Here is a 113,502-nt window from a genome sequence, read left to right as displayed (position 1 = left end):
AGCAGGCCTCCAGGACGCCGTGCGGCTCGCGGCGCTCGGACTCGCGCAGCTCCAGCAGCTCCTGGACGGCGCGGCGCAGCGCCGGGCTGGGGTCATCCTCCAGCGTGAAGAACATGTGCCCCGCGGCGGCCACGTCCACCAGGCTGTGGTGGGCCTGCGCGTTGTCCCTGGGGCAGAGCACCGCGCGGATGGAGCGCGGCGTGTAGCGCTCCAGGTCCTTCAACAACCGGGGAAAGATGTCCGGATGCGTCAACACCAGCGCGGGAGCGGACTTCGAGAGGAATTCGACCGCCTCCTGCCGGTTGGAGGCTTCGAGCACTTCGTAGCCATCCAGCAAGGCGCGAAGCCGTCCACGACGCTCCGCCTCCGGATGCACGACCAGCACTGCGCGCGTCGTCACGGTCATATGTCCTCCTCCACCGGGTCAGAGCCGCCTGCTCCCGGATGAACCACTTCACGGGTCGGAATGTGACCGCCAGCCGCCACCGCCCCGCCGGACCTTCCGACGGCGCCCCCTCACATTCCCCCCGTGGTTCGAAGTTCCCAGATGCAATGGCCGAACCGCATGCGCGGCGTCCGGCCCGGCTCACCATCTTACCGGACCTCATGGGGAAGGGAGTGCCCCAGCATGAGGACAGGGCGGATGTTGGAAAAGGGCCGCCCGCTTGATTCGCGACCACCCGGGCATGAGCGGAGTGGGGCAAACCGCACCCTGGCCGGCACTTCCAGTCCCGGTTAAATGTGGGACTCGGGAGGTGCCATGGGCGCCGAAGTCGACTACGCGAAGGAAATCCAGGAGTTCAAGCGTTCCATGAACGCAGTCATCCTGGCGCACTATTACCAGGAGAGCGAAGTTCAGGATCTGGCGGATTTCGTGGGCGACAGCCTGGCACTGGCGCAGGCCGCGGCGCGCACGAAGGCAGACGTCATCGTCTTCTGTGGCGTCCATTTCATGGCGGAGACGGCGAAAATCCTCAATCCGTCCCGGCAGGTGCTGCTGCCGGACCTCAAGGCGGGCTGCTCGCTGTCGGACCGGTGCCCGCCGGGGGCCTTCAAGGCGTTCAAGGACAAACACCCGAACGCCTTCGTGGTGAGCTACGTCAACAGCTCCGCCGCGGTGAAGGCCATGAGCGACGTCATCTGCACGTCGTCCAATGCGGTGAAAATCGTGAACCAGGTGCCGAAGGACCGGCAGATTCTCTTCGCGCCGGACCAGCACCTGGGCCGCTACGTGATGAAGCAGACGGGCCGCGACATGGTGCTGTGGCCGGGCAGCTGCATCGTCCACGAAATCTTCAGCGAGAAGAAGCTGGTGCAGTTGAAGGTGGAGTACCCGGAGGCGGAAGTGGTGGCCCACCCCGAGTGTGAGCAGGCGGTGCTGCGCCACGCGGACTTCATTGGCTCCACCAAGGCGATTCTGGATTACGCGGTGCGTAGCCCGAAGCGGCAGTTCATCGTGGTGACGGAGGCGGGCATCATCCACCAGATGAAGCGGGCCGCGCCGGACAAGACGTTCATCCCCGCGCCGCCGGACAACGGCTGCGCGTGCAACGAGTGCCCGTACATGCGGCTGAACACGCTGGAGAAGCTCTGGCGGTGCATGAAGGAGCGCACGCCCGAGCTGACCATGCCCGAGGACCTGCGCGAGGGTGCTCGCGCGCCGCTGCAACGCATGCTGGACTGGTCTCAGTAGTCAGTCCGCGGATAACCCGCAGCAGCGGACATTTGCCAACTCGCGTCTTGCACCCCACGAAGCACAATGCGATGGAGCCACCGTGGCCTTCCGATTCCTCGCAGTCCCCGCGCACCGGCTGGTGAACTTCCCCCAGGCGTTGCCGGACGATGAGCGCCTCGAGCCGGAGCTGCCTCCGGTCCATGAGGCGGTGGAGCGTGCGCTCACCGGCGCTGAGTTTCGAGACATGCGCGCCAAGGACAGGCTGCGCACCCTGCTACAGGGGGACCGGCCCCCGTCGCTGGGCGCGCCCGAGACGGGCTACGGCCCGTCCGCCGTCTTCGCGCAACCTCCCCAGGACCTCCCGGCGCTGCTGCGGCTGGCGGACGAGTTGGAGAACCTGGCGCGCCGCGAGGCGGGTGAGCGCGCCCTGGTGTGGAAGTGCGGAGACTGCGGCGCCCGGTACGCGGTGCCGGTGGCCCTGGTGCGGCAGGTGTCCATCCGCTGCGAGCGCTGCGGCACGCCCGTGGAGCTGGCGGCCACGCGCAGCCTGGGCGAGGAGTCCCTCATCGACCCGTTCCTGGGCGCGGTGAATCACAGCCGCCGGGAGCTGGCCGCCTTCTTCCGCGAGGCCATGGCCCGCGGCTGGCCGGTGCTGGTGGCCGAGGACAAGCGCGTGCCACGCACGCAGCCCTCGGCCTGACGGCGTCCGGCGGAAAACAGGTGCTCGCGCCGCACGGGGGACGGTACCCTTGCCGGCCCCATGCGGCGCGCGCTCGTTCCTCTCCTGCGGTGTCCCCGGTGCCGGCGTGGCGCCCTCCAGCCGGAGGTGGACGCCCCGGTGCTCTTCTTCGGTCCGCTGCGCTGTCAGACGTGCGGCGCCAGCCACCCGGTGGCCGAGGGCGTCGCCGACCTGGTGGTGGACCCCGCCGCGTCCGGCCCGCTGCAGCGCGGCATGGAGCAGCGCTGGGTGGCGCGCTCCTATGAGCGCTACATGCGCCCCGTGCTCCAGCGCGCCCTCACCCGCCAGCCGCTGGATGGCGACAGCGAGTTCGTCCTCTACCGCAGCCTCCTGGGCACACCGGAAGGCCCTGTATTGGACGTGGGCTGCGGCACGGGGCAGCTCGCGCGGCGGCTGGCGCATGAGCCCGACGCGCCGCCCGTGGCCGCGCTCGACGTGTCCCGCGCCATGCTGGAAGAAGGCGTGGCCCAGGTGCGCGAGGCCGGCGTCGCCGTGGACTTCCTGCGCGCCGAAGCCCCCTACCTCCCCTTCCAGGACGGTGTGCTGGGCGCGGTGTTGATGAGTGACGCGCTGCCCTTCGTCGCGGACCTGCCCCGGATGATGATGGAGGTCCACCGCGTGCTGCGGCCCGGAGGCCGCTGGGTGGCCAGCACCTACGCGTCGCCGGGAGCGCCCCGGGCGCTGCTCCACCGCGGCGTGGGCCTGCATCCACGGGGAGAGGCCGAATTGCGCCGGGAGGCCGCGGCGGCGGGCTTCGTGCGCTTCGAGCGCGTGGCCCTGCCGTCGCTGCTGGTGGTGAAGGCGGAGAAGGGCTCCGCCCAGACGCCTAGATGAAGATGCCCGCGGACGCGTCGTAGCGCGCCTCGTCGAGCTTCAGGTTCGCGGGCTGGCCGCGCAGCGCGTCCATCACCCGCCGCTTCGGCTTCTTGCACTTGCCGCAGTCGCACGAGCCCTTCTTGCACGTGCAGTCCGCCTTGCTGCCGCACTGGCACCTGGCGGCCATGAGCGAGTCCAGGGCGTCCAATGGGCGCTCCACGCCGCGGGGGGAGGGCTCGGCGTCCGACGGCGTGGCCTTCGCTGCCGCCGCGTCCAGGGCAGGACGCCGGTGGGCCTCGCAGGCCTCCGCCGCGCCCGGTGCCAGGAGCAGGCCGCTCGCCATCAGCCCTCCGGCCACCCACGTTCCGATGCGCGTCATGGTGCTCTCCTCGGGGCGCTCCAGGCACCCCTGCTCGACTGGCGCCTATACCGCAGCCCTCCCTGACTGCCAAGGCCGACGGCCATACCTTTGTCTACCTGGGAAACAGGCGCTGGCCGGGCTGAACGGACGGCTCGCCGTGCAGGGAGGCGCCGCGTACAGTCCGCGCCTTCCGTGACGCCCCGACACTCCCGCCTCGTCCATGCCGCCGCGCTCGTCCTGGGGGTGCTCCCCCTGTGGGTGTCGCGCCACCTGCCCCTGGTGGACCTGCCCCAGCACCTGTACCTCATCTCCGTCCTGCACCGGCTGGATGACCCCACCACGCTGTACCCGCAGCTGTTCGCCGCGCGTCACGCGCTGACGCCGTACCTGGGCTACTACTACCTGGTCAGCGGCCTCAACTGGCTGCTGCCGCTGGAGCTGGCCAACCGCGTCTTCCTCTCCGCCTACGTGGTGGGGCTGCCGCTCAGCCTCGGCTTCCTGCTGCGCAGCCTGGGCCGGCCCACCTGGCCCGCCCTGCTGGCGCTGCCCTTCGCCTACGGCGACAGCTTCAACTGGGGCTTCATCAACTACTGCGCCGCGCTGCCGCTGACGCTGCTGTGCTGCGGCCTCTTCGTGCGCACGCTGGAGGACACGCCTCGCCGCCGGACGTGGGGCAGCGGGCTGGCGGTGTGCCTGGTGGCGGTGCTCCTCTTCCACGTGCAGGCCTTCGGGCTCCTCGCCTTCGGGCTGCCCTGGCTGCTGCTCACCACGCGCGTGCCAGAGGACGCACAAGCCCGTGGGCTCGCCGCGCGGCTGCGGCCTCGCGTGCCCGCGCTGCTGGGGGTGGTGCCCGGCGTCGCGCTGTTCCTCGGCTGGGTGGTGCTGCGCTTCGGCGAGCCCGCGGACATCCAACCCGGGGCGCCCTGGAAGGCGTGGGGCCCCACCTTCTCTCCGCAGAACCTGGCGTGGAAGGGCTTCGAGCAGAACCGCGCCGAGTTCTTCCAGGTGCTCGCCAACACCTTCCGGGATGGCTCGGACCGGTGGGCGCTGTACGCCGTGGGCGCGGTGGCGGTGGCGGGCTGGGCCGCGGGACTGCTGCGGCCAGCGCGCGCCAACACGCAGGGCCTGGTGGCGCGCTCGCGGCTGATGGGGCTGGGGCTGCTGGCCCTGGCGCTCTACTTCCTGCTGCCCTTCGACATCCGCGGCTACGTCTACTACCTCAACACGCGCTACGCGCACCTGGCCGCCGCGCTCCTGGTGGCCACCGTCCCAGCGGCCATGCCCGCGTGGCGGAGGCCCCTGCGCGTCGCCGCCCTGGCGTGCGCGGTGGTGCTGGCCTTCGTCATGGCGCGCGGCTACCGCGCCTTCTCCCGGGAGGCGCAGGCCGAATGGGGGCCGTTGGTGGCCGCCACCGCCCCGCGCCCACGTGTCATGGGGTTGATGTTCGACCCCAGCTCCCGGGTGGTGCGACAGCCCGTCTTCATCCACAGCGCGGCGGTGCTGGCCCGGGCGCGCGGCGGCGTGCCCAACTTCACCTTCGCGTCCACGCCGCACTCCCCGCTGCGCTACACCGGCGAGGAGCCCCCCACCTTCCCCTCCGAGTGGCGGCCGCAGCAGCTGGACTACGAGCGGCAGGGCGTCTGGTACGACCACTTCCTCGTGCGCGGCGCGCCACCGTCGCGAGTGTTCGGTCCGCGGCTCCAGTCCGAGCTGGCCGTGGTGGCGGAGCCAGGCAAGAGCGCGCTGGTGCGCCGGCGCTGAATCCTCCGTCGCGCCTGGCACTGTGACCTGGTGGGCGCAATGCCCACGCGGGACATGCCCCGGGACAGGCGCCGTGCAGTAGAAGGTCCGGTATGCGTTCTTCCTCTTCGGACCCTCGCTCCCTGCTGGACGCCCTGCGCGCCGGCGCGCCGCTGCCCGCCTTCCCCGCCGAAGCGGTGGAGTCCGCCCGCGCCCTGGTGCGCGACGTGTCCCAGGCCGCCCTCGCCAGCGTGGAGGCGCTTCCGGAGCCGCTGGCCCTGGCCGCGCTCGAAGCCGCCGTGTCGGACGGGCACACCGCCCTGCCGGAGGCCCTGTCGTCCTCGGCCGTGAAGCCCCTGGCCAAGGCCGCGAAGAAGGCGCTGTACCAGCTCCGCTCACGAGGCGTCGCCGTGGCCGGGCCCGCGCGTGCCGCCCCCGCCGAGCCGCCCCGCGCCGCCGCCCCGGAGACCCTCAACGCGCTGGCCAGCGCCGTCACCGGTAGCGGCGAGCGGGCGCTGGTGCTGGCCCGGGTGCTGCGCGGCGCGGGCGTGGAGGTGGTGCAGATGCAGCTGTCCGACGAGCGCGGCGTGGTGGCGCTCCAGTTGGGGGACAGGAACCGCGCCACCTGGCGGAAGCTGGTGAAGGACGGACTGGCCCACGGCGGCATCGTGGAGCTGCCGCTGGAGGAAGCCGCGGCCCTGCTGGCCGAGGCCGCCGGCACCAACCTGCGCACCCGCACGCCCTTCCCCGACGGACTGGACGTGGTGCTGCGCCACTTCGGTGTCCAGCCGCGGCTGTCCCCCACCGAGCTGCCCCCGCCCGAGCTCGAGGACCTCCGCCGCGCGCTGGAAGCCGACGTCCTCCATGACACCGTGGAGTTGGCCTCGTGGCTGCCTCCGGAGTCCGACATGCGGGCCCTGGTGCAGAAGATGGACGAGGTGGTGCACAGCCCCCTGTCGCTGAGCGACGCGCAGCGCCAGGAGCAGCTCCAGGCGGCGGTGCTCGGCGTGGCCCGGGACTTCTTCACCCCCGAGGTGCGCCAGCGTTATGCGCTGCGCCTGTGGCGGATGGCGGACTACTTCGAGCGCAGCAGCCGCCCACGTGAGGCGGAGCTTGCCCGGGCCGAGGCCCGCCGGCTCTTCCATGGGGCCCAGGAGCCCTTCTCCCGCTTCGCCGAGCGGCTCTTCGAGAAGGTGGTGGCCCTGGTGGCCGCCACCGGAGCGCGGGCCGGCGCGGACACCGGCCCCGAGCAGGCCGCGCCGGCCCCCTCGCTGGAGCGGCGCAGCCCCGGCGGGCTCATCATCCCCTGAGCCCAGGGGACCCACGTGCGGCCACTCAGGCCGGCGTCACGCGGGCACGCAGGAGCAGGTCCAGGTTCTCCCGCTCCCACGCGAGGGCGCGGGCGTAGTCGTGGAACTGCTTCTCATGTTCCATCAGCTCGGGCGGGTGGATGCAGCGCCGTCCGTCGTCGCCCTTCCGCGTCCGGTACACGTGGTGGAGCATCTCGTGGAAGACAATCCACTCCACGAAGTAGCGGGGCACCACCGGCTGGTCCAACGCCGGGTGGATGCGGATGACCTTCGAGTCCGCGGAGTAGGAGCCCATCTTGATGCTCTTGCGAGGCCCCTTCACCCGCGGCGCCGGGCCATAGGTGATGGCCGCGTCGATGCGGCCGTCGAAGTAGCGCTCGTTCAGCCGGTCGTAGATGCGCTCCAAATCGTGGTGCTGCCCCACGGGCTCCAGCCGGATGCGCTTGCGCATCTGCGCCGGAGACAGACGCCGGATGTAGACGCGGTTGCGCTCGATGAACTTGTCCAGCAGCACGCTGGCGTCCGGGTCACCCTTGCGCACGAAGCTGGCGAGCGCCTGCACCACGTCGTCCGGAGCGACCAGGAACATGTGGTGCAGCCGAAGCCGCCACATGGCCCGCTGGCGTTGGAACGTCAGCATGGTGTGCGTGTTGTCGTGAATCTCCAGCGCCACCTTCGCGCGCAGGCGCGTGCGCAGCCGCCGCTCGAGCACACGACGCCAGACCTTCAGGAGCCTGTTGGGCTCGGGGACGAGAGGAACCTGCCGGGCCACCCGGCCGGCCGTGTAACTCCGCTTCCTGATTACGTTTTTCTGACTCTTCGGGCGCGCCATAAGGGTTCCGGATTCTACGGACCCGTCTGACATGTGTAAACGCGCTCGGGAAGGCGAAAACCCTGGAATTCCAACGACTTAAGGACACTCAAGCCCACCCGGTCCCACTTGTCCGCCGCTGGGGGAGGATGCCGCATACCCGTCAAACGCCCGATGTCACTAGCGTCGCTTCTTGCACGGAATCTGCAGGACGAGCGCTCCCTCGCTCGCCGGCTCTATAAGGTAGGGCTTTGTACCCTTCGGCTTCCGACGTCCCGGGCACTGGTAGCTCACCCGGATGGGGCCCGCGGGCAGCGAGACGAGGGTGTTGATGGGGAGGCGCTCGCCCCCCTCGCGCCGCAGCACCGTGCGGGCAGGAGCATTGAAGCGGACGCTCACCTGCGTGGGCTCCGCGGCGGCGGTGGGCGGCGCATCCGGGTCGGCGGTTGGGGCCGCTGCGGCTCCCGGCTCCGGGGGCTTCGGCGGTTCAGTCGGCGCCGTCGCCTCCGGGCGGCCGTCGTCTTGCTCCACGGCGGGCGCGTTCGTGAGCCCGGCGGCAGGCGACGCCTGTCCCGTGACGGGCCGGACGACAGGCGACGCCGTCCCCTGCTGCTCCAGCGCGCCGACCGACAAGTCCCGCGGCGGCTTCGCCGATGCCGCCTGCGCGCCGACCATGAACCACCACATCACGCCAATGCCCAGGGCGAGCAGCCCCACGACGCACGCCACCACCCGAACCACCGGACGCTTGCGCCTGGGCTGCGTGGCCCGCGTGTCGGCGGTGAACTCGCCCGAGTCGCCGCGATAGCCCATGGTGGACTCGTCATCGTCCGGCTCATCCCGAAGCGTGGGCCGTGGGTCCGTGTACTCCAGCGAGGAATGGCTCAGGCCGGTGTCCTGGAAGTCCTCGTCGTCCGCTTCCGCGTGCCGGGCGCCACGGGACGGCGGCGGGCTCCGTGGTGGGGGCGGCCGCTGATTGACCGTGGCGGGGGTCAGGGAGACGGACTGGGAGAGCTCCAGGTCCAGCGAGGACGCGCGGCGCGGAGGCACCGGCGTGATGGAGACGGACGAAGCCGCGTCTTCCTCCGGCGGAGGGGGCCTGCGTGAGGCCGCCACGTGAGAGGGAGACGACGGGCCGGGGCGACGGGTGCGAGGCGCCTCCGCCACGCGCGAGGGAGGAGGCGCCATGTGTGGCGCGGAGCGGCGAACCGGCGCCGGCGGCGTCGCGGCAGGACGGGATGGAATGCCCTTGGGGCGACTCCGCTGCGGCACGGTGGACTCGCCGTCGCCGATGTCCAGGTCCTCCACCGCCAGCGCCGCGGCTCGGTAACCCACGGGCGTGGTGGCGACAGCGGTGGACATCTCCGAATCCTCGTCGTCGTCATCCGCCTGGCGGGCAGGCAGCTCGCGCGGGCGCGCCATCTGCGTGGCGGGCTCTGGCTCATCGCCGGAGAAGGACACCGGCACCGAGTCCCCTGACGCGCGGCGAGGCGTGGGCCGGGCCGTGAGACCAGGCGTGAGCTGCGCGCTGGGCACCGGGGCCAGGTCGGATTCGGGCGTGGTGGAGGACAGCGTGGGGGCGGTGGACTCCAGCACGGACGGGCGCCGCGGCGGCTCTGCGTCATGGGAGAGCCGGACCCCCTGCAGCGGTACGGTGGCTTCACGCCGGCCGGGGCCCTTGGCCTCGGGGATGTGGAGGATGGTGCGCTCCTCCTCCTCGCCCAGCAGCCGGCAGATGTACTCCGACACGTCCAGGCTCTGCCGGAGAGTGCCGGAGGCGAGGAAGGCCTCCAGCGCGTCGTGCACCTCGGACGCGCGCTGGTAGCGCAGGGCGCGGTCCTTGGTGAGGCAGCGCATGACGATGCGCGAGAGCGCCTGCGGGTAGTCGTCGCGCAGCAGGTGTGGCGGCGACGGGTCCTCGTAACGGATGGCGTAGAGGATGCCTTCCGTCGTCGGCTTGGCGAAGGGCTGCCGGCCGGTGGTGATTTCGTACAGCATGGTGCCCAGCGCGAAGATGTCCGCGCGGTGGTCCAGCCGCTCCTGCGACACCTGCTCCGGCGCCAGGTAGAGGAACTTGCCCTTGATGACCCCCGGCTTGCTGCGCTCCATGAACGCGCCCGCCTTGGCGATGCCGAAGTCGACCAGCTTGACGCGCCCGTCGTAGCCGATCATCACGTTCTGCGGGCTGACGTCGCGGTGGATCAACTCCAGCGGGCGCCCATCCACGCCACGGCTGTGGTGCGCGTAGTCCAGGCCGGCGGCCACCTGCCCGCAGATGCGCGCGGCCACGCCATAGGGCACCGTGGCGCCGAACTTGGACTCTTCGGCCATGACGCGCCGCAGGTCCACGCCCTCCACGTACTCCATGGCGATGAAGATGTTGTCGCCCTCCTTCCCCAGTTCGTGCACCTGCACGATGTTGGGGTGGTGGAGCTGCGCGGCGATGCGCGCCTCGTCCAGGAACATCTGGACGAACTCGGGCTCCTCCGAGAGGTACGGGAGGATGCGTTTGAGCACCACCAGCTCGGGGTCCGGCGGTCGCTGGGACAGGAACAGCTCCGCCATGCCTCCCACGGCGAGTCGCTTGATCAGCAGGTAGTTACCGAACGGAATGGCCGTCTGGGGCGAGCTCACGAAGAAAAGCCGTCTGTCTGAAGGTGAATGGGCTGGACTTTTCCGGAGCTTACCCACAATCACCGGCTCCTGGGAGCCAGGGACCCGCTTCGGTGGGTTCCGGACACCCACCCCGCCTTCCGGGCCCAAAAAGAAGCCGCCCCTCCCCGGGTGGGCGAGGGGCGGCCGAATCAACCAACGAGGGACACGCCCTCGTCGCGGACCCTTACTCCGTCTGGGCGCCGGGGGCGGCCGGACGAAGCGTCTCGGGCTCCGTGACGACACCCTGCAGGTCGTCACAACCCTCGGGGTAGAGCGCCGTCGTCCACGTGTTGTTCGCGCCGGGAATCACGCCCGCGTCGTTGAAGCAGCTGAAGGTGCTGGTGCCACCATCCACGCAGGGCGCGTGGGTGAAGGTGTCCCACACGCCGCGGATGCCGTCCGGGAAGGTCACGGAACCGCCGTCGTTCACCGTGACGCGGTAGTCGCAGCGCGGCGTGCCACCGTCGGTGGTCGTGCCGAAGGTACTGTTGTTGTTCACGAGCACGCCGCCGGAGACCTCGAAGCCGAAGTGCACGGTGTCTTCACCGCCATCGGGAGTGGCGAGCCGCTTCATGGCCATGGGATTGGCGTCAGTGAGCGTCAGCGGCCCCTGGATGTGGACGCGAGCGCCCATGTGCTCCAGGTTGGGCCGGCCGGCGCCTCCATCCGAGTTGCCGAAGCCGCTATCGATGCTGACCGCGATGTCGTTGGGCGGCGTCATCGTCCCCGTCTTGGTGATGACCATCGGGGTGGCTGCGCCGGTGCCGCGGAAGTCGAAGTTGTTCTTCAGGACCTTGCGGTAACCCTCCCGGTCTCGGAAGCGGCTGTTGTTCTGGACGTAGCCCTGGATGGTCACCACATCGCCCTTCGCCGGGACGTACGTGTTCGGCGGATCCGTGCGGTACTTCTGGACGAAGATGCCGTCTTGCGGGTTGTTCGGATCCGCGACCCAGAAGTCCGCCGAAACGCCCGTGTCGTTCGAATTGACGTAGGCCACCGTCGTGACGACGACGCCCTCCAGGATGATCTCTGGACGATCCCCCAGGAGGCGCGCCTCGCGGATGGTCACCGTCTGAACGCCCGCGTCACCCGTGCCCGCGTCGCCCGTCCCCGCGTCGCCCGTCCCGGAGTCCGGGCTACAGGTGCCGATGCATCCCGCGTCCGCCTGAGGAGGATCCGTATCGTCGTCACGGCCAGAACAGCCAGCCATGGATGCCATCGTCGCCGCGGTCACCAGCGCCGCCGCGCCTAGCGTCTTGCGCAGTTGCATTTCAAGAATCTCCATTCGTTCCGGCGCCGCGGTTCGTGAAAACCGCCGCCTGTCGGCCAGGGGGTTGGCGCCTTATACCGGTGCCCCGAGGGGGGCGGCAAGGAAGCCTCCTCGTCAGAGGTGTCAGTCTGGTGAAATCGCGACCCTCCGTATTGCGTCGAGTGAACGATTCCTGTGACCGCTCGTCTGTCGTGAAATCCAGACTGCCACGACGCACTGTGCGTGTTGCGAGCCAGCGAAGGGCGCTCGCCTCAGCGATCATCGCGGCCTGAGCGTCCATTCCGCGGGATTCCCATCCGGCGATGGAAACACCTCCACCCTCGTCCCGTATCCCGCGGTCTGGCCTGCGCCGCACGCGGCATGCCACCATGGAATGCGTCCTGCACTCGATCACTTCATGACCACCAATACGTGCCTCAGCGCCCTGCTTGGCTTCGGCGTCCTGACAGCCTGCATCAATGTCCCCGACGTCGTCGAGCCACCGGAACTCCCGGACAGCGGGACGCCACATGTCCGGCTCCAGCTCGCCGGGGGCGCGACCCACGTTCGCGACACGGTCACCGTCCGGATCGAATCCAACGGAGGGGCGCCTACCGACGTCGAACTCCTGCTCGATGGCGCGCGCATTGGAAACGTCACGGCTCCGACCGAATTCGCATGGGACACCTCGGCGCATACTGAAGGTCAACATTCACTGACGGCCCGCATCCGGATCCAGGACGCGACGTGGCAGAGCGAGCCACTCGTCATCACCATCGACCGGACACCGCCCTCCATCGCCCAGAAGGTACCGACCGACGGGGAAGAAGACGTCAGCGCATCCCACCCCATCCGGGTCGAGTTCTCCGAAGCGCTCCATTCCGACAGCCTCGCTGCGTCAAGCGTCGAGTTCCTCGTCAACGGCGAAAGCGTCGTCAAGACCCTGAGCCTCTCCGCCTCCCAGCGGACCTTGGAGATCCACGCGGGCGTCGAGCTTCCGCTGCCCCGCACCGTGGAGGTGAAGCTCACCGGTGTCCGGGACCTCGCGGGGAACCCAGTTGAAGTGCCTTCACCGAGCTGGTCCTGGCACGTCCCCGCGTGGCTCCCTGTCGGTCCCCGCGATGGGCTTGTCATCGAAGAAGGTGCCGCGACCCTGTCACGGCTGGCGTTGTGGGAGCACGCCGCCCAAGCTGCGGTCGTTGCGTTCCGGGTCGACAACGGCGTGGGGGTACGTCGCTGGACGGGGCAGACCTGGGAGCGACTGGGCTCCGTCCTGAAGCCCGCCAGCACCACCGCCGACCTCCGCTTCAGCAACGACGGCGAACCGGTCGTTGCCTTCTCCCATTTTTCCAAACGGGAGGACGAAGACCTCAACCTTGTCGACGTGGCCGAAACGGCCATCCATCGCTGGGCGGGCTCCGAATGGGAACGCTTCGCGCTGACCACCAGTGATTGGGCCACGGATTGGCCCGCGAACTGGCCCGTGCAGCGCGAAGCGCCCTCCTTAGCGCTCGATGCGGCGGGGGCGCCCTATCTCGCGCACGGAACCGGCGCCTACTCGGGATTCGGCTGCCAGGGTGACATCCATCTCGCCGTCCAGACGCAGAACGACGGGAGCTGGTTTCAGCTCGATCCCCCGTCTCGCGGCACTCCGGAACAATGCGGAATCATCTCCACCCCCACCTTGTCGTTGAACAGCTCGCGGCTCCCGGTCGTCGCCTGGGCTGAAGTCACGCACGGTGGAGGTGCTCCGGCCCAGGACGCGCGCATCTTCGTCAAGCAGCGCACGGCCGTGGGTTGGAACGCACTGGGCGGCGCCATCAGGCACCACGCCAGCGGCACCTCCGCGTCTCAGCCCGTTTTGAAGATGTCGGCGGCGGACGTGCCTGTCCTCGCGTGGAAGGAATCCAATCCCAGCGGCTCTGGCACGACGGCGACGGACATCCACGTGCGACAGTGGGAAGATCGCCAGTGGAAGTCGCTGGGTGGCCCTGTCAGTGCCGCTCCCGGAGACACCCCCGCGACCAGCCCCGCCCTCGCATTGGACAGCGAGGGAACCCCCGTCATCGCCTGGATTGAAGACGAGGGCACCACCAGACGCGTACATGTCAGGACGTGGACCGGCGACGACTGGCAGCCACTCGACAAGGCGCCCGGTGCGATTCCGGAGTCCAACGGCGCCGCCACGGTATCACTCCAGTTGGATTCGGACGGCACCCCCTGGGTGGCATGGGACGCCAGCCCTGGCGGTGACCCCTCACGAATCTTCGTCTACCGCTTCAACCGTTAGCCAGCCCCATGTCGCCAGTCGCTACACTGGCGGCATGGCATCCTCTCCCCTCCCCTTCCTCCGCGGCCTGCGGCCCACGCTGCACATCGCCCACCGCGGGGGCGCGGCCGTGGCGCCGGAGAACACGCTGGCGGCCTTCCGGCAGGCCGTGGAGCGCTATCGCACGGACATGCTGGAGCTCGACGTCCACCTCACCCGGGATGGGGAGCTCGTCGTCGCCCACGACGCCACGCTTGAGCGCTGCACGGACGGGACCGGCCCCCTGGCCGCGCTCACGCTGGCCGAACTCCAGCGGCTGGACGCGGGCTTCCACTTCACGCCCGATGAAGGCCGCACCTTCCCGTTCCGGGGCCAGGGCGTGCGCGTCCCCAGCCTCCGCGAGCTGCTGCGCGCCTTCCCCGACCTGCGCCTCAACGTGGAGCTCAAGCCGGATGTCCCTGGCATCGAGGACACCTTCGCCCAGGTGCTTCAGGCGGAAGGGGCCCTGGAGCGGGTGTGCATGGGCAGTGAGCTGGACACCGTGGCCGAGCGGCTGGCCGAGCGCCTCCCCTCCGCCTGTCACTTCTATCCCCGCGATGCGCTCGCGGCGTTCGTCATCGCCCTGCGTGGCGGGGACACGCCGCCGGAGGACCCGCGCTACACCGTGCTCGACATGCCGCTCTACTTCGGTGAGGTCCGGCTGGTGGACACGGACTTCCTCCGACAGTGCGCGGCCCGGGGCAAGTGGGTCAACGTCTGGACGGTGGATGACCCGGGGGAGATGCGGCAGCTCCTGACGGAAGGCGTCGGCGGCATCATGACCGACCGGCCGGACGTCCTGAGGCAGATCATGGACGCTCCCTCGAAGCCGGGCTAAGCCCCGGATTCATGCCTCGCACCACCGCTCGCACGCGCTCGAAGCCCGCCCAGGCCGCCCCTGCCCAGGAAGCGGCCCCCGCGGCCACCCCGCGCTCCCGCAACACGATGCGCATCAAGGTGCCCAAGGCACGGCGCTTCGTGGCGCTGGCGGGCAACATCGGCGCGGGCAAGACGACGGCGGCGAAGATGATCAGCCATGCCTTCGGCTACGAGCTGTTCGACGAGCCCGTCATCGACAACCGCTTCCTGCGTGACTACTACGCGGACATGACGCGCTGGTCCTTCACGCTCCAGCTCGAGTTCCTCATCCGGCGCGTCGAACACCACGAGCTCATCCATTCCTACCGTCGCAGCTGCGTGCAGGACCGCACGCTGTACGAGGACCCGGAAATCTTCGCCAAGTACCTCCACGGCCTGGGGCACCTGACGGACGCGGAGCTGGACCTGTACTACGAGTACTTCCAGCGGCTGTCGCGCCACATCATCCGGCCCGACAAGGTCATCTGCTTCGAGGTCGGCAGCGTGGACGTGCTCCTCCAGCGCATCCGCACCCGGGGCCGCGAGGAGGAGAAGGGCATCCGCCACCAGTTCCTCCGGGGCCTCAACGGCTACTACGCCAGCTTCCCCCAGGTGCTGCAGGAGAAGTACGGCGTGGACTGCCTCACCCTGGACGTGTCCACACAGGACATCCGGCGAGGCCGGGGACGCGAGGAGTTCCTCGACCGCGTCTCCACCTTCCTGGCCTGAGCGCCGCTCCCGCGCGGACATTGTCTGGCCCATCGCGTCAGCGCTTGGGATATCCACCGGATGAACCGGCGCGGCCCCGCCGCAGGCTCCGTCCGACAACCCAAGGTGCGAGATGACCGACCCGAGCGCGAAGAATCCGAAGGACACGGAGGTGGTGATGACGCAGCTCATCCTGCCTCCGGACGCCAACAACCTGGATGCCGCCTTCGGCGGCAAGGTGATGCAGTGGATTGACGTCTGCGGGGCCGTGGCCGCGCAGCGCCACTGCCGGCAGGTCGTGGTGACGGCCTCCATGGATGATTTGCACTTCCACGCCCCCATCAAGGTGGGGTGGATCGCCCTGCTGCACGGCCGGGTGCTGGCCGCCTTCCGCACCTCCATGGAGGTGGGCGTCACGGTGCACGCGGAGAACCCGCTCACCGGCGAGCGGCACCTCACCACCAGCGCGCTGCTGACCTTCGTGGCCCTCGACAAGGCCGGCAAGCGCGTGCCGGTGCCGCCCCTGCTGATGGAGACGGACGCGGACCGCGCCGCCTTCCAGGAGGCGCAGGCGCGCCGGACGCTGCGGCTGGCCCGCCAGAAGGAGAACCAGTCCTGGCTGAAGGTGATGACGCCCATCGCGGGCGCCTGACGCACGAAGGCCGGGCGAGGCATCCGCCCCGGCCCGGCCTTCCCGCCCGCGTCATGGGCGCTGCCGCGGCGGCTCGGCTCAGGTCGTGAACGACGTGCCGCAGCCGCAGGAGGACTTCGCGTTCGGGTTGTTGAACTTGAAGCCCGAACCGGTGATGGCGGAGACGTAGTCAATCTCCGTGCCCGCCAGGTACTGGCTGCTCATCGGGTCGGAGGCAATCTGCACGCCGTCCTGCTCCCAGACGGCGTCACCGGCCTTGGACTCCTTGACCAGGTTCAAGTCATAGCCCAGGCCGCTGCAACCGGCGGGCACCACGCGGATGGAGAAGAAGTAGCCCTCGAAGCCTTGGGCCTTGATGACGCTCTTCACCTGCTGGATGGCGGCGTCCGTCAGGCGCACGGCCACCGGAGTGGCCTGGGAAGCCGGCGAGGCGGCGGGGGCGGCGGAAGTCGTGGGGGTGCTGTCCATGTCCATGTCTCCTCTGGAGGACTTATAACGCCCGGGCCCGGAAAAGCCATGGGCCCAGCCCCTGGGTTATATGCATCCGACATGGCTCGGACCTTCCAGACGCTGCTGGCCGGAGTGAAACAAGAGATTCGCGAGGTCTCCGTGGAGGACGTGAAGCGGCTGCTGGATGCCCGAGCCTCCGTGCGGCTGCTGGACGTCCGGGAGGCGGACGAATACGCCGGTGGCCGGCTGCCCGGCGCCCTCCACATTCCAAGGGGTTACCTGGAGTTACGCGTCGAAAGCCAGGTCCAGCGTGACGAGGAGCTGGTCGTCTACTGCGCCGGAGGCACCCGCTCCGCCCTGGCCGCCAAGACGCTGAAGGAGCTGGGGTACGAGCGGGTGGCCTCCCTGGCCGGCGGCTACAACCGGTGGAGTGACGCCGCCCTCCCGGTGGAGAAGCCCTTTGTCCTCACCGCCGAGCAGAAGGAGCGCTACCGCCGCCACCTGAGCCTCCCCGAGGTGGGTGAGGCGGGCCAGGCGAAGCTGCTCCAGGCCCGCGTCCTGCTGCTGGGAGCCGGCGGACTGGGCTCGCCGGCGGCGCTGTACCTCGCCGCCGCGGGGGTGGGCACGCTGGGCATCGTCGACTCGGACGTGGTCGACCTGAGCAACCTCCAGCGGCAGGTCATCCACACCCGCGAGCGTCAGGGTCAGCCCAAGGTGGCCAGCGCCCGGGCCGCGATTGAAGCCCTCAACCCGGACGTGGAGGTGGTGGGCTTCGAGGAGCGGCTCACCTCGCACAACGTGCTGAAGATTCTGGAGGGCTTCGACCTGGTGCTCGACGGCGGGGACAACTTCCCCACGCGGTACCTGCTCAATGACGCGTGCGTCATGCTCGGCAAGCCCAACGTCCACGGCTCCATCTTCCGCTTCGAGGGTCAGGTGACGTCCTTCGTCCCCGGCCAGGGCCCCTGCTACCGGTGCCTCTACCCCGCCCCGCCCCCGCCCGAATTGGCGCCCTCGTGCGCGGAGGCCGGCGTCCTGGGCGTGCTGCCCGGACTCATCGGCCTGCTCCAGGCCACCGAGGCGCTCAAGCTCATCCTCGGCCAGGGTGAACCCCTGGTGGGGCGGCTGCTCACCTTCGACGCGCTGGGCACCCGCTTCCAGGAGCTCAAGCTGCGCCGGGACACGCAATGCCCCGTGTGCGCACCGGGCGCGACGGTGGAGCTCATCGACTACGAGCGCTTCTGCGCCGCCCCCACGCCCGCCTGAGGTGCCCACACGCCATGCCCATTCCCGAGATTGCCCCCGCCCGCCTCGCCGAGCTGCTCGCCGGCCCCGCGGAGTCCCGCCCCGCCCTGCTCGACGTGCGCTTTGCCTCGGAGAATGCCTGGGTGGCCCTGCCGGACTCGCTGCTGATTCCCCTGCCGGAATTGGAGGAGCGCGCGGAGGAACTGGAGCCCCTGCGCGGCCGGCCCGTGGTCGTCTACTGCCACCATGGCGTGCGCAGCCTGGACGGCGCGGCCTACCTGATGTCGCTGGGCATCGACGCGGTGTCGCTGCGAGGCGGCATTGACTTGTACTCCCGACAGGTGGACCCCAGCCTGCCCCGCTACTGACGGGGCGGCACGCCGCTAGCCCACGAAGGCGGACAAGTCTTCGGTCTGCTTGTTGATGAGGCCGGGCTTGATGTCGACCTCGAACATGAAGGGCTCCTTCAGCGGCCCGCCCTGCAACTCCAGCTTGTGGCGGCCCTCCATGAGGTCGAGCTTCATGCCCTTGTTGCCCAGGTAGGGCCCCAGGTCCTGGCCATTGCGCTTCACGGAGATGCCGCGCAGGCCGTCCGGCTTCAGCGTCAGCTGGAGCTGGCCCCGGCGGAACTCGTAGGTGAAGGACTTGGCCTGACCGGGCTCACCGAAGGCGAGCGTGTCGACCTCCTCCTTGTAGATGCCCTGCTGCTCGTTCACCAGGATGAGCGTGTCCTGGAGATGGGCGCCCGCCGCATTGACGAGGGGCGTCTCCCCCAGCTCCGTCACCGGCTGCTGGCTGCCGCAGCGCTCGGTGTGGCGCACCGAGACCTTCACCTTCTCGTTGGTGTTGACCGACAGCGTCACCGACTGCCCGTCGGAGGCGCGGCTGTTGAGCACCGAGAGGATGGGTTTGTGGAACACCAACCCCACGGCCACCAGCCCCACGATGAACCCGACCGTGGCGATGTTGCGCTTGGCCACCCCCGCGCGAGCGCTCCGCGCGGACTTCTCCAGCGCCCGGTCCACCTCGGCCTCCTCGGCGCGCGAACGCGCCAGGGCCACGCTCGACGTCCTCGAACGCGGGGGGGCCGACGGCATCTCCGCGCGGCTCGACGTGCGGCGGCGCGGCGGGGCCTCGGAGGGGTGGATACCGGACTGCATCCCCGTCCTGCGACGAGGCGGCGGCGCGGGCTCCGGCGGCGGAAGCATGGTCCGCTCGTCGTCCAGCTCCTCGTCCTCCATCCGCGTGCGCTCATCGACCGCCGCCATGCTCGCCCGCGAGCGGGACGGAGGCGGCGGCCCTGGATCATCCACGATGGGCGCGGCGCGCGTGGCGGAGCGACGAGGAGGGGGCGGCTCGCCCACGCCGGTCCGGCTCAGGTCCGAACGGGAGCTCGTCCGCGCAATCTGCGTGGAGTTGGGGTTGGACGGACGGCGCAGCTCCGCGGACGTCCTGCTCCGGCGCGGCGGCGGGGCGTCCTCGACTCCAGACGGCGCCTCCCACTCCCCCTGCTCGTCGGGCTCCACCGCGGGCGCCGCGGCCGAGGTGCGCCGGGGCCCCATGGACGTCCGGGAAGGCGCTCCACGCTGACGCTCGCGAACCGAGGCCTCGCCCGGAGGCGCCTCCCAGTTCATGTCCGCGGCGGCGGAGGTGCGGCTGCGGCCACGCTCCTGCGGCGGCGGCGTGGGCGGCATGGGCGTGCCGGAGTTCGCGGAGTCCTCGCCCACGGGCACCACCTGGCCCTGGGCCTTCTCCTCCGCCAGACGGTCGGCGAAGAGCGTCTCCATCAGCTCGGAGATCTGCACCGAGCCGGCCACCCAGCGCTGCCCGACGAGAATCTCCTCCAGCGCCATCTGGAACTGACGCGCTTCCCGGTAACGGTCGTCCGCGTTCTTCGCGATGGCCCGCATCACCACCGGGTCCATCTCCTCCGGAACGTCCGCCACCTGTGAAGGCGCGGCGATGGCGCACTCCATGGCGGCCTGCAGCGTGGCCAGCTCCGAGTCGCGCTTCAACGGACGCACGCCCGTGAGCAGCTCGTAGAGCACCAGGCCGATGGCGAAGATGTCCGCGCGGCCGTCCAGCGGCTTGCCGGCGGCCTGCTCCGGCGCCATGTACGCGAACTTGCCCTTGATGGCGCCCGACTTCGTGAGCGACGCCTGATCCGCCGCCTTGGCGATGCCGAAGTCCACCAGCTTCACCGAGCCGTCGAAGCTGATCAGGATGTTCTGCGGCGAGATGTCGCGGTGCACCACGCGCAGGGGCCGGCCCGCGTCGTCCGTGCGGCTGTGGGCGTAGTGCAGGCCCTCGCAAGCGGCGGCGACGATGCGGATGGCCAGCGGCCGGGCCACCCACTGGCCCGTGCTGGCGGCCTTGCGCATCACCCGGCCCAGGTCCTCGCCGTGGATGAACTCCATGGCGATGTAATAGGTGCCGTTGGCCTCGCCGAACTCGTAGACCTGGGCGATGTTCGGATGATTGAAGCGCGCGGCGATCAGCGCCTCGTTCCGGAACATCTCCACGAACTCACGGTCCTCCGCGAGGTGCGGGAGGATGCGCTTCACCACGAGGTTCTTGTGGAACCCCTCGATGCCCGTCTGGCGCGCCAGCCAGACCTCGGCCATGCCGCCCGTGGCGAGCTTCTTAAGAAGCTGATATTTCCCGAATGATTGAGGGTTCATCCCGGGACATTGCCGGCGGGGAGCAGGCTCAGGTGGAATGCAGCAGGGCAGCGCATCTTAGAGGACAGCCACTTCGGAGGCAAAGGCACCCCGGATTCAAATCCGGATGGGTACTGCTCGCCAGCCTCCTCATTGCAACTACCACGGTTGCGGCTCCCGCGAACGATCAGATTCGCGTCGAACGCCGTGGGGATGTCCTGGAACTCCGCTGGTCCGACGCGGAGGAGCGGCTCCAGGGGACCGTCCACCCCGCCATGCCAACGGAGGGGGAACCCATCTCCGTGTCGCTGCATGTAGGCAGCTTCGAGGGCCCCGAATTCGATGGCCCCCTCACCGTCACCTTCCACCCCACCGGGTCGCCTTCCCAGCAGACGAAGACGCTGACGCGGGACGGGGTCAACTGGCACACCCAGTTCACCCCGGATGAGCCCGGGCCGTGGGACTTGGAGGTGCGATACCGCGGCACCCACCTCAAGGTGATCACCGCGCGCTTCTCCGTGGCCCGCTCGCCCCTCCCCCGCGGCATGGGCTGGGGACTGATTCTGGTGGGCGCTGGCACGGCGCTGGCCCTGGGCCTGCGCAACGTCCTGCGGCGCGTGAAGTCGTCCGGCGCCAACCCTGGGGCAACGCAGACTCCGCCTCCACCGGCGGCGCCCTCCACGCCGGAAGCGGGCAGCCCCCCCACCCCGCCGGCCGATCCTCCGTCCAGCCAGTAACTCCTTCCAGCCGACGGGCGTTCGTACAGGGTCGCCTGCCGCGACATTGGGAACTTTCGTTCCCCGTCACGGCAACGTGACGGCCTGGTCACGGGTTTTCTACACCGTCAGGCCCGCTTTTCGTCCGGAACCGGACCCCACCCCGCCCTCCGCGTCCGCTCATCGAACGGGCACCCGTGTTGCAGTGGACGCGCTCCGGTGGCGGTCGGGGAGGCGTGGACATGGGCGGGTGGCGGGTGAATGAGCGGACGAGGCGGAACCTGCTCGTCGCAATCTTGATGGGCATGCCGGCGTGGGCTGTCGCCAAGACACCTGGCCCGCGGACGGAAGCAGTTGCCGCGCCCGTGAAGGATGATCCGCTGTCGGGTGGCGGGGTGGACGGTGTGGAGCCTCCGGAGCTGTTGCTGCCGGAGGAGGACGGCGCCCCGCAGGCGCAGCTCGAGGGCGCCATGGCCCAGGCCCTGCCGCCGCCATCGAGGACGTCTCCCGGCGCGCAGCCCCCCTCCGTGACGCCCCTCCCGGGAGCGGATGACGGGGCGAAGGCCGAGCAGGACGCGAACCAGCGCAAGCCGAAGCAGCGGCCCGGTCAGCCGCAGGACGACTCGCTGGGCGAGAATCCGGACGCGATTGACGACAAGCCCAGGGGCGAGTCGCAGGCCCTCCGCGTCATCGGACGCGTGTCCGCACGGGCCCGCGCCGACGAGCGCCACCAGTACCAGCGCAACCTCTCCATCGCGGACGCACGCGTGGGCGTGCGCACGTCGCTGGCCAACCTGGAAGCCGAAGTGACGGCGGACCTGGCGGACTCGCAGATGCTCAAGGACGCCTTCGTGCGTCTGGCGGATGACCGCAAGCGCTTCCGCCTCTACGGCGGTCAGTTCAAGACGCCCTTTCTTCAGCGCTCGCTGGAGTCGTCGTGGGACCTGCCCATCCAGGCCCGCGGACTGGTGGAGGAGTACATCACGGAGACCCATCAGATGGGCGGCCGCCGCATGGGGCTGATGGGCGAGGTCCGGCTGAAGCAGGTCTGGGGGCTCAAAGTCTCCGCGGGCTTCTTCCAGGGGGCCATCGACGAGGCGGGCGGGCGGTTGAAGGAGGACGCCGCCGCGCGCGTGAGCCTGCGGCCCTTCAACTTCAAGCCGCTCACCGTGGGCGTCAGCACCTACGTCTCCGAAGCCATGGACCTGGCGCGCAAGCACGCGGTGGCCGCGGACGCGGAGCTGAAGCTGGCGGGCTTCGTCTTCACCGGCGAGGCCATCTCCGGGCGGCTGCCCCTGGGGCCCTTCACGGCGCAGATGCTGCTGGCCCAGTACCTCATCCACGTGGGCGACGAATGGGCCATCCAGCCCGTCGCGGGCGTGGAGGCCCTGCAGCTTCGCGGCGACACGGTGCGGGGGGACGGACATTCGCTGGTGGGCGGCTTCAACGTGCTGCTCGGCACTCGCTTCCGGGCGCAGTTCCAGACGGAGCGCGCGCTGCGCCCCGGCGATGAATTCCCAGGGTTGCAGCACTCCATCGAACTCGGCGCACGCTTCTGAGCACGGAGACCCAAACGATGCTGTCGTTCGCGGAAGGTGAAGTCACCAGGCTCCGGCGGGAATTCAAGCTGGTGCTGGAGGAGAAGACGGCCGCGGCCCTGGGCACGCGCCTGTCGCTGGAGCTGGAGGGGCACCTGCCGCCTCCCACGCGCATCGTGTCCGTGTACTTCGACCGGCCCGGTGGCCCGCTGGCGGCGCGAGCCCTGCTCACGCCAGACGACTGCCTCAAGGTCCGGACGAAGGAGTACGCACCGGACCTGGGCGCGGACGGCGAGGCGCGCGTGGTGCTGGAGGTGAAACGGGAGCGCCGCGGCCTCACGCAGAAGCGCCGCGTCTGGGTGCCGCGCTCGGACCTGGGCCGCGTCCTGCGCGGCGGGGCCAGCCTGCTGCCGCTCATCGCCGGAGGCAGCCTCGGCCCGGTGCTGGCGGTGACGTACACGCGCCACGTGTACCAGTCGTCGCAGGCGTGGCGGGTGACGGTGGACCGGGACATTCGCTACCACCGGATTGCGCCGGAGCAGGCGCTGTCCCAGCTTGCGTTGTCGGTGGAGCGGCTGGCGCCCGCGCAGTGGGTGGAGCCGCGAGTGGTGGTGGAGGTGAAGCACCTCGGGCAGGAGCTGCCCGAGTGGCTGGCGTCGCTCAATCCGGGCGGAGCGCCGGCCTACAGCAAGTTCGCAGAGGGAATGGCGAAGGTCCACGCTTTCGCCTCGGATGGCGTCGCAGGGGGATAGGGCACAGTGTTCATCGACTTCGAGGGAATTGACGGAAGCGGCAAGACGACGCTCTCCAACCTGCTGGCCGCGAAGCTGAAGCGGCTGGGCTACCGGGTGTCGCACGCGCGGGAGGGCGGCGAGCTGCAGGCGCCCGCGGCGCGGCGCATCCGGGAGCTGACGCGAGACTCCCGGCTGCTGGAGATGTCTCCACGCACGGAGTTCTTCCTCAACCTGGCGCGGGACGCCCAGCAACTGGATGAAGTGGTGGCGCCCGCGCTGTCCCGAGGCGAGGTGTGCATCACCGACCGCTACCTGTACTCACAGCTGGCGCTCAGCGGCGGAGGCCGCGGGCTGACCATGGACGAGCTGCGGCCCGCGTGCGAGCTGGCCTCGCAAGGGCTGTGGCCGGACCTGGTCATCCTGGTGGACGTGGATCCGGACCTCGCCCGGCTGCGCAAGCGCCTGGGCAAGCTCCAGAGCAAGCGCGCCAGTGACGGGGACAGCCGGAAGGGGCTGGTGGGCGCGGGCCTGGCGGTGCGCGTGCGCGAGTCCTTCCTGGAGATGGCGCGCAAGGACCCGCAGCGGTGGCTCATCCTGGAGAACAACGACGTCCCCCTGCGCGTGCTGGAGCAGCGGCTGGTGGACGCCGTCGTCGCCCGGCTGGAGGGGCGCGAGCAGCAGGTGCAGCGCATCGTCCCGGCGTCGGCCCGGCCGCGACATGCCAGCCCCACCACGCTCCAGAACCTGGAGGAGCGCTTCTTCCAGACGCTGGACACCGTGGAGCAGCGCGAACCGGCGCTCGCGGTGTGGATGCTGAGCGGAATCCCGGGCCTGGCCGCGCACCAGCAGCGCCTGGCATTCGCGGAGCGCTTCCCGGGCCTCATCGCGCGCGGCATGGCGGGCCTGGATGACGTGTCGGCCATGGACCTGCGCGAGTTGCTGTCGAACCTGGCGCCCGCGGAGGTGGCCTTCAGCCTCACGGGCCGCACGGACTCGCGCGCGGCCATGCTGCGTCAGCGGCTGTACGCGCAGGCCCCGACGGAGGTGCTGGCCAGCCTCAAGCAGGACGGCTCGGCCCCGGCGTGGGCCCTGCGAGAGCGCGCGATGCGGGACGGGCGGCTGGCGGACGTGCTCGCGGGGCTCGCGGGCCAGGACTGCGAGGAGTCCTGGGTGGTGCGCGAGGCGGGCATGCAGCGCAAGCTGTTCGCGGAGGTGGCGCGCAGCCTCACCCGCGTCCCAGGGGCGCGGGCGGATGCGCTGCGCGAAGTCCTGCTGCCGCATGACAGGCTGGCGGTGCTGCGCAGCACCCAGGGCCTGAACACGCCGGTGGCCCGGGGCCTGCGGGAGGCCCTGGCGGGCAAGGCGCTGAAGCTGGTGCTCCGCTCGCTGACGGGCCTGGACACCGAGGAAGCCTGGGCGCTGCGCGAGCGCGGCGCGCCGCAGACGAAGGAGGCGTTGGATTCGGTGGACGGCATGGATGCCTCGCGGGCCTGGAAGCTGCGTGTGGACCATCTGGGCCGGTGGCCCACCACCGCGCTGTCCTCCTTGAAGGGACTGCCCATGGGGCCTCACGCGCAGGCGCTCGTCGAACGCGTGCTGGCGGAGCATCCAGACCGGCTGCCGGTGCTTCGCAACGCCTACGCCGTGGCCGCCACCGCACGGACGCTCTCACAGCAGCCCGCGCGCACGCCCCGCGTGGACACCTCTTCCCGGGTGGAGGCCTAGGTCACCGACATGGACGCACCATTCTCAGCCCTGTTCGAAGGCGCGAAAGCGGAGTTCAGCGCGCTGTCCGTCACCGCGATTCTGCCGCGGATGCTGGCCGCGGCGCTCATTGGCACCCTGCTGTCGCTGCGGCCCTGGCGCCTGCTCATGAAGCGGGCGCTGCCCAAGGCGGACATGGTTCAGGCGCAGGTGCTGCTGTGCGCCGCGGCGGCGGTCATCACCGCCGTCATCGGCGACAGCCTGGCGAAGGCCTTCGGGCTGGTGGGCCTGGGCGGCTTCGTGCGGTTCCGCTCGGGGCTGAAGGACCCGCGTGACGCGGCCATCCTCTTCCTGATGATTGGCCTGGGCATGGCGTGCGGCCACGGCAGCCTGGGATTGGCCTCCGTCGGGATGCTGTTCGTGATGGCCCTGCTCTTCGTGCTGGATTGCTTCAACCGCGAGGAGGCGCCCCCCGCCACGGCGAAGCAGCGGCTGGTGCTGTCGGCGCAGTCGGATGACCTGGTGGGCGCGGAGGCCACGCTGCGCCGGGTCCTGGGTGAGCGGAACGTCATGGTGAAGAGCTGCGCGCTCGACTTCGACGGGCGGCGGCTGGAGCTGGAAGTCGAGGAGCCGGAGCCGGGCTCCCTCGCCGCGGCGCTGGGCCGCACGGAGGGGGCGGCCCTGCGGGGCTTGCGGTGGACGGCGGTGAATCCGAGGAGCACACGGGAGGAGCGGGTATGAGGCGCAGCTGGGTGGCCGTGTTCGCGGCGGGGTGGTTGGTGGCGTGTGGCGGCAACAGCCTGCCCGCGGGAGATTCGCAGGGCCCGACGCCCGGCGGAGGACTGCCGGGAGAGCCGGTGGTGCCGGGGGGACCGGATGGACAGGGCAACGGAGAGGAGCCCACCGGGTCGCAGTCGCTGTGGCCGCTGACCGCGGGCAGCACCTGGACCTATGACATCCAGGACCCCGTCGAGGGCAACTTCCAGAAGCAGGTGACGGTGGTGGGCCCTGGCGAGGTCCCCGGCCAGGCGGGCATCAACGCCGTCCAGGTGCACAGCCGCCAGGACCGCGTGCTCAACGGAACCCTCTATGAGGAGTACTCGTGGCAGGTGGAGCTCACCAATGGGCTCGTCGTGCGCCTGCGCGAGGACGACTACCGAGACGGCCAGCAGGTCCGCTCCACCACCTGGTCTCCGGCCACGGTGAAGTCCGTGGCGCGCGTCCCGGACGCCCTGCCCTGGACGTACAAGAGCGACGTGCTCGAATACATCACCCTGGGCGACGGCTCGAAGGACCAGAAGGACCCGACGTACATCTGGAAGGTGCTCGAATCCGGCGTGACGGTGACGACGCGCGCCGGAACCTTCACCAACTCCGTCAAGCTTCAGCGCGACAAGGTCAACAACAGCGGCGAGGTGAAGCAGGACAAGACGCGCCTCTACTGGCTCGTCCCGGGCATCGGAAAGGTGCGTGAGGAAGGCGAACGCACCGAGGACCTGGCGTCCTACGACATCAAGCCTTGACGCCTGACCGGGGAGGAGGCGGAGACACGGGGCCCTGCCCCACCGCCTCCTACTCCGGGTGGGGGCAGGATGAAGGTCAGCGGTTGAACGGTTGCGCCTCTGCCCCGAGCTTGTTCGGGAGGAGGCCCCATGCACCGGAAGACCCCCTTTCACCTTGCTCCCTGGGTGGCCGCGCTGACGCTGGCGACGAGCACCGCGGGTGCGGGGACGCTGTATCGGGACCCATATCTGCAGAAGGTGGGGCCAGACACGGCGACGATTGCCTTCCGGCTCGCCGCCAACTGCCAGGCGGAGGTGCGCTACGGCGAGGGAGCAGCCAACCAGGCCGCCGCCTCCCAGGACGCTGGGAAGGCGCATGCGGTGGTGCTGACCGGGCTGAAGCCGGGCACCGAGTACACGTACGAGGTGTCGGCCTGTGGCCTGCGCACGCCGCTCAATCGCTTCCGCACCGCGCCGGTGCCGGGGACCCGCAGCGTGCACTTCGTGACGGTGGGCGACTTCGGCACGGGCGGCTCGAACCAGAGGAAGGTCGCCGCGGCCCTCGTCAAACGGGAGGCGGAGCTGTTCGTCGCGCTGGGAGACAACGCCTACGCCGATGGCACCGAGGCGGAGATCCAGAACAACCTCTTCGTGCCCATGGAGGCCCTGCTGGCCCGGGTGCCGTTCTTCGCCGCCATCGGCAACCATGAGTACGTGACGAACCAGGGGCAGCCCTACCTGGACAACCTCTACCTGCCCTCCAACAACCCCGAGGGCACGGAGCGCTATTACTCGTTCGACTGGGGCCACGTGCACTTCGTGGCGCTCGACTCCAACTGCGCCGTGGGGCTGGCGTCGGCGGACCGTTGCACGCGGGATGCGCAGAAGGCGTGGCTGGAGCGAGACCTCGCGGGGTCGACGCAGCCGTGGAAGATTGTCTTCTTCCACCACCCGCCCTGGTCCAGCGGCGAGCACGGCTCGCAGCTCTCCATGCGCCGTCACTTCGGTCCCATCATGGAGAAGCACGGCGTGGACCTGGTGCTCACCGGGCACGACCACAACTACGAGCGCAGCAAGCCCATGAAGGGTGACGCCGTCGCCGGGTCCGGCGAAAAGGGCATCCCCTACCTCGTGGTGGGCGGCGGCGGCGCGACGCTGCGAAAGCTCCCCGGCAGCAAGCCCGACTGGAGCGTCATCCGCGACAACCAGGCCTATGGCTTCCTCGACGTGACGGTGGTCGACGGCACGCTCACCGCGCAGCTGCTCGGAGTGGACGGGGACGCCGTGGACCGCTTCACGCTGCAGAAGGAGCTGCCGCCCCAGGAGCAGCTTCCGGAGGGGGAGCTGACGCTCGTCGTGGAGGGTGAGCGGGGCGTGGTGCCCCACCGCGCCTTCTTCCGGGCCACGCCGTCCTTCGAGGCCGCAACGGTGACCTGGGATTTCGGTGACGGCGGCGCGGCCGAGGGAGCGGTCGCCGAGTACGTCTTCGCCATTCCCGGGCAGTACACGGTGACGGCCACCGCCACCCGGGGCTCGGTGATGCAGACGGCCACCGCCCTGGTCCAGGTGGCGGCGACAGAGACACCCGGTGAGGCGCCCCAGGCGCCGGACTCCGGCACGACGGACCCGGGCTCACCGGCTCCCCGCCCGGGGCTTCCGGACTCGCCCGACACCCCGGATGACGGCCTGAGCAGCTCGAGCGGAGGCTGCGCCGCGGGGCCCACCGCCACCCTCCTCCCGGCGGCCCTGGCCCTGCTGGCCGCGGGGCTGCTTCACCGGCGCCGCAAGTAGGGCCTCCCCCGTCCTGGTCGCCCGCTCCCCTCCTCCTGACGTCACTTGGAGGTGGGCGGGCGTCCGCCAGGGCGGATTTGCTTTCCGCGCTTGTCAACGCGGCCCGAGGAATGCAAAGCCGCAATCCGTCATGGCCACCCAACGCAAGTCCCGCCCGCACTCGCGGTCGGCCCCGAAGAAGTCCGGCGCCCCGTCCAGGAAGAAACTCGCCCCCTCCGAGCGGCCCGAACGGCCCCTGCGAGAAGACCTGGTCCTCCAGGCCTGCCTGGAGGCGTACGCCTCGGTCCGGCACGAGGGCCGCATGGCCGACCGCGCGCTGGACTTCACCCTGCGCCGCAAGGCCAACCTCTACTCCAACGAGCGCCGCGCCGTGGCCGAGCGCGTCTACGGCCTGCTGCGCCGCCAGCGGACGGTGGACTTCCTGCTGTCCCGCGCCCACCCGCGCTTCGACAGCCTGGAGACGTCGCGTCAGGACGTGCTCCGCCTGGCCGCCTCGCGCGTCCTCTACGGCGAGCCCCAGGGCCTGGTGGCTCGCCAGTCCGCGCTGGCGCCCCCGGATGCCCAGGCCCTGAGTGCCCTCCCCGAAGCCGCCGCCGCCCTGGAGGCCCTGCCCGCCCGCGAGCGCTTCCCCATCGCCGCGTCGCTGCCGGACTTCCTCGCCGACCGCTTCCTCCAGACGTTCGGCAGGGATGCCGCGCGCGCCGCGGAGGCGATGAACGAGCGCGCCCCGCTGGTCGCCCGCGCCAACCTCCTCAAGGGGGACCGCGACGCGCTGGCGCAGCGGCTGAAGGCGGAGACGGTGGACGTCAAGCCCACGCCGCTGTCGCCCATGGGCCTGGTGCTGGAGACGCGCATCAACGCCTTCTCGCTGGAGAGCTTCCGCGACGGGCTGCTGGAGCTGCAGGACGAAGGCAGCCAGCTGCTCGGCATGCTGGTGGACGCGCCGCCCACGCGCGTGGTGGATGCGTGCGCGGGCGCCGGCGGCAAGACGCTGCAGCTCGCCGCGCAGATGAAGAACCGGGGTGACTTGCACGCGCTGGACATCGATGAGCGCCGCATGGAGGACCTGAAGAAGCGCGCGCGCCGCGCGGGGGTGCACAACGTGCGCGCCCAGCTCATCCCCCACGAGGGCCCGGAGGCCGAAGGCGCGCTGGAACCCCTCAAGGGCAAGGCGGACCGGGTGCTGGTGGACGCGCCCTGCAGCGGAACTGGCACCTTGCGCCGCAAGCCGGACGCGCGCTACCGCCTCACGCCCGAGGATTTGGAGATGCACGTGGGCCGGCAGAAGGCCCTGCTGGCGCGCTTCGCCACGCTGGTGAAGCCCGGCGGCCGGCTCATCTACGGCACGTGCAGCGTGCTGCGGGAGGAGAACGAGAACGTGGTGGAGGACTTCCTCGCCAAGCACCCGGATTTCACGGTGAAGCCGGTGGCGGAGCTGCTGGGCGCGGAGCTGGCCGAGAAGGTCGGCCCCGGCCCCTTCCTCCGGCTGGCGCCCCACACCCACGGGACTGACGGATTCTTCGGCGCCGTCCTCGTCCGCGCGAAGTAACCTGCGGCCGGGGGAGAGAGACCCTGCTCATGCACCCTGCTGTCCGCTACCGCGTCTCCATGCCCCGGCCGCACGCGCACCTGCTGGAGGTGGAGGCCTCCTTTCCAGGAGGCGCCAGCGAGCTGGAGGCCGTGCTGCCGGTGTGGACGCCCGGCAGCTACATGGTGCGGGAGTTCGCGCGGCAGGTGCAGGACGTGACGGCCCACGCGCCGGACGGCACGCTCCTGCCGGTGCGGCGCGCGGACAAGCGCACCTGGCGGGTGGATGCGAAGGGCGTGGCCGTCACGCTGCGCTACCGCCTCTACGCCAACGAGCTGACGGTGCGCACCAACCACCTGGACGGCTCACACGCCTACTTCAACGGCGCCGCCACGTTCCTCTACACGGAGGCCACGCGCGGGTTGGAGCACCACGTCACGGTGGACGCGCCCACAGGCTGGCGGACCTTCTGCGCGCTGGGCCAGCGCGCCGACACGTTCGTCGCCCAGGACTACGACGAGCTGGTGGACAGCCCCTTCGAGGTCGGTCCCCACACGCCGCTCACCTTCAGCGTGGCGGGCGTGCCACACGAAGTCGTGGTGTGGGGCGACACGGTGCGGGACCCGGAGCGGCTGTGCGCGGACCTGAAGCGCATCTGCGAGTACCAGGCCCGCGTGTTCGGCGGCCTGCCCATGCCGCGCTACCTCATCCTGCTGTACCTGACGGACCGGGGCCGAGGCGGCCTGGAGCACAAGGCCAGCACCGCGCTGCTGTTCCCTCGCGTCGGCCTCTCCACCAACCGCGGCTGGGAGGACCTGCTCACCCTGGTGGCGCACGAGTACTTCCACCTGTGGTTCATCAAGCGGGTGAAGCCGCGCGCGCTGGTGCCCTTCGACTACGCGAAGGAGAACTACACGTCCCTGCTGTGGGCCTTCGAGGGCGCCACGGCGTACTACGACAACCTCTTCGTGCGGCGCGCCGGGCTGATGTCCGCGCAGCGCTACCTCACGCGCCTGGGTGAGACACTCACCGCGCTGCATGCCACGCCGGGGCGCCGCGTGCAGACGCTGACGGAGGCGTCGCTGGTGAGCTGGGTGAAGCACTACCGCCCGGACGAGAACTCGCCCAACAGCGCCATCTCCTACTACCTCAAGGGCGAGGTCGTCTCCGCGCTGCTCGACCTGGAGCTGCGCCGCGCCACGCATGACGCCCGGAGCCTGGATGACGTCGCGCGCCTCTTGTGGCAGCGCCACGGTGACGGCTCCGGCGTCCCCGAGGACGGCGTCGAGGCCGCGGCCAGTGAGGTGGCCGGCGTGGACCTGACGCCCTTCTTCGACCGGGCGCTGCGCACCACGCAGCCGCTGGACTACTCCGTCTTCTCCCACGTGGGCCTGGAGCTGAACTTCCGTCCGCGCGAGGCCGCCAGCGACAAGGGAGGCACGCCGCCGCCGCGAGGCCGGACAGGGGAAGGCAAGCCCAAGGGCTGGCTGGGCGTCACCACGCGGGGCAGTGGCACCATCGCCGTGGTGATGGAGGGCTCGCCCGCACAGGACGCGGGGCTCTACGTGGAGGACGACCTGGTCGCGCTGGATGGCTGGAAGGTGGACGGCGCCAGCCTGCTGCCGCGCTGCGAGGAGCGGCGGCCCGGCGAGACGGTGCGGCTCACGGTGTTCCGCCGCGACCGGCTGGTGGACATCCCGGTGGTGCTGGGAACGAAGCCCGCGGAGGCGGCGTGGCTGTCCCGCGTGGAGCGCCCCACCGACGCCCAGAAGGCCGCCTATCAGGCGTGGCTCGGAGCCCCCTGGGAAGAGTCCCCGGGGCAGTCGTAGGCTTGGGGGCCATGAGCCCCTCATCGCCCCACATCATTCCACCGGATGCGCCCCTGCCCCGCTGCCAGCGGCATCGGACCGCCGTGGCCGGATGGCGCTGCGAGCGGTGCGACGAAGCGCTCTGCCCCGACTGCGTGGTGGGCCGGCGGGCACAGACGGTGGAGCTGGTGGCATGCGAGCGCTGCGGCGACGTGGCGCAGACCCTGCTCACCTCCCGCAGGCGGGTGTCCGTGGCGCGGCGGCTCAAGGGCGCGTGGCGCTACGTCTTCACCCCGTCCGGCGTGCAGGTCATGGTGGCGGTCAGCGTCTTCCTGGCGGCGCTCCGGTGGCTGGTGGAGCTGGCCATCTCCTTCTCGGCCATCATCCCGCTGACGCTCTACGGAGGCGTCTTCTGGGGCACCTTCTTCACGCTGGCGCGGGACTCGGCCCGCGGCGAGACGGCGCTGCGCTCGCCCGACTACCGCGACTACTTCCATGACGCGGTCCTCCCCGGCCTCCGCGGCGTGGTGACCTTCGCCGTCGTCTGGATGCCCGCGTTCCTCTACGTCACGGTGCTGCGCCCGCTCGTCCAAGAGGGGCGCTCGGCGCTCGGCGCGTGGCTTCGGGGCGTGGACACCCCCGGACTGCTGACGGTGGATCCGGTGCTGATGGGCCTGCTGCTGCTCGGCGCCCTCTGGCTGCCCGCGGCGCTCCTCATCACCGCCGCGCGCCAGCCACTGCTGACCCTGTTCGACGTGCCCGGAACCCTTCGCATCGTCCGCCGGCTGGGACGGGACTACACGCTGGTCGCGGGAACGCTGATGGGCCTGGGCGTCCTCCACCTCATGACGCACGGGGTGGCGCTGCTGCTGCGCGTGCTGGACCTCTTCATCATCTCACGCGTGCTGGCCGAAGCCGTCACACTGGTCATCCCCTTCACCGCCGCGCACGTGGTGGGGCTGCTGCTGTACACGCGGGGCGATGCGCTGGGGTATGGCCTGGAGCAAGACTACCTGGGCCCCGTGCTGGGCGACGCGCAACCGAGCCGCATGGCGCCGCCCCTGCGGGAAGCCGGGCCCCTCCCCTTCTCCGGAGCGGCGGCCACCGCCACCGAGACGGGAACCTCCAGCGACGACACCCTGGAGGCACTGGCGGCCGCGGTGAACGCCCGCGATGTTCCACGCGTGATGTCGCTGTACGCCACCGTGCGGCAGCAACCGCGGCTGCGTGTGTCCCCAGAGCACCACCTGTTCGTCGGACAGGCCGCGGCCGTGGAAGGAAATTTCCCACTGGCGGTAGCGGCGTTGGAATCCGCGGCGGACACGGCGCCCGATGCGCCCACCGCGCCCCGTGCGTTGGTACTTCTGGCGCGTGTGTTGGGCGAGCGGATGCACGACGCGCCACGCGCGGAAGAAGTCTACCGCTACGTGCTCCACCGTTACCCAGACACGGCAGCGGCACGCTTCGCGAGTGAACGCGTGGCTCCGACTTCCGACTGATGCAGACGTTGCCGCGCCCGCACGCCAGCATCACCCTTCACGGCATGGTTCGCGCACGCTCGTTTTCATGGCTCATTGGGTTCGGTCTCCTCACGGCATGTGACCAGGCGCCTCGCATGGAGCGCGCGGTGGACGACTGCCAGGCGGAGTTGGTGTCGCTCAAGGTGGAGGTGCTGTCCGCGGAGGGCGCGCGCGTGCGCGGGGCGACAGTCACCGGCACCAATGTGAGCTCCAACGTGAGCATCACCGGCGTGACGGACGACCAGGGCGTCAGCACCGCCATCAACGAATCGCTCGCGCCCAGCGCGGTGCGCGTGGTGGCCACCGCGGGCGCCAAGGTGTCCGGGGCCCAGCAGGTGGAGTGGGTGTGTGACGCCTGCAACTGCCAGCCAGAGCCGGCCACCCTTCAACTCCAGCTCAATCCGTAGGACCCGCCCCGCGCGACGCTGAAACAACCTCGGCTTCACGGATTCATCTGAATGGGCGCGAGGGTGGTTGTGCTCCACCCACCCCATGGAGTACGGCTGGTGACATGCGTGACGCTCGTCAGCCTTCCCCGCGTCTGGCCCACCCTGCTTCCAGGGGGGCCCTCCAGTCGGCTTCCTCCGTGCACGGGGCCGCGGGGCTGTGTTGCCGCCGTGAGCGCGTTCCCTGCGCATGGGGTCATGTCAGCACACGTTCCAGGTAGGTCCGGGCGCTCATCATGTCCGCAGACACCGTGGAACAGGTGCTTCAGTGCGCGCTGTCCGAGCTGACCACGCGCTTCGTCACCCAGGCCAACCCCGTCCCCGCCGGCTTGCTGGAGGCGTTGGACGCGGACCCGCGCGCGGGGGCGCAGGCGCTCGCCCGGCGCATCCGTTCGCGCCAGGAGAAGAACCGCGCGGAAGGCCAGCGCCTGCGCAAGCTGCTCCGCTTCGAGACGGAGCTGTGGGAGCAGGGCCACACGCACATCGCCGGCGTGGACGAGGCGGGCATGGCGCCGCTCGCGGGGCCCGTGGTCGCCGCCGCGGCGGTGCTGCCCAAGGGCTTCCGGCTCAAGGGGCTGGATGACTCGAAGAAGATTCTCGACGCGGAGAAGCGCGAGTCGCTGGCCGAGGCCATCAAGCGCGACGCGGTGGCGTGGGCCGTGGGCCGCGCGGAGGTGGAGGAGATCGACCGCATCAACATCTACCACGCGGGCCTGCTGGCCATGCGCCGCGCGGTGGAGGGGCTGTCGGTGAAGCCGGACCACCTGCTGGTGGATGCGCGCACGGTGCCCGAGTGCTCGGTGCCGCAGAGGGGCATCATCAAGGGGGACGCCCTGTCGCTGAGCATCGCCGCGGCCTCCATCCTGGCGAAGACGACGCGCGACCGCTGGATGGCGGAGCTGGATGCCCAGTACCCGGGCTACGGGCTCGCCGCGCACAAGGGCTACCCCACGCCGCAGCACCTGCAGGTGCTGCGTGAAAAGGGCGTGCTGCCCATCCACCGGCGCAGCTTCGCGCCGGTACGCGAGGCCCTGGGCCTGCCGACTGGCTCGCCGCCTTCCGCCCTCCAGGCGGAGCTGTTCCCCGTGGCGCCCTCCCGGACGGTGGTGAAGTCATGAGCGCCGACCGGGGCATCGACGAGTGGATGGCCGCGCGAGGCCTCACCCTGCCCGAGGCCCGTTCCCGCACCCGCGCGGTGCTGGAGGAAGTGGGCCTCACCCGGCCCGGCCGCCAGCGCATGAGCGAGCCCAAGCTCCTCAAGGCGGCGGAGCTGCTGACGGAGCGCTTCTTCCCGGTGTGCGCGGAGGGCGCGTGCCTCAAGGTGGCGCAGGCCAGCGGGCGCGAGCCGATTCGCGTCGAGCCGCGGCTGCACTGTGAGCGCTGCGGAGGCTCGGCCAACCGCCGCGCGGAGGTGGCCTTCGTGGAGACCTGCCAGCGCTACGGCGTGCGCCGCGTGGTGGTGGTGGGCGGCTCGCCGGCCGTGCGCGAGGAGCTGGAGGAGAAGCTGGGCCACCGGATTGACTTGCGGATGGTGGACGGCACGGAGCGCCGCACGGCGGACCGCGCCCGCAGCGACCTGGACTGGGCGGACCTGGTGCTGGTGTGGGGCGCCACGGAGCTGCACCACAAGGTCAGCGGCCACTACACGCACGGTGGGCCGGCCTACAGCCACAAGGTGGTGCACGTGGTGAGGCGAGGCGTCGCCGCGCTGTTGGAGGAAGGCATCACCCACCTGGAGCGGACGCGCTGAGTCCATGACGACCGAGTTCATCCTGCTCCGCCATGGAGAGACGGAGTGGAACTCCCTGGGGCGCCTCCAGGGACATCAGGACAGCACCCTGAGCCAGGTGGGCCTGCGTCAGGCGGACGCCCTGGCCGCGCGCCTGGCGCCCGTCCGCTTCTCGGCGCTCTATTGCAGCGACCTGGGGCGGGCCCAGGAGACGGCGCGGCGCATCGCCACGCGCACGGGCCACACCGTGCAGGCCGACACGCGCCTGCGCGAGCGGGGCCTGGGCATCCTGGAAGGCCTCACCCGGGACGAGGCACGCCTGCAGTACCCGGACGTCTTCGCCGCGTACGCCGGGGGTGCGCCGGACTACGTCGTCCCTGGCGGGGAGAGCACGTCCCAGCGGCTGCGCCACGCGGTGGAGTGCCTGGAGGAGCTGGGCGCGCGCCACCGGGGTGAGCGGCTGGTCGTGGTGACGCACGGAGGCGTGCTCAGCCTCCTGTTCCGCCACAGCCTGGGGATTCCGCACGCGGCGCCGCGCACCTTCTCCGTGCTCAACGCCGGGTGGAATCAGTTCGACTACCACGAAGGCGCGTGGCGGCTGGTGACGTGGGGCGACGTCACCCACCTGCGCGCCACCAGCCTCGACGACACCTGAGCGCCCACGCCTCGCGGGCGCTCGAGGTGGCTACAGCTCCACCTGGGGGCGCTCGTCGCGGCGGGACGCGCGCGTCGCGGCCGGACGGACCTCCAGTTCGGCGCGGGCCTCGTCGATGGCGTCGCACACCCCGTCGGCGGCCCGCTGGACCTGCTCCAGCGTGTGGGACGCCATCACCTGCATGCGGAAGCGCGTCTCGCGCAAGCGAACGGCCGGGTACTCCACCAGGTTGGCGAAGATGTCGCGCTCGAACACCTTCTTCGAGGCCAGCCGCGCCACCTTCGCGTCGCCCACCTGCACGGGGACGACGTTGGAGGGCTCGCCCAGGCACGTCACGCCCCGCGCCTGGAAGGCCCCGCGCAGCGCCAGGATGTTCTCCCGCGCCTTCGCGCGCAGCGCGTCGCCCTCTTCCGAGCGGACGATGCGCAGCGACTCCAGCACCACCGCCGCCTGCATGGGCAGCAGCGCGTTGGAGAAGATGTGGGGCCCGCCCATGATGCGGATGAACTGGCGCACCGCCGGAGAGCGCGTGGCCACGAAGCCGCCGTTGCTCGCGAGCGTCTTGGAGAAGGCGCCCACCACCAGGTCCACCTTCCCCAGCAGGCCCTGCACGCCCAGGCTGCCCGTGCCCCGGGGCCCCATCGCGCCCAAATCATGGGCCACGTCCACCAGCAGCGCGGCGCCGTACTCACGGCAGACGGACTGGAGCTCCTCCAGCCGCGGCACGTCCGAGTCCATGGAGAACAGGCCCTCGGTGACGACGAGCACCGCGTTGCGCGTGTCGCGGGCGCGAATCTCCTGCAGCTTGCGCCGCATGGCGCGGTTGTTGAGGTGCGGCACGCGGCTCACGTTCGTCGTCGCGGCGGCGGCGCCCTGCTGGAGGCACGCGTGCGACAGCGCGTCGAGCACCACGTGGTCATCCGGACGCACCAGCCCGGCGATGACGCCGAAGCCCGCGCCCCAGCCGGTGGAGAACAACGCGACGTGCGGCGTCTGCAGGTGCTCCGCGAGCGCCTTCTCCAGCATCAGCGACGGCGTCGTGTTGCCCCCCAGCATCGCCGAGCCCCCGCTGTGCAACCCGTAGTCCTGGATGGCCCGCTGAGCGGCCTCCACCACCGCCGGGTGCGTGGACAAGGACAGGTAGTCCTGCGAACCGAAGTTCAGCCCCTGGCGCGCCGCCCCCGTCTCGCTGCGGACACCACACTCCGCCGTCGGTGCCGCCTCCAGGCTCCGCGAGTACGGCCACAGCCCCGCCTGACGCCGCGACTCCTGCCACTCGAAGAAGGGCTCCGTCCGACCCAGCAGGTCAGGTCCCGTCGGCTGCGAGTAGTGGGAGATGAAGTGGGTGAAGAGCGGCGAGTCGAGTTGAGCTCGGAAATCCATGAAGCACGTCCAGGGGGGAAGGTCGCGCTGTCAACGAGAGGCGCGGCGCTCGGGGAGGGGGGCGAGCTGCGCATTTAATGCCTCTGCATCTTTCCAGTGTCAACCGGCCTATCTTGACGGCTCCGCTGTATTCGTTTGTTCCGATTCAACCGGATGTGCTGCGTAGGCTGAAACAAGCGCTAGGCACCCAGACAGTCACGCATTTCCAGACGGAAAAACAATGAATCCTGCTTTTTCACCCCAGGACAGAGGGGACTTTTGACGCCCCCTGCCCTGGAGTGCGAGCAAGTGTCCGTCAGTCGTCGTTCTGCCGCAGCGCGGCCAGGACGTTGAGGTCTTCCAGGGTGGTGGTGTCGCCGGAGGCCTGCTTGCCCGCGGCCACGTCACGCAGCAGCCGGCGCATGATCTTCCCCGAGCGCGTCTTCGGCAGCGCCTCCGCGAAGCGGATTTCATCCGGCCGGGCGATGGCGCCAATCTCGCGGCTGACGTGGGCGGCCAGCGTCTTCTTCAGCGCGTCGGACGGCGTGTTGCCCTGCTTCAGGGTGACGAAGGCCACCAGCGCGGTGCCCTTCAAGTCATCCGGACGGCCCACCACGGCGGCCTCGGCGACGGTGGCATGCGCCACCAGCGCGCTCTCCACCTCGGCGGTGCCCAGGCGGTGGCCGGCGACGTTGACCACGTCATCCACGCGGCCCATCAACCAGAGGTAGCCGTCCGCATCCGTGCGGGCGCCGTCACCGGTGAAGTACATGCCGGGCAGCTCGTTGAAGTACGTGCGCACGTAGCGGTCCGGGTCGCCGTACACGGTGCGCAGCATGGAGGGCCAGGGGCGCGTGATGAAGAGCAGCCCGCCCTGCCCTCGCGGCACCTTGTTGCCCTCGCGGTCCAGGATTTCCGCGTGGATGCCGGGCAGCGGCAGCGTGGCCGAGCCAGGCTTCGTCGGCGTGGCGCCCGGGAGCGGCGACACCATGATGCCGCCCGTCTCCGTCTGCCACCACGTGTCCACCACGGGGCAGCGGCCCCCGCCGATGACGTCGCGGTACCACATCCACGCCTCGGGGTTGATGGGCTCTCCCACGCTGCCCAGCAGCCGCAGCGAGGACAGGTCATGCTTGCGCACCGGCTCCTCGCCCAGGCGCATGAAGGCGCGGATGGCGGTGGGCGCGGTGTAGAGGATGGTGGCCTTGTACCGCGCGATGATGTCCCAGAAGCGGTCCGGCCCCGGCTGGGTGGGCGCGCCCTCGTAGAGGACGGTGGTGACGCCGTTCATCAGCGGCCCGTAGACGACGTAGGAGTGGCCCGTCACCCAGCCCACGTCGGCGGTGCACCAGTAGACGTCGTCTTCGCGCAGGTCGAACACCCAGCGCATGGTGAGCGACGTGTTCACCGCGTAGCCGCCCGTGGTGTGCAGCACGCCCTTGGGCTTCCCGGTGGAGCCCGACGTGTAGAGGATGAACAGCGGGTGCTCGCTCTCCACCCACTCCGGTTCACATTCCGCGGACTGTCCGCTGACCAGCGCGTCCCACGCCACCAGCTTGGGCCCGGACAGCGCCAGCGTGCTGCCCGTGCGGCGGAGCACCACCACCTTCTCCATGGTGGGCATGTTCGGCAGCGCGGCCTCCACGTTCGTCAGGAGCGGCACCACCGCGCCCTTGCGCCAGCCGCCGTCCGCGGTGAGCAGCACCTTCGCGCCCGCGTCGTTCATCCGCTCCTGGAGCGCCTCCGCGGAGAAGCCTCCGAACACCACCGAGTGCACCGCGCCGATGCGAGCGCACGCCAGCATGGCCACCGCGGCCTCGGGCACCATGGGCAGGTAGATGCCCACCCGGTCGCCCTTCCGGACGCCCAGCGACTTGAGCGCGTTGGAAAGCTTGTTCACCTCGGTGGACAGCTCGCCGTACGTGAGGGCGCGGCGGTCGCCGGGCTCGCCCTCGAAGAGGATGGCGGGCTTGTCCTTGCGGGTGGCCAGGTGCCGGTCCAGACAGTTGTAGGCCAGGTTCGTCTTGCCCTCGACGAACCACCGCGCGTGCGGCGGCTTCCAGTCGAGCACCGTCTGGAAGGGCTCCTTCCAGTACAGCTCCTCGCGGGCGCGGTCGCCCCAGTACCTGTCCGGGTCCTTCGCGGCTTCGTCCCAGAGCTGCTGGTACTGCGCCATGCTCCGGATGTGCGCGCGCCGGGCGAACGCCTCTGGCGGCGCAAAGACGCGTGCTTCCGTCAGGACCGAGTGAATCTCATGCTTCGAATCCGCCATGCGTTCCTCCAGCGTGGACAATGCCACCCTGTTCTAGGAACCCAGGGTGCGCGTCTCAACCCTCCGTGTCACAGCGCTTCGATTCCTTGACGGCCTCGTAGCGCAGCCACATCTCGCAGACGCATTCGTCGGGGCGGCGCGTGTCGTAGCGGACCCGCAGCACGCCGTTGAACTGCGTTTCGCACTGCGTCGTGCCGTCGATGTGGATGTTGATCTGATCCAACAGGCACTCCTGGCCGTTCACCTCGGCTGCGGCCTTGACCACGCTCCCGTCGATGGAGAAGTGCTCACCGTCCTCCAGGAAATAGCCCACGAGGTGGCTGTCCAGGAACCCGAAGTCCAGGCGGACGACGCGCCCGCTGATCTGCAGGGTGCCGTAGAGCTGGCCGCGGTTGGTCTCCAGCAGCCCGCAGTCGTCGCGGAGCACCTCGACGGGCTCGAAGACGTAATCACCCGGCTCCTGGGCGCGGGGCAGGCAGCCCGCCAGGCACGCCAGGAGCAGACCGGAGAGGACGAGGCGATGGCGTCTCGGAGTCGACACGGCGCGCACCATACCCCACGGCCCGCATCTAGGAAGTGCGAGCGTGACGGCAGCGGGTAGACTGGGGGTCATGCCCGAATACCGCAACCCCAAGCCCACCGTGGACTGCATCATCGAGCTGCCCGGTGAACGCCTCGTCCTCATCCGGCGCGCGAATCCGCCTGTCGGCTGGGCCCTGCCGGGTGGCTTCGTGGACGAGGGCGAGCCGCTCGACGTCGCCGCCGTGCGCGAGGTCCTGGAAGAGACGGGCCTTCACGTGAAGCTGTCGGAGCAGTTCTTCACGTACTCGGACCCCCGGAGGGATCCGCGGCAGCACAACATCTCCACCGTCTACATCGGCTCGGCCGAAGGTGAACCGAAGGGCGCCGACGACGCGGCCGAAGCCCGCGCCTTCCGCGTGGATGACCTGCCGAAGGACCTGTGCTTCGACCACGACACCATCCTGTCCGACTACGTGACGTACAAGCGGACCGGTCAGCGGCGGAAGCTCTAGGAGCGGCGCGGGAGGATGCACTACGCGCTCGTCCTGCTCGCCCTGGGAGGCCTGCTGACCCTCCACGAGCTGGGGCACCTCGTCGCCGCGCGGCTGCTCGGTGTGCGGGTGCCCCGCTTCGTGTTCGGTTTTGGTCCCCCGCTGGTGTCCTTCCGGCTGTGGGGGACGCAGTACGTGGTGGCGGCGGTGCCCCTGGGCGCCACGGCGCACCTGCAGGGGATGAACCCGCACCGCGCGGACGCGGACGAGGCGGCGGGCTTCGCGGCGCGAGGGCCGCTGCTGCGCATCCTCATCATCCTGGCGGGGCCGCTGGCCAACTATGCGCTCGCGCTGGGCGTCCTGTTCGCGCTGTACACGTCGGGCACGCACGTGGTGGTGCCGCTGACGGTGGGGACGGTGCAGCCGGGCTCGGAGGCGGCGCGGGCGCAGCTGCTGCCAGGGGACCGCATCGTCAAGGTCGCGGAGCAGCCGCTGCGGAGCTGGTCGGAGTTCGTGGAGAAGGTGGGCGCGGCGCCGGGCGTCCCGCTGGAGCTGGACGTGGAGCGCGGCGGTGATGCGCGCTCGGTGGTGGTGCGGCCCCGGCGGGATGAGCGCGGCACGGGCCGCATCGGGGTGAGCCAGCAGTACGTCTACAAGGCGCACAGCGCGGGTGAGGCGCTGAGCCATTCGTTCACGCACACCGGCAAGGTGGCCGCGGAAGGCGTGGCGCTGTTGAACCGGATGATGCGGCACGGGCTGGAGAGCGCGGACGCGGCGAGCCCCGGAGCGCTGGTGCGGCAGGAGTCCGCGGATGCGATGGCGTCCGGGACGGATGCCCTGCTGCGGACCCTGGTGGCCGCGTCGGTGGTGCTGGCGCTGTTGACGTTGCTGCCCGTGCCCGGGCTGGATGGTGGCCGCGTGGTGCTGCTCCTCGTCGAGGCGGCGAGCGGCCGACGGATTCCCCCTCGCGTGGAGACGGTGGCGCAGACGGTGGGGTTCCTGGGAATCGCCGTGGCCGTGGTGTTGATGGCGACCGCGGAGATTCGGCGCGCGTTGCCGGCGCGGCTCGGCCTGGAGGACTCGCCGGCCCAGGATGCGGGCACGGGCGCTGGCACGAACGCGCCCCCTGACGCCGGCGCTACCGGGACAGCCGACGCGGGGCCATAGACAACACCCGGCTCTGCCCTCGGCGCCACCCTGCTGGAGCCCACGCACCGCGCGCGGCACCTGCTGTCAGGAAATCTCGACGTCGTCGTCCCGTCCGGTCACGGCGGACGCGGTTCCAGTCCTGTCGTGATTGCGACACCCAGCCCCGACCTTCGAGCGCGGACGCGCCGCATGGGAGCCAGCGAGATGGGAAGCACCGAATCCGCAGATGAGTGAGCCGCGGCGACACGTCAACCGTTGCCGCGGCCCTCTGCTCCAGCGCATCCCCGTACCCGTGGAGAGGCAGAGCGCCGCCAGATGTTCCTCATTTGTGCGGATGCAATCGTGCCTGACTTCAAATCCCCGTCTTGGAACCACTCCGTGCCAGCAGCGCTGTTGCTGATGGCTCCGTTCGACCTCCTGGCCTCACTGGCCATGGACATCTACCTGCCTGTCGTTCCGGCGATGCCCGGAATCCTCAACACCTCCCCCGCCATCGTCCAGCTCACCTTGAGCCTGTACCTGGCGGTGCTCGGGCTCGGGCAGATGGTGTTCGGCCCGGTCTCCGACCGCATCGGCCGGCGACCCGTGCTGCTGACAGGCGCCCTCCTGTTCGCGGCCGCATCCTTCCTGCTCGCGGGAACCTCGGAGGCCGCGCTGTTCGTCGGCCTCCGGCTCCTCCAGGCCGTGGGGGCCTCCGCGGCCCTCGTCGCCACGTTCGCGACGGTCCGCGATGTCTATGCGGAGCGCCCCGAGAGCGCGACCCTCTACAGCCTGTTCAGCGCCATGCTGGCCTTCGTCCCCGCGCTCGGCCCCATCGCGGGGGCGCTGCTCATGCAGCACTTGGGATGGCGAGCCATCTTCATCACGCTCGGCATCCTGGCGACGGCGGCGCTGCTGCAAGCCCTGCCGCGGTGGCATGAGTCGCGCCCGGCCCAGGGCCCCCAGCCGCGGCCCGCGCTCCGGCACATCCTGCGCAGCGCCACGTTCTGGACGTACACCCTGGGCTTCAGCGCGGCCATGGGCGCCTTCTTCGTGTTCTTCTCCACGGCGCCCCGGGTGCTCATCGGTCAGGCCGGCTTCTCCGAGCTCGGGTTCAGTCTGGCCTTCGCCACCGCCGCGCTCGCGATGATTCTGACGACCCGCTTCGCGAAGCGCTTCGTGGCGAGCTGGGGACTGGCGGGAAGCCTCACGCGAGGCATGGGACTGTTGCTGCTGGGCGCGGGGCTCCTGACGGCCGGGCAGCTCCTGGCGACACCGTCATTCTGGACGTTCGTCGCGCCGATGTGGCTCATCTCGGCGGGCATCGTGTTCTCCGTGTCCGTCACCGCCAATGGCGCACTCCAGGCCTTTGGTGATGTGGCGGGAACGGCGGTCGCGCTCTACTTCTGCATCCAGAGCCTCATCGTCGGCGTCCTCGGCACGCTGATGATCGTCCTGCTGGACGGCGACACGGCGTGGCCACTGGTGGGATACGCGGCCTTGATGGCAGGGGTGACGTTGACGGCGCTTCAGCGCCTCCGGAGCCGTCAAGGCGTCCTGACGGAAGTCGCGCTGGCGGAAAGCTCCGGCGAGACCTAGCAGACGTCCCCAAACCGCGCCGCGGGGCCCTGCTCCCGCGGCGCGGCGGGGGTTTCCGCCTCTCCCTCCTGGGACGGAACCCAGCCCGCCGCCCGGCTGTCCAGGGACCCACCGGGCGTCGGCCGTCTTTCGGAAGACGTCTCCTGGTCGATGAAGGAGCCGCGAGCCATGCAAGGCCCTATGCTTCCCCCCGCGATGAACACCAAGGCAGGCGGTGGAATCTTCTGTGAGCTGTACTGGGGCGACAATCTGTCCGAGGCGTGGAGCTACGGGCCGGAGCATTCGAATGTCCACGCCGCCCCGGATGAGACGGCGCCGCTGCCGCTCTACGGCTTCACCCTGCCCGAAGAGCCGTTCCTGCTCGCCGAGCGCACCGCGCAGGGCTGGCGCATCCACCTGCCGCCCGCTGCCCGTGCCGAGCGCGCCATCAAAGGCGACGCCTTCGCCGCCGTGCCGAAGACGGACCTGCACCAGCAGGACGGGCGCACCACGGTGGAGCTCGCGGAGGGCATGACGCTCCGCCTCTCGGAAGGCCAGCTCTCGCTGCGCATCCAGGGCTCCGTCGTGAAGGAGCAGGTCAACCGGCTCCAGTGGAAGGACTTCGGCTGGCTCATCATCGTGAGCATGCTCTTCCTCAGCCTCCCGGTGGGCTTCCTCATCGCGGGCCCCACGCCCCAGCGCATGGAGGAATCCAAGGTCCGCGCCATGAAGATGGCCGCCGACAAGGAAGCCGAGCGCCGCAAGGCCATGGGCCTGGACACGCCCCTGCGTCCGCTCACGGAGGAAGAGCTCGGCACGCAGCCCGACGGCGGTGACGGCGTCACGGTCCCCGCCTTCCTGCGCGTCCGCTGAGCTGGCGCTTCAGGGCCCCAGGCCGACCCAGACCTCCCCATCCTCGAAGAACTCCTTCTTCCAGATGGGGACGTCCTGCTTGAGCCGCTCGATGGCGTACTCGCAGCCACCGAACGCCTCCTTCCGGTGCGGCGACGCCGCGGCGATGACGACGGCCAGCTCGCCGGGCACCAGCGTCCCCACGCGGTGGATGATGGACAGGCGCACACCGGGAAACCGCTCCGCGGCCTCCGCGCCAATCTCCGCCAGCTTCTTCTCCGCCATGGGCGCGTAGGCCTCGTACTCCAAGCGCAACACGCGCCGGCCCTTCGTCTGGTTGCGCACGGAGCCGCTGAACGTCACCAGCCCGCCGTACGCCTCTCCGCTGACGGCCTCCACCACCTCTTCCAGCCGCAGGGGCCGGTCCACCACCTGGAACTTCCCAGGTGCGCCTCCCGCCACGGGAGGAATCAGCGCCACCTCCGCCCCATCGCGCACCGGGGCATCTGGCCCGACGAACTCCTGGTCCACCGCCACGCGAAGGTGTGGCAGGAGTGGCGCCAGCGCCGCGTACCTGGCGGTCAGCAGCTGCAACACGTCCCGTACCTGCGCGCCTTCGGGTACGTCCAGGGACTCACGGGCCTGCCCGGTGCGCTCGCGAGCCGCGGCGAAGTAGAGGACGGTGACGCGCACGCTCCCGGCTTCCGCCGTGCCGCCGCTCAACGTGAGGCCTCCTGCGCCGCGCGCAGGGACAGGCGCCCCTTGAGCCGGCCACCGCCCTCCACCGGGCTGAAGTCGAGGAAGCCCGAGTCCAGCGGCGTAATCCGGTCCAGCAGCGCCCCCGAGAGCGCCTTCGTCGCCCCCAGCAACGGCCCCGGCACGCCGGGCACCTTCTCCGCCGCGCGCAGGTCCGCGCGCAGCCGGCCCAGATCCACCATCACCGACACGTGGCCCGAGCTGAAGGCCTCGCCGCCGAAGCGCTCCCGCAGCTCGGCGCCCACGTCTCCGCGAGGACGCCCCTGCAGCAGCTCCCCCGCCAGCAGGCTGGCACGCTCGGGCGTGATTCGCAGCTCCACCGGCTGCTCCCGAAGCCGCGTCCGGAAGAGCGTGCCATTCGCCTCCTGCTGCGTCGTGTAGCGCAGCACGGAATCCTCCAACTGCTGCTGCACGAGCGCCCGCACGGGCTCCGACGCCGTCAGCCCCGCTTCGACCACGATGGAGCCCTTGAGGTCGGGCCGCTTGTTCCGGATGAAGTTGCGGAAGAAGGCCGGGATGTCGAAGTACGCGCGCAGCACCACGTCGCCGCGCAGCGCCTCGAGCAACGCCTCCACGTCCAGTCCTTCACGACGCCAGGACGCCACCATTCGCTCGCGGCGCTCGGAGCCCGGCGCGCCGAACGCCAGCCGAGCCAGCTCCTCGGGCGGCACGGAAATCTGCGCCGCGGCGATGGGCCCCAGCTCCGCGTCCTTCAGCAACGCCGACGCGGGCGCGCGGGCGCCCTGGAACAGCGGCGTCGACGAGGCCAGGAACCCATCCAGGTCCAACCGCTCTGGCTTCACCGCCAGCGACGCGGCGAAGCCCCGAATCGGGTGGGTGCCTTCTTCATCAGGCGTCACACCGGGCTGCTGCCCGGAGAAGAGATACACGCTGCCGTTCGCCACCTTCCCTCGCAGCTCGGTCAGCAGCGCATCCTCGGAGATGCCCGGCCCCGCGAGGCTCCGCACCGCCTGGCGTGCCACCTCCGCGTCGGGGATGGCCAGCACCTGCGCCTGCTGCGGCTCGCCTTCGTCGGGCTCCTCCAGCCCCTCCGGCACGGCGAGATAGAGGTAGCCCCGGTCCTCGAAGAGCAACATCGGGGGGCCACCAGACGCGGGCTCCACGATGACGGAGCCGTCCGGCTGCGGCATCGGGCCGTGCCCCGCCCGCTCCAGCTCGTTGGCGACGGCCTTCAGGGCCGCCTCCGGCTCCGTGATGCCCAGCAGCGTCACGACGCCGTCGAACTCCGGGAGCAGGAAGAAGCCGAAGCCCTCGTCGGGGTCCACCACCGTCCCGGTGCCGTCCTCCAGGTCCGCGAAGAGCAGCGGCAGCAGCGGAGAGGACTCCACGGCTCGCCGCGCATTCTCCGGCCCCACGAGGCGCGCATAGAAGTCCATCAACAGGTCCACATGGCCACGCAGCTCGGGCAGCCACATGACGGTGCGCGCGCTGGAGGGCACCGCGCGCAGCACCGGCCGAGGCACCACCGTCAACTGGACGCGGCCGACCTCTTCTCCCTCGTGCAGGGCGCGCACGGTATAGGCGCCTGCCCGGGAGAAGGCGTGGGACACCCACGGCGCCGTCTGGGCGTCGCTGCCGTCACCGAAGTCCCAGGTGACGGTGGTGGCGTCCTCGCGCTGCGAGCCGAGGTCGACCGGCACGCCCGCTTCCACCGTCCGGTCCTGCCCCAGGTCCGGCCGCACCACGCGGCGGCAGCCGGAGGCCCAGGGGCCCACGGCGACCGTCAGCAAGAGGAGCGCGACAAGAGACCCAGGGCGGCGCGGATTGAGCGGCATGAGCCGCTTAGTAATCCAGCGCCAGTCCGAACATCCAGCGCCGGTTCGACAGGTTCAGCCCCGCGCCGCCGAAGTTGTCCACATCCGCATAGGTGTACTCGGCGAAGAAGTAGCTGTGGTTGACGCCCAGGTCGGAGTCGAAGTCGCGCGCGAAGCGCGGCTCCAGCACGTCCAGCAGGAAGGCGATGCCACCCGTCGCGCCCCAGCCCCAACGGCCGCCCGAGCCCCGGTTCCCATCCACCACCTCGGTGCCGGCGCCCTTGGTAATCCACCACGGCGTGTAGATGAGCCCCAGCTTGCCGTAGGGCACCAGCGGGATGCCCCACTCGAAGGCGGCGTAGTCGAACTTGTAGAAGACGTTGAAGGCCAGGGGCACCAGGCGCAGCGCCGTGCGCTCCGCCGCGAGCGCGCCCGTGGCAAGCCGCGCCGTGCCGTACTTCTCGCCGTAGCCAGCGGAGAAGCCCACGCCCGCCGTGCCTACGCCTTGGTAGAAGTACCGCTGGAGCTCCACCTCGAACGTCAGCAGCGACTCGCCGCCGAAGTAGTCCTCGTACGGCGTGCCATTGAGGCCAGGCTCTTCATCGATGAGGGGCTTGTAGCCACCCATGCGGAATTGAATACCGCCCGTACGTGGCGAGCGCAGCGAGACTTCCTCCTCCACCACTACCGTGTTCTGCCCCCACGCGGGCAGCGCGGCGAGCAACGCCACGACCCCCAGGGCCGATGCCCGACTCATGACCGCTTCCTCCTCGACGACAACCAGATTCCCAGGGACGCCAGCAACGCGCATCCCGTGATGCCTCCGCCCGCCGCGGCGCAACCACCCGTCTCGGCACCGCCAGCACCGAGGTATCCGCCGTAGAAACCCTCGCTCGCGATGGGCGTCCCCAACGTCACGGCGGAAGGCTCGCTCCGGTTGCCCGCCGCATCAATGGCAATCGCCCGCACGGCGTACTCCACACCGTTCTCGAGCCCATCCATGCGGAAGACCGTGTTCGCCACGGCCTGCACCTTCGAGTTCACCACTTCGCCCGTGCCTACCCCACCGTCCTCACCGCCAACGAGCGAGAGCACCTCCACCACCATCGACGCCGAATCGCTGGGAACCGTCACGGTGGCGCTGAGCGCGCCGTCCAGGCCCGTCACCGCGGGAGCGGAGGGCGCGGAGGGGGGCTCCGGGTCATACACGAGGTCGATGGCTGGCGTGCCCACCGAGCTGACCGTGTCCGCGCACGTCTGGTTGCCGATAACGTCAACAGTCACACGCGGGGTGGAGGCGCAGAGCCGAAAGGTCGTGGTCGCGGTCTGCGACTCACAGGTATCTCCCCCCGCCTCCAGCGCCGCGCTCGCGCGCAGCGTCAGCGTTCCCGTGGTGGTAGTGGTATCTCCAGCAGCGACCTGCTGGAGCAACAGGTCCGCCCCCGCGGGAGCGCGCGTACAGGCGCCGTCACTGGAAAGCCAGAAGTACAGCGTCTCGCAAAGCAGACCCGTCCGGCTCCAGGTCACGGTGCGTTCCGCCGTGCAGTCCGCCTGGGAGACGACGATGCGATTGTTCTGGAGGATGTTTGGCGAGGCCGTGAACGTCACGGTCTGCTGCCCCAGGGCAGTCGACGCGAAGAGCAAGAGGCCAACGAGAATGAGGCGCATGGGTACGCCCAGGCTAGCAAGCGGGAGGCCACATGAAACGCATTCTCGTCCGCTGGGCATCACTCCGGGACGGCCGCCCCGCCGCGCCAAACAGGCAGGACGGCTCCGGAGGCTTTGCCAATTTGTCAGGCGGGGCGCTCGGCCAGGCGGAGCCCGGCCTCCACCAGGTTGAGGGCGGCACCCCGGCTGGCGTTGTCCACGGAGGCGAACAGCGTCACCCACTCCGGGGCCTGGGGGAATGCGCGCACCCGGCCCACATGGACCGCCGGGTCGGACGTGACGAGCATGGGCATGGGGTACACGCGCTCGCCCGGCACATCCAGCACCTTCAGGACGCCGGACGTCTTGAGGGCCGCGCGCACCTGCTCCACCGGGCCCGGCTTCTTGAGTTGCACGTTGAGGGTGAGGCCGTGGCCGTAGAACGTCGGCACCTGCACCGCCGTCCCGGCGATGACGGGCACGTCCCCCCTGGACGAGAACAGCCGGGCCGCCTCCAGCGTCCAGCCGCCCTCCTCCTCCGTCCAGGGTGAATTCACCATGAAGCCGCCCACCTGGGGCACCAGGTTGAAGCCCACGCGGTGGGGGAAGGCGTGCGGCTCCGGCTCGCGGCCCGACAGCAGGTCCGCCGTCTGCTTCTCCAGCTCCGCCACCCCGCGCACACCCGCGCTGGACGCCGCCATCAGCGCCGTCACCTGCGCGCGCGCCACGCCGAAGGCCTTCCGCAGCGGCTCCACCACGTGCACCGCGGCGGTCGTCACGGCCCCTGGCAGACACACGATGCGGCCCTTGAAGGTGAAGCCCGCGCCCAGCACGTCCGTGTTGAAGCCCGGCAGCACCAGGGGGACGTTGCCGTCACCCCGGAAGGCATTGCTGGCGTCCACCACCCACGCGCCCGCCGCCTGCGCGGCCGGAGCCAGCTTGCGAGACGCCTCGGCCGGCGTGGCCAGCAGCACCAGCTTCACGCCCCGGAAGGCGTCCGGCGTCGCCTGCTCCACCTCGAGCGAGTCCTCGCCGTACTCCACCTCCAGGCCCTTGGAGCGCTCGGAGCCGAAGGCGCGCACCTGTTCGGCGGGCACATCCTGCGCGTACAGCGCGGCGAGCACCTCGCGGCCCACCACGCCCGTCGCGCCCACCACGCCAATCGTCAAGTCGTCTCTCATGGCGCGTCCTTTACGCCACCGGAGGCCGGGAGCGCGAGCACCACGAGGCGGCTCAGTCTTCCTTCAACCGCGCGGTGGGCGCCGGCCCGGGCAGCGGCGGGAACTTCGGGTTGCGCTCCGGCTCAGAGGCCCGCACGTAGTGCGGCTCCATGGCGAAGAGCGCCTCCAGCGTCTGCGCCTCCGGGAAGCGCGCCAGCGCCGCCAGCGCCACCGCCGACGGGAAGGTCGGCGCCGCCAGCAGCCGGTGCGGCGCCACCCCGTGCGACTCCAGGGCGGCGCGGTAGTCCACCAGCGCGGGCCCCAGCGCCACGGCCCGGGGCTCGGCGGCCATGCGCGCGGCCACCTCCGCGGGTGACATGGCCGTCTCCGGCTCCAGGGGCTCCACCGTCCCGCCCCGGCGCACGTAGGCCCCCAAGTACAGGTCGTCCCTGCGCGCCACCGCCAGGCAGTACAGCGGCACGTTTTCGGGGCCCTCCAGCGCCACGGCCGCCAGCGACGAGGCCCCGGCCACCTTCAGCTTCGTCGCGTAGGCCAGCGACTTCGCCGTCGCCAGGCCGATGCGCAGCCCCGTGAAGGAACCCGGCCCCAGCCCCACCACCAGCCCCTCCAGGGCGGGCAGCGTGGCGCCATGGCGTTCCAGCAGCTCCCCGACGATGCCGGGCAGCAGCTCGCTCTGCTTCCGCGGCGGACCCACCACCACGTGCTCCAGCGTGCGCAGCGCGCCATCGGGCGCTCGCTCCACCAGGGCCAGCGACAACGTCAACGTCGAGGTGTCCAGCGAGAGAAACATGGGACGGCTCACTACACCGGCGCGGCCCACATTGCCTGCGGAATCTCCGACACCCGGTCCTCGCAGCGGTACAGCCGGACGCGCACCACGCCCTTGTCCAGCATGCCCAGCTTCCGGGCGGCGCCCTTGGACACGTCCACGATGCGCCCGTCGATGAAGGGGCCCCGGTCATTCACCCGCACCTTCACCGCGCGCCCGTTCTCCATGTTCACCACGCGCAGGCACGAGCCGAAGCGCAGCTTTCGGTGCGCGGCCGTCATCGCCTCCTGGTCGAAGCGCTCCCCGCTCGCGGTGGGCCGCCCGTGCAGGCCGGGGCCGTAGAACGAGGCCAGCCCTTCGCCCAGGTACGAGCGCGGCATCTGCCCGCGCCGCGTCACCCCGGGCGAGCCACCGCGGGACTTCGGCGACTTCGACGGGCGGGCGGCGTCCTCCGCCGGGTCGGGCCTGGCCGCGCGCGAGGCGCACGCGGAGGTGAAACCCAGGCAGAGCAGTCCGGCAACGGCGAGTCCTCGCATGCGTCCTCTAGCGGGTGATGTCGTTGGTCACGGCCAACAGCATCAGCAGGACGAGCAGCGCGAGCCCCACCATGTTGGCCACCTCGCGGACGCGAACAGGGATGGGGCGGCGGCGAATTCCCTCCCAGGCGGCGGAGAGCAGGTGGAAGCCGTCCAGCACGGGGATGGGCAGCAGGTTCATCACCCCCAGGTTGATGGAGATGAGCGCCATCAGGTGGAGGAAGCTGTCCAGGCCCTGCTCGGCGCTCTTGGACGCCAGCTGGTACATCATGATGGGGCCGCCCACGGTGTTCATCGGCACCGAGCCCACCAGCAGCCCGCCGAGGACCCGCACCATCTGCCCGACAATCTTCGGGACGATGAGCGCGGCCTGCTTCAGCGCGGCGCCCGGCCCCAGGTGCACCGTCACCTCGTCCAGCACCGGCATGTCCGCCGCGGAGAGCACCCAGTTGCGCACGCCCAGGACGATGGGCGCGCTCGCCGTGCCCAGCTCGTCCTCCGTCTTCAGCGGCGCCTGCGCCAGCGTCTCCGTGCGCTCGCCGTCCGCGCCCCGCCACGTCAGTTGGAAGGAGCGCTCCTTCAGGGCGTTCAGCTTCGAGGAGAACTTGACGAAGGACTCCGGCTTCTCGCCATCCAGGGCGATGATGCGGTCTCCGGGCCGCAGGCCACCCTTCTCCGCCGCGCTCCCCGGCGCCACGGTGGCCAGGTACAGGTCGGACGTCTCCGCGCCCACCGTCGCCAGCCCCACGCCCGGCTGCTTCGGCACGGTGAGCTTCAGCACGGAAGCCGCCCGCCCCGTCACGGCGCCCGCCGCCACGGAGTCCATGCGCCGGAGGGTGAGCTCCAGGGGCGTGCCCTCCGCGTGCTTGTCCAGCTCCTGCTGGAAGCGCGCTTCCGTCTCCACGCTCACGCCGTTGACGGCCAGGATGCGGTCGAAGGTCCGCAGCCCGGCCTGCTCCGCCACCGAACCCGGCGGCACGCCGACGATGGGCGGCTTCGACACGGCCTCTACGCCAATGGAGCCGCGCTCCACCGTGTCGATGGGGGACGTCTCCACGTTCTTCGTGGGCGTCACATCCACCGTCAGCTTCTGGCCGTTGCGCTCCAGGACGATGGGGACGGGCCGCTCGAAGCGGCCGACGAACGCCTCCCGCATGTCATTGAACGTGCGCACCGGCTCGCCATCCACGGACAGGATGCGATCTCCGGGGCGGATGCCGGCGGCCACCGCGGGCATGCCCTCGCTCACCGTCCCCACGTAGGTGGAGGTGGCCTGGTGCGGGCCCAGGAAGACGAAGAAATAGACGAGGATGGGGAAGATGAGGTTGAAGGCCGGCCCCGCCAGGACGATGAGGCCGCGCTTCCACGGTGGCTGCGCCAGGAAGCCCCGGCTGGCCTCCTCCGGGCTGAGCTCCTCGTGGGGCATGTCCCCCGCCATCTTCACGTAGCCGCCCAGCGGCAGCAGGGCAATCTGGTACTCCGTCTCGCCCTTGGTGAAGCCGATCAGCTTGGGTCCGAAGCCAATGGAGAACTTCAGGACCTTCACACCACAGGCCTTCGCCACCAGGAAGTGGCCAAGCTCGTGCACCGTGACGAGCACGCCGAGCAGAATGACGAAGAACCCGATGTTTTGGAGCATGGGCGCAACAGTAATCGTGGGCGCCCAGGCGGACAACGCGCAACCGGGCCCGCCGAGCAGACGGGCAACCGGAAGGGGCGGTCCCTAGGGCAGCAGGCCCCGGATGAACTGCACGTAGACGAACACCAGGGGCGCGTTGAACAGGAGCGCGTCGATGCGATCCAACACGCCACCATGTCCGGGGATGAGGAAGCCCGAGTCCTTCACCCCGTAGGCCCGCTTGAGCATGGACTCACACAGGTCGCCCACCGGCCCCAGGATGCCACCCGCGATGCCCAGCAGCACGCAGTCCCACGCCGTGAACACGGGGAAGAAGAACTGCTGGGCAATGAACATCCCGCCCACCGAGCCCAGCATGCCCCCGAAGAAGCCCTCCCACGTCTTGTTGGGGCTCACCTCCGGGTAGAGCTTGTGCTTCCCCATGAACCGCCCGAAGAAATAGGCGGCGGTGTCATTGGCCCAGGTGATGACCAGCGCGCAGATGACCCAGGCCATGCCGTCATCAGGCAACAGGCGCAGCGCGGACATGGCCGTGAGACCCACCGCGCCGTACAGGAAGCCGTTGACCAGGTGCGCCGTGCGGGTGGGCGCCTCCGCCAGCGGGCCCTTGAAGAGGTGGTAGATCCACGCGAAGAACGCGAAGACAATGGTGAGCCAGAAGGCCGTCTCGCCCGTGCGCGCCGCGTCCCGCAGCGGCAGGAACGGCAGCACCGCGGCGAAGGCCATCCCGACCCAGGAGGCCACCGTCAGGCGCTTCTGGACGATGAGGTAGTACTCACCCACGCACGCGGCGGCGGCGGCGCCCAGCAGGGCCGCGCTCCAGTAACCACCGAGGAACAGCAGCAGGAGGACCAGCGGCAGCAGTGTCACCGCGGAGACGACGCGGATGACGAGGTTTCGGTTCTTGTCGTTCACGCCTTGGCCTGCTGAGGAGCGTCCTCCCGCTGCACCTGAGCGGACGTGAGGCCGAAGCGGCGCTCACGCTGCTGGTACTGCGACACGCAGCGGAGGAACTCGTCAGTACGGAAGTCCGGCCACAAGGCGTCGGTGAAGCACATCTCCGCGTACGCCATCTGCCAGAGCAGGAAGTTGGACACGCGCAGCTCGCCGCTGGTCCTCACCATCAGGTCCAGCGGGGGCAGCCCCTGCGTCCAGAGGAACTGCTCGAAGTCGCTCTCCTCCACCCGCCCCGCCGCCAGCTCTCCACGCTCCACGGCCTCGGCCAGCCGCCGCGCCGCGTGGAGGATCTCCTCTCGCCCGCCGTAGGACAACGCCAGCGACAGCACCATGCCGGTGTTGTGCGCGGAGTCGGCCCGGAGCCGATCCAACGGGTCGCGCACGTAGCGCGGCAGCCGGTCCACGTCTCCAATGGCGTTGAGGCGGATGCCGTTGTCCAGGATTTCGGCGCGCTCGCGCTCCAGGTACTCCCGGAGCAGGTCCATCAACCCGGCGACCTCTTCCGCCGGACGCGCCCAGTTCTGCGACGAGAACGCATAGAGCGTCAGCGCCTGGATGCCCAGGCGGCGCGCGGTGCGCGTCACTTCACGCACGCTCGACGTCGCCTCCCGGTGCCCCTCCAGCCGGGGCAACCCTCGGGACTCCGCCCATCGCCCGTTGCCGTCCATGATGATGCCCACGTGGCGCGGCATCGGCCGGGCCTTGACGGCTTGTTCCAGGGTGGAAATCACTGAGGGGCGGTCCATGAAGCCGCGCACCCTAGCGATGCCGCCGCGCGCCGTCCACGGGCGCGTGCCCCAACCGTCACGGTCGGCCCCTGACCGGTCGCCCGGTGGCGGTGGGTGGCCGCTCCACGTCAGAGGGGCTACCTGATGTAGGCCGAAGTGGGCAACCGTTCGCTGGAGAACCCTTCAGCCCAGCGGCCAATCCGGGCTCGCCAGCTCCATGGGGCCGTCGCGCCAGGACGTGTAGGCGTCCTCGTCCGCGACCCGGTACGGCTTGCCGAAGGCGCGCGCGAAATAGTCGCCCCAGTGCGGCTGGGAGCCGTCCGCGTCGGTGAAGCCGTACTCGCGGGCCAGGGCCCAGGAGCTGAAGACACGGCCGGCCTTGGCGCCCACGTTTGAATCGGCCGCGAGCGCCGCCACCGCCCGGCCCACGTAGGCTGGGCTCTCCGAGGCGATGAAGTGCGGATCCTTCGCCGCGCCGTCGCGCCAGTTCTCCTCCGTCACGCCGAAGTTCTCCAGCATCTCCTCGGAGCGGAGGAAGCCGGGCGTCAGCGCCAGCGCGGTGACGTTCGTGCGGCGCAGCTCCCGGGACATCCCGAAGGCGAGCCGGATGACGGACAGCTTCACCAGGTCGTACCAGAGGTTGCCGCGGTAGCCGAACGAGTCCCCGTCCGTGATTTCGACGAGGAGCCCCCGCTCGCCGCTTAGCATGAGCGGCACGGCGTGGCGGCTGGTGAGCAGGTGCGTGAAGACGGCGCGCTCGAACATCTGCTGCCCCTTCGCGGCGGACTGTTTCCAGAACGCCGGGCCGAACTCGGTGAGTCCGTCGCCGCCCCAGATGTCGTTCACCAGGATGTCGAGCCGCCCCTGCTCCCGCTGGATGCGCGCGCACAGCGCTTCGACCTCCGCTTCGACGGAGTGGTCCACGCGGACGGCGATGCCCCGGCCGCCCCTGGCGTCGACGAGCTCGGCCGCCTCTTCAATGGTCTCCGGACGCGAGCCCGTCGCGGGCCGGCCGCGCACGCTGCGCCCGGTGCAGTACACGGTGGCGCCTGCCTCTCCCAGCATGGTGGCGATGCCGCGCCCCGCGCCTCGGGTGGCTCCCGCGACCAGGGCGATGCGTCCTTCGAGTGGCTTCATGGCTGGCACTCCTCCAGGCCCACGGACGGCCGTGGACCGCTGTGGGTTCGTGTTCGCAGCCTGGCGAGGAAATCATGACATCTTGTGTCATGATTCCTCGCGTAGACTTCGCTTCGGAACCTGCCCATGCGCGCCGACCGACTCGTCAGCTTGACCCTGCTCCTCCAGACGCGCCCGAAGATGACGGCGGGCGAGCTGGCACGGGAGCTCCAGGTCTCCGAACGGACCATCCACCGGGACCTCGACGCGCTGTCCGGCGCGGGCGTGCCCGTGTACGCCACCCGAGGCGCAGCGGGAGGCGTGTCGTTGATGGAAGGCTGGCGCACCCAACTCACGGGCTTCACGCGAACGGAGCTGCACGCGCTGGCGGCCGTGGCGGCACCGGGGGCCTTGGATGACCTGGGGCTGACGTCGGCGCTGCGTTCGGGGCTGGTGAAGCTGGCGGCCTCCCTGCCCGCGCTCCAGCAACCCGCGTTGGAGTACGCGCGCCAGCGGCTTCATGTGGATGCGTCGTCGTGGTTTCCGGAGCGCGAGGCCGTGCCCCATCTGGCGACGCTGCGTGATGCCGTCTGGCAGGACCGCCGCGTGTCCCTGACGTACCGGGACTTCGAGGGCAAGCCGAGCCGCAAGGTGGTGGACCCGTATGCGCTCGTCATCAAGGCGGACCGTTGGTACCTCGTCGCGCGCACGGGCGAGGAGGAACCGCGTGTGTATCGAGGCTCGCGCGTGGAGGGGGCGCGGATGCGCCCGGAGACCTTCGTCCGGCCGGCGCGCTTCGACCTGCCGGCATTTTGGAAGGCGTGGTGCTCACGCTTCGCGGAGAAGCGCGCGACGTACGAAGTCACGCTGCGCTTGACGCCGGAGGCGCTGGAGGCGCTGCGGAGGATTCGGCCGGCAGCGGATGGAGCACGGCTGGACGCCGCGCCGCTCGCGGCGGATGGACGCAAGACGGTGGTCGTGGACTTCGAGCGCGAAGCGATTGCCTTGGGTCAGCTCTGCGACGTCAGCACAGGCTTTGAGGTGCTCGCTCCGGATGCGCTGCGGACGAGGTTCCTGGCGCTGGCGACGGGCATCCTCGACGCGCATGGAGGTGCCGCTCCTTGACGCATTGCCACACCGCGGCAACAGGACGGACACCCGCGCGCGGCAATTCGCGCACCCTTTCCTAGACAGCAGAATGACCGTGGTAGCTTTTCTATTCATGGAAAGCTCCATTCTCAAGAAAGCAGCGCTCCTGATATGGGTGCTGAGCTACACGCTGCTGCTACCAGGACTGGCGCTCGGGCAAACCGTGACGGCAAAAGCCGCGCAAGCCAGCTCGCGCGACTCCTCATTTCGCACGCGGCTGAAGGCGGCAGCGCAGCTCTATGAAGAACTCGAGTACGAGCAGGCGCTGAAGACGCTCACCCAAGCCAAGGCACTGGCCACGACGGACGACGAACGGGCAGACGCCGCGATGTACGAGGCCATCGTCCTCGCCGACCTTGGGAAGCGGTCACAATCCCTGCGAGCCTTCCATGAGGCCCTGTCACTTCAGCCGGACTCACAGCTCCCCGTCAGGGTCTCTCCGAAGGTGGCTCGGGACTTCGAGGACGTCCGCCAGAAGCTTCAAGGCGAGCGCGTGGCTTCGGCCCCCGTCGAGCAGCGGAACCCTTCGCAGGACCGCCCTGTCCTCGCCTCCGAGGAAAATGCGTCGGCCGTCGCAGCACCTGCGCCAACCGCGTCTCTCAGCGCCAGCGCCGAGCCAGACCTCATGACGCATGAGCCAAGGGACCTCCGCATCCGTCCCCTTCCCGTGGCCTTGCTTGGAGCCGGGGTGCTCGCGGGTGGCCTCGGGAGCTACTTCGGCCTGCGCTCCCGGAGCGACATCCAGAGCGCGCGAGACACCTTTGAGGTCGATGAGCAGATGGGGCATCTGGACGCGGCGCGCGGCAAGGCGCTCGGCGCCAACATCCTGTTCGGTGTCGCGGCGACGGCGGCGGCGGGCGCGGTCATCACCTACTTCCTGGGTGACGAAGCCACGGTCCTGCGGGAGGCGCGATGAACCGCATCATTCTGGCGTGCCTGGCTCTGTCCGGCATGGCCTGCACCGTGCCCAGCCTGGACGAGTTGCACCCGTGCGACGTCCAGGGCCTCATGGGCGGCTCCGTTGACGCGGTCCTGGGTGACAAGCCGACGTGCAACGCCATCACCGTGACGGTCGACTACTCGGGGTTCATGCCAGGCTGCGTGCTCGTCAGTGCCCGAGACGAGGCCAGTGGGAAGGAGTTCACCGCCACGCTCGCTGGCACGGGCGGCGCTCACCGTGTCGCGGTGTTTGCGTCGAGCGACCGGGAGGCCTCCGTCAATGTGGAGGCACGTGCATTTGAGCAGACCTGCGACGCGACGCCCGTGGTGACGCGTTCGACGAGCGCGACGCCCACGACGGGACGGGCCGCGCCAGTCGCGCTCTCACTTCAAGCAACGGACGCGGACGGCGATGGGTACGTCTCCCTGCTCACGGGCGGCACGGACTGCAACGACAACAACTTGAGCATCCACCCGGGCGCACCCGAGCTTTGCAACGACGTCGACGACAACTGCAACGGCCAGTCGGACACGGTGGAACTGCGCCTGGGCCAGGACTGCTCGGAGGCAGCGGGATGCGAAGGAGTTCGGGCGTGCGGCGAAGATGATGCCGTCATCTGCGACATGCCGATGGCCGTCTATGCCTACCCCGACGTGGACCAGGACGGACACGGCGACCGGAACGCCGCTCCCGTCGCCTTCTGCGCCGGTATCGAGCCGGGCTATGTCACGGGCCCCGCGGACGACTGCAACGACAACAACGCCAGCATCCGGCCGGGCGCAACGGAACGCTGCAACGGCGTCGACGACAACTGCAACAATCGGATTGACGAGGCGTTCTCCGACCTCGGCACGGCGTGCACCGCAGCGGGTCCGTGCCCCGGTGTCTACGTCTGTGACGCAACCGGCATCACCACCTCCTGCCAGGCCACGACGCCTCCCAGCAACTGGTACCTGGACGACGACGGGGATGGATTTGGTGATGGCATAGCCTTGTCGTCCTGCTTTTCTCCTGGGAAGGACTACGTCAGCACCGATGGCGACTGCAACGACGGCAACCCGTTCACATATCCGGGTGCGCCGGAACTATGCGACGGTTTGGACAACAACTGTGACGGGAATCCCGAAGGCCCTGATGCGTGCCCAGGCGGAAGTGGAAACTGGGTGGCACGGACCGTGGGCGCGACTGTTCAGGACTGGCGCTCCATCTTCACGGAAGTTCCAGGCGATGTGACTGTTGTGGGCACCCAAGGAAGCACCGCGGTGCTTACACCGAGGACCACGACATTCCAGACCAACGCAGCAAACTGTGGCGACAGCAACAGGGGATGGAACGCTGTCTGGGCGGACATGGCAAACCAGGGCCGCGCTTACACTGGCTCCTCGGGAGGCAACCTCAGCTTTCTAGATAGGTCCCAGAATGCCTGCACCGAAACGCACAACATGGGCCGGTGGGTGCAGGGACTCATTGGCTTCCGACATGAAGGCACTTTGCAGATTCATGGTGTCACTTCAAATTCCGGCACAATCAACCAGGGATTGACGTTTATTTGGAATGGGAATCCGGTGCCAGGTGCATTGACTTTCGGATCTGTACCAGTCGCCCCGCTACACGACATCCACGGTCGCCCCCCTTCAACGCTGTTCGCGGTTGGAGGCTTCGATAGTGGCCCCGAACGGGGCCGAGCCTACCGATTCAGCAACGTCAACCAGCAATGGCAATCAGAGCTGGTTCAGGACACCATTCCAGGACTGGGGCCGCTTCGCGGAGTCTGGGTCGTAAACGACAAGACCGCCTTCGCAGTGGGCGACTTCATGAACGGGCAGAACTCTGTCCTCCAGTGGAATGGCAGCGCCTGGAGCAGGATGTCCTTCCCCAACACGCACAACGAGTCACTGACCTCCGTCGTCGCATTCGGCGCCAGGTCCGTCTACGTCACCGCCCTCAACGGCCGCATCTACCGGTACGACGGCACGGGGTGGCAGATCGTCTTCGAGAACACGAGCCTCCGCTTCAACGACATTGCTGGCACCAGTCCCGCGGACATCTGGGTGGCAGGCAATGCGGGCCAGATTCTCCACTGGCCCCAGTGAGACTCCCCGCCACCGAGGCCACACATCAGGTGGCCTCGGTGCGGCCCCGTCTCACTCCGCTTCGAGGTTCAGCTTGAACACATTGGGCTGACCGGCCCTCACATCCACGGTCCGGGTCACGTCCTTGCCCAGTTCCTTGTTGACCAGCCGGACGGTGTGTCGCCCCACAGGCACCTCAACCGCGGGGAACGGCGTCTGCCCCAGGACCTTCCCGTCCAACGACACCACAGCATACGGACGGACGCGGAACTCCAGGCGTCCCTTTGCGACAGGCGCCACCTTCTGAACCGGCGCCTTTTCACGGACCCGCGACGGGCTCGGCACCCGGTCCTCGGTCGCCTTCACGGGCTCACGCTTCGCGACGACAGCGCCGTCTTCCTTGGAAACAGTCCCGCTGTTCCCAGGAGGAGCATCCTGCACAGCAGGAGGTCCTGCTTCGGGCATGTTGGCATCCCGTGCAACCTGCGGCTCCTTCGACGCCACAGGAGCGTCCGTTGACACCTGCGGCACGCCCCTGCCGCCTTGGCTCGGAGTCGCAGGCTCGCTCGGCAACTGCGTGAGCGGCGGCGGATTCACATGAACCGGTGACACTTCTGAATCACCACCACGCATCAAGGTGACAGCGCCCCCCACCGACAAAGCGACCACGGCCCCCACGATGACGGCAATCCGCCCTCCCGACCGCCCTGCAGGCACCGCCGCGACATACTCCGTGCTCCGCGTGTGCACCGCGTCGTCCGCGTCCACGGGAGCAACCGGCGTCGGTAAAGCGTCTGCTGGCGGCAGCGCCGAGACAGCCGCCATCGCCACCGCGTCATCGTCACGCGCATGCGGCGCCTGGACCTTCGCCCCCGAGCCCCGGGACGTTTCCCTTGGCCGGGACGCCCCATGCGCTGGCGCATCCGCCCGGCGCGCGGGCGTCTTCACGACCACCGGGTAGGACTGAAGGGTGTCCTGCTGCGGCGAGGAGCGCAGCTCCAGTTCCCGCACCACGTCACCGATGGCAACCGGCATGGGCGTCGTCGGAGACGTCGAATCCGCCGCAGCGACCTCCAGGGGCGCCACGAGCGACCGAGGCATGGGCGTCGTCGGCGAGGTCGAATCCACCGGCGCCTCCACTGACGAGCGCCGCGCATCTGGCTTCGACTGCGGCGCCACGGAGCCTCGACTTGCCCCCTGCGACGGCGTCATCGCCGGGGCCGCGGCCACCTCCGGCACCCACTGCGCGATGCGCTGGGCAATCTGGTACGCGCCCACCGGCTCGCCAGTCGACAACACGAACCGCTCCAGGTCGTCCTGCAACGCCCGGCAGTCCGGGTACCGCCGCTCCCGGTCCTTCGCCAGCGCCTTGTCGAGCACCTGCTGCAACGCCACCGGCAGGTCCGGCCGCCGCTGCGACACCGGGATGAACGACTCGAACAGAATCGCCTGCATCACGCTCACGTCCGTCGTCGCATCGAACGGACGCTTCCCCGTGAGCAGCTCGTACAGCACCACCCCGAGCGCGTAGACATCCACCCGCCGGTCCATGGCCTTCGCCTGGAGCTGCTCGGGCGGCATGTACGCCACCTTGCCCTTCACCACGCCCGTAAGCGTCCGGTGCCCCTGCCCCGCCACCTTCGCGATGCCGAAGTCCACCACCTTCACCGCGCCCTGCCGCGACACCAGGATGTTGTCCGGACTCACGTCGCGGTGAATCAACCCCAGCGGCTCGCCCGTCTCCACGTCACGGAACTCGTGCGCGTACGCCAGGCCCTCCGCCGCGGCCGCCACCACCTTCGCGCAGAAGGCGGGCGGCAGCGCCTCCTCCGCGGCCCGCTTCACCAACTTGCGCAGGTTCGGCCCGTCGATGAACTCCATCGCCAGGAAGAAGCTGCCCTCGGCCTCACCGAAGTCGAAAATCTGCACGATGTTCGGGTGCTCGAGCTGCGCCGCCAGCCGCGCCTCGCCCAGGAACATCTCCACGAAGGCCGGGTCCTCCGCCAGATGCGGGAGGATGCGCTTGAGCACGAGCGTCTTCTCGAAGCCACGCGGCCCCGCGGCCTTCGCCAGGAAGACCTCCGCCATGCCGCCTGACGCAAGCTTTCGCACCAGCTGGTACTTCCCGATTTGCATTGACTCGGGTTCTCCCAGGTTTGTCGGAAAAGTAAAACCACTTGCCGCCGGTTCTGCCGGGCGCCGAGCAATCCGGCGCTGCCAACGTTGACCCTGACGTGACGTGGTCCGTAGGATTTCGGCACCCCATGCCCCCGAAGGACATTGGTCCCTACCGCGTTCTGGAGACGCTTGGCAGTGGCGGGGCAGGAACCGTTTATCGGGCCCTGGACCGCCGCACCACCGACGAGGTCGCGCTGAAGCTGCTCTCAGCCGGCCCCGCACGGGACGCGCGTGCCGCGCGCAGGCTCGCCCGCGAGTTCGATACACTCGTGGACCTGTCTCACCCCAACGTCGTGAAGGTGTTCGAGTCCGGCGTGCACCAGGGCGTGCCGTACCTGGCCATGGAGCTCATCGAGGGCCTCACCCTCCGCCACTACCTCGACCTGAGCAGCGGTGACCGGAATACGCCTCCGGGCAACCACACGCCGCGCAGCCCCTTGTCCGTCCTCCGGACCGCGGACGATGACTTCGGCCCCTTGAGCCGGAGCTTCTCCGATTCGATGGATGACTCGGACGACAGCCCGCATGACGGCACCTTCGGCCTGGAGGCCTTCGCGGAGGAGCCGCCCAGCGAGGAGCTGGAGAGCTTCTCCTCCGAGGCCAGCCCGCACGCGGGCATCGGCTCGGATGACTCGCTGGAGGGCTTCGACCTGCCGCCGCCCATGCCGCGCGGCCCGGAGCCCGAGGACGAGCCGGGACGCGGGGTGCGCGAAGAGGACCTCAACCGGCCCGAGCGCATGGGACGTCTCAAGGACGCCATGCTCCAGATTTGCGAGGCCCTGGCCTACATCCACGGCCACGGCCTGGTCCACCGCGACCTCAAGCCGTCCAACATCATGGTGGACGACGACCGGCAGGTGCGGCTGATGGACTTCGGGCTCGCCAAGTTCCTGGCGGACGACGCGGCCATCACCGAGGCCGGCAAGCTGGTGGGCACCTACCGGTACATGGCGCCGGAGCAGATTCTGGGCGAGCCCCTGGATGGACGCTCCGACCTGTACAGCCTGGGGGTCATCCTCTATGAGCTGCTCAGCGGGCGGCCCCCCTTCGACGCGAAGACGCCGCACGAGCTCTGGCGCCAGGTGCTGGAGACGGAGCCGCCCCCCGTGCTGGCGCTGAACCTTCACGGGGACCCGCAGCTCGCGCGCGTCGCCCACCGCCTCATCCGCAAGGAGCCGGACGACCGGTTCCAGACGGCCGAGGAAGTCTACGAGGCCCTGTCCGAGTGAATCCCTCCAAGCTGCACACCCTCACCGTGGACGCCGACAAGGCGGGCCAGCGGGTGGACCTCTTCGTTGGTGAAGCGCTGGGCCTCTCCCGCGCGCGGCTCAAGCGCCTCTTCGAGGCGGGCGCGGTGAAGGTGAACGGCCGCCCCGCGAAGAAGGGCCTCACGCTCACCGCCGGGCAGCACATCGCCGTCGAGGTGGAAGAAGAATCACGCGAGGCCGTGCCCGACGCGGACTTCCCGCTCATCGTGCTGCACGAGGACGACTCGCTCGTGTTCGTGGACAAGCCCGCGGGCCGGCCGTCCCACCCGCTGCAGTCCGGGGAGACGGGCACGGTGGCCAACGCGCTGGTGGCCCGCCATCCCGAATGCGCCCAGGCCTCCGTGGACGCGCGCGAGGGCGGCCTGTGCCACCGGCTGGACGTGGAGACCTCCGGCGTCGTCCTGGCCGCGCGGACGCGGGAGGCGTGGAACGCCGTGCGCGAGGCCTTTGGCAGCCGCGCCGTGGACAAGCGCTACCTGGCGCTGGTGACGGGGCCGCTGACGGACGAGGGCGATATCGACCTCCCCCTGCGTCATCACCCCCGGCACCCGGACCGCGTGGAGCCCGCGCCCCACGGGGCCGAGGACGCCCGGGAGGCGGTGTCGAAGTTCACCGTGCTGTCGCGCTCGGGTGAGTTCAGCGTGGTGGAGGTGAAGATTCTCACCGGCGTGCTGCACCAGGTGCGCGCGCACCTGGCGGGCATTGGCGCGCCCATCGTCGGGGACAGCCTCTACGGCGGACGCGAGGCCCCGGAGCTGGGCCGCTTCTTCCTCCACGCCCACTCCCTGGGCCTGACGCACCCGCAGACGCGGCGGCCCCTGACGGTCCGCAGTCCCCTGCCCCCGGAGCTCCGCGCCGAGCTGGAGCGACATGGCCTGCCCCTGCCCCACGGCGAGCAACGGGACTGAGGGCTTTCCACGATTCGCCCATCACCTGTTGCCAGGGCCCCAGGTCCTGCTTCCCGCCGCGGTGTCTCGAACCCCAGGTGCTCCGCCAGGCGTCAGAGCGCCCCGCTAGAGTGACTCACACGATGCGAGCCATCATCCACGTGGACATGGATGCCTTCTATGCGTCCGTGGAGCAGCGGGACAACCCGGCCCTGCGGGGCAAGCCGCTCATCGTGGGCGGGCATGCGCAGCGCGGTGTCGTGGTCGCCGCCTCCTACGAGGTGCGCCCCTTCGGGGTGCGCAGCGCCATGCCCATGGCCCGTGCGACGAAGGCCGCGCCCCATGCGCTCGTCGTGAAGCCCCGCTTCGCCGCGTATGCCGAAGCCAGCGAGCAGGTGTTCGCCATCTTCGAACGCTACACGCCGCTCATCGAGCCGCTGTCCCTGGACGAGGCCTTCCTGGACGTCACGGCGTCGGTGGGCCTCTTCGGCACGCCCGCGGACATCGCCCGGCGCATCCGCAAGGAGATTGCCGACGAGCTGGACCTCCCCGCCTCCGCGGGCGTGGCCACGGTGAAGTTCGTGGCGAAGATTGCCTCCGACCTCGCCAAGCCCAATGGCCAGCGGGAGGTGCGCGCCGAGGAGACGGTGGCCTTCCTCGCGGGCCTGCCGGTGTCGCGCCTGTGGGGCGTGGGGCCGAAGACGGAGGAGGCGCTCCGGCTCGCCGGGCTGAAGACGATTGGCGACGTGGCCCACCGGGAGTTGGACTGGCTGGAAGACAGGCTGGGCTCCAGCGGACGGCACCTGTGGGAGCTGTCCCAGGGCATCGACACGCGCGAGGTGGTGCCGGACCGGGCCGCCAAGAGCGTGGGCGCGGAGGACACCTTCGACGAGGACCTCGTGGGGGTGGACGCGCTCAAGCCACACGTCCACGCCCAGGCCCTGCGCGTGGCGCGGCGGCTGCGGCGGGCGGCGCTGAAGGGCCGCGTGGTGCAGCTCAAGTTGAAGTTCGCGGACTTCACGCTCATCACCCGGCGCACCACGCTGCGCGAGGCCACGGATGACGGGCAGACGCTCTACCGCGCGGCGCTGGAGCTGCTGGACAAGTCGCACCAGGGCAAGCCGCTGCGGCTCACCGGCGTCAGCGTGCAGTTGAATGAAGAGCCGCCCCAACTGGGCCTCTTCCCCGCCGCCGCGCCGCGCACCTCGAAGCTGAACGCGGCGCTGGACAAGATTGCCGAGCGGTTTGGCAGCAAGGCCATCACCACCGCGGACATCGCCGGCAGCGAGGCCACCGACAGCGCCGAACACCGCTCCGAGCGCCCGGTGGAAAAGGGCGGGCCCAAGGACTGAGGGCCCGGCGTCCGTGAGCCCTCACGCCTGCTGACGGTGCGGCCCCAGGCCCGACGGACGCGACTTCGACTCAGGCGTCGCTCGGCTCGGAGCTCTCACCGGACGAGCCGCTCGCCGAGGGACGACGGCGGCGGCGGCGACGGCGGCGCTTGCGCTGGCCTCCCGCGTCGGACTCCTCGCCGTCCGCGGCGGCGGCGCGCGGCGGCGGCACCTCGCCGGCCTTCCACGCCTCCAACTGCTCGCGGTTCTCTCCCGTGGCCTCCACCGTCATCTCGAACACGGTGAGGGCCTCGCTGAAGAGCGGGTGCCGCTTGAAGGCGGCGCTGCGACGGCGGCGCTCACCGGACAGCGTGCGCTGGGCCAGCAGCAACATGCGGCAGCGCTCGGCGATGCGGCGCGGCAGCCGCGCGGACTGCACGAACCCCGCGAGCAAGTCCTCCACCACCTGCGACACGGACGGGCGGCCCTCCTGCGACTCCTCGGGCCCCGTCGAGCGGCTGATGGGAATCAGCAACATCGCCAGGAGGATGGCGTCATCCAGCGCCTCGCCCGCGGACACGCGCCGGTCCAGCGACTCCGCGAAGGCGTAGAACGTCTTCTCCCCCTCCTTGCCGTGCAGCTTGAGGTACGCGTTGACGGGCGGCAGCAGGATTTTGAGCGCGTCCAGCGCGTCCAGCAGCTTCAGCGCGGGCGCGGACACGCCGCCGCGGATGAGGCGGAACGTCTCCTCCAGCAGGCGCGCGGGAGCGCAGCGGGGCAAATCCTCCACCGCGCCTTCCATGGCCGCGTACGTCCGCGACTCGATGTCCAGGTCCAGCTTCGCCGCGAAGCGCACGGCGCGCAGGATGCGCACCGGGTCCTCGCGCATGCGCACCTCCGGGTCGCCAATGGTGCGGATGAAGCGCTCGTCCAAATCACGGCGGCCACGGACGTAGTCGATGACCCGCCCTTCGGCCACGTCGTAGAACAGGCCGTTGATGGTGAAGTCACGCCGGCGCGCGTCCTGCTGCGCGGTGCCGAAGACGTTGTCGTGGGTGATGAGCAGGTCCTCACCTTCCCCGTCCTCCTCCCCCCCGGTGGCCACGGGCTCCAGCTCCGTCGGGTTCGCGCGGAAGGTGGAGACCTCGATGATTTTGCCGCCCTTGAAGTAGACGTGCGCCAGCCGGAAGCGCCGGCCAATGAGGCGGCAGTTGCGGAAGATGCCGCGCACCTCGTTCGGCGTCGCGCTGGTGGCGATGTCGAAGTCCTTCGGCTTGCGCCCCAGCAGCAGGTCGCGCACGCAGCCGCCCACCATGTACGCCTGATGGCCGTGCTGGTGCAGGCGGAGCACCACCTTGAGCGCGTCCGGGTCCAGCTCGTCGGGGTCGATTTCCGCCGGCTCGCCGGTGGGCCGGACGTGGGGCGCTCGCAGCGCGCGCTCATCGGGCGTCGGCTCCGGCTCGGGCTCCAGGACGAGGGGGACTTCCTCGACGTCCTCGCCCCGGGACTCGGCGGCGTCCTCGGCCTCGGCGGCGGCCAGCGCGGCCTCGGCGCCCAGGACGACGTCGTCCAGGCCCGCTTCGGCCAAGTCTACCTCGTCGTCGTCCTCCTCGTCCTCGTCTTCTTCCTCGTCCTCGGCATCCGCGTCAGCGGGGGCCGGAGGCGGCTCGGCGGCGAGGGCGGCTTGAATCGTGGGGGTTTCAGTGGGGGCCTGCTCGTCGGCGGCCACGGGCTCGGAGGCGCTGTCCTCTTCTTGAGGGTGCGCCGACAGCTCCAGCTGGGAGTTCATGGGAACCTCTTGTTCGCCGCGCTCGGAAGTCCCTGCCGCCTCGGGAGAGGCAACCTCGCGCGCGTCATTCTCGGGCGCAGGTGGCAGCAGACCGCCGGCAGGCGGCGTCTCAGTCAAATCTCGCGTCATCAGCCAGGGACACCCCACCGGGGTGCTAGAAGGCCTGCCGTCTATACCGCATCCTCCGGGTAGGGAGTAGCGGTGGACGACATTGTTGTCGGATGTCACCGGGCAGCGGGCTCCCCCGCCCGCTTTCCTGCGCCCAACCTGGGGACAGGGCACGCGCGAAGCGTGGGGGCCGCGGGCCTGTGTCCTGTATCAACACGGCGTCCGCCGGAAACGTTCTGGGGACGGCCCGCGTGGGGAATGCCGGCCCACCCGAGGGGCCGCCGGGCAGCCGGCCCCTACTGCGGCCGGGTGCGGCCCTTGTGGTTCCGGGGCAGCGCGTGGTGGATGAGGGACACGTAGTCCACCGCCTGCACCGGCGGGGGCGGCGGCGGTGTGCCCAGCGCGGCCAGGCGCTTGCTGAAGGCGGCCAGGATGTCCGGCATGGGCCGCATCGCCGCGAGCAGCTTGTTGGGCCCCTCCAGCGCCTGGGACAGCGCCACCGCCGCCTGCTGGAGCGGCAGCCCGCGCCGCAGCAGGTCCTGGAACGAGTTGGACAGGGTGATGATGTTGTGGCCCGCCGTCTGCACCATCTCCACGGCGATTTTCAGCACCTGCGGCGCCGTCAGGTGGCCGTCCGCCAGCAGCACCAGCGCGGCCTGGAAGTAGTTGAAGATGGGCACCACGCGTGGCCCGTAGGCCGTGAAGTGCGCGGGGGGCGTCAGCTTGTCCAGGTGGATGAAGATGCGGCGCACCGGGTCGCCCACCGGAATCTTCTTCCACGCCTCGCGCACCCGAAGCGCGTCGTCCGGGTACACCCCACCCGCCTCCAGCACCTGCGACAGCACGCGCTCGTCCACGCGGCCCGCCACCAGGTCCGCGAAGAGCGAATAGATGAACGCGTCCGCCTCCGCGTCGTCACCGAAGAGGACCTCCTCCGCCTCCACCGGCGCGTGCACCCGGCTCTCCAGGATGGCGGGCAGCTTGTAGCCCACCTGCCCGCGCAGGGCCCGGAAGCGGCCGCGCAGCAGGTTGCCCACGTTGTCCTTGAGGACGAACTCGTCCCACCGCACGCCGTCCAGCTTGAGCTTCTCCTCCAGCACGGCCCGCATCTGCTTCGGGCTGCCGGAGACGATGCACAGCCGCGAGTCCCCGTTCTCCGACAGCTCGCGGATGAGCGCGCTGGCGCCCGGCACGGCCACCTTCTGGTGGGCCTTCTGGAACGCCGTCCGCACCAGGTCACGGAGCGAGTCGAACTCCGTCTGGAGGTACGTCTTGTCCAAATCCCACCGGTAGATGCGCCGGGGCGGACGCGGATCGATGCGGTCCGGCAAGCTCACTTCTTCAGGCCTTCCCGGATGGCGGCGCCCAGGTTGTTCGACACGACCTTCGCCGCGACCTTGCCCGCGTTGGCGATGGCCCGCGACTTCGAGCGCCCGTGGGCCTTGATGAAGATTTTATCGAACCCGAGGATGGGGGCTCCGCCGTACTGGTTCCAGTCGGTGATGTCCTTGATGCGCTGGATGCCGCTGGACAGCATGGCGAGCCCCGCGCGCCACCGCAGGCTCTCCTTGTAGGCGTACTGGGCCAGCTCCACCACCGTCTCGTGGACGCCCTCCAGCATCTTCAGGCAGACGTTGCCCACGAAGCCGTCGGTGACGATGACGTCCGCGGTGCCCTTCGGGATGTCGATGCCCTCCACGTTGCCGATGAAGTGGATGTCCTTCATCTCCGACAGGCGGGCATGCGCCTCCACCACGCGGGGCGGGCCCTTCTGCGGCTCAATCCCGTTGGACAGGAGCGCCACCTTGGGGCGGTCGTTCTGGGAGATGATGCGCGCGTAGGCGGAGCCCATCACCGCGAAGGTCACCAGGTCATCCGCGGTGGCCTCCACCGTGGCGCCCACGTCCAGGATGAGGGAGAACGGGTCCCCCTTCGCGCCGCGCACCGAGCGCGTCGGGTAGACCGTGGCCAGCGCCGCGCGCCGCACCCCGGGGATGAGCTGGAAGTGCCGGGCACAGGCCAGCACGCCCGCGCCCGTGTTGCCCGCGGACACCAGCGCCTGCGCCTCGCCCTCCGCCACCAGCCGCGCGGCCACCGCCACGGACGCGTTCGGCTTGCGCGCCAGCGCCTCGCCGGGCTTCTCGTCCATGCCGACGAAGTCCGCCGCGTGCTGCACGGAGATGCGCTCCCCGTTGTGCTTCGTCTCCGCCAGCGCATCGTCGATGAGGGTGCGGTCCCCCACCAGGAGCGTGTGGATGTGGGGGGACTCGAGCGACAGCATCGCCGCTCCCCGGACCACCTCGGCCGGGCCGTGGTCCGTTCCCATGACATCGAAGGCAATCGTCACTGGCTGCGGCTGCGTCCCCACCATGTCCTCCATCTTAGGACCTTTGCTCGGCCCCCGCGCCTGCCATTCTCGCCTGGGCCACCAGGGACAGTCCCAGGAGCCCCGACAACGCCACCATCCCCGCCGCCGTCCCGTAGGGGGCCGCGGGCCCCAGCCGGGTGAAGAGCCAGCCGCCCAGCGCCGGCCCCAGAATCCGCCCCAGCGAGCCGAAGGCCTGGTACGCCCCCAGCACCGCCCCCAGCCGCTCGGGCGGGGCATGCAGTGATACCAGGGCGGACAGACACGGCGTCACCAGCGCCGACCCCACCGCCAGCAGCCCCATCACCGGGAACAGCCACGCATAGTCCGGCGCCACGGGCAACAGGCCCAGTCCCGCCGCCGTCAGCCCGAAGCCCACCGTGGCCAGCAGCGCCTCGCGCCCCGGCCTGCTCCCGGGCCCACCCGTCAGCCGGCGCACCAGGCCGCCCTGCACCCCCGCGGAAATCACCCCAATCGCCGCGAAGAGCCAGCCGGAGCGCAGGCTGGCTTCGCGCAGCACGTCCAGGTCCGTCACCGCCGCCCGGAGGAACAGCCCCCCCTCCTGGAGCGGCACGGGCCCGGACGACAGGAAGCGCGTCAGCAGGTAGACGGAGAAGGTGCCTTCCATCTGCGCGAAGGCGGTGGTGAACACCAGCATCAGCGCCAGGCAGCGCCCCACCACGGGCAGGCTCATGGCCAGCGAGGCGCCCCTCAGCGTACGCGCGTGCCCTTCCCCCCGAAGCCCCACCACCCGCGTCTCCGGCAGGAAGAAGTACGTGCCCGTCAGGTTGATGGCCACCAGCCCCGCCGCGAACAGACCGATGGCGAGGTTGCCGCCCCAGGCGCCCAGGAAGCCGCCCAGCGCCGGTCCCAGCACGAAGCCCAGCCCGAAGGCCGCGCCAATGACTCCCATGCCCCGCGCCCTGTCCTTCGGCGTGGTGATGTCCGCCACCACGGCCTGTGCGGTGGAGATGTTGCCACCGGAGATGCCGTCGACGACACGCGCCAGGAAGAGCAGCGGCAGCGACTGCGCGAAGGCGAACAGTAGGTACGCCAGCAGCGAGCCCACCTGGCTCACCAGCAGCACCGGCCGGCGGCCGTACCTGTCGCTGAGCCGGCCCATCACCGGGGCCGACACCAACTGCATCAGCGAGAAGACGGAGATGAGCAACCCCACCGTGAAGGGCGAGGCGCCGAACCGCACGCCGTACACCCCCAGTTGGGGAATCAGGATGCCGAACCCGATGAGGTCCAGCGCCACGATTCCGAAGACGACACGGAGTGACGCCGCCCGCCGCACCACCAGTTGCCCCTTTGCGAAAAAAGAAAACCGCCGGAGCGCGAAGATAGCGCCCCGGCGGCTCGAATGGGGGAGAAGTCCCGGCTTCCGGCGGGCTTTACATCGCCTCGGCGGACTGGACGCTCCGGTTCGCGGTGTCGCGCTCGATGCAGCCCTTGGTCATCGTGTACTGGTAGGTGCCCAGCTCGTCACGCCAGTACTCGCCCTCGTACGGCCAGTAGAGCTGGTCGTCCTGCACGGCGACGGAGTACTTGTACTTCTTGACGATGGCCGTGCGGCCGCCCGCCTTGAGCTGCTCCTCCAGGAACTCCTTCTCCTTGGTGGTCGTCTCGAACTTGATGCGCAGGCCGTTGGCGAGCAGTTGCTTGAGCGCCACCAGCTCCGTCTCCAGCTTGCCCTTGGCCATGATGCCGGCCTTGGAGATGAGCGCCGTGCGCTGCAGCTTGAGCCCCTCCAGCAGGGACTTGCTCAGCTCGGAGTACTTGAAGGTGTCCGCCCGGTTCGCGAAGGCGTCCATCTCCGCTTCCAGCTCGAGGATGGAGTCGTTCGTCTTGCGCAGGTCCTGGTCCGTCAGGGCCAGCCGGAGGATGCGCTCCAGGATGACGTCCGTCTCGTTCTTCTCCAGGCCGTCCTTGTTCTTCTTCTGCACGTCGGACAGCACCGAGTAGTACTCGCTGGCCTCCATGTTCTTCTTCACCAGCGACTCCAACTGGTCATGCACGGGCAGGTAGGTGCGCTCGAAGTCCTGGAGGATGATGTTGGACTCCCGGTAGCGGCAGTTCTCGTAATAGATGACCGCCTTCAGGATGAGCGCCTCCGGGAAGTACTCCTCGCGGAAGAAGGGCGACGACAGGGTGATGAGGTTGCCCAGCGCCTGCTCGTACTGGCCCACGCGGTAGTTGGCCCAACTGGACTCGAAGAGGGACTCCAGCCACTGGGTGTTCCCGCGCTCCACCTTGCCCAGGTAGAAGAGCGCGAAGCGGTTCTGCTGCATGCCGTAGTGCGTGCGCGCCAGCTGCATGAAGGCCAGCTCGCGCAGCGACTTGTCCAGCTTCGCCTGGTCAGCGGACTTGCCGGCCACCGGACGCGTGAGGCGGACCACTTCCTTCATCGCCTCGATGGCCGCCAGCATCTCCCCGTTGGCGCGCTTGGCCGCCGCGTCCTTCTGACGGCTGCCGTTGCGGAAGGAGGACAGGCCCTCCAGGTACTTCGCGCGAGGGAAGAACGGGTCGGCGCGCGGAATGGTCAGCGCCAGCCGCTTCACCTCCGAGAAGCTCTTGTCGGCCTCCTCGGGCTGCCCCACCTGGTCCAGCGCGCGGCCCCGCACGAAGTGGTAGCGCGCCAGCAGGTAGCGGAACTCGTTGCGGTACTTCTCGGGGAACTCCTGGTTCGCGTGACGGGCAATCTCGTCGAGGATGACCGTCTCGTTCTTCGTCTTGCGGCTGATGAAGAAGAGCCACTCCAGGCTCGTCTTGAAGAACTTGGTGGACGGGCCCAGGGAGAGGATCTTGGAGAACTCCCCCAGGGACGAGTGGTACATGCCCATGCGGTAGAGCGACTTGGCCAGCACGTAGCGCGCCTCGGTGTGCAGGCCCGCCAGCTTCGGGTCCTCCAGCAGCTCGTGCGCCGCCATGGAGGCCTTCTCGTACTCGTCGTTCTTGAAGAGGCTGACGGCCACTTCCAGGCGCTGGCGGTCCGCCGTCTTGCCGGAGACGTCCACCGCGTCGAAGGACATGGTGGGCGCGGCCGGCTTGGGCGCCTCCTGCGTCAGGTCCAGGCCCATGCCCATGCTCCCGGTGTTCGCGGGAGGCGAGGCCGGGGTGGGCGCCGCGGGCGTCGCCTCCGCGGGAGACACGCTCGTGGGCGCCTCGCTGGAGGAAGCAGCGGCGTCATCGTCATCGTCGTCGTCCGCGTCCTGCACCGGCGCGGGCTTCGCCTTGTCGGCGCGGCTCTTGCGGGTGGGCTTCTTCTTCTTGGGCGTGGTGCGCTTCTTCTTCTTGGACTGGCCGGAGAGGTCCAGGCCCTCGAAGTTCTGCGCGAAGGTGGGCGCCGTCCACGCGAGCGACAGCCCGAGGACGGCGACACGGATGAGCCGGAAGGAGCGCATCATGACTCGGACCCGAAGAAGAAGGAGACACCCAGCTCGAACAGGAGCTGGTTGCGCAGGTAGTTGCCGGAGATCTCGGTGCCCTTCTCCACGTAGATGAGGTCACGCAGCTCCGTGCGCAGCGTGATCCACCGGTTGAGGAAGAAGCGCGCGCCCACGCCCAGGTTGGCACCCGGCGTGAGGTAGTTCTGCGCCACCACGCCCGGCGCGTCACCGGGGCCGCGGTACTGCACCACCGAGGCGCCCGCGATGCCGTACAGGTCGAAGTGGACGAAGGTCTCCGCCAGCAGCGACACCTTGCCGTAGATGGGAGCCCACTGGACGTCCGCGCCACCCAGCAGCTTGATCTGCCCCGGCGCGTTCCCGTCCAGCTCGTTGAGCGTGGGCGGCACGCAGCCGCGCGAGGAGCCCTCGCCGCCGTCCCCGAACGTGCACTTCTGCGCCGCGCCGGCCACCGTGTTGAGGGCGTAGCCCACGCGCAGGCTGATGCCCAACGTCTCCATGGGGTGGTACGTCAGCGTGCCGCCGAAGATGTACTTGCTGTAGAACGCGTCGCGCAGCGACAGCGTCGCGGACGGGCTGAACTCGAAGCGGCCCTGCTTGAGGAAGACGTGGCCGGAGACCGGCCGGACGCGCTCGCGCAGGGGCCCGAGCCGGTCCTTGTCGACCTCGGACACGTCGCCGGCTTCCGCCTCTTCGGTGGTCTGGGCGAAGCCCAGCACGGGCGCCGTCAGACAGAGGGCGAGGAGCACACGGAAGAAGCGCTTCATTCCGAGTCCCTCCCCGTCGACTTGAACGGCAGGAACAGCGAGATGCCTGCGTTGAGCGTCATGACGTTCTGGATGGCGCCCTTGCTGCTACCCAGGGGCTGATCCACATAAGAGGTGTTGATGAGGGCCACGTTGACGGCGATGTAGTCCTGCGCCACGAAGCGCATGCCCAGGCCCAGGTCCGCGGCCGGGTTGAGGCCTCGCCCCGGCAGCGCCGAGGTCTCCGTCCTCACCACGCCCGCTCCCGCCAGCAGGTAGCCGTCGAAGTGGAGGATGGAGTTGAGGAACGCCACCTTTCCGTAGATGGGGCTCCACTCCACGTCGCCCATCGCGGACCACTGGGGCACCGAGTAGTAGATTTTGCTGTTGAAGGTCCGCTTCGCGGTGCGTACGTCATCCGACGGCACCACCTGCATCAGCGAGGCCCGGGCGGAGATGGCCAGCGTGTCCGCCAGGTAGTAGGCGCCCCGGACCGACAGCCCCACCTTCGAATAGAAGGGGTCGTTGACCGAGAGGCTCAACAGCGGCGTCAGCTCGAAGCGGCCCTTCTTGAGGTAGACCTTCCTCTGGACGCTCTTCACCCGGTCTTCCTGGGTGATGTCCGTCAACGGCAACTGCGGATCCGCTTCCAATGGCTCGTCCGCGGGGCGGGACGCCGCGGCCGGTGTGGCCTCCTCCACCGGAGGAGGCACGGGTGATTCTGCATCCTGCGATGACTCGGCCTGGGACTCGTCGGTGAGGTCGAGTCCCATGCCTTCTTGACCCTGGGCGGATGCCAGCGCGGGCACCAGACACAGGGCGAGCAGCAACTTGGGGCGGTTCAAATCCGGAGGCTCCGTGAGGGAGGGGGGCGTAACTGCCACCGGGGGTGCATCGCGACTCTCGGCTTCCGCATCCTATCGGTCGTATTCCCAACCATCAACCGCGCTGAGCAAGCCTGGTCTACCGCCTATCCCTCCGGTATTCCTTCATAATTCCACCCGCCGTACCGTCGTACGGGGGCGTTGGTGTTCCAGGGGGCTGTGCTACCCTCCCCAGGCTCGCGGGCCCCGAGGTCCCGTGCCCCATCCCCCCTTTGTAGAGGTCCGAGGTCCCATGAAGATGTTCGTGCGAACCGCCCTCATGATGTCCGCCGCGCTCCTGTCGGGTGGCTGTGAGGTGGCCAGCGAGATTGGCAAGCCCTGCACCCTGGTGCGCAAGGCGACCCCCGAGGAACTGGCGGCTGGTAGCGATCCCGCCGTCGCCATCCTGGAAAAAGAGATCGCGAGCCAGCAGGACTTCATCTCATTCGGATCCGTAAACTGCGAAGACCTGATCTGCGTGCGGGATCAGGACTACCCCCGCGCCCTCAACGAAGATGGCTCCGTGAACGGAGACGCCGAGGCCCGGGGCTACTGCAGCAAGCCCTGCGTCGAGGGCGGCTCGTCCTGCGACGTGACGGACACTGACAACGTCAATCCGGACCTACCCGGCCGGATGTCGTGCCGCCCGATGCTGCTGGATCAGGACACCCTGGATGCGCTCCGCTCCGCGGACGAGGCCTTCTACCGGCGGACGTTCGGCGAGAACAACTCGCCCTTCTTCTGCGCCGGCGCGCTCATCCCGGATTGACCCACCCGACACTTTTCGCGCGGAGAGGTAGACCTTTCCGCGCGCCTGGTTCGTAAAGGGAGGGCCCGCGCTGTTCCCGCAAGGAGCCCTGCCTCATGAACCGTACGGTCGTCTTCCTCAGTCTGGCTGGCGGTCTCGCGCTCACCGCATTGGTGCTGGGGCTGCCCCAACTGGGCGCCCCGCCTCCACCGGAGCCGGTAGTCGTCGTGGACCCCGCGCCACCGCCGCCCGTCCCGCCGCAGCCGCCCGTCGTGCCCGCCACGGTGGGCTCACTGACGCTGACGAGCCGGCTGTCCCATCCGTACATCCCCACGGGCGCCTCCGAGGTGTTCGCCACCTTCGACCTGTCTGGCGCGCAGGTGCCGGGGGCGCAGCGCAGCCCCGTCAACCTGGCGCTCGTCATCGACCGCTCGGGCTCCATGAGCGGCTACAAGCTGGCCCAGGCGAAGCAGGCGGCGCGGCACCTCATCGGGCTGCTGCGTGACGCGGACCGGCTGGCCATCATCCACTACGGCTCGGACGTGAAGAGCCTGCCGTCCCTGGAGGCCACGGCCGCCAACCGCGAGCGGATGTTCCAGTACGTGGACGGCATCTGGGACGAAGGCGGCACCAACATCGGCGCGGGCCTGTCCGCCGGGCGCTACCAGTTGTCCGCCGCGCAGCGGCACTACGGCGTCAACCGCCTCATCCTCATGAGTGACGGCCAGCCCACCGAGGGCCTCACCGCCGACGAGGAGCTGACGCGGATGGCGCGGGAGCTGCGCGCCACCGGCATCACCCTGAGCGCCATTGGCGTGGGCACCGACTTCAACGAGGACCTGATGCAGGCCTTCGCCGACTACGGCGCCGGCGCCTACGGCTTCCTGGAGGACGCCGCCCAGCTCTCCACCCTCTTCCAGAAGGACCTGCAGCAGGCCGGCACGACGGTGGCGCGCGACGTGACGATGACCTTCACCCTGCCCCCTGGCACGTCGCTGGGCGAGGTGCTGGGCTACCGCGCCAGCCAGTCCGGCAATCAGGTGCACGTGTCGCTGCCCGACTTCTCCGCGGGCCAGTTGGAGCGCGTGGTCATGCGGCTCAACGTCACCGGCGACGCGGCGGGGCGGACGGCCCGGGTGATGGACCTCAAGCTGGCGTACACGGACCTCATCCGCGACGCGGACGTGGCCACCGAAGCCTCGCTGTCCGCGGTGGTGACCCACCGGCGCGAGGAGGTGCTCGCCCGCCAGGACCGCGAAGCCACCGTCTATGCCGCCCGAGCGCGCAGCGCCGTCAACATGCAGAAGGCGGCCGAGGCCCTGAGCGAGGGACGCAAGGACGAGGCGAAGCTCTACCTCCAGCGCAACCAGGCGCTCTTCGACGAAGCCAGCGAGGTGTCCGGGAGCGCCGCGGTGGCCGCGGACCAGGCCGAACAGCGGGCCGTCATGGACGCGTACGACAACGCGGAGGGCGAAGAGGCCCGGCGCTCGCTCGTGAAGCAGAGCAAGGTGAAGGCGCTCAAGAGCTTCGGCAAGCTCGGCTCCACGTACTGAGAGTCGTCCCGCACGTCACCCAGACGCCCCGCCGCACTGCGTCGTGTTCACGATTGTGTGCAGGTGGGGCGTGAAGTTTCAGGAATGGGCCCACCTGGGATGCGTTCAGCCTTAAGCTGCAGCGCCTCATACCAACCTGTTTCCGAGTGGAGCCCCCCTCATGCAGCTCCCGCAGTTCCAGACCCTCATCGACATCTTCAAGCGCAGCACCTCCACCTTCGGCAGCCGCGAACTCTTCGGGGAGAAGAAGAACGGCCAGTGGGTCTGGACGACCTACTCCCGCTTCGGAGAGATGGTCGACGACCTGCGAGGCGGGCTCGCGCAACTGGGCGTGGGGGTGGGCGACCGAGTGGCCGTCATCTCCAACAACCGCCTGGAGTGGGCGGTGGGCGCGTACGCCACGTACACGCTCGGCGGCGCTTACGTCCCGATGTACGAATCGCAGCAGGTGAAGGAGCTGCAGTTCATCATCAACGACAGCGGCGCCAAGGTCGTCTTCTGTGCCACGGATGAAATCGCGCAGCGCCTCCAGTCCGTGCGCGCGGAGCTGCCGCACCTGGAGCACATCATCCGATTCAGCGGCACCACCAGCGACACGGACAGCTTCGCGACGCTGCTGCGGCGGGGCGCGGAGACGCCCACGCCCCTGGTGAGCCCCAAGCCCACGGACCTGGCCGGCCTCATCTACACGTCGGGCACCACGGGACAGCCCAAGGGCGTGATGCTCAGCCACGCGAACATCGCCCGCAACGTGTCGGCGATGCACGACGTGTTCCCCATGAGCACGGAGGACCGCTCCCTGGCCTTCCTGCCCTGGGCGCACGTCTTCGGCCAGACGGTGGAGCTGCACGCGCTGCTGTCCATGGGCGCGTCCATGGCCATCGCGGAGGCGGTGGAGAAGATCATCGACAACCTCTCCGAGGTGAAGCCCACGCTGCTGTTCAGCGTGCCGCGCATCTTCAACCGCATCTACGACGGCCTGCAGAAGCGCATGGCCGGCGAGAAGGCGGTGACGCGGTTCATGTTCCACCGCGGCCTCGCGGTGGCGGCCCAGCGGCGCGCGCTCGCGGAGGCGGGCAAGTCGAGCGGCCTGCTGGATTTGCAGCACGCCTTCTTCGACAAGGTGGTCTTCTCCAAGGTCCGCGCGCGCTTCGGCGGGCGGCTGAAGTACGCCTTCTCCGGTGGGTCCGCCATCTCCAAGGAGGTGGCGGAGTTCATCGACAACCTCGGCATCACCGTCTACGAGGGCTACGGCCTCACGGAGACGTCGCCCATCGCCACGGCCAACTTCCCCAACAACCGGAAGATTGGCTCGGTGGGCAAGGCGCTGCCCGGGGTGCGCATCGAAATCGACACGGTGGCCTCCGGCGAGGCGACGCAGGGCGAAATCGTCGTCCACGGCCACAACGTGATGATGGGCTACTACAACAAGCCCGAGGAGAACGAGAAGGTGTTCACCGGGAACGGCGGCTTCCGCACCGGTGACATGGGTGTCCTGGACGCGGACGGCTACCTCTACATCACCGGCCGCATCAAGGAGCAGTACAAGCTGGAGAACGGCAAGTACGTGGTGCCCAGCCCCATCGAGCAGTCGCTGACGCTCTCCACCTACATCGCCAACGCGTTGGTCCACGGCATGAACAAGCCGTACAACGTGGCCATCATCGTCGTGGACGTGGACACGCTGAAGAAGTGGGCCACGGAGAAGGGCCTGGACACGACGTCCATGCCGGAGCTGCTCAAGCGGACGGAGGTGCTCCAGCTCTACCGCGAGCAGGTGAACGAGTTCACCCGCGACGTGAAGGGCTATGAGCGTCCGCAGCGCCTCCTGCTCGTCAGCGAGGACTTCACCGTCGCCAACGACATGCTCACCCCCAAGATGAGCGTGAAGCGCCGCAACGTCGTGGCCCGCTACAACGACGCCATCGAGGCCCTCTACCGCGAGGGCAGCGACCGCAACGTCTCCGCGGCCTAGCCGTCCTGGGTGGCGGGCAGGGGCTCCCCCCTGCCCCACCCTGTGTGCGGGTGCGCACCGGGAATACGGGAAGGCCGGCGTGTCATCCGCGTCACCCGCGCCTTTCCGTGTTGACCCGCGGAATCCCCCCGCCCTATCTCCGCGTTCCTCGTGGTTTCGGCGGGACAGCGCACGGAGGCGCGCACACCAATGGCGAGCACGGTCACCCCGTGGGTCGGGGTCATCATGGGCGGGAAGAGCGACCTGGAGCACCTGCAGCCCGCGGTCGACATCCTCAAGGAGCTGGGCATCCCGCACGAGGTGCGCGTGGTGTCCGCGCACCGCACCCCGGACTGGATGATGGAGTACGCGTCCACCGCGGAGTCGCGCGGGCTGTCCGTCATCATCGCCGCGGCGGGCGGCGCGGCGCACCTGCCGGGCATGGTGTCCAGCAAGACGCTGCTGCCCGTCATCGGCGTGCCCATGCCCACCACGCTGCTCAGTGGCCTGGACGCGCTGCTGTCCATCGTCCAGATGCCCAAGGGCGTGCCCGTGGGGACGCAGGCCATTGGCAAGCCGGGCGCCGCCAACGCCGCCCTGCACGCCGCGGCCATCCTCTGCTTGAAGTACCCGGAGCTGCGCGAGCGGCTCGCGGCCTGGCGCAAGGCGCGCACCGACGAGGTGCTGGCGCACCGGGAGCTGTCATGAGCCTGCGCGTGGTGCTGCCCGGCGGCACGATTGGCATGCTCGGCGGCGGCCAGTTGGGGCGGATGATGGCCCTGGCCGCGCGCACGCTCGGCTTCCAGGTCCAGGCGTTGGACCCGGACGCGGACTGCCCGGCCCACTCCGTGGTGGACCGGTGTGTCACCGCGGCCTTCGGTGACACCTCCGCCGCGGAGACGCTGGCGCGCGCGTGCGACACCGTGACGCTCGAAATCGAGAAGATTCCCCTCGCCACGCTGGAGGCGGTGGCGCGGCACACGCCCATGCGCCCGGGCGCGGACGTGCTCCGCGTGATTCAGCACCGGGGCCGGCAGAAGGGCTGGCTCGCCAAGGGCGGCTTCCCCTTGGGCCCCTGGCGCGAGGCGCACTCCGCCGCGGAGCTGGCCGAGGCCATCCAGGCGCTGGGCGGACGCTGCTTCGTGAAGTCCAGCGAGGGCGGCTACGACGGGCGTGGGCAGGTGGAGGTGACGTCTGCGGACGAGGCCGCCCAGGCGTGGCGCGAGCTGGGTGAGCGCTCCGTGGTGGTGGAGGCCGCGCTGGCGCTCCAGTCCGAGCTGTCCGTGCTGGTGGCCCGCAGCCCCAACGGGGAAGTGGCGGTGTATCCGCCGGCCTTCAATCACCACGAGGAGCGCATCCTCGCGTGGTCGCTGCTGCCGGGGCCGCTGCCGACCGCGGTCCTGGACAAGGCCACGGAGCTGGCGCGCGGCATCACCGAGTCGCTCCAGGTCGAGGGCCTGCTCGTCATCGAGCTGTTCCTGCTGAAGGACGGCGGCGTGCTCGTCAACGAGCTGGCGCCGCGCCCGCACAACAGCTTCCACTCCACCGAGGTGGCGTGCCTCACCTCGCAGTTCGAGCAGGCGGTGCGCGCGGTGTGCAACCTGCCGCTGGGCTCCGTGGAGGTCGTGCGTCCGGCGGCCATCGTCAACCTGCTCGGGGACTTGTGGCTGAAGGACGGCGGCCCGCGCTTCCAGCAGGTGCTCGCCATGCCCGGCGTCCGCCTGCACCTGTACGGCAAGCGGGAGGCGCGCAAGGGCCGGAAGATGGGGCACCTGTCCGCGGTGGGCAGCTCGCCCGAGGACGCGCTCGCCCGCGTGCAGGCCGCCGCCACCGCGCTGGGGATGTAGGGCCGGCGCCCGCGGACTCCCTGCGCGTGACGAAGGCGAAGACGGGCCCCATCTCCCGCGACAAGGCCTGAGCCCGGCTCACGGTGACGCGCCCGGTGCCTGCCCCTGCCCGGGCATGAAGAGCACCTTGCCGGACGTCATGTCCGCGGAGGCGATACGGACCGCCTCGCCCGCCGACTCCAGCGGGAGCCGGGCGCGCACGGGCGTCTCCAGCGTCTGGCCCACCAGCGACGGCACGCCCATCAGCGCCTTGACTTGCGCGGCGCCGAAGCCCTGGCGGTGCCACTCCGACAACCAGAAGCCCTCCACCCGCTTGCGCCCGAAGATGAGGTCCGCGGGCGCGATGCGGCACTCCTGTTCGGAGAGCGCGCCGTACACGATGACCGTGCCGCCCTCCGGCAGCGCGTGGAGCACCTGCCCCGTGAGCCGACCGCCCACCGGGTCGAACGCGAGCGACACCTTCAGCTCGTGACACACGCGGTGCAGCCGCTCCTCGAACTCGGGCGCGTGGGTGCTCAGCACGTACTCCGCGCCCAAATCGTGAAGCAGGGCCACCTGCTCCGGGCGCCGCACCACGTTCACCAGGGCCACGCCCCGTCGCTTCGCGAGCGCCAGCAGCATCCGTCCCATGGTGCCCGCGGCGGCCGTCTGGGCCAGCGCGGTGTGCCCGCCCGCCTTCGCGCGCTCCATCAACACCCACGCGGTGAAGGGGTTGATGAAGAGGCTGGCGCCCTGCTCGTCGGACACCTGCGACCGCAGGGGCAGGCACTGGCCCAGCGGCACCGCCGCGTACTCCGCCCACAAGCCGTCCCCCTCGCCGGGCGCCACGCACGCCACGCGGCGCCCCACCAGGAGCCGGCCCGCGACGCCGCCCGAGGCCACCACCGTCCCGCTGGCCTCCAGGCCCGGCACCACGGGCAGCGACTTGCGAATGCCGTACTGCCCACGGATGAACATCAGGTCCGCCGGGTTGATGGGCGCCGCCGCCACGCGCACCAGGACCTGGCCCGTGGTCGGCCGGGGCACCGGCCGGGATTCCACGCGGAGGGACTCCGGCCGTCCGTCATAGGCGGTGAGGACCAGCGCGCGCATCGTCTCGGGAACGACGGGGCTCTTCATCGCAGACCTTTTTCGCCACCCATGCGTGAAAGGAACAGTTCCTGCCCGGCCTACATCCGTGGGGAGTCGATGAACGCCACTCTATTGCAGCTCCATCACCGCGAGGCCTTCGAACAGACCGTGACGCGGGCGCTCACGGCGGGGGCCGGGGCCGGCATCCTGCACCTGGCCACCACGCGACTGGGCCTGCCGCTACCGCTGGCGTGGATGGTCCCCGCCGCCGTCGTGCTCGGGTGTGCGCGAGGCGACAGGTGGGACCGCGTGCTGCTCGGCGGCCTGGGGGTGCTCCTCACCGCGCTGCCCTATGCCCTGGGCATGGCCCCCGGCTGGACGGCGGCGCTCAGCGCGGCGGCGGCGGGGGCGCTGCTGGTGCGCTCGCGACTGAGTGAGCGCGGGGAGAATGGCCAGGTGGCGGAGGCGCGCCCCACCCTCTTCCACTTCGGACTGGGCGCGGCGCTGTGCGCGGGCTTGACGCTGGGCGGCATGGAGGTGTCCCGCATCTTCTCCGCGCGACTGGCGGACCTGGCCACGCCGGCGCTGCTGGGCGCGAGCGTGGCGGGCGGCATCCTGGGTCTCTTCGTGGGACTGAGCGCGGTGGCCGCGCACCTGGCGCTGTCAGCGGACCCGGTGGAGGCGCGCGTGGAGGCGCTGTTGCCGCAGCTCGCCGGTGACTTCCATGCGCTGACCGAGCGGGCGCTGAACCTGTACCGGCAATGTGGCCAGTCCCTGGCGATGCTCCCGCGTGAGCCCGCGCGCGAGGAGCTGGCACGCACGCTGGGGAAGATGACGCGCGACGCGGCGGAGCTCGCGTCCGAGTGGGCGGGGGTGGAGGCTCAACTCGAGGAGCGCGCGCAAGCGGACCTCCAGGCCGAGCGCGAAGACCTGGAGCGCAGCGCCCGCGCCAGCACGGATGCCTTCGCGAGACGTCAGCTCGAGCTGGCCGCGGCCTCCCTGGGCGAGGAGGTGGAGCGGCTGGGCGGTCTGAAACAACGGCGCGAGCGCATCCTCGCCCGCCTGAGGGCAGAGGTGGCGCAGTTGGAGCGGGCCCGCGTGGCCCTGCTGTCACTGCGCAGCGGCCAGGCTCAGCTCAAGGCCGCGGAGCTGTCCGCCCTGGCGCGCCGCTTCCGGGCCCTCTCCTCCCTTCAATCGGAGGAAGCCCAGTCCATGGAGGACGTAGTTCCAATGATTCAGGGGGCTTCCATGCACTCGGCGGTGTCGGAAGGCAGCCCGGCGTCTGGCCCGGCAAGCGAGCAGCCGAGGGTCCGCGAGTCTTGAGCGCCGGCCTCGCCCTGGCGTTTTGCCACGCCGTGACATGCGGCACTGCAGCTTCTTTCGGGGAGGGCATGGAGCCTGCGGTGGGTTCGGCTACAATTTCCACACATGAGCCTGCCCCTCTCCTCCGCACCAGCCCCCTCCTGGCTGTGGAAAGGTGACGAGCCGAGCGTCACCTCGGTGTTTCAGCCCATCGTGGACTTGCTGCGCGGCGAGGTCATCGGGCACGAAGTGCTGTCGCGAGGACCGGGCGAGTTCCGCGAGCCGCACGTGCTCTTCACGCAGGCGCGATTGGAAGGCTACACGTGGGAGCTGGAGCGCGCGTGCTGGACGTCCGCGCTGCGCTGCATCGCCACGCTGCCAGAGGCGCAACGCAGCGCGCCCTTCTTCTTCAACGTCAGCCCGGACGTGTTGAGCGACCCGCGCTTCGGAGATGGCTCCACGGAGGAGCTGCTCGCGCGCTACGGGTTGAACCCGAAGAACCTGGTGCTTGAAATCACGGAGAAGGCGGCGTTCGAGGACAACGCGTTGCTGCAGCGGCTGACGCGGCAGTGCTCGGCGCTGGGCTTCGGCATCGCGCTGGATGACTTCGGCGCGGGGCACTCCGGACTGGTGACGCTGGTGAACAGCGCGCCGCAGTTCATCAAGCTGGACCAGGCGCTGGTGCGGGACATCCACCGGCACAGCTACCAGCAGCACCTGGTGAAGTCGCTGGTGGCCTTCGCGGCCAGCGTCAACGCGACGCTGATTGCCGAAGGCGTGGAGACGTGGGACGAGCTGACCGTGCTGCTCCGCCTGGGCATCCGGCACGCGCAGGGCTACCTGGTGGCCCGCCCCGCGCCCGTGCCCGTGCTCCCCAGCGTCGAGTTCGAGGCGCGGCGCCATGAGGCCATGCGCGCGCTCGACTTCCGCGAGGACGAGGACGACGAGACGGTGGGCAGCATCGTCATCCGCCGCAACTGCGTGGAGCGGCCCGTGACGCCCGAGGAGTTGGAGCGGCTGTTCCAGCAGAAGGCGGACGTGGACCACGTCGCCGTGGTGAATGGTGAGCGGCTGGAGGCGCTGGTGTTGCGGCGCCTGACGGCCACGAAGGGCGCGGCGCAGGTGGCTCCGCTCATCGTCGAGGACCGGATGGCGCTCACCACCCTGGCGCGGCTCGCCATGGAGCGCGCGCCCGACGCGCTCTACGACCCGGTGGCCGTCACGGATGCCCAGCAGCGGTTCCTGGGCACCGTCACCATGCAGCAACTCATTCGCCGCGCCACGGAGCTCTTGGAACGCCGCACGCCGGCTTGATTACAGGCACGGCCTGTCAACAAACAATCCCCAACCCCTCAACATGTATCAGGGGCTCTGGCCCTTGGGGTGAGATCCGACGACCTCAGTCAGCCGATTGCAGTCGTCGCCGAAAGTCGGCACGATGTAATGAGGCGCGAGATCTCCCTCCTTGCGTGCCCTCTCTGATGCTGCGACGGCGTAAAAGAACTCTTCATTCGCTTTGAAATAGTAATCCCGGGCCAGTTTCAGGTCCCCCGCCTGTTCAGCAAGAGCCGCCCGCTTTGCAAAGCACGCGAAAGCAGTTCCGCTTGGAGCCTTCGGCAGGAACTCATCAATTATCTGGAGGGCTCCTTTGTCTCTCCCTGTCGTGTGGAGATACTCGTAGGAGTTCAGCACGAAACCACAGTCTTTTTTGGCAGGAATTCCGTCTGACTTTTCGGTCAGCCAGAGCACATGGGCGAAGGTCTGCAGTCCCTTCCAACTCTTGTCGGATGCACCCTGCGTCGTATCCAGCGTTGCCATGATGAAGTACTGCCCGGAAGCAAGCTGCGCCGTCTCCTCCGCCGACAAGACGAGGTAGTGGAGAAGCACATAAGGCGCGGCAGCCGTCAGTTTCACCGTGCTCGGAGCGCTCCCGGCCTTGCGCAGGGGCCAGTGCACAGGGCTATTCACGCGATTCTTCCTGAGAAAAACCTCGACCGTGAGAAACCGGTCCCAACCGCCCTCGGGCGCTTCAATCAGAATGTCACCCTCGGCGGGTACCTGCGCATTCGCCGCGAACAGCCTCGGGTGCGCCAGACCGACTGTCACGACCAATGGCCATCCCTTTGGCAGGGATGAAATCGTGGATCCGACGATGAGACTCGGTGAGGAGGCGGCCGGTGACTCGGCAACCGCACGCTCCGCGGCGCCTGACTGAGCCCATCCCGGGACCACAGCCAAAGCCACCACCAAGACCCAACCACGAAGAAAAGTCGTACCCATGGAGACCCCCCGCCCCAAGATGACAAGGTGCAAGCCATTTCCGCAATGGGGTTACGGCGTTCTCCCGCAGGGCCTCAGGGCGCGAGGCCCATGCCCGCCACGCCTTCAAAGCGGACGGCGCTGCCCTTACGGATGCCGACCTTCTCCGTCCAGCCGCCGGGCACCTCCAGCACGTACTGACTGGGCACCCCCACGGAGCGCGTCGCACGCGATTGGGGCTCCGCGCGCGACACGATGCCCGCCACGCGCATGTCCGAGGTGATGAAGATCATGTCCAGGGAGATGAGCGTGTTCTTCATCCAGAAGCCCATCACCCGCTCCTCCGGGAAGAGGAAGAGCATGCCCTTCCCCTCCGCCAGCGCCTTGCGCCACATCATGCCCCGCTGGAGGGAGTCCGCCGTCGCGGCGATCTCCACCTCCACCCGGTGGACACCACCGAAAGCATCCTCCAGCCGCACGTGCCCACGCGGAAGTGGCGGCATGACGTAGTCCTCCGCGGTGATGTCCGTGACGCGCGGCCGGGCCTCGGCGGCCTTCGGCGTGGCACGGGGCGCGCTGCCCTGCGCCTCCTGCTGGCAGGCCGATGCCAGCAGCGGCACCGCCACCACCATCCACCGAAGGCCGTGCTTCATGAGTGCGAGTGCAGCGGCTTGTTGAGCAGCTTCTCCGTCAGCTCGCCGCCGAGGCTGTCGGACATCAGCCCCTCCACCACCGTCTCGAACTCCACCCGCTGCGCTTCGCTGCTGTAGATGAAGCGGATGCCCATGCCGGGCTCGTCCGCGTCCGCCTTGGACCAGACGACCTCGCCCAGCAGTTCGAAGGGGGCCTCCCGGTGTGGCACCGTCAGCTTGAAGAGGAAGCGCGTGCCGATGGGCAACGGCTTCTTCGTCTTGATGAACGTGCCACCCTTGCTGATGTTCTTCGTGTAGTCCGCGAAGAACGAGTTGAGCTTCTTGTAGTCGACCTTCAGCTCGATGGGCGCGCGCCCGTTCTGGCGGTGCTCTGGACCTGTCTTCTGTTCGGACATGCTGGCTGGGAGTATAGGAGAGGCCATGCGGCAAGTCCTCACCCGCGCCTCTGGCCTGTTGCGTCGCCCCGCCGTCCTGGCCACCGTCCTCCTGCTCGCGGGCGGGGGCTCGGCGCTCGTCCTACTCCCCCTCTTCGGCGTCCCCGGCTTCGAGCTGAGCCTGGCCCTCTCCATCGCCGTCGGCCTGCTCGGAGGGGGACTGGGCATCGCCGCGGCCGCCCAGGAGCGACGAATCCTCCTGGGCGCCCCCCCGACGCCCCCCGGGGCCCTCCGGCCCCAGACGCCCGCCGGAGCGGTGGCCCGGGCCCTGGGCGCCGCCCTGCTCCTCAACGTCGGCGTCCTGGTGCCCCCCTTCCTGGTAGCCACCCTGTTCGCCTGGCTGCGCACCGCGTGTGACCCGTTCGCACTGGTGGGCTTCTATCCGATGCTCACCCTCCCCTCGGCCGCCCTGGCCGCCTCAGCGGGCGTGCTGTGCGGCTTCACGGCCGAGCGCCCCCGCCGGGCCGTGGGGCTGTACGCCCTCCTCATCCTCGTCTCCGCTGTGCCCACCGCGAGGCCCATCGTCGCCGGGCCCCAGGTGTTCGCCTTCAACCACTTCCTGGGCCACCTGCCCGGGCCCCTCTACGACGAGGCCCTGGGCGTCTCCGCCGCGCTCGGCTGGTTCCGCCTGGAGACGCTGCTGTGGGTCAGCGTGCTCGCGGGGCTCACCTCCGCCCTGCTGGACCTGGGCACCGGGCGCCTGCGCCGGGCCGGCCTGCGCCGCGCCACCCTCGCCGCCCTCATCCTGCCCCTGGCCGCCATCGCCTTCATGGAGGCGCGCGGCCCCGCCCTGGGCCTGCGGATGACGGACGCGTGGCTCACCCAGGAGCTCGGCGGCCTGCGGGAGACGGAGCACTTCGTCTTCCACTACTGGCGAGGCAAGCCGCGCGAGGACGTGGACCGCTTCGCGAGGGATTTGGAGTTCCGCTGGGCCCAGACGCGGCACTTCCTGGGCGTGGCCCCCACCGAGCGCATCCACGTCTGGCTCTACCGCGACGAGCACGAGAAGCAGCGCCTGGTGGGCGCCGGCCGCACCCAGTTCGCCAAGCCCTGGCGCCACGAGTTGCACATCCAGGACCGGCCCTTCCCCCACTCGGTGCTCCACCACGAGCTGGCGCACGTCATGGCGGCCCCCGCCGGCAGCGGCCCCTTCCGCGTCACCACCCGGCTGGGCGTCTGGCCGCTCATGGGCGTCATCGAGGGGTTCGCCGTCGCCGCGGACGGCCCGGTGCAGGGCGACCTCACGCTGCACCAGTGGGCGGCGGGCATGCGCCGGCAGAAGCTGGCGCCAGACATGCGCAAGCTGATGGGGCCGCAGGGCTTCTACCAGTCGGCGCCCGCGCGCGCGTACACCGTGGCCGGCTCGTTCCTGCGCTACCTGGCGGACACCTATGGCGCGGACCGGCTGAGGGCCGTCTATGCCCACGCGGACTTCGACGCCGCGTACGGTCGTCCCCTGGGAGAGCTCGTCACCGAGTGGGAGCAGTACGTGGACGCGCTCCCCCTGGATGAAGCCTCCGTGGCGCGGGCCTTCGCGCGCTTCCGCGCCGGCAGCCTCTTCACCCGCGCCTGCGCCCGCGAGGTGGCGCGGCTGTCGGACGCCGCTCGGCAGGCGCTGGCGAGCGACCCCGAGGACGCGCTGGCGCGCTACCGCCGCGCCGCCGAGCTCCAGCCCGACGAGCCCTACTTCCGCCTGGGCGAGGCCGTCGCCCTGTCCCAATTGGAGCGCTACACGGACGCGGACGCCGTGCTCGCCGCGGTGGGCGAGCGCATGAAGGGCCAGGCCGTGCTGGAGGCGGAGGTCGCCATGGCGCGGGCGGACGTCGCGCTGCGCCGCGAGCAGCCCGGCGAGGCCCGCCGCTTCCTCGACACCGTCCTGTCGAAGGACGCCGGGCCGGAGCTGACGCGCACCGCCCAGGTGAAGCTCGCCGCCATGGAGGACGCCGCGCGTCAGGCCCCCATCGACGCGTACTTCCGGGCCGGACAGGACGAGGTGCGCCTGCTGCTCCTCGCGCGCGCCCTGGACGCGGTGCCCACGGACCCGTTCCTCAACTACCTCATGGGCCGGCGGCTCCAGCAGTTGGGCTCGCCCACGCTGGCCACCGGCTACCTGCAACAGGCCCTGGCGGCGGAAGGCCTGCCGGACGCGCTGCGCCGCGAGGCCCTGCGCATGCGCGTGGAGTCCGCCTACCTGTCAGGAGACTGCGGCGCGGTGCGGCACGAGGTCGGTGCACTACCGGACTTTGGCGCCGCCTTCCGGGCCTCCGCCGACGAGTGGCGGGAGCGCTGCGACTTCGAGGAGAAGACCTTCCGCGGACTCCTGGTGCCACGACAGGCTTTCCGCTAGCCACGCTTTTCGGTTAGGCAGGCAGCCAGACAGCGGTGACGTGCCAGCCTGGCAAGGAGGACGTGGATGCGTTTCGAGTCGCGGCATCGGATTCAGGGGACGGTGGATGAGGTGGAGCGCGCGCTCCTCGACGAGCGGTACTTCGCGTTCCTGCTCCAGCACCACGGCGTGCTGCTGGAGCTGCAGCCCCTGGAGGTGAAGCCGGACGGAGACGTCGTGCGCCGCCGCGTGCGCTACCGCCCCAGGCCCGTCATCGAGAAGATTGGCCCCAAGACGGTGCCCCCGGAGTGGTTCGCGTTTGTCGAGACGTCCACCTATGACAAGCGCCGCAAGGAGCTGAGGTTCGAGAACGTCCCCACCTCGAACAAGATCTCCAAGATGCTGGTGAACACCGGCACCATGCGCTTCCGCGACGTGGGCGGTGGCCAGACGGAGCGGGTGATGGACGGTGAAATCGCCCTCAAGCTGCCCTTCCTCCTCAAGCCCCTGGGGCTCATCGCGGAGAAGGTCATCCAGTCGGAGGGCCTGAAGATTCTCGACAACGAGGTGCCGGTGCTCAACCGGTTCATCGCCGAGGTCATCCGCCCCGGTTAGTCGTCCACCCGCCCCTGGCGGGGCCTGGGAATGGGTTGACTTCCGTCGGGTTGTCCCAATAAGGCCCCGCCATGCTCAAACGCTTCCTCGCCTTCAGCGTCCTGTCCCTGCTGGCCGCGTGCGCCCCGAAGCGCATCCCCGGCACGGACATCGTCGACAACTCCGACACGCGCGCCATCCTCGCCGTCATGGAGCAGTACCGCACCGCGTTGGAGGCCCGGGACGCCCAGGCCATCCAGAAGCTCATCTCGCCTGCGTTCCGGGATGACGGCGGCACGCCGAACGACCCCAGCGACGACCTGACGGCGGAAACCCTGGTGCCCTACCTGGAGCGGGTGTTCCCCCGCATCCAGGGCCCGCGCATCGAGCTGAGCATCCGCCGCATCCAGGTGGGCGAAGACGTGGCCGCCGCCATCTACTACTGGGATGCCACCTGGCGGATGCCGTCGCTCCACTCGCGCCCCATGAAGGAGTCCGAGCTGGAGCAGATGGTGTTCCGCAAGGAAGACGGCACCTGGAAGATCATCACCGGCATCTGACGCCGCGGGGCCTTCACAGGCCCAGCAGCGCGGCGAAGCCCTCGGGCCCCATGGCATTCAAGGCCCGGGCCCGGTTCAGGTAGGTGCGGTAGTCCTTGCGCACCAGCTTGTCCGCCGGCAGCGAGGACAGGTGGTAGTCGCGGATGCGGCTCGCCGTGAAGCGCACCGCCCCGTAGAGCGCATGGCCGAAGAGGTTCGTGCGCTCCACGGCGGACAGCGGCCGGACGTCCACGTACCCGCGAATGAAGGCCCGGCACAGCTCCGGCAGGTACTGCCCGCCGTCGAAGCACCAGGCGTTGAGGGTGATGGCCACGTCCAGGCCGTAGTCCTCCCGGCACGCCATCTCGAAGTCGAAGAAGGCGCCCACGCGGTCCCCCAGCCACTTCACGTTGTCCATGAAGAGGTCCGCGTGGATGACGCCGCGAGGCTCCAGGCCCTGCCGCAGGGTGCGCGACGTCTCCATGTCGCGTTGCAGCTCACGCGCCACCGCCGCCAGCGCCGCGTCCGGGTGCGCCGCCAGCGCCTCCAGCCAGCCGCGCACCGTCTCCGGGCCGTAGGGATTCTCCCGCGAGTCGGAGAAGGACTGCGTGTCGCGGTGCAGCTTGCCCAGCTCCGCGCCCAGCCGCTCCAGGTGGTCGGCGGTGAGGGCCGGGTGGCGCAGCTCCTCGCCCGGCAGCCAGCGGAAGACGCTGACGCGGCCGCCCTCCAGCGCCAGGAAGGTCGCCCCGTCGCGCGTCGTCAGCTGCACGGGCCCGGGGAAGTGGTACGCGGCCAGGTGCGCGAGCAGCGCGGATTCGAAGCGCAAGTCGTCCGCGGAGCGCACCGTGGTGTGGCGCACGAAGTAGCGCCCGCGCTGCGTCTCCACGCGGTGGTTGGTGTTGATGGAGCCCTGGGGAATGGGCGTCACCTCGTGCACAGCCCCCAGCCCGAATGCCTCCGCGACCCGCTCGAATGCCTCGGGGGGTAGCGCCGTGTGTACCGCCATACCTCTGACCTCCCACGTCCGTGTTCACGCCGCCGCCCCCGTTGACAGCCCAGGGGACCGTTCCTATCTGAGCGCGACTCCTATACCCGGCATCACGGCCGGCGCACATCCAACTCCAGCGCGGGGGACAGGTCCATGGGCACCGAAGGGCGCAAGGACTGGCAGCGGCGCGAAAGCCTCACCAGCGCGCTGATTCAGGTGGGTGTGGTGGCGGTACTCCTCGCGGGCGCGGTGGCCTTCTTCATCCACCGGGGCACCGTCCGCAAGCAGACGGAGGACCACCTGCGCACGGCCCGCATGGCCGCCATGCGTGGCAACCCCGCGGACCTCGCCCGCGCGATGACGGAGCTGGAGGCCCTCTTCCAACTCGACGCCGAGGCCCGTGACGCCCAGGCCCTGGCCGCCGACATCCAGACGGTGCTGTGGCTGGAGCACCGTCAGCCCGGCGCGGACGCCAAGGCCCGCGAGCACCTCTCCCGCGCCGAGCAGCTGGAGTCGCAGTCCGGCGAGCGCTACGGCGCCCACGCCCTGCACCTGCTGGCCGCGGGCAAGGCCGCCGAGGCGGAGCAGTACCTGGCCGGGCTCGAGGCCCGCGGCGCCAACAACGCCCGGCTGACGCTGGCCCGGGCCCTGGCGCTCCAGGCGCGCGGCGACCTTCCCGGCGCGAGGCAGGCCTTCGCCCGCGCGGCGGAGGCGGCCTGGCGCGACCCGCGCTTCACCACCGCATACGGCGAGGCCCTGCTGGATGAAGGCCAGTACCCGCAGGCAGTGGAGGCCTTCGCCAAGGCCACCAGCGTCAACCCGGACCACCTGCTGGCCCGCGTGTCCACCGCGCTGGCGTACACCTACCAGGGACGCAAGACGGAGGCAGCACGGCAGGTGCTCTCCGGCGTGGAGGCCCGAGGCGCGGAGCTGACGCCCGGCCTGAAGGCCCGCGCGGGCGCGCTGAAGGCGGAGCTGGCGCTGGCCCGCGGCGCACCCGACGAGGCCCTGAAGGCCGCGGACGAAGCGCTGAAGGCCGTCCCCGATGAGCACTACGCCCTCTTCGCCCGGGCCCGGGCCCTGGCGGTGAAGCGTGACGCCCAGGCGCGCGCGGCGTTCGAGGCGGCCGTGGCCCGGCGCCGCAATGCCCCCCTGCTCTACCTGGACGGCGCGCGGGCGCTGCAGGGCGCGGGTGACACCGACGGCGCGGTGGCCCTGCTGGACGCATACGAGGCCACCTTCGGCCCGGTGCGGACCACCACCCCGGACGGCAAGCAGGTGGGCCTCTTGGAGAAGGACAGCCGCTACTGGCTGGCGCGCGGCGGCGTGCTGGAGGCCGCCTCCCGTCAGGACGATGCCCTGGCCGCCTACGACAAGGCCCTGGCCGCGCGCGGCGTGGACCTGGCCCGGGCCCAGTACGCCAAGGGCGCGCTGCTGCTGGCGCGCAAGGACTACGAGGGCGCCCGCCCGTTGCTGGCCGCCGTGGCCCCGGACAGCGGCGCGGGCACGATGGCGGAGGCCTATACCGCCATGGGGGACCTGCTCTTCGCGCAGGGCGAGCACGCCGCCGGCTGCCAGCACTACTTCTTCGGGCTCGCGCGAGCCCGGGCGCAGGGCGCTCCCCGCGAGGCGCTGGCGGAGCGCGTGGAGGACATCCGCGAGCGGCTGGAGTCCGCCGGCCAGGCCAGCATGGCCAAGGCCTGGAAGGCGGAGTCCGGCTCGCTCCTAGAGTAGGTCCGTGGGGCTGATGGACTCCGGGCGGGCGCGCACCACGCGCCACTCGCCGTCCTCTTCCCTCTCGAAGGCGCCTTCGATGCGGTAGGCGCTCAGCACGCTGTCGGCGGCCAGGTCCTCCACCTTCTCCGCCTGCGAGCGGCCGAAGATGAAGCGCGCGTTGAACTCCCCTTCCGTGGGAGACACCTCGCGCACCTCCAGGTTCGTCACGAAGACGCGCACCCACTGGCCGCGCAGCACCTGCGCGGTGAGGATGCCGCGCACGTCCTTCTTCGACCAGCCGCCCTGCCCGTTGGAGCGGAAGCGCTCGGAGACGTGCTCCATCACCCCGCCCACGTCCTTCTCCTCCGCCTCCCGCGTCATCACCACCACCTGGCGGCGGATGGCCTCCTCCACGGTGAGCTGCTGCCGCGGCCAGAAGTACAGCACCGCGCCGGCCACCAGCAGCGCCAGCACCCCGCCCACCACCTGCGAGCGCGTCACGTTCACCATGGCCGCCTCATGCCGCCTCGGGCTCGAGCACCAGCTCGTCCGCGTCGATGATTTCCGCGGGCCGCAGCGCCTCGCCAATCTGCTTCAGCCGGCGGTCCGACAGCTGCTCCAGGTACGTGCGGATGTCCGGGACGGCCGTCACCAGCTCGTGGAAGGCCGCGCGCTCCAGGAAGGCCGCCGCCGTCTTGCGCGCCGCCGCCACCGTCGCCGTGGCGCGCAGGCCCGTCAGCAGGGAGATTTCCCCCGCCACCTCGCCCTCGCGCAGCATGCCCAGCGTCACCACGCCGCCCGCCGGGTCCTCCTTCTGCACCACCAGCTCACCGGCCAGCACCAGGAACAACCCCGGCGAGTGCTCGCCCTCCACCAGCACCTTCTCCCGCGCCTGGAGCGCCCGGAAGGTGAAGCGCCCCAGCAGCGCGCCCCGCTCCGACTCCGGCATCGTCTGGAACATGGGCGAGGTGGCCATCAGGTTGCGCGCCATGCGCTGCTGCGCGAAGTCCGCCAGCACCTGCGGCACCGAGGGGTGGCTCTTGGCCACCGCGTTGAGGTGCTCGCGGCGAATCTCGAAGACCTCCGTGTCCGACACCGCGGACACCGTCGCCGTGGGCGGCGCGCCCGTCAGCAGCGCGATTTCACCGAAGATGGAGCCGCCGCCGAGGAAGCCCAGCGTGCGCGCCTCACCCTCCATCTGCCGCGTCACCTCCGCCTTGCCCGCGACCAGGACGTAGAGGGAGTCGGCGGGCTCGCCCTCGCGGCTCACCGCCTCCTCCGGCTTCACGCGGTGCCATGCCATCAGCCGCACCAGGTCCACGAAGGCATCCCGCTCCAGCTCCGCGAACAGCGGCAGCGGCGGACGGCTGTTGGGGTCCGCGGCGCCGCCCGGGTCCGTCGCGGCCAGCACTTCGATGGCGCGGCTGGACAGCTCCTCGCCCTGCAGCCCCATCAGGTCCGTCTCCACCTTGCCGTCGTAGAGGACCTCGGGCGGCAGCGGCGGGGGCACCACCGCGCGGCCCGGCGCGTTGCGCACCGCGCGCGCGTGCACGCGAAACAGCGTCTCCTTCAGGCGCCGCTCGTTGGGCGCCAGGTCCAGCGCCAGCTTGCACGCGGCCATGGCGGACAGCAGGTAGTCACGGCGCAGCAGGCCCTCCGCGCAGGCGTGGTAGGCGGTGACGGCGCGCTCACGCTCGCCCAGCTCCGCCAGGCAGCGCGCGGCCAGCATCCGCGCGCGGTGGTCCGCGGGGACGCGGCGGACCGCCTCGGCGAACACGGCCAGGGCTCGCTCGAACTGGCGCTCCTCGATGAGGTCCATCCCGAGCTCACGCAGCGACGACTCGTTCATCCCTTGTCTCCCCGGCAAATCATGGTCGGCCCGCCGCCACTCACGGCTGCAGCTCGCTCAGATACATCTCCGCCTTGCGCTTGACGTCGGAGCCTTCCGAGGCCGTCTCGATGACGACCTTGAACATCTCCGCCGCGGCCCGCGGATCCCTGTCCCGCTGGATGTAGGCCCGGAGGAAGAGCTCCTCCGCCTTCTTCTGCAGCGTCTCCAGTCCTTCACGCGCCCGCCCGTCGCCCGGGTTGAGCCGCAGCGCCTCGCGGAAGTGCGTGCCGGCCGCGCCCAGGTCGCCCTTCTTGAGCGCGCTCTGCCCCGCCGCCAGCGAGGACGACGCGAGCTGTTCGTCAATGCTGTTCCCCAGCGAGCCCCGGAAGCCAATCTGGCGGTACAGCGCCGCCGCGCGCCGCAGGGGCGTCGCCGCCGCCTCCAGCGAGTTGGCGTCCAGCTTCTTCTGCCCGTCCTCCAGCGCGCGCCGGAACTGGGGAATCAGCCGCTTGAGGGCCAGGGCCCGGTCCTTCACGTCCTTCTCCGCCCGGTGCTTGTCCATCACCCGGTCACACTCCAGGACGGCGCGCTGGTAGTCACCCCCGTTGAAGCGGCGCTCCACGTCGGCGAAGGCCTCGGCGATGAACTCCTTGCGCCGCTCCTTGGCCAGCTCCGCCGCGCGCGCCGCGGCGTTGCGGTTGCGCCGCGACACATCCTGGGCCTCCTTCGCCAGCTCGGCCTCCAGGTCCGTCAGCTTCACCTCGTAGGCCGGCCGGTTCAGCGGCGGCAGCTGCGCAATCAGCGGGCGAATCGTCTCCGGGTCGCGCGAGGCGAAGGACTCCTCCACCTGCTGGAGCCGCCAGGCGATGTCCTGCTCCTCCAGCGCCGTCGCCAGCTTGCGGCGAACGTCATCCGTCTTCGCCGTGCCCTGCGGCGTCGCCTCCAGCTTCGCGCGCGCCTCGTCGAACTGCTTCTCGTCGATGAGCGCCCGCACCGCCTCCAGCGAGGTCATCACCTCCAGCTGCGTGCGCGCGCCCCGGGCCAGGTTGTCCGCGTCGATGCCCGGCACCAGCTTCTCCGCCTCCTCGATGAGGCGGATGGCGTTGGCGAAGTCATCCGCGCGCACGGACTCGCGCGCCTGCTGCATCAACACCTTCGCCCGCTCCGCGTTCGGGTCCGGCGGAGGCGGGGGCGGCGGCCCCGACGGAATCAGCATCAGCCCGATGACCAGCACCACCACCAGCGCGCCACCGCCGCCGATGAGCGCCTTCTGCTTGCCCGTCAGGCCACCGCCGCTCGAACGCGTCGGCGTGCTCCGGATGGGCGGACGGGACCGGGGCACAGCCACCGCGCCCTTGCCGCCGGAGCCCTCCTTGAGCGAGTCGGGCAGCTTGTAGTTGGCGTTGGTGGCCTCGTTGAAGCGCGGGTCGTTCGGGTCCGCGTCGCTGCCACGCGCGGCGGCCTGGTTCTTCCGCTTCTCCTCCGCCTCGCGGGCGGCCGCCTCGCGCTCGCGCTTCTCCTCCGCCTCGCGGGCCTCCGCCTGGGCGCGCAGCTCCTTGATCTGCTCCGCCTCGTCCACGAAGCGAAGGCGCGTCTTGCCCACGGAGATTTCGTCACCGTGCTTCAGCAGGCACTCGTCCACGCGCTGGTCGTTGACCTGGGTGCCACTGACGCTGCCCAGGTCGCGCATCACCACGCCGGCCTGCCCGTACACCAGCTCCAGGTGCCGGCGGGACACGGACTGGTCCTCCAGCACGAAGTCGCAGTCCTTGTTGCGGCCCACCACCATCCGCACGCTCTGGAAGCGCTTCTTGCGGCCCTGGTCCGGCCCCTCCAGCACCTCCATCTGCACCGGAGGACCCGCGCGCGTGGCGTCCGCGTTGTCGTCTTCGTCCTCGTCGCGGGAGCGGCGCTCCGCCTCCACCGACTCGATGGAGGCCACGCGCGTCTCCCCCGTGCGGGAGCGGCCCGGCTCCTCCTCACCGTAGAGGTCCGGGTTGGGCGGCCCGTCGTCCGGGTAGCCGTCCTCGCCGGATGCGGGCGCGGCGAAGTCCTCGTCCTCGGACGCGGGGCGGCGCCGGGCGGGGGACTTCATGGAGTCTGGGTCCTCACCCGCGGCACCACCGGAACGACCGGCGCCAGCACGGGAAGAGGGAGGAGGACGAGGAGGCATGGGGCGGTTTCCAGTCTCGAAGCGCCGGGCATCTTAGAGCGCCGTCTCCATGGTGGGAATGCGGACAGGCCGCGGATCAGGGAAAGAACGGGGGACCTCGAGCGTTGCTCCCGGCGGCGACCCCTCCTATGTAGGCTGCCACATACCCCATCGACTTCACCGCGGGAGTTCCGAAATATGCCCCGAGCGTCTGCGCCCTCGAAGCGCGCCCCCTCTTCGAAGCTGGCCCCACCCGTGGCCCGGCGGTCCACGCCCGCCGCCCTGCTGCCCCAGCCGCTTGTCGAGCGCCTGCTCGCCGTGGCCATGGAGCGTGGGGGCGACTTCGCGGAGGTGTACGTCGAGCGCACGCTCACCACGGCGGTGCGGCTGGAAGAATCCCGCATCACGAGCGCGCAGACGGGCCTAGTCCAGGGCGTGGGCGTGCGCGTCATCTCCGGCGGGAAGGTGGGCTACGCCTTCTCCGACGACTGGGACGAGCCCGCACTGCTGCGCGCGGCCTCCACCGCGGCCATGATTGCCCAGGGTGGCGGCGCCGAGCGCAGCTTCCCCGTGCGCCGCGCCGCGGTCCCCAGCCACTACCACGTCAGCACCCCGCTGATGGACGTGGAGGTGTCGCTGAAGACGGGCCTGCTCATGCGCGCCGACAAGGCTGCCCGCGCCTTCGACGCGCGGGTGAAGCAGGTCAACGGCGGCTACGTGGACCAGACGCGACGCATCGCCGTGGCCAACACCCACGGGCGCTACACCGAGGACACCCAGGACCTGTGCCGGCTTTCGGTGAGGGTGGTGGCCCAGGGCAAGGGCGGCGAGCAGCGCACCGGCATGTACGGCGGCGGCGGGCGCGTGCCCTTCAGCCACTTCGACGCCTTCTCCCCGGAGGACGTGGCCCGGGAAGCGGCGCGTCAGGCGGTGGCCACGCTGGGCGCGGTGGACTGCGCGGCCGGCCCGCAGACGGTGGTGCTGGCGCCGGGGTGGAGCGGCATCCTCCTGCATGAGGCGGTGGGCCACGGCCTGGAGGCGGACTTCATCCGCAAGGGCACCTCGCTGTTCGCCGGGAAGCTGGGTGAGAAGGTGGCGTCCGACCTGGTCACCATCATCGACGACGGCACCGTGTCCAGCGGGCGCGGCTCCATCAACATCGACGACGAGGGCAACCCCGGCGAGCGCAAGGTCCTCATCGAGAACGGCGTGCTCAAGGGCTACCTCTACGACAGCCTCAACGCGCAGCTCATGGGCCAGCGCAGCACCGGCAGCGGGCGGCGCGAGTCCTTCAAGCACCTGCCCCTGCCGCGCATGACGAACACCTTCCTGGCCCCGGGTGACCACGCCCCCGAGGACATCCTCAAGGAGGTGAAGCGCGGCCTGTACTGCGCCACCTTCGGCGGCGGGCAGGTGGACATCACCAACGGCAACTTCGTCTTCGAGGTCAGCGAGGCCTATCAAATCGAGGACGGCAAGCTGGGCCGCCCGGTGAAGAACGCGACGCTCATCGGCGTGGGGCCGGAGGCGCTGAAGAACGTGTCCCGCGTGGGCTGCGACCCCATGCAAGACCCGGGCATGGGCATATGCGGGAAGAATGGCCAGTCCATGCCCGTGGGCGTGGGGCTGCCCACCGTGCGCATCGACAACATCACCGTTGGCGGAACCAAGGTCGCCTGAGAGAGAGCACCAACCATGGACTACCAGCAGCTCGCGAAGAGAATCGTCCAGCGCGCCAGGCGCAAGGGTGCCCGCCAGGCGGAGGCCTTCCTGGAGGTGGGCCGCCAGAGCAGCGTGCGCGTGCACCAGGGGCAGATTGAAGACCTCACGCAGTCCACCAGCAAGGGCGTGGGCGTGCGCGTGGTGCTCAAGGACCGGCTGGGCTTCGCCTATACGTCCGACTTCGAGCCCTCCGCCGTGGACCACATCGTGGACCAGGCCCTCAAGCTGGCGGAGTTCTCCGCGCCCAGCAAGCTCAACGGCCTGCCCTCCGGCAAGGACCTGGGCCGCTTCGGAGACACCGGCCTGCTCTTCGACCCCCAGGTCGCCGAGCTCCCCGGGGACTGGAAGCTCAAGACGGCGCTGGAGGTGGAGAAGGCGGCCCGAGCGGAGGACTCGCGCGTCATCGCCTTCAATGGCGTGGGCGCCGGGGACTACGTGTCCGAGATCTACATGGCCTCCAGCGAGGGCGTGACGGGCGCGTACTCCGGCACCTACGTATACCTGTACGCGGCGCCAGTGGCCTCCGACGGCGAGGGGCTCCAGACGGGCTACTGGATGGACTACCGCCGCTTCCTGGATGATTTGGACGGACCGGAGTCCATCGGCCGGGAGGCCACGCGCCGCGCGGTGCGGATGCTGGGCGCCCGGCGGGTGAAGACGCAGCAGGTGCCCGTGCTGTTCGACCCGCAGGTGGCCGCGTCCTTCGTGTCGGACGTGGCGGGCGCGGCGGACGGCAACGCCGTGTACCAGAAGGCCAGCCTCCTGGCCCCGCTGCTGGGCAAGCGCCTGGCGGGCGCGCACGTCACGCTGGTGGATGACGGCCTCATGCCGCGCGGCCTGGCCACCGCGCCCTTCGACGGCGAGGGCGTGCCCACGCGGCGCACGCCCATCATCGAGCAGGGCGTGCTCAAGTCCTTCCTCTACGACGCGTTCACCGCGCGAAAGGCGAAGACGCGCACCACCGGCAACGCGGCCCGCGGCTACAACGGGCTGCCCGCCATCGGCACCAGCAACCTGTATCTGGAGGCGGGCTCGAAGACGCCGGAGGCGCTGCTGCGCGAGGTGGACAGCGGCTTCTACGTCACCGCCCTGCTGGGCCACGGCACCGACGCGGTGACGGGCGAGCTGTCCGCGGGCGCCAACGGCCTGTGGATTGAGAAGGGCGAATTGACGCACCCCGTGCAGGAGGTGACGGTGGCGGGCAACCTGCTGCAGATGCTCAAGGACCTGGACGGCATCGGCAGCGACCTCCAGTTCCGCAGCGGCACGGTGGGCGCGCCCACGGTCCGCTTCCGGCAGCTCACCGTGTCGGGCGAGTAGCCAAGGGAACACGGCTTGCAAGAGGTTCCGCACGACATGACATCCCCCACGGTCCTGGTCGTCGACGACGACCGCGCGAACCTCGACTCGGTCGTCCGCATCTTCCAGCGTGAGGGCATGGCCACGCTGGCCGCCGCCAACGGCACGGAGGCGCTGGAGCTGCTGCGCCGGCCGGAGGTCGCCGCCATGGTGACCGACCTGATGATGCCCAACATGGACGGCCAGGAGCTGCTGCGCGCCGCGCGCGCCATCCGCCCGGACGTGGAGGTGGTGCTGATGACGGCCTATGGCACGGTGGAGACGGCCGTGGCGGCCATGAAGGACGGCGCCTACGACTTCATCACCAAGCCCCTCAAGCGCCACGCGCTGGTGAAGGCCATCCAGAAGGCGCTGGAGAAGCGGGCGCTGGTGGCGGAGAACCAGTCGCTCAAGGCGAAGCTGGCGGAGATGAACGCGGCGGGTGGGCGCTCCATGGTGGGTCAGTCCCCCGCCTTCCGCGCCATGCTGGACACCATCCGCCAGGCGGCCCCCTCCACCGCCACGGTGCTGCTGCTGGGGGAGTCCGGCACGGGCAAGGAGCTGGCCGCGCGCTCCGTCCACGAATTCTCCCAGCGGGCCCGTGGCCCCTTCGTCGCCGTCAACTGCGGCGCGCTGCCGGAGAACATCCTGGAGGCGGAGCTCTTCGGCGTGGAGCGCGGCGCCTTCACCGGCGCGGTGGCCCGGCGCGAGGGCCGCTTCGAGCGCGCCCACGGCGGCACCCTCTTCCTGGACGAAGTCGGGGAGATGCCGCTGCCCGCCCAGGTGAAGCTGCTCCGCGCGCTGGCCGAGGGCGAAATCGAGCGGCTGGGCGGCACGCAGACGGTGAGGGTGGACGTCCGCCTCGTCGCCGCCACCAACAAGGACCTGCAGAAGGAAGTGGCGGAGGGCCGCTTCCGCGAGGACCTCTATTACCGGCTCAACGTGGTGGAGATTCGCGTGCCCGCGCTCGCCTCACGCCGCGAGGACATCCCCCTGCTGGCGGACGCCTTCCTGCGCCGCTTCGCCGCCAAGAATGGCAAGGTGCTGCGCGGCTTCTCGCAGGAGGCGCTGGGCGTGCTGGAGAACTACGCCTGGCCCGGCAACGTGCGCGAGCTGGAGCACGCGGTGGAGCGCGCGGTGGTGCTGGCGCGCGGCGAGGTGCTGGAGGCCAGCGACCTGCCCGAAGCCGTGCGAAAAGGCCCGCTGGGCTCGGCCGGACAGCTCGTCATCCCCATTGGCACGCCCATGGAGGAAATCGAGCGCCGGGTGATCCACGAGACGCTTCGTCACACCCGCGGCGACAAGACGCTGGCCGCACGGCTGCTGGGCATCGCCGCGCGGACCATCTACCGCAAGCTGGAGCGAGAGCAGTCCACCGGGGACGGCTCTGGCGCCGCGCCGCCCGGCCCCGACACCGACACCGACGACTGACAGGGCGTCACACCGCCCCCCGCCTGCCTTTGACAATTTGTCCGGCGGGGTTTCGGGGGCCACATCGCGTGTCAGGGGCTCCTGCTATTCCGGAATAATTTCAAGTGGTTGGCCGTAGGTCCTGTCTTGCCCGCCTGGCCCGCGATGGCACCTGGCTTGCTCAATGAGGGCCCGGCTTTCTCCTGGAAGCGTGATGGAACTCTTCTTTCGAAAATACTTTTGGACGGTGAACCTGGTGTTCATCCTGCTCGTCGGAGTGCTGGCGGCGAGCACGGTGAACCTGTTCGTCGAGTCCGCCATCTCCCCCGTTCCCACGGGGGGGGCGTCCGCTCGCGCGCCTTCACAGCCGCGCCGCAGCGAGACGGCCATGGCGATGCTCGACCTGGACCGTCTGTCGCGGCTGACGGGCATCTCGCTGCCCGAGCCCGAGCCCGAGGTTCAGGAGCCCGGCGGCGCTTCCGCGGAGGTGGACCCCAATGCCGCGCCCGTGAAGAGCGGCCTGCGGGTGAAGCTGCTCGGCACGCTGGTGGCGAGCAACCCCGACTGGTCCTTCGCCTCCATCCAGGACATGACGACGCAGCGCTCGCAGACCTTCATGGTGGGCAACGCCCTGCAGGGTGCCACCGTGGAGAGCATCGAGCGCGAGCGCGTCATCATCATCAACGGCGGCCGCCGCGAGTTCATCGACGGCAACCCGGGTGATGGGGCCTTCGTGCCGCCCTCGCCTCCGGTGGCCCAGGCCAACACCGCGCCGCCCAACGACGGCAGTGGCATCCGCGCCACCAGCGAAAATGAGTACGAGGTCCCGCGCGCGGAAATCGACAAGACGCTCAACAACCTCAACAACGTCGCCATGCAGGCGCGCATCGTGCCCGCGTTCAAGGACGGTCAGGCGGTGGGCTTCAAGCTCTTCTCCATCCGTCCGGACTCCATCTACTCCAAGATTGGCGTCCAGAATGGCGACGTCATCCGTCGCATCAACGGATTCGACCTCAACAGCCCGGAGAAAGCGCTGGAGGTCTATTCGAAGATGAAAGACGCAGCCCGCATCGAGATCGAGATCGAGCGCAACGGTGCGCCGATCCGCAAGTCGTACAACGTCCGTTAATCACCTCCGCAGCGCCCGCTCCTCCATGAAGACGCTCCCGTCCTGGATGCTCTGCCTGTGCCTCGCGCTCGCCGTTCCCGCGCAGGCCCAGCGCCGCTCGCCGCCCTCTGGCTCCGCCGGAGAGCGGACGATTTCCCCTCAAGGCCCTGGCGCCACCAACGCTGGTGAAGCCAACGCGGGTCCTCGCCGCACGCCCACGTGCGAGGAGGCCCGCCGCAATGCCCGCTACGGCATCTACTTCGACAAGGTGGAGATCGAAAAGCTGGTCCAGACGGTGGCGGACGCCACCTGCCGCACCTTCATCCTGCCGGAGAACGTGCGCGGGAAGATCTCCATCATCGGCCCGGAGAATGGCCGGGTGGAGGTGAACGCGGACGCCTTCTACTCCGCCTTCCTCGCCTCGCTCGACGCCAACGGGCTCGCCGTCTACCAGTACGGCCGGTTCATGAAGATCGTCGACAAGCGCTCGGCGAAGCAGAACCCCATCCCGACCATCATCGAGGACGGTGAGCCGTACACCACCAACGAGCAGATGGTGACCAAGCTGTTCCGCGTGCAGAACGTGGAAGTGGAGCCGCTGCGCGGCGTGCTCCAGCAGCTGGTGTCCAAGGACGGCGACACGATTCCGTATCCGCCCGACACCATCATCATCAACGACGTGGGCTCCAACATCCACCGCCTGGAGCGCATCATCCACCAGTTGGATACGCGCGCCGCCAGCGACGAGATGCGCATCATCCAGGTGCAGTACGCCTCCGCGCAGGACGTGGCCAACACGGTGCAGCGCCTCTTCGAGGCCAAGGGCGCCCGCCCCGGCCAGCCCGCCGCGCGCAACGTGCCTCCCGGCAGCCCCCAGGCGGCCCAGGCAGCCCAGGCGGCACAGGCGGGCCAGGCGGGCTCGACTGGCGGTCCGGTGACGCTGTCGCAGATCATCCCGGACGAGCGCACCAACAAGCTCATCATCGTCGCCAGCCCCGCGGCCTTCGACCGCATCCAGGACATCGTCGGGCAGATTGACATCCCCACCAGCGGCGGCGGACGCATCAACGTCTACTACCTGGAGAACGCCAACTCGGAGGAGCTGGCCAGCACGCTCCAGTCGCTGGCCCAGGGCACCGGCGGCACGCCCCAGCGAGGCCGCATGCCGATGCCGGCCCGCCCGCCGGGCGCACCCGCCGCGACCACGACGCAGGCGGCGGAGCTGTTCAGCGGCGAGGTGAAGATTTCGGCCGACAAGGGCAGCAACTCGCTGGTCATCGTCGCCAGCGCGGCGGACTACAAGAACATCGTCCAGGTCATCCAGCAGCTCGACAAGCCGCGCCGCCAGGTGTTCGTGGAGGCCGTCATCATGGAGGTCAACCTGGACCGCAACGCGCGGTTCGGCATGAACCTGCACAGCGGCTTCAGCCTGAGCACGGAGAACGGCCCGGTGCCCGGCCTCATCGGCACCAACACCTCCGGCAACGGCCTGCCGCCGTCCCTGTCGCTCACCAGCCTGGCGTCCTACGGCGGCTTCCTCGCCGGCCTCCAGGGCCCCGTCATCCCCGCGCTGGAGAAGCTGGGCATCCCGGCCTTCGGCGTGGTGCTGCACGCCATGCAGCAGAGCTCGGACGTGAACGTGCTCTCCACGCCGCACATCCTCACCAGCGACAACGAGGAGGCGGAAATCACGGTGGGCCAGAACGTGCCCTTCCAGTCCGGCTTCAACCCGTCCTCGCTGGGCTCGCTCGGGGGCGGCGTGGGCACTGGCGGCGTCGCGGGTGGCCTGGGCGGCGGCCTGCTGGGCGGCCTGGGCGGCCTGGGGTCGCTCTACGCCCCCATCACCCGTCAGAACGTGGAGCTGAAGCTGACGGTGAAGCCGCAAATCAACGAGAGCGACTACATCCGCCTGGTCATCAACCAGCAGACGGAGGAGATCGCCTCCACCGACCCGGTGCTCGGCCCCACGACGTCCCGCCGCAGCGCGAAGACGACCGTCATCGCGCGAGACCAGGAGACGCTGGTGATTGGCGGCATCATGCAGGACCGCACCCTGGAGAGCGTGTCCAAGGTGCCGCTGCTGGGTGACATCCCGCTCCTGGGCCACCTGTTCCGCGACACCACGCGCCGCAAGACGAAGACGAACCTGCTGCTCTTCCTGACGCCCTACATCATCCGGGGGCCGGAGGACTTCCGCGTCATCTTCGAGCGCAAGATGAAGGAGCGGCAGCAGTTCGTGGAGCAGTTCTATGGCCAGGTGCCCGGCTACGACGTGGCGGTGGACTTCACCCGCAAGCCCGGTCCGCTGTCGCGCATGGGCCAGAAGGTGACGCAGGAGGAGCAGCGCGCGGAGAACGGCGGTCCGGGCGTGTCCGGCGAGCGCGTCATCACCCCGACCCCTCCCCCGGCCAGCAGCCCGGGAGCCGTGCCCTCCACGCAGCGGCAGGCGCCTGTTCCCCCGGCGGAGGAAGGTGAACCGGCGGTGCGGGAAGGCATCCCGCCTCCGGATGGTTCGGAAGAACCAGTGCCCGCCCCGCAGAACTTCGAGCAGCCCCCGCCCGAGGCCATCCCGGTCCCCGAGGCGGGAGACGCCGAAAGCCTGCGCATCCAGCCGGAGGCGGGGGAACAGACGCCATGAACCTGACCGCCGACCCCATCCTCACCACCGCCTCCAGCGGCACGGCTTCCCCGCGCAACGACGCCACGCAGCTCGTGGCTCACGGACAGGCCTACCTGTGTGGCCGCCCGCTGGGGGAGATCCTGCGCGCCATCGTCCCCTCGCTCACCGAGGAGAAGCTCCAGGAGGCGCTCGCCGTCCAGGACGAGAAGGGGCAGCGCATTGGCGAGGCCCTGGTGGGGATGAAGGCGGTCTCCGAGGAGGACGTGGCCAAGGCCCTGGGGCACCAGTTGGACTTGCCCTACCTGGCGCGCATCTTCGCCGAAGAGGTGGACGCGGAGCTGGTCAAGCGCATCCCCATCAACTTCGCCAAGCAGTCGCGCATCCTCCCGCTGTCCCTGGAGGGTGACACGGTGGCGGTGGCGGTGGCCGACCCGCTGGACACCGCGGCGCTGGACCACGTGCGCGTGCTGCTGGGCCAGAGCGTCAGCCAGCGCATCGCGCTGGGCTCCACCATCACCGACGCCATCAACAGCGTCTACGACCGCTCCGTCAATGAGACGGAGCAGCTCGTGGACGAGATGGAAACGCAGGACCTGGACGCCATCGCCCACGAGCTGGACGAGCCCAAGGACCTGCTCGACGAGGACGACGAGGCGCCCGTCATCCGGCTGGTGAACTCCGTGCTGTTCCGCGCCGCCAAGGAGCGCGCCAGCGACATCCACATCGAGCCGATGGAGCGCGAGCTGCTGGTGCGCTTCCGCGTGGACGGTGTGCTGCAGGAGGTCATCAAGCCGCCCAAGCGCTACCAGAACGCCATCGTCAGCCGCGTGAAGGTCATGGGGCAGCTCAACATCGCGGAGAAGCGCCTGCCGCAGGACGGCCGCATCCGCATCAAGCTGGCCGGCCGCGACATCGACATCCGTCTGTCCACCATCCCCACGTCCTTCGGCGAGCGCATCGTCATGCGTCTGCTGGACAAGACGGCGACGCTGCTGGACCTGGCGGAAATCGGCATGAGCCAGAAGACGCTCGAGTCGATGGAAGCCGTCATCAAGCGCTCGCACGGCATCGTCCTGGTGACGGGCCCCACCGGCTCCGGCAAGACGACGACGCTCTACGGCGCGCTGTCGAAGATCAACACGCCCGACCTCAACATCCTCACCGTCGAGGACCCGGTCGAATACCAGCTCAAGGGCATTGGCCAGATGGCCATCAGCCCGAAGATTGGATTGACGTTCGCCCAGGGGCTGCGCTCCTTCCTCCGCCAGGACCCGGACGTCATCATGGTCGGCGAGATTCGCGACAAGGAGACGGCGGAGATCGCCATCCAGGCGTCGCTGACGGGCCACCTGGTGCTGTCCACGGTGCACACCAACGACGCCGCCGGCGCCGTGACGCGTCTGGTGGACATGGGCGTGGAGCCCTTCCTCGTGGCGTCCTCGCTCACCGGCATCCTGGCCCAGCGCCTGGTGCGCCGCGTGTGCCCGGACTGCCGCGTGCCCCACGAGCCCACGGACGCGGAGCTCAAGGAGCTGGGCCACTCGGTGGCCTCCTTCAAGCAGCGCTACGGCGTGGAACGCATCTTCAAGGCCACGGGTTGTCCCTCCTGCAACCGCAACGGCTACCGCGGGCGAACCGGCATCTACGAGTTCCTCCCCGTGGATGACGACGTGCGCCAGCTCGTGCTGAAGAACGTGGACGCCTCCACCATCAAGCGGTCCGCCACGTCCAAGGGCATGACGACGCTGCTGGATGACGGCGCGCGGAAGATTGCCCTGGGTGAGACGACCATCGCCGAGGTGCTCAGCATCACCCAGGAGGACATGTAGCCGACAGCTCCTCCCTGGGGAGGGGCCGGGGTTCCTGAACCATGCCGGTCTTCGAGTACAGAGGTCTCAATTCCGCGGGCAAGCAGATCAAGGGCCTGCTCGAGGCGGACTCACCCAAGACGCTGCGGTCCAAGCTGCGCGCCGACGGCATCTTCCTCACGGACGTGCTGGCCCAGGCCGAAGGCAGCCGCGCCGCCGTGTCCAAGGGCACCAACGCGGCGCTGGTGGCGCGCGACATCGACCTGCGCAAGCTGGGCCGGGGGCGCGTCAACACCGACGACGTGGCCATCTTCACCCGCCAGCTGTCCACGCTGCTGGGCGCGGGCGTCACGCTGGTGGAGTCGCTCAGCGCGCTGGTGGACCAAGTGGAGAAGGAGCGCTTCAAGCGCGCCCTCTCCGACATCAAGCAGCGCGTCAATGAAGGCTCGTCCCTGGCGGACGCCATGGGCCAGCACCCGAAAATCTTCCCCAGCATCTACGTGAACATGGTGCGCGCGGGCGAGGCCTCCGGCGCGCTGGACGCGGTGCTCACGCGCCTGGCGGACTTCACGGAGAACCAGGCCCGCCTGCAGCAGAAGATCCTCAGCACCATGCTCTACCCCGCCATCATGATGGTGGTGGGCGGCGGCATCCTCGTGGCCCTCATGGTCTTCGTGGTGCCGAAGGTGACGAAGATCTTCGAAACGATGAAGGCCACGCTGCCCCTGAGCACGCGCTTCCTCATCGCCTCCAGCAACTTCTTCCAGAGCTGGTGGTTCATCCTGCTGCCGGGCATGGCGCTGGGCGTGGTCCTCTTCATGCGCTGGACGCAGAGCCCGACGGGCAAGCCCAAGTGGGACCGCCTCACGCTCAAGGCCCCCGTGGTGGGCAACCTGGTGCGCCTGCTGTCCATCTCCCGCTTCGCCCGCACGCTGTCCACGCTGCTCAAGAGCGGCGTCCCGCTGCTGGCGGCCATGGACATCGTCAAGGCCATCATGACGAACACCGTCCTGGCGGAGGTCGTGGAGAAGGCCCGCGACTCCATCCGCGAGGGCGAGAGCATCGCCAACCCGCTGAAGCGCTCCGGGGAGTTCCCTCCGCTGGTGTACCACATGGTCGCCATTGGCGAGCGCTCCGGCCAGTTGGAGGAGATGCTCACCAGCGTGGCGGACAACTACGAGACGCAGGTGAACGTGCGCATCACCGCCCTCACCTCGCTGCTGGAGCCCCTCCTCATCGTGGTGATGGGCGCGGTGATTGCATTCGTCGCGCTCTCCATCCTGATGCCGATTCTGCAGGTGAACTCGGCCATCCGGTGAGGTGTGGCGGAATGATGAATGACCTGGCGGACCGTTGGATTCAGCGCGTCACCCTGGCGGCGATGGTCGCCATGGCGGCGGCGCTGTTGACCGTGGGTGCCCGGCTGTACGGTCCCCAGCAGCCGCGCCCGCCCGCCGGGGCGGCGGAGCGCGCCCGGACGCCCTGACAAGAAGACACGACGACACCAGGGTGGCCTGCCAGAAAGTCACCCGGGATGGAGAGCAGACATGCGCCAGAGCCAGAAGCAGCAGCAGAAGAAGCAGCGCCGCAACCGCGGCATGACGCTCATCGAAATCATGGTGGTCATCACCATCCTCGGGCTCATCGCCGCGGCGGTGGGTGTGGCCGTCATCCCGCAGCTGGAGGCCGCGCGCAGGGATCGCGCCGGGCTGGACATCAAGAACATCCAGAGCGCGATGAAGCTCTACTACACGAAGAAGGGGAAGTACCCGGACACGGCCTCCGGCCTGCAGGCGCTGGTGGAGGCGCAGGCGCTGGAGCAGATGCCCAAGGACCCCTGGAACAACGACTACGTCTACATCAACGAGGGCGGCAAGCCGGTCATCATCTCCTACGGCGCGGACGGCGCCTCCGGCGGTGAGGGCAACGACGCGGACATCTCGTCCGCGGACGCGGCCACCGCGAACAAGTAACGAACAAGTCGCGCGCGCCACGCGTTGACAGGGCTTGGGCATGAACGAGCACGACGCCATTGCATCCCCGACGCCCTCGCACGAGGGGCTGGACCGCCGCCGGAGCCTGGGGCGGCTGCTCCTCGTGTTCGTCTTCGTGGCGGCCACGGGGCTTGCCTTCACGCTCGTCTATGTGACGGAGGACCGGACGCTGGACGCAAGCCAGCGCCGGGCGCGCACGGACATCCGCAAGCTGGAGGGCATGTTCAAGTCCCACCACCGGCTGATGGGCCGCTTCCCCTCCCAGGAGGAAGGCTTCACCCCGCTCATCCAGGCCCGCCTGCTGGAGCGCGTGCCGGTGGACCCCTGGGGCCACCCGTACGTGTACTGGATGAACGGGTCGACGGGCGCCGTCGTGTCCTACGGGGCGGACGGCAGGCCGGGCGGGACGGGGGCGGACGCGGACCTGAGCAGCGGCGGTGTGCTGGCCGCCGGTTGGGGGGAGCCATGACGAAGCGGAGCCACCGCGCCCAGCGCGGCCTGACGCTCATTGAAATCTCCATCGCCATCATCATCGTCGCGATGCTGTTCTCCGCGGCGGTGATGGGCATTGGCTCCATCACCGGCGCCAAGGCCAAGGGCAGCGCGGGCGAGCTGGCGGGCCTCATCCGCTCGCTCTATGACTCGGCGGCGCTGCGCGGCCAGACGTGCCGGCTCGTCTTCGAGATTCCCGACCCCAAGAGTGAGCAGGCCACGCGCTATCACGCCGAATGCGCGGAGGGCGCCGTCACCACCGCGAGAGACCGCGACGAGACGCTGCGCACGGAGAACAGCGAGCGCGAGCGCGCCGCGCGCAACCGGGGCAGCGGCAGCGGCCGTGACGAGCGGCGCAACTACCTGTCCGGCGGCAGCGGGACGAATGCCCCCAGCGCGCAGGAGCTGCTGGAGGGTGAGAAGCTCCGCGTGGAGAACGCGGCCCGCTTCTCCTCCTACACGTCCGAGGAGGTCCCCGCGCGGGAGCTGCCGGCGGACGTCAAGGTGTCGGTGTGGACGCGCCACCAGCGTCAGCCGGTGGAGAACGGCGTGGCGTACCTCTACTTCTTCCCGCAGGGCTACACGGAGAAGGCCTACGTCTACGTGCAGCAGGGAGACAACGTCTGGACGCTGGACGTGTCTCCGCTCACCGGCAAGGTGCAGATTGTCGCCGAGGCGCTGGAGGTGCCGCGATGAAGCGCGCCCAGGGGTTCACGCTGCTGGAGGTGGTGGTGGCGCTCGCCATCCTCGGGCTGGCGCTGATGGCCATCTTCGACCTCAACGCGGGCGCGGTGTCCAACCACGTCTACACCAAGCGCCTCACCGTGGCGTCGCTGCTGGCCCGGTCGAAGATGACGGACCTGGAGCAGGACCTCTACGACGACGGCTTCAGCCTGGACGACCAGGAGGAGTCCGGGGACTTCTCCGATGAAGGTTGGAACCAGTTCAAGTGGCGCGCGCGCATCATCGCGCCCAAGACGGATGGCGTGACGCCGGACCAGCTCATTGGCGCCATCTTCAACCTGCCCATTGGCGACAGCGGCGGCGGTGATGACCCGCTGTCCGGACTGGCGGGCCTCTTCGGAGGCGCCGGCGGCGGCAAGGACGGCGCGTCCTCCGGCGGGCCCCAGGCCGCGGGCCTGGGCGGCATGGGCGGCGCGGCCATGGGCATGGCCCAGCCCATGTTCACGCAGATGGTGGAGCAGATCACCCAGACGGTCCGCGAGGTGCATCTCACCGTCTACTGGCAGGAAGGCACGCAGGTGGAGAGCATCGACCTGGTGACGCACGTCGTGTCGCTCGGGCCGGGCTCGGACCGCAACGGCGGCGCCGCCGCGGCCCAGGGCGGAGGCTCCGACAACCAGTGGGTGACGCAGGACGGGCGGCCCGTGGCCAACCCCATCCCCGGCCCCAACGGCATCATGCTGGACCCGGCGACGCGGCAACCGCTGCGCCGCCTGGGTGACGCCCAGCAGGACATGGGCCGCCGCGGCGGGAACATGGGCGGAGCCAACCCGCTGGGCAACCCGATGATGCCGGGCGGCTCCCGGGGGATTCAATGATGCGGCATCGCATGCGCGGGTTCACGTTGATGGAGGTCATGGTGGCCGTCGCCATCACCGCCCTCATGGGCACGGTGGTGGCCATGGCCTTCCAGACGGGCCTGACGGCGAAGGAGACGGTGGAGGTGGACGCGGACCGCTACCGGCAGGTCCGCGTGGCCATGAACCGCATGGCGCGCGAGATTGGCTCGGCCTACGTGAGCGATCGCTACGACTCCACCCGCTTCCGGGACCAGAACGACCGGCCCACCAACTTCGTGGGGGAGCGTGGCAAGCTACTGCTCACCACCTTCTCGCACCAGCGCCTCTACACGGACGTGAAGGAGTCCGACCAGGCCATCGTCGAGTACTTCGTGGAGGCGTCGGCGGACCGGGAGGCCCGCGGCCGGCAGGACCTCAAGCGGCGCGTCAACCCGAACATCGACGAGCGCATGGAGCAAGGCGGCCACGTGGACGTGCTCTTCGAAGGCGTGAAGGAGCTGGAGTTCGCCTACTGGGATTCGGAGAAGAAGGAGTGGGATGACGAGTGGGACACGCGGCGGATGGAGCGCAAGGCGATTCTTCCCACCCGGGTGCGCGTGACGCTGACGGCGGTGGACGAGACCGGCAAGGAGGCCCGTTACGTCACCCAGGCCCGAATCATGCTCAACACGGAGCTGCCGAGGTACTGAGCCATGCCCCTGCCCTTCTTCCAGAAGCCGCCCCGGCGGCGACAAAGGCCCCTGCCCCGCCCGGCGCGGCGGGAGCGGCGCTCGCGCGGCGTGGCGCTCATCATCGCCATCGTCTCCATCGCCATCCTGACGGTGATTGCCACCGACTTCGCCTACAACAGCCGGGTGGACCTGCAGCTGGCGGCCAACCAGCGGGACGAAGTGCGCGCCTACTACCTGGCGCGCTCGGGCATCTCCCTGTCGCGGCTGCTGCTGCGCTTCCAGAAGCAGGTGGACCAGACGCCCATCCCCAACCCGGCGGCCATCCTGGGGCAGCTGGGCATTGGCGGCACGCCGCAGGCAGGACAGGTGCAGCCCTCCTCGCTCAACATCCAGCTCTTCAAGATGGCGCGCGTGGACTGCCACATGCTCCGCGGGCTGGTGAAGAACGACGGCGCGGGCGGCGGCGAGCTGTCCGCGCTGGAGCCCGAGCAGGACGACAACTTCAAGCTGGATGACGAGGACGCGGACCCGGCGGCGCGCGAGGTGGCCTCGCAGATGACCATGCGCTCATTCGGCGGCTTCGAGGGCTGCTTCCTGGCCACCATCACCGACGAGGAAGAGAAGCTCAACGTGCACCGCCTCATCGCGGGCGCCGGCGACGCGCGGCCCACGGCGCTGCGGCTGATGGACATGATGGCGGACCCGCGCTTCGAGTTCCTCTGGGAGCGGGACGACGCCAACAAGGTGCGCAGCACGCCCCAGGACGTCCTCCTGGCCCTCAAGGACTGGGCGGACGACGACCGGACAGGCTCGGCGTTCAACCCGGTGGACCCGGTGAATCCGCTGCCGGGTGGGTTCTCGGATGAAGGCGCGTCCTACAGCCGTTATGAACCCAGCTATCAGCCCAAGAACGCGCGCTTCGACAGCGTGGACGAGCTGTACCGGGTCCACGGCATCAACGACCAGTTCATGTCGGCGTTCCGGGACCGCCTCACCGTCTTTCCGGACATCAACCGCCGGCCCAACATCAACACCGATGACCCGGTGATGATGGGGCTGGCCATCATGTCGGTGGCGGACCAGACGCGGCCGGACCCGCGCCTGAGAGATCCGGTGTTCCTCAACGAGCTCATCGAACGGGTGCGCGCCGCGCGCATGTTCAGCTTCTTCGGGATGTCCGTGCAGGACTTCGTCGCGGTGGTGGAAGCGGCGGGCATCCTGGTCGACCCGGCCGTGAAGTCCAACGTCGCGGGCAACCGGCTCGTGGGCGACAAGAGTCAGACCTTCACCATCAAATCTGTGGGAGAAGCGGGCAGCGTGCAGAAGACGCTGACCGCCGTCATCCGGCTCGACGACACCCTGGGCCGGCTCCTGTACTGGAGAGAGGAATAGCATGGCCCGTATCCTTGGCCTGGACCTCGGCAGTCACGCCGTGAAGGGCGTGGTGCTGGAGGCGAAGACGAAGACGCACACCACCCATGGGTTCGCCGAGGTCCGGCGTGCCCAGGAGGGCGAGCGCGCCGACACGCTGCGCGCCGCCGTGCAGGAGCTGCTGGGCCAGCTCCCGCCGGGCAACGTGGACCAGATTGTCGTCGCCCTGCCCAGCCCCGCGCTCACCACGCACGCGCTGAGCCTGCCCTTCTCCGACGCCCGGCGCATCGAGGCGACGCTGCCCTTCGAGGTCGGCAGCCTGCTGCCCTTCGACATCTCCGACGTCGTCTACGACTACCAGGTCGTGGGTTTGAAGGACGGCGAGGGCAAGGACAAGGCCAGCGACCTGCTGGTGGGCGTGGTGCGCAAGGCGGAGCTGGCGGAGTTGCTGGCGCTGCTCTCCGAGCTGAAGGTGGACCCGCGCATCGTCACGCACCCGGGCCTGGCCTACCAGAACCTGTTCCAGCAGCACCCGGGCCTCTTCCAGGGCACGGGTGAAGGCGGCGCGGTGGCGATGGTGGACATCGGCCACGAGCGCACCTCCGTGTCGGTGGGCAAGCCCGGTGAGGGCGTCCAGTTCGCGCGCACCTTCTCCGGTGGCGGCAAGGACCTGAGCAAGGCGCTGGCGGCGGAGTTCCAGACGTCGCTGGCGGAGGCGAACCACTGGAAGGAGCAGCACGGCGCGGTGGCCAGCGCGGCCCAGGGCCCGGACGCGGAGCGCGCGGCGGCGGCCTTCGTGCGCGGCCTGCAGCCGCTGCTGCGCGAGCTGCGCCCCACCCTCAAGGCCTTCACGGCCCGCAGCCGCCAGCAGGTGGGCGCGGTGGTGCTGTGCGGCGGCACGGCGAAGCTGCCGGGGCTCGCCGAGCAGCTCTCCCGGGATTTGAACCTGCCGGTGCGGGTGCTGGCGCTGCCCGCGGACGCGAAGCCGATTCCCCAGGCGGAGCAGCCCGTGGCGGCCCAGGCGTACTCGCTGGCCCTGCGTGGCAACGCGGCGGGCGTGCGCGCGCCGCGCTTCAACCTCCGCCGGGGCGAGTTCGCCTTCAAGGGCGACTTCGACTACGTGAAGGACAAGCT

The 113,502-nt window shown here is 69.9% G+C and carries 98 protein-coding genes (2 of these 98 only partly in view); 61 read left to right on the top strand and 37 right to left on the bottom strand.

Translation table 11 applies throughout. The features are described 5' to 3' along the window. On the bottom strand, window positions 1-406 hold the 5' end (the start) of the coding sequence (locus KGD87_RS02125) for a response regulator (RefSeq protein WP_284665906.1). 2,009 nt of this gene lie to the left of the window's left edge; the window shows 406 of its 2,415 coding nt (coding positions 1-406); its start codon is at window positions 404-406; the stop codon falls past the left edge of the window. 354 nt (window positions 407-760) lie between these two features. Here KGD87_RS02125 and nadA point away from each other — a divergent pair, with 354 nt between their 5' ends. The 3 genes from nadA (at window position 761) to KGD87_RS02110 (ending at window position 3,248) form a co-directional block, all read left to right on the top strand. Further along, complete coding sequence (gene nadA, locus KGD87_RS02120) at window positions 761-1,693, top strand: quinolinate synthase NadA (RefSeq protein WP_176415309.1); 933 nt, start codon at window positions 761-763, stop codon at window positions 1,691-1,693. Window positions 1,694-1,775: 82 nt separating this feature from the next. After that, the gene (locus KGD87_RS02115; protein ID WP_163786176.1) at window positions 1,776-2,375 is read left to right on the top strand and encodes a zinc ribbon domain-containing protein; all 600 of its coding nucleotides are present in this window, start codon (window positions 1,776-1,778) and stop codon (window positions 2,373-2,375) included. A 60-nt stretch (window positions 2,376-2,435) separates the two neighbouring features. Next, window positions 2,436-3,248 (top strand): class I SAM-dependent methyltransferase, encoded by an 813-nt coding sequence (locus KGD87_RS02110; RefSeq protein ID WP_284665905.1) that lies wholly within the window; start codon window positions 2,436-2,438, stop codon window positions 3,246-3,248. On the opposite strand, the gene KGD87_RS02105 is transcribed toward KGD87_RS02110, so the two are convergent. Then, complete coding sequence (locus KGD87_RS02105) at window positions 3,241-3,609, bottom strand: metallothionein (protein ID WP_284665904.1); 369 nt, start codon at window positions 3,607-3,609, stop codon at window positions 3,241-3,243. The two genes, KGD87_RS02110 and KGD87_RS02105, sit on opposite strands and share 8 nt — an antisense overlap. Before the next feature lie 174 nt (window positions 3,610-3,783). On the opposite strand from KGD87_RS02105, the gene KGD87_RS02100 reads away from it, so the two are divergent. Both KGD87_RS02100 and KGD87_RS02095 read left to right on the top strand, forming a co-directional pair. Further along, on the top strand, window positions 3,784-5,352 hold the full coding sequence (locus tag KGD87_RS02100) for a hypothetical protein (protein ID WP_284665903.1): 1,569 nt from the start codon (window positions 3,784-3,786) through the stop codon (window positions 5,350-5,352). Window positions 5,353-5,444: 92 nt separating this feature from the next. Next, entirely contained in the window at window positions 5,445-6,641 is a 1,197-nt protein-coding gene (locus KGD87_RS02095) for a hypothetical protein (protein WP_284665902.1), read from the top strand. Between the two features lie 25 nt (window positions 6,642-6,666). On the opposite strand, the gene KGD87_RS02090 is transcribed toward KGD87_RS02095, so the two are convergent. The 3 genes from KGD87_RS02090 to KGD87_RS02080 form a co-directional block, all read right to left on the bottom strand. After that, complete coding sequence (locus tag KGD87_RS02090) at window positions 6,667-7,413, bottom strand: hypothetical protein (protein ID WP_163784832.1); 747 nt, start codon at window positions 7,411-7,413, stop codon at window positions 6,667-6,669. Window positions 7,414-7,632: 219 nt separating this feature from the next. Further along, window positions 7,633-10,086 carry a serine/threonine-protein kinase gene (locus KGD87_RS02085; RefSeq protein WP_284665901.1) on the bottom strand — a complete coding sequence of 818 codons (2,454 nt, stop codon included), beginning with the start codon at window positions 10,084-10,086 and terminating at the stop codon, window positions 7,633-7,635. A 205-nt stretch (window positions 10,087-10,291) separates the two neighbouring features. Beyond that, window positions 10,292-11,377, bottom strand: a complete 1,086-nt coding sequence (locus KGD87_RS02080; protein ID WP_284665900.1) for a hypothetical protein — start codon at window positions 11,375-11,377, stop codon at window positions 10,292-10,294. 397 nt (window positions 11,378-11,774) lie between these two features. Between KGD87_RS02080 and KGD87_RS02075 the strand changes: the two genes are divergently transcribed. The 4 genes from KGD87_RS02075 to KGD87_RS02060 all read left to right on the top strand — a co-directional run bounded on the left by KGD87_RS02075 (window position 11,775) and on the right by KGD87_RS02060 (window position 15,882). Then, window positions 11,775-13,646: an Ig-like domain-containing protein gene (locus tag KGD87_RS02075; RefSeq protein WP_284665899.1), complete on the top strand. Its 1,872-nt coding sequence runs from the start codon at window positions 11,775-11,777 to the stop codon at window positions 13,644-13,646. Window positions 13,647-13,680: 34 nt separating this feature from the next. Beyond that, window positions 13,681-14,502 (top strand): glycerophosphodiester phosphodiesterase family protein, encoded by an 822-nt coding sequence (locus KGD87_RS02070; protein ID WP_284665898.1) that lies wholly within the window; start codon window positions 13,681-13,683, stop codon window positions 14,500-14,502. Between the two features lie 11 nt (window positions 14,503-14,513). Beyond that, window positions 14,514-15,251 (top strand): deoxynucleoside kinase, encoded by a 738-nt coding sequence (locus KGD87_RS02065; RefSeq protein ID WP_284665897.1) that lies wholly within the window; start codon window positions 14,514-14,516, stop codon window positions 15,249-15,251. A 112-nt stretch (window positions 15,252-15,363) separates the two neighbouring features. After that, window positions 15,364-15,882, top strand: coding sequence for an acyl-CoA thioesterase (locus KGD87_RS02060; protein WP_163784836.1), 519 nt, complete (start codon window positions 15,364-15,366; stop codon window positions 15,880-15,882). 78 nt (window positions 15,883-15,960) lie between these two features. On the opposite strand, the gene KGD87_RS02055 is transcribed toward KGD87_RS02060, so the two are convergent. Further along, entirely contained in the window at window positions 15,961-16,350 is a 390-nt protein-coding gene (locus KGD87_RS02055) for a HesB/IscA family protein (protein ID WP_163784835.1), read from the bottom strand. Window positions 16,351-16,431: 81 nt separating this feature from the next. On the opposite strand from KGD87_RS02055, the gene moeB reads away from it, so the two are divergent. Both moeB and KGD87_RS02045 read left to right on the top strand, forming a co-directional pair. Next, a complete protein-coding gene (moeB, locus tag KGD87_RS02050; protein WP_284665896.1) occupies window positions 16,432-17,598 on the top strand; it encodes a molybdopterin-synthase adenylyltransferase MoeB in 1,167 nt (388 codons plus the stop codon). A gap of 14 nt (window positions 17,599-17,612) precedes the next feature. Next, a complete protein-coding gene (locus tag KGD87_RS02045; protein ID WP_284665895.1) occupies window positions 17,613-17,945 on the top strand; it encodes a rhodanese-like domain-containing protein in 333 nt (110 codons plus the stop codon). Window positions 17,946-17,960: 15 nt separating this feature from the next. Here the strand turns inward: KGD87_RS02045 and KGD87_RS02040 are convergent, their stop codons facing one another. After that, the gene (locus KGD87_RS02040) at window positions 17,961-20,258 is read right to left on the bottom strand and encodes a serine/threonine protein kinase (protein ID WP_284665894.1); all 2,298 of its coding nucleotides are present in this window, start codon (window positions 20,256-20,258) and stop codon (window positions 17,961-17,963) included. A 254-nt stretch (window positions 20,259-20,512) separates the two neighbouring features. Here KGD87_RS02040 and KGD87_RS02035 point away from each other — a divergent pair, with 254 nt between their 5' ends. From KGD87_RS02035 to KGD87_RS01970, 14 genes are all read left to right on the top strand, one after another. Further along, complete coding sequence (locus tag KGD87_RS02035) at window positions 20,513-20,974, top strand: hypothetical protein (RefSeq protein WP_284665893.1); 462 nt, start codon at window positions 20,513-20,515, stop codon at window positions 20,972-20,974. Window positions 20,975-21,150: 176 nt separating this feature from the next. Then, complete coding sequence (locus KGD87_RS02030; protein WP_350101223.1) at window positions 21,151-22,512, top strand: putative porin; 1,362 nt, start codon at window positions 21,151-21,153, stop codon at window positions 22,510-22,512. Window positions 22,513-22,529: 17 nt separating this feature from the next. Beyond that, complete coding sequence (locus KGD87_RS02025) at window positions 22,530-23,243, top strand: VTC domain-containing protein (RefSeq protein ID WP_284665891.1); 714 nt, start codon at window positions 22,530-22,532, stop codon at window positions 23,241-23,243. Between the two features lie 6 nt (window positions 23,244-23,249). Continuing rightward, window positions 23,250-24,950: a dTMP kinase gene (gene tmk, locus KGD87_RS02020; RefSeq protein WP_284665890.1), complete on the top strand. Its 1,701-nt coding sequence runs from the start codon at window positions 23,250-23,252 to the stop codon at window positions 24,948-24,950. 9 nt (window positions 24,951-24,959) lie between these two features. After that, window positions 24,960-25,670, top strand: a complete 711-nt coding sequence (locus KGD87_RS02015; protein WP_284665889.1) for a DUF4956 domain-containing protein — start codon at window positions 24,960-24,962, stop codon at window positions 25,668-25,670. Then, window positions 25,667-26,452 carry a hypothetical protein gene (locus KGD87_RS02010; RefSeq protein ID WP_284665888.1) on the top strand — a complete coding sequence of 262 codons (786 nt, stop codon included), beginning with the start codon at window positions 25,667-25,669 and terminating at the stop codon, window positions 26,450-26,452. Before KGD87_RS02015 ends, KGD87_RS02010 begins: the two co-directional genes overlap by 4 nt. 129 nt (window positions 26,453-26,581) lie before the next feature. Further along, window positions 26,582-28,222 (top strand): metallophosphoesterase, encoded by a 1,641-nt coding sequence (locus tag KGD87_RS02005; protein ID WP_284665887.1) that lies wholly within the window; start codon window positions 26,582-26,584, stop codon window positions 28,220-28,222. A gap of 130 nt (window positions 28,223-28,352) precedes the next feature. After that, window positions 28,353-29,771 carry an RsmB/NOP family class I SAM-dependent RNA methyltransferase gene (locus KGD87_RS02000; RefSeq protein ID WP_284665886.1) on the top strand — a complete coding sequence of 473 codons (1,419 nt, stop codon included), beginning with the start codon at window positions 28,353-28,355 and terminating at the stop codon, window positions 29,769-29,771. Window positions 29,772-29,800: 29 nt separating this feature from the next. Then, the gene (locus KGD87_RS01995; RefSeq protein WP_284665885.1) at window positions 29,801-31,579 is read left to right on the top strand and encodes a M61 family metallopeptidase; all 1,779 of its coding nucleotides are present in this window, start codon (window positions 29,801-29,803) and stop codon (window positions 31,577-31,579) included. Window positions 31,580-31,590: 11 nt separating this feature from the next. After that, window positions 31,591-33,057, top strand: a complete 1,467-nt coding sequence (locus KGD87_RS01990; protein ID WP_284665884.1) for a B-box zinc finger protein — start codon at window positions 31,591-31,593, stop codon at window positions 33,055-33,057. Window positions 33,058-33,173: 116 nt separating this feature from the next. Beyond that, the gene (locus tag KGD87_RS01985; RefSeq protein ID WP_240358217.1) at window positions 33,174-33,485 is read left to right on the top strand and encodes a carboxypeptidase regulatory-like domain-containing protein; all 312 of its coding nucleotides are present in this window, start codon (window positions 33,174-33,176) and stop codon (window positions 33,483-33,485) included. A 275-nt stretch (window positions 33,486-33,760) separates the two neighbouring features. Beyond that, window positions 33,761-34,642, top strand: coding sequence for a ribonuclease HII (gene rnhB / locus KGD87_RS01980; protein WP_284665883.1), 882 nt, complete (start codon window positions 33,761-33,763; stop codon window positions 34,640-34,642). Further along, the gene (locus KGD87_RS01975; protein ID WP_284665882.1) at window positions 34,639-35,274 is read left to right on the top strand and encodes a hypothetical protein; all 636 of its coding nucleotides are present in this window, start codon (window positions 34,639-34,641) and stop codon (window positions 35,272-35,274) included. Before rnhB ends, KGD87_RS01975 begins: the two co-directional genes overlap by 4 nt. 4 nt (window positions 35,275-35,278) lie before the next feature. Further along, the gene (locus tag KGD87_RS01970; protein WP_284665881.1) at window positions 35,279-35,908 is read left to right on the top strand and encodes a histidine phosphatase family protein; all 630 of its coding nucleotides are present in this window, start codon (window positions 35,279-35,281) and stop codon (window positions 35,906-35,908) included. 30 nt (window positions 35,909-35,938) lie between these two features. Here the strand turns inward: KGD87_RS01970 and KGD87_RS01965 are convergent, their stop codons facing one another. From KGD87_RS01965 to KGD87_RS01955, 3 genes are all read right to left on the bottom strand, one after another. Next, window positions 35,939-37,291 carry an aminotransferase class I/II-fold pyridoxal phosphate-dependent enzyme gene (locus KGD87_RS01965; protein WP_284665880.1) on the bottom strand — a complete coding sequence of 451 codons (1,353 nt, stop codon included), beginning with the start codon at window positions 37,289-37,291 and terminating at the stop codon, window positions 35,939-35,941. Window positions 37,292-37,586: 295 nt separating this feature from the next. Next, window positions 37,587-39,542 (bottom strand): acetate--CoA ligase, encoded by a 1,956-nt coding sequence (gene acs / locus KGD87_RS01960; protein WP_284665879.1) that lies wholly within the window; start codon window positions 39,540-39,542, stop codon window positions 37,587-37,589. Window positions 39,543-39,597: 55 nt separating this feature from the next. Further along, entirely contained in the window at window positions 39,598-40,092 is a 495-nt protein-coding gene (locus KGD87_RS01955; RefSeq protein WP_284668752.1) for a hypothetical protein, read from the bottom strand. A gap of 61 nt (window positions 40,093-40,153) precedes the next feature. Here KGD87_RS01955 and KGD87_RS01950 point away from each other — a divergent pair, with 61 nt between their 5' ends. From KGD87_RS01950 to KGD87_RS01935, 4 genes are all read left to right on the top strand, one after another. Next, complete coding sequence (locus KGD87_RS01950) at window positions 40,154-40,576, top strand: NUDIX domain-containing protein (RefSeq protein ID WP_284665878.1); 423 nt, start codon at window positions 40,154-40,156, stop codon at window positions 40,574-40,576. Window positions 40,577-40,591: 15 nt separating this feature from the next. Next, window positions 40,592-41,722, top strand: a complete 1,131-nt coding sequence (locus tag KGD87_RS01945; protein WP_284665877.1) for a M50 family metallopeptidase — start codon at window positions 40,592-40,594, stop codon at window positions 41,720-41,722. Between the two features lie 297 nt (window positions 41,723-42,019). Further along, a complete protein-coding gene (gene cml / locus KGD87_RS01940; protein ID WP_284665876.1) occupies window positions 42,020-43,282 on the top strand; it encodes a CmlA/FloR family chloramphenicol efflux MFS transporter in 1,263 nt (420 codons plus the stop codon). Window positions 43,283-43,450: 168 nt separating this feature from the next. Beyond that, entirely contained in the window at window positions 43,451-44,134 is a 684-nt protein-coding gene (locus KGD87_RS01935) for a hypothetical protein (RefSeq protein WP_284665875.1), read from the top strand. Between the two features lie 9 nt (window positions 44,135-44,143). On the opposite strand, the gene moaD is transcribed toward KGD87_RS01935, so the two are convergent. The 11 genes from moaD to KGD87_RS01880 all read right to left on the bottom strand — a co-directional run bounded on the left by moaD (window position 44,144) and on the right by KGD87_RS01880 (window position 55,238). Continuing rightward, window positions 44,144-44,806, bottom strand: a complete 663-nt coding sequence (gene moaD / locus KGD87_RS01930; RefSeq protein ID WP_284668751.1) for a molybdopterin converting factor subunit 1 — start codon at window positions 44,804-44,806, stop codon at window positions 44,144-44,146. A 26-nt stretch (window positions 44,807-44,832) separates the two neighbouring features. Beyond that, window positions 44,833-46,665, bottom strand: coding sequence for a PKD domain-containing protein (locus KGD87_RS01925; protein ID WP_284665874.1), 1,833 nt, complete (start codon window positions 46,663-46,665; stop codon window positions 44,833-44,835). A gap of 7 nt (window positions 46,666-46,672) precedes the next feature. Then, a complete protein-coding gene (locus KGD87_RS01920; protein ID WP_284665873.1) occupies window positions 46,673-47,401 on the bottom strand; it encodes an MXAN_2562 family outer membrane beta-barrel protein in 729 nt (242 codons plus the stop codon). Then, on the bottom strand, window positions 47,398-48,312 hold the full coding sequence (locus KGD87_RS01915) for an MXAN_2561 family MXYO-CTERM-anchored protein (protein WP_284665872.1): 915 nt from the start codon (window positions 48,310-48,312) through the stop codon (window positions 47,398-47,400). The genes KGD87_RS01920 and KGD87_RS01915 overlap by 4 nt, the downstream gene beginning before the upstream one ends. 125 nt (window positions 48,313-48,437) lie before the next feature. After that, the gene (locus KGD87_RS01910; protein WP_284665871.1) at window positions 48,438-49,472 is read right to left on the bottom strand and encodes an aspartate-semialdehyde dehydrogenase; all 1,035 of its coding nucleotides are present in this window, start codon (window positions 49,470-49,472) and stop codon (window positions 48,438-48,440) included. Window positions 49,473-49,524: 52 nt separating this feature from the next. Beyond that, a complete protein-coding gene (gene tsaB, locus KGD87_RS01905) occupies window positions 49,525-50,262 on the bottom strand; it encodes a tRNA (adenosine(37)-N6)-threonylcarbamoyltransferase complex dimerization subunit type 1 TsaB (protein ID WP_284665870.1) in 738 nt (245 codons plus the stop codon). Between the two features lie 11 nt (window positions 50,263-50,273). Then, entirely contained in the window at window positions 50,274-50,777 is a 504-nt protein-coding gene (locus KGD87_RS01900; protein ID WP_284665869.1) for a septal ring lytic transglycosylase RlpA family protein, read from the bottom strand. A gap of 7 nt (window positions 50,778-50,784) precedes the next feature. Then, window positions 50,785-52,416, bottom strand: a complete 1,632-nt coding sequence (gene rseP, locus KGD87_RS01895) for an RIP metalloprotease RseP (protein WP_284665868.1) — start codon at window positions 52,414-52,416, stop codon at window positions 50,785-50,787. Window positions 52,417-52,500: 84 nt separating this feature from the next. After that, window positions 52,501-53,331, bottom strand: a complete 831-nt coding sequence (locus tag KGD87_RS01890) for a phosphatidate cytidylyltransferase (protein WP_284665867.1) — start codon at window positions 53,329-53,331, stop codon at window positions 52,501-52,503. Further along, complete coding sequence (gene uppS / locus KGD87_RS01885; RefSeq protein WP_284665866.1) at window positions 53,328-54,119, bottom strand: undecaprenyl pyrophosphate synthase; 792 nt, start codon at window positions 54,117-54,119, stop codon at window positions 53,328-53,330. Before uppS ends, KGD87_RS01890 begins: the two co-directional genes overlap by 4 nt. Before the next feature lie 165 nt (window positions 54,120-54,284). After that, window positions 54,285-55,238, bottom strand: a complete 954-nt coding sequence (locus KGD87_RS01880) for an SDR family oxidoreductase (protein WP_284665865.1) — start codon at window positions 55,236-55,238, stop codon at window positions 54,285-54,287. 126 nt (window positions 55,239-55,364) lie between these two features. Between KGD87_RS01880 and KGD87_RS01875 the strand changes: the two genes are divergently transcribed. From KGD87_RS01875 to KGD87_RS01865, 3 genes are read left to right on the top strand one after another with little or no spacing between them, the layout of a single operon-like run. Beyond that, entirely contained in the window at window positions 55,365-56,342 is a 978-nt protein-coding gene (locus tag KGD87_RS01875; RefSeq protein WP_284665864.1) for a helix-turn-helix transcriptional regulator, read from the top strand. Then, window positions 56,323-57,282, top strand: coding sequence for a tetratricopeptide repeat protein (locus KGD87_RS01870; RefSeq protein WP_284665863.1), 960 nt, complete (start codon window positions 56,323-56,325; stop codon window positions 57,280-57,282). Before KGD87_RS01875 ends, KGD87_RS01870 begins: the two co-directional genes overlap by 20 nt. Further along, window positions 57,279-59,399: a putative metal-binding motif-containing protein gene (locus KGD87_RS01865; protein WP_284665862.1), complete on the top strand. Its 2,121-nt coding sequence runs from the start codon at window positions 57,279-57,281 to the stop codon at window positions 59,397-59,399. The genes KGD87_RS01870 and KGD87_RS01865 overlap by 4 nt, the downstream gene beginning before the upstream one ends. A gap of 51 nt (window positions 59,400-59,450) precedes the next feature. On the opposite strand, the gene KGD87_RS01860 is transcribed toward KGD87_RS01865, so the two are convergent. Continuing rightward, window positions 59,451-61,514 (bottom strand): protein kinase domain-containing protein, encoded by a 2,064-nt coding sequence (locus tag KGD87_RS01860; protein ID WP_284665861.1) that lies wholly within the window; start codon window positions 61,512-61,514, stop codon window positions 59,451-59,453. 128 nt (window positions 61,515-61,642) lie between these two features. Here KGD87_RS01860 and KGD87_RS01855 point away from each other — a divergent pair, with 128 nt between their 5' ends. The 3 genes from KGD87_RS01855 to dinB all read left to right on the top strand — a co-directional run bounded on the left by KGD87_RS01855 (window position 61,643) and on the right by dinB (window position 65,063). Continuing rightward, a complete protein-coding gene (locus KGD87_RS01855; RefSeq protein ID WP_284665860.1) occupies window positions 61,643-62,785 on the top strand; it encodes a serine/threonine-protein kinase in 1,143 nt (380 codons plus the stop codon). Beyond that, window positions 62,782-63,732: an RluA family pseudouridine synthase gene (locus tag KGD87_RS01850; RefSeq protein WP_284665859.1), complete on the top strand. Its 951-nt coding sequence runs from the start codon at window positions 62,782-62,784 to the stop codon at window positions 63,730-63,732. The genes KGD87_RS01855 and KGD87_RS01850 overlap by 4 nt, the downstream gene beginning before the upstream one ends. 122 nt (window positions 63,733-63,854) lie before the next feature. After that, window positions 63,855-65,063 (top strand): DNA polymerase IV, encoded by a 1,209-nt coding sequence (dinB, locus tag KGD87_RS01845; RefSeq protein WP_284665858.1) that lies wholly within the window; start codon window positions 63,855-63,857, stop codon window positions 65,061-65,063. A 70-nt stretch (window positions 65,064-65,133) separates the two neighbouring features. Here dinB and pcnB read toward each other — a convergent pair whose 3' ends face one another. From pcnB to KGD87_RS01810, 7 genes are all read right to left on the bottom strand, one after another. Further along, entirely contained in the window at window positions 65,134-66,831 is a 1,698-nt protein-coding gene (gene pcnB / locus KGD87_RS01840; RefSeq protein ID WP_284665857.1) for a polynucleotide adenylyltransferase PcnB, read from the bottom strand. A gap of 404 nt (window positions 66,832-67,235) precedes the next feature. Beyond that, complete coding sequence (locus tag KGD87_RS01835; RefSeq protein WP_163787384.1) at window positions 67,236-68,276, bottom strand: phosphatase domain-containing protein; 1,041 nt, start codon at window positions 68,274-68,276, stop codon at window positions 67,236-67,238. Next, window positions 68,273-69,310 (bottom strand): phosphate acyltransferase PlsX, encoded by a 1,038-nt coding sequence (gene plsX / locus KGD87_RS01830; RefSeq protein ID WP_176421427.1) that lies wholly within the window; start codon window positions 69,308-69,310, stop codon window positions 68,273-68,275. Before plsX ends, KGD87_RS01835 begins: the two co-directional genes overlap by 4 nt. A 10-nt stretch (window positions 69,311-69,320) precedes the next feature. Then, complete coding sequence (locus KGD87_RS01825; protein ID WP_284665856.1) at window positions 69,321-70,607, bottom strand: MFS transporter; 1,287 nt, start codon at window positions 70,605-70,607, stop codon at window positions 69,321-69,323. 94 nt (window positions 70,608-70,701) lie between these two features. Beyond that, entirely contained in the window at window positions 70,702-72,714 is a 2,013-nt protein-coding gene (gene gltC, locus KGD87_RS01820; protein WP_502887994.1) for an adventurous gliding motility protein GltC, read from the bottom strand. Next, window positions 72,711-73,481, bottom strand: coding sequence for an outer membrane beta-barrel domain-containing protein (locus KGD87_RS01815; RefSeq protein ID WP_284665855.1), 771 nt, complete (start codon window positions 73,479-73,481; stop codon window positions 72,711-72,713). The genes gltC and KGD87_RS01815 overlap by 4 nt, the downstream gene beginning before the upstream one ends. Next, a complete protein-coding gene (locus tag KGD87_RS01810) occupies window positions 73,478-74,305 on the bottom strand; it encodes an outer membrane beta-barrel domain-containing protein (protein WP_284665854.1) in 828 nt (275 codons plus the stop codon). Before KGD87_RS01810 ends, KGD87_RS01815 begins: the two co-directional genes overlap by 4 nt. A 271-nt stretch (window positions 74,306-74,576) precedes the next feature. Between KGD87_RS01810 and cglC the strand changes: the two genes are divergently transcribed. The 5 genes from cglC (at window position 74,577) to purK (ending at window position 80,425) form a co-directional block, all read left to right on the top strand. Further along, window positions 74,577-75,092, top strand: a complete 516-nt coding sequence (cglC, locus tag KGD87_RS01805; RefSeq protein ID WP_284665853.1) for an adventurous gliding motility lipoprotein CglC — start codon at window positions 74,577-74,579, stop codon at window positions 75,090-75,092. A gap of 95 nt (window positions 75,093-75,187) precedes the next feature. Then, window positions 75,188-76,624 (top strand): vWA domain-containing protein, encoded by a 1,437-nt coding sequence (locus KGD87_RS01800; RefSeq protein ID WP_284665852.1) that lies wholly within the window; start codon window positions 75,188-75,190, stop codon window positions 76,622-76,624. Between the two features lie 160 nt (window positions 76,625-76,784). After that, window positions 76,785-78,599: an AMP-dependent synthetase/ligase gene (locus KGD87_RS01795; RefSeq protein ID WP_284665851.1), complete on the top strand. Its 1,815-nt coding sequence runs from the start codon at window positions 76,785-76,787 to the stop codon at window positions 78,597-78,599. Between the two features lie 189 nt (window positions 78,600-78,788). Beyond that, window positions 78,789-79,286 carry a 5-(carboxyamino)imidazole ribonucleotide mutase gene (gene purE / locus KGD87_RS01790; protein ID WP_140853892.1) on the top strand — a complete coding sequence of 166 codons (498 nt, stop codon included), beginning with the start codon at window positions 78,789-78,791 and terminating at the stop codon, window positions 79,284-79,286. Continuing rightward, complete coding sequence (gene purK / locus KGD87_RS01785) at window positions 79,283-80,425, top strand: 5-(carboxyamino)imidazole ribonucleotide synthase (RefSeq protein ID WP_284665850.1); 1,143 nt, start codon at window positions 79,283-79,285, stop codon at window positions 80,423-80,425. Before purE ends, purK begins: the two co-directional genes overlap by 4 nt. Window positions 80,426-80,503: 78 nt before the next feature. Here the strand turns inward: purK and KGD87_RS01780 are convergent, their stop codons facing one another. Further along, window positions 80,504-81,544, bottom strand: a complete 1,041-nt coding sequence (locus KGD87_RS01780) for a zinc-binding dehydrogenase (protein WP_284665849.1) — start codon at window positions 81,542-81,544, stop codon at window positions 80,504-80,506. 69 nt (window positions 81,545-81,613) lie between these two features. Between KGD87_RS01780 and KGD87_RS01775 the strand changes: the two genes are divergently transcribed. Both KGD87_RS01775 and KGD87_RS01770 read left to right on the top strand, forming a co-directional pair. Then, entirely contained in the window at window positions 81,614-82,819 is a 1,206-nt protein-coding gene (locus KGD87_RS01775) for a coiled-coil domain-containing protein (RefSeq protein ID WP_284665848.1), read from the top strand. Window positions 82,820-82,996: 177 nt separating this feature from the next. Continuing rightward, entirely contained in the window at window positions 82,997-84,112 is a 1,116-nt protein-coding gene (locus KGD87_RS01770; protein ID WP_284665847.1) for an EAL domain-containing protein, read from the top strand. 48 nt (window positions 84,113-84,160) lie between these two features. On the opposite strand, the gene KGD87_RS01765 is transcribed toward KGD87_RS01770, so the two are convergent. The 3 genes from KGD87_RS01765 to plpQ all read right to left on the bottom strand — a co-directional run bounded on the left by KGD87_RS01765 (window position 84,161) and on the right by plpQ (window position 86,105). Beyond that, the gene (locus KGD87_RS01765; protein WP_284665846.1) at window positions 84,161-84,904 is read right to left on the bottom strand and encodes a hypothetical protein; all 744 of its coding nucleotides are present in this window, start codon (window positions 84,902-84,904) and stop codon (window positions 84,161-84,163) included. A gap of 248 nt (window positions 84,905-85,152) precedes the next feature. After that, window positions 85,153-85,689 (bottom strand): DUF192 domain-containing protein, encoded by a 537-nt coding sequence (locus KGD87_RS01760; RefSeq protein ID WP_284668749.1) that lies wholly within the window; start codon window positions 85,687-85,689, stop codon window positions 85,153-85,155. 17 nt (window positions 85,690-85,706) lie between these two features. Beyond that, window positions 85,707-86,105 carry a motility regulator PlpA gene (gene plpQ, locus KGD87_RS01755; protein WP_002639025.1) on the bottom strand — a complete coding sequence of 133 codons (399 nt, stop codon included), beginning with the start codon at window positions 86,103-86,105 and terminating at the stop codon, window positions 85,707-85,709. 25 nt (window positions 86,106-86,130) lie between these two features. Here plpQ and KGD87_RS01750 point away from each other — a divergent pair, with 25 nt between their 5' ends. The 3 genes from KGD87_RS01750 (at window position 86,131) to KGD87_RS01740 (ending at window position 89,624) form a co-directional block, all read left to right on the top strand. After that, entirely contained in the window at window positions 86,131-88,491 is a 2,361-nt protein-coding gene (locus KGD87_RS01750; protein WP_284665845.1) for a tetratricopeptide repeat protein, read from the top strand. 66 nt (window positions 88,492-88,557) lie between these two features. Continuing rightward, on the top strand, window positions 88,558-89,085 hold the full coding sequence (locus tag KGD87_RS01745; protein WP_163782400.1) for a hypothetical protein: 528 nt from the start codon (window positions 88,558-88,560) through the stop codon (window positions 89,083-89,085). Window positions 89,086-89,156: 71 nt separating this feature from the next. Beyond that, window positions 89,157-89,624: a nuclear transport factor 2 family protein gene (locus KGD87_RS01740; protein WP_284665844.1), complete on the top strand. Its 468-nt coding sequence runs from the start codon at window positions 89,157-89,159 to the stop codon at window positions 89,622-89,624. A 13-nt stretch (window positions 89,625-89,637) separates the two neighbouring features. Here KGD87_RS01740 and KGD87_RS01735 read toward each other — a convergent pair whose 3' ends face one another. Then, the gene (locus KGD87_RS01735; protein WP_284665843.1) at window positions 89,638-90,609 is read right to left on the bottom strand and encodes a homoserine kinase; all 972 of its coding nucleotides are present in this window, start codon (window positions 90,607-90,609) and stop codon (window positions 89,638-89,640) included. Between the two features lie 135 nt (window positions 90,610-90,744). Between KGD87_RS01735 and KGD87_RS01730 the strand changes: the two genes are divergently transcribed. After that, on the top strand, window positions 90,745-92,325 hold the full coding sequence (locus KGD87_RS01730) for a tetratricopeptide repeat protein (RefSeq protein ID WP_284665842.1): 1,581 nt from the start codon (window positions 90,745-90,747) through the stop codon (window positions 92,323-92,325). On the opposite strand, the gene KGD87_RS01725 is transcribed toward KGD87_RS01730, so the two are convergent. The 3 genes from KGD87_RS01725 to KGD87_RS01715 are packed head-to-tail and all read right to left on the bottom strand — an operon-like array spanning window position 92,317 to window position 96,311. Continuing rightward, a complete protein-coding gene (locus KGD87_RS01725; RefSeq protein ID WP_284665841.1) occupies window positions 92,317-92,817 on the bottom strand; it encodes a hypothetical protein in 501 nt (166 codons plus the stop codon). The genes KGD87_RS01730 and KGD87_RS01725 overlap by 9 nt on opposite strands. 7 nt (window positions 92,818-92,824) lie before the next feature. Beyond that, complete coding sequence (locus tag KGD87_RS01720; RefSeq protein WP_284665840.1) at window positions 92,825-94,156, bottom strand: cyclic nucleotide-binding domain-containing protein; 1,332 nt, start codon at window positions 94,154-94,156, stop codon at window positions 92,825-92,827. A gap of 40 nt (window positions 94,157-94,196) precedes the next feature. After that, entirely contained in the window at window positions 94,197-96,311 is a 2,115-nt protein-coding gene (locus KGD87_RS01715; protein ID WP_350101198.1) for an FHA domain-containing protein, read from the bottom strand. A 177-nt stretch (window positions 96,312-96,488) separates the two neighbouring features. Here KGD87_RS01715 and KGD87_RS01710 point away from each other — a divergent pair, with 177 nt between their 5' ends. The 15 genes from KGD87_RS01710 to pilM all read left to right on the top strand — a co-directional run. After that, the gene (locus KGD87_RS01710; RefSeq protein ID WP_284665838.1) at window positions 96,489-97,970 is read left to right on the top strand and encodes a TldD/PmbA family protein; all 1,482 of its coding nucleotides are present in this window, start codon (window positions 96,489-96,491) and stop codon (window positions 97,968-97,970) included. Window positions 97,971-97,985: 15 nt separating this feature from the next. Then, entirely contained in the window at window positions 97,986-99,332 is a 1,347-nt protein-coding gene (locus tag KGD87_RS01705; protein WP_284665837.1) for a TldD/PmbA family protein, read from the top strand. A 36-nt stretch (window positions 99,333-99,368) separates the two neighbouring features. Further along, window positions 99,369-100,781 carry a sigma-54-dependent transcriptional regulator gene (locus tag KGD87_RS01700; RefSeq protein ID WP_284665836.1) on the top strand — a complete coding sequence of 471 codons (1,413 nt, stop codon included), beginning with the start codon at window positions 99,369-99,371 and terminating at the stop codon, window positions 100,779-100,781. Between the two features lie 193 nt (window positions 100,782-100,974). After that, on the top strand, window positions 100,975-101,889 hold the full coding sequence (gspC, locus tag KGD87_RS01695; protein ID WP_284665835.1) for a type II secretion system protein GspC: 915 nt from the start codon (window positions 100,975-100,977) through the stop codon (window positions 101,887-101,889). A gap of 25 nt (window positions 101,890-101,914) precedes the next feature. Continuing rightward, window positions 101,915-104,506, top strand: coding sequence for a type II secretion system secretin GspD (gene gspD, locus KGD87_RS01690; RefSeq protein ID WP_284665834.1), 2,592 nt, complete (start codon window positions 101,915-101,917; stop codon window positions 104,504-104,506). Continuing rightward, window positions 104,503-106,317 (top strand): type II secretion system ATPase GspE, encoded by a 1,815-nt coding sequence (gene gspE / locus KGD87_RS01685; RefSeq protein WP_284665833.1) that lies wholly within the window; start codon window positions 104,503-104,505, stop codon window positions 106,315-106,317. The genes gspD and gspE overlap by 4 nt, the downstream gene beginning before the upstream one ends. A 41-nt stretch (window positions 106,318-106,358) precedes the next feature. Then, on the top strand, window positions 106,359-107,615 hold the full coding sequence (gene gspF / locus KGD87_RS01680; protein ID WP_163780743.1) for a type II secretion system inner membrane protein GspF: 1,257 nt from the start codon (window positions 106,359-106,361) through the stop codon (window positions 107,613-107,615). An 11-nt stretch (window positions 107,616-107,626) separates the two neighbouring features. Then, window positions 107,627-107,782, top strand: coding sequence for a hypothetical protein (locus KGD87_RS01675; RefSeq protein WP_284665832.1), 156 nt, complete (start codon window positions 107,627-107,629; stop codon window positions 107,780-107,782). Between the two features lie 61 nt (window positions 107,783-107,843). Continuing rightward, entirely contained in the window at window positions 107,844-108,269 is a 426-nt protein-coding gene (gene gspG, locus KGD87_RS01670) for a type II secretion system major pseudopilin GspG (RefSeq protein ID WP_284665831.1), read from the top strand. A 40-nt stretch (window positions 108,270-108,309) separates the two neighbouring features. Continuing rightward, window positions 108,310-108,759, top strand: a complete 450-nt coding sequence (locus KGD87_RS01665) for a type II secretion system protein GspG (protein WP_284665830.1) — start codon at window positions 108,310-108,312, stop codon at window positions 108,757-108,759. Continuing rightward, window positions 108,756-109,478: a prepilin-type N-terminal cleavage/methylation domain-containing protein gene (locus KGD87_RS01660; protein ID WP_284665829.1), complete on the top strand. Its 723-nt coding sequence runs from the start codon at window positions 108,756-108,758 to the stop codon at window positions 109,476-109,478. The genes KGD87_RS01665 and KGD87_RS01660 overlap by 4 nt, the downstream gene beginning before the upstream one ends. Then, entirely contained in the window at window positions 109,475-110,344 is an 870-nt protein-coding gene (locus tag KGD87_RS01655; RefSeq protein ID WP_284665828.1) for a type IV pilus modification PilV family protein, read from the top strand. The genes KGD87_RS01660 and KGD87_RS01655 overlap by 4 nt, the downstream gene beginning before the upstream one ends. Further along, the gene (locus KGD87_RS01650) at window positions 110,344-111,015 is read left to right on the top strand and encodes a type II secretion system protein GspJ (RefSeq protein WP_284668748.1); all 672 of its coding nucleotides are present in this window, start codon (window positions 110,344-110,346) and stop codon (window positions 111,013-111,015) included. The genes KGD87_RS01655 and KGD87_RS01650 overlap by 1 nt, the downstream gene beginning before the upstream one ends. Before the next feature lie 3 nt (window positions 111,016-111,018). Beyond that, complete coding sequence (locus tag KGD87_RS01645) at window positions 111,019-112,389, top strand: type II secretion system minor pseudopilin (protein WP_284665827.1); 1,371 nt, start codon at window positions 111,019-111,021, stop codon at window positions 112,387-112,389. A 1-nt stretch (window position 112,390) separates the two neighbouring features. Continuing rightward, window positions 112,391-113,502: the 5' portion of a pilus assembly protein PilM gene (gene pilM / locus KGD87_RS01640; protein WP_284665826.1), read on the top strand. The gene runs 490 nt beyond the window's last position; the window shows 1,112 of its 1,602 coding nt (coding positions 1-1,112); it begins with the start codon at window positions 112,391-112,393; the stop codon falls past the right edge of the window.

It is taken from the genome of Myxococcus sp. SDU36 (assembly GCF_030168875.1).
In the GTDB taxonomy this organism is placed as follows: domain Bacteria; phylum Myxococcota; class Myxococcia; order Myxococcales; family Myxococcaceae; genus Myxococcus; species Myxococcus vastator.
This window is presented reverse-complemented; position numbering and strand designations above follow the sequence as displayed.

Excerpts from the sequence above, each read along its gene's own strand:
- nadA (WP_176415309.1), top strand. The coding sequence starts at position 761 with ATGGGCGCCGAAGTCGACTACGCGAAGGAAATCCAGGAGTTCAAGCGT.
- KGD87_RS02110 (WP_284665905.1), top strand. The coding sequence starts at position 2,436 with ATGCGGCGCGCGCTCGTTCCTCTCCTGCGGTGTCCCCGGTGCCGGCGT.
- KGD87_RS02105 (WP_284665904.1), bottom strand. The coding sequence starts at position 3,609 with ATGACGCGCATCGGAACGTGGGTGGCCGGAGGGCTGATGGCGAGCGGC.
- KGD87_RS02095 (WP_284665902.1), top strand. The coding sequence starts at position 5,445 with ATGCGTTCTTCCTCTTCGGACCCTCGCTCCCTGCTGGACGCCCTGCGC.
- KGD87_RS02080 (WP_284665900.1), bottom strand. The coding sequence starts at position 11,377 with ATGCAACTGCGCAAGACGCTAGGCGCGGCGGCGCTGGTGACCGCGGCG.
- KGD87_RS02075 (WP_284665899.1), top strand. The coding sequence starts at position 11,775 with ATGACCACCAATACGTGCCTCAGCGCCCTGCTTGGCTTCGGCGTCCTG.
- KGD87_RS02070 (WP_284665898.1), top strand. The coding sequence starts at position 13,681 with ATGGCATCCTCTCCCCTCCCCTTCCTCCGCGGCCTGCGGCCCACGCTG.
- KGD87_RS02065 (WP_284665897.1), top strand. The coding sequence starts at position 14,514 with ATGCCTCGCACCACCGCTCGCACGCGCTCGAAGCCCGCCCAGGCCGCC.
- KGD87_RS02060 (WP_163784836.1), top strand. The coding sequence starts at position 15,364 with ATGACCGACCCGAGCGCGAAGAATCCGAAGGACACGGAGGTGGTGATG.
- KGD87_RS02055 (WP_163784835.1), bottom strand. The coding sequence starts at position 16,350 with ATGGACAGCACCCCCACGACTTCCGCCGCCCCCGCCGCCTCGCCGGCT.
- moeB (WP_284665896.1), top strand. The coding sequence starts at position 16,432 with ATGGCTCGGACCTTCCAGACGCTGCTGGCCGGAGTGAAACAAGAGATT.
- KGD87_RS02045 (WP_284665895.1), top strand. The coding sequence starts at position 17,613 with ATGCCCATTCCCGAGATTGCCCCCGCCCGCCTCGCCGAGCTGCTCGCC.
- KGD87_RS02040 (WP_284665894.1), bottom strand. The coding sequence starts at position 20,258 with ATGAACCCTCAATCATTCGGGAAATATCAGCTTCTTAAGAAGCTCGCC.
- KGD87_RS02035 (WP_284665893.1), top strand. The coding sequence starts at position 20,513 with ATGCCAACGGAGGGGGAACCCATCTCCGTGTCGCTGCATGTAGGCAGC.
- KGD87_RS02025 (WP_284665891.1), top strand. The coding sequence starts at position 22,530 with ATGCTGTCGTTCGCGGAAGGTGAAGTCACCAGGCTCCGGCGGGAATTC.
- KGD87_RS02015 (WP_284665889.1), top strand. The coding sequence starts at position 24,960 with ATGGACGCACCATTCTCAGCCCTGTTCGAAGGCGCGAAAGCGGAGTTC.
- KGD87_RS02010 (WP_284665888.1), top strand. The coding sequence starts at position 25,667 with ATGAGGCGCAGCTGGGTGGCCGTGTTCGCGGCGGGGTGGTTGGTGGCG.
- KGD87_RS02005 (WP_284665887.1), top strand. The coding sequence starts at position 26,582 with ATGCACCGGAAGACCCCCTTTCACCTTGCTCCCTGGGTGGCCGCGCTG.
- KGD87_RS02000 (WP_284665886.1), top strand. The coding sequence starts at position 28,353 with ATGGCCACCCAACGCAAGTCCCGCCCGCACTCGCGGTCGGCCCCGAAG.
- KGD87_RS01995 (WP_284665885.1), top strand. The coding sequence starts at position 29,801 with ATGCACCCTGCTGTCCGCTACCGCGTCTCCATGCCCCGGCCGCACGCG.
- KGD87_RS01990 (WP_284665884.1), top strand. The coding sequence starts at position 31,591 with ATGAGCCCCTCATCGCCCCACATCATTCCACCGGATGCGCCCCTGCCC.
- KGD87_RS01985 (WP_240358217.1), top strand. The coding sequence starts at position 33,174 with ATGGAGCGCGCGGTGGACGACTGCCAGGCGGAGTTGGTGTCGCTCAAG.
- rnhB (WP_284665883.1), top strand. The coding sequence starts at position 33,761 with ATGTCCGCAGACACCGTGGAACAGGTGCTTCAGTGCGCGCTGTCCGAG.
- KGD87_RS01975 (WP_284665882.1), top strand. The coding sequence starts at position 34,639 with ATGAGCGCCGACCGGGGCATCGACGAGTGGATGGCCGCGCGAGGCCTC.
- KGD87_RS01970 (WP_284665881.1), top strand. The coding sequence starts at position 35,279 with ATGACGACCGAGTTCATCCTGCTCCGCCATGGAGAGACGGAGTGGAAC.
- KGD87_RS01965 (WP_284665880.1), bottom strand. The coding sequence starts at position 37,291 with ATGGATTTCCGAGCTCAACTCGACTCGCCGCTCTTCACCCACTTCATC.
- acs (WP_284665879.1), bottom strand. The coding sequence starts at position 39,542 with ATGGCGGATTCGAAGCATGAGATTCACTCGGTCCTGACGGAAGCACGC.
- KGD87_RS01950 (WP_284665878.1), top strand. The coding sequence starts at position 40,154 with ATGCCCGAATACCGCAACCCCAAGCCCACCGTGGACTGCATCATCGAG.
- KGD87_RS01945 (WP_284665877.1), top strand. The coding sequence starts at position 40,592 with ATGCACTACGCGCTCGTCCTGCTCGCCCTGGGAGGCCTGCTGACCCTC.
- cml (WP_284665876.1), top strand. The coding sequence starts at position 42,020 with ATGTTCCTCATTTGTGCGGATGCAATCGTGCCTGACTTCAAATCCCCG.
- KGD87_RS01935 (WP_284665875.1), top strand. The coding sequence starts at position 43,451 with ATGCAAGGCCCTATGCTTCCCCCCGCGATGAACACCAAGGCAGGCGGT.
- KGD87_RS01925 (WP_284665874.1), bottom strand. The coding sequence starts at position 46,665 with ATGCCGCTCAATCCGCGCCGCCCTGGGTCTCTTGTCGCGCTCCTCTTG.
- KGD87_RS01920 (WP_284665873.1), bottom strand. The coding sequence starts at position 47,401 with ATGAGTCGGGCATCGGCCCTGGGGGTCGTGGCGTTGCTCGCCGCGCTG.
- KGD87_RS01915 (WP_284665872.1), bottom strand. The coding sequence starts at position 48,312 with ATGCGCCTCATTCTCGTTGGCCTCTTGCTCTTCGCGTCGACTGCCCTG.
- KGD87_RS01910 (WP_284665871.1), bottom strand. The coding sequence starts at position 49,472 with ATGAGAGACGACTTGACGATTGGCGTGGTGGGCGCGACGGGCGTGGTG.
- tsaB (WP_284665870.1), bottom strand. The coding sequence starts at position 50,262 with ATGTTTCTCTCGCTGGACACCTCGACGTTGACGTTGTCGCTGGCCCTG.
- KGD87_RS01900 (WP_284665869.1), bottom strand. The coding sequence starts at position 50,777 with ATGCGAGGACTCGCCGTTGCCGGACTGCTCTGCCTGGGTTTCACCTCC.
- rseP (WP_284665868.1), bottom strand. The coding sequence starts at position 52,416 with ATGCTCCAAAACATCGGGTTCTTCGTCATTCTGCTCGGCGTGCTCGTC.
- uppS (WP_284665866.1), bottom strand. The coding sequence starts at position 54,119 with ATGGACCGCCCCTCAGTGATTTCCACCCTGGAACAAGCCGTCAAGGCC.
- KGD87_RS01880 (WP_284665865.1), bottom strand. The coding sequence starts at position 55,238 with ATGAAGCCACTCGAAGGACGCATCGCCCTGGTCGCGGGAGCCACCCGA.
- KGD87_RS01875 (WP_284665864.1), top strand. The coding sequence starts at position 55,365 with ATGCGCGCCGACCGACTCGTCAGCTTGACCCTGCTCCTCCAGACGCGC.
- KGD87_RS01870 (WP_284665863.1), top strand. The coding sequence starts at position 56,323 with ATGGAGGTGCCGCTCCTTGACGCATTGCCACACCGCGGCAACAGGACG.
- KGD87_RS01865 (WP_284665862.1), top strand. The coding sequence starts at position 57,279 with ATGAACCGCATCATTCTGGCGTGCCTGGCTCTGTCCGGCATGGCCTGC.
- KGD87_RS01860 (WP_284665861.1), bottom strand. The coding sequence starts at position 61,514 with ATGCAAATCGGGAAGTACCAGCTGGTGCGAAAGCTTGCGTCAGGCGGC.
- KGD87_RS01855 (WP_284665860.1), top strand. The coding sequence starts at position 61,643 with ATGCCCCCGAAGGACATTGGTCCCTACCGCGTTCTGGAGACGCTTGGC.
- dinB (WP_284665858.1), top strand. The coding sequence starts at position 63,855 with ATGCGAGCCATCATCCACGTGGACATGGATGCCTTCTATGCGTCCGTG.
- pcnB (WP_284665857.1), bottom strand. The coding sequence starts at position 66,831 with ATGAACTCCCAGCTGGAGCTGTCGGCGCACCCTCAAGAAGAGGACAGC.
- plsX (WP_176421427.1), bottom strand. The coding sequence starts at position 69,310 with ATGGTGGGGACGCAGCCGCAGCCAGTGACGATTGCCTTCGATGTCATG.
- gltC (WP_502887994.1), bottom strand. The coding sequence starts at position 72,714 with ATGATGCGCTCCTTCCGGCTCATCCGTGTCGCCGTCCTCGGGCTGTCG.
- KGD87_RS01815 (WP_284665855.1), bottom strand. The coding sequence starts at position 73,481 with ATGAAGCGCTTCTTCCGTGTGCTCCTCGCCCTCTGTCTGACGGCGCCC.
- cglC (WP_284665853.1), top strand. The coding sequence starts at position 74,577 with ATGAAGATGTTCGTGCGAACCGCCCTCATGATGTCCGCCGCGCTCCTG.
- KGD87_RS01800 (WP_284665852.1), top strand. The coding sequence starts at position 75,188 with ATGAACCGTACGGTCGTCTTCCTCAGTCTGGCTGGCGGTCTCGCGCTC.
- KGD87_RS01795 (WP_284665851.1), top strand. The coding sequence starts at position 76,785 with ATGCAGCTCCCGCAGTTCCAGACCCTCATCGACATCTTCAAGCGCAGC.
- purE (WP_140853892.1), top strand. The coding sequence starts at position 78,789 with ATGGCGAGCACGGTCACCCCGTGGGTCGGGGTCATCATGGGCGGGAAG.
- purK (WP_284665850.1), top strand. The coding sequence starts at position 79,283 with ATGAGCCTGCGCGTGGTGCTGCCCGGCGGCACGATTGGCATGCTCGGC.
- KGD87_RS01780 (WP_284665849.1), bottom strand. The coding sequence starts at position 81,544 with ATGAAGAGCCCCGTCGTTCCCGAGACGATGCGCGCGCTGGTCCTCACC.
- KGD87_RS01775 (WP_284665848.1), top strand. The coding sequence starts at position 81,614 with ATGAACGCCACTCTATTGCAGCTCCATCACCGCGAGGCCTTCGAACAG.
- KGD87_RS01760 (WP_284668749.1), bottom strand. The coding sequence starts at position 85,689 with ATGGTGGTGGCGGTGCCGCTGCTGGCATCGGCCTGCCAGCAGGAGGCG.
- plpQ (WP_002639025.1), bottom strand. The coding sequence starts at position 86,105 with ATGTCCGAACAGAAGACAGGTCCAGAGCACCGCCAGAACGGGCGCGCG.
- KGD87_RS01750 (WP_284665845.1), top strand. The coding sequence starts at position 86,131 with ATGCGGCAAGTCCTCACCCGCGCCTCTGGCCTGTTGCGTCGCCCCGCC.
- KGD87_RS01745 (WP_163782400.1), top strand. The coding sequence starts at position 88,558 with ATGCGTTTCGAGTCGCGGCATCGGATTCAGGGGACGGTGGATGAGGTG.
- KGD87_RS01740 (WP_284665844.1), top strand. The coding sequence starts at position 89,157 with ATGCTCAAACGCTTCCTCGCCTTCAGCGTCCTGTCCCTGCTGGCCGCG.
- KGD87_RS01735 (WP_284665843.1), bottom strand. The coding sequence starts at position 90,609 with ATGGCGGTACACACGGCGCTACCCCCCGAGGCATTCGAGCGGGTCGCG.
- KGD87_RS01730 (WP_284665842.1), top strand. The coding sequence starts at position 90,745 with ATGGGCACCGAAGGGCGCAAGGACTGGCAGCGGCGCGAAAGCCTCACC.
- KGD87_RS01725 (WP_284665841.1), bottom strand. The coding sequence starts at position 92,817 with ATGGTGAACGTGACGCGCTCGCAGGTGGTGGGCGGGGTGCTGGCGCTG.
- KGD87_RS01720 (WP_284665840.1), bottom strand. The coding sequence starts at position 94,156 with ATGAACGAGTCGTCGCTGCGTGAGCTCGGGATGGACCTCATCGAGGAG.
- KGD87_RS01715 (WP_350101198.1), bottom strand. The coding sequence starts at position 96,311 with ATGCCTCCTCGTCCTCCTCCCTCTTCCCGTGCTGGCGCCGGTCGTTCC.
- KGD87_RS01710 (WP_284665838.1), top strand. The coding sequence starts at position 96,489 with ATGCCCCGAGCGTCTGCGCCCTCGAAGCGCGCCCCCTCTTCGAAGCTG.
- KGD87_RS01705 (WP_284665837.1), top strand. The coding sequence starts at position 97,986 with ATGGACTACCAGCAGCTCGCGAAGAGAATCGTCCAGCGCGCCAGGCGC.
- KGD87_RS01700 (WP_284665836.1), top strand. The coding sequence starts at position 99,369 with ATGACATCCCCCACGGTCCTGGTCGTCGACGACGACCGCGCGAACCTC.
- gspC (WP_284665835.1), top strand. The coding sequence starts at position 100,975 with ATGGAACTCTTCTTTCGAAAATACTTTTGGACGGTGAACCTGGTGTTC.
- gspD (WP_284665834.1), top strand. The coding sequence starts at position 101,915 with ATGAAGACGCTCCCGTCCTGGATGCTCTGCCTGTGCCTCGCGCTCGCC.
- gspE (WP_284665833.1), top strand. The coding sequence starts at position 104,503 with ATGAACCTGACCGCCGACCCCATCCTCACCACCGCCTCCAGCGGCACG.
- gspF (WP_163780743.1), top strand. The coding sequence starts at position 106,359 with ATGCCGGTCTTCGAGTACAGAGGTCTCAATTCCGCGGGCAAGCAGATC.
- KGD87_RS01675 (WP_284665832.1), top strand. The coding sequence starts at position 107,627 with ATGATGAATGACCTGGCGGACCGTTGGATTCAGCGCGTCACCCTGGCG.
- gspG (WP_284665831.1), top strand. The coding sequence starts at position 107,844 with ATGCGCCAGAGCCAGAAGCAGCAGCAGAAGAAGCAGCGCCGCAACCGC.
- KGD87_RS01665 (WP_284665830.1), top strand. The coding sequence starts at position 108,310 with ATGAACGAGCACGACGCCATTGCATCCCCGACGCCCTCGCACGAGGGG.
- KGD87_RS01660 (WP_284665829.1), top strand. The coding sequence starts at position 108,756 with ATGACGAAGCGGAGCCACCGCGCCCAGCGCGGCCTGACGCTCATTGAA.
- KGD87_RS01655 (WP_284665828.1), top strand. The coding sequence starts at position 109,475 with ATGAAGCGCGCCCAGGGGTTCACGCTGCTGGAGGTGGTGGTGGCGCTC.
- KGD87_RS01650 (WP_284668748.1), top strand. The coding sequence starts at position 110,344 with ATGCGGCATCGCATGCGCGGGTTCACGTTGATGGAGGTCATGGTGGCC.
- KGD87_RS01645 (WP_284665827.1), top strand. The coding sequence starts at position 111,019 with ATGCCCCTGCCCTTCTTCCAGAAGCCGCCCCGGCGGCGACAAAGGCCC.